The following is a 115,343-nucleotide window of genomic DNA, read 5'->3' as shown; positions in this document are numbered from 1 at the left end:
GTTAGCAACAGACAAAATAAAAGTGATGCCAGGACAATGAAAATTGGCTGGGTTGCCAATCCTACTCAGGCTGAAATAAATCCATACTTTTCTAATATCTATACTGGTATTCGTGATACTTTAACAGAAAATGATTATACATTAATAAGTATTACGAAGGATGAGATTGAAAATGAAGCACTTCTTCTCAAGACAATTCATGATCTCGGGATTGAAGGACTGCTGCTGATCGACAGTATTGATGAGAGCTTAATTGATTACATTCAGAAAACGATTCCTGTTGTGGGACTTGACTTCTACTATTCCGATAAAGATATTGCCATTATAGATTATAACCGTGTAGCCGCATTGGAAAAAGTTGTCCAGCATTTAGTGAATCTGGGTCATCGTGATATTGGGTTTATCGGCGGAGGAATAAATGAAGCCTTCCAGGACTTAAATGAAGAATTACGATTTAAAGGTTATCAATCTGCTATGAAAGAAGCAGACCTTTCTATTCGAGATGAATGGGTTATTAATACCAGATGGAAAATGGAAAACAGTTATGAGGGAATGAACCAGCTCCTTAAAAGCAGTTCTGGAGACTTGCCGACAGCTATGGTTTGTGCAAGTGATTTAATGGCTCTGGCTGCAATGAGAGCAGTTATAGAAAATCAGCTGAGAATCCCCGAAGATATTGCTTTCTTTGGAGTGGATAATATTGAAATGGGGAAATATTCATCACCGCCGCTTTCAACAGTAGAAATCCCCAAATATGAAATGGGAAAAATGGCCGCGAAAACTATTATGGAAATGGTAGAGGAAAAAGTAGTTCTGCCAATCAAAATTATTTTACCATTTGAGTTAGTTATTCGCGAATCATCTTCTAAAAAACGGACCTAAGCGGTTCTTTTTTTAAAAACGTTTGGAAAACGTTTGGATAAATTAAGGAAAATATCCGGATTTATTTGGCTCAATAGAGAGGAGAAATTAACATGAAGACAATGACAGCGCTCCTTATAGGAGCTGGAGACAGAGGGGCGAGAGCATATGCACCATATGCGCTGGATTATCCCCATGAATTAAAGATTGTTGCTGTTGCAGAACCGAATATGGAAAGGAGAGGGAGAATACAGAAAGAACATCAACTTCCAAATGAAAATTGCTATGAATCATGGGAAGAGATCTCACAGCTGGACAAACAGATTGCTGATATTGCCATTATCTGCACCCTGGATAGAAATCACTTCAAAGTGACGATGAGAGCTTTAGAGCAAGGGTATCATGTCCTCCTGGAAAAACCAATGTCACCAGACCCCTTAGAGTGTATATTAATGGAACAGCAAGCAAAAACATATAACCGGCAGCTGACCATATGCCATGTGCTCAGGTATACCGACTTTTGGAAAGCTATTAAAAGGGTAATTTCCAGAGGGGAGATCGGTGATGTTGTATCTCTTCAATTAAATGAAAATGTTGAAGTTATGCATATGTCACACAGCTTTGTAAGAGGTAATTGGAATAACAAAGAAAAATCAAGTCCAATGATCCTCCAGAAGTCCTGTCATGACATGGATATCATTTCATATGTACTGGGAAAACCATGTAAAAGACTAAGTTCGTATGGATCCCTGATGCATTTTAAAGCGGAAAATGCCCCGGAAGGAGCCCCGCTGCGATGCTTGGATGGATGTCCTGCCGAGCTTGAGTGTCCATTCCATGCAGGACGGTATTATCTCGGTGAAGGAAGAGGCTGGGCAAAAAAATTCACAGAAGACTATACAAACGAAGGCATAATTGAAGCCTTGAATAAAACCCCTTATGGAAAGTGTGTATATCGTTCAGATAATAATGTCGTCGACCATCAGGTTGTCAATATGGAATTTGAGGGAGGAGCAACTGCTGCCTTCAGCATGTGCGGTTTTACAAGAGAACAAACTCGAATCGTTCAAATAATGGGAACCAAAGGTGAAATCCGTGGAAACATGGAAGAAAATAAAATCTCAATTTTTGATTTCCTAACCAGCCAGGAAAAAGTGATTCATTTCGATCAGCCAGTAGGCGGGCATGGCGGTGGAGACCGCGGAATTATGAGACTTTTCCTGGAAGAAGTCCGGAACGGTAATAAAGAGGACAGTGTTTCTTCTGTTTCCGCATCTGTAAGAAGTCATCTAATGGCATTTGCGGCGGAAGAGTCACGGTTAAACCAGGGTCAATCTATCAATATAGATGAATATTATCATAGTTTAATTGGGAATATTCAAGTTTAAAAGTTTGCAAACACAGCTCTTTAAGCAGTGTTGCAATATATTTGACCAGTTAAGATTATATCTTAATGCAGAAACCTGAGTGTTTGGAAAACGTTATCCAAGGAGGTGGTAAACGCTATAAATAACTTATCGTCTATAACATTTTTATTCATCTAGAGATAAACCCCTTATGTTTTGAGTTAGGTAAACAAAAAACTTTAGGAAAGAAGGGAAATGAGATGAAGAAATGGATCATCATGCTATTAACCGTTGTATTAGGTGTGATTGGCCTATCAGGCTGCAGTGATAGTGATGCAGCATCCGGCGGAGATAAAGATGGCAAGGTTGAGATAACGTATGGATTCTGGGATAAAAAGCAGGTTCCTGCGATTGAAGAAATTATTAAGTTATTTAATGAAAAATATCCTGACATTCAAGTGAAAACAGAAATCACACCTTATGGCCAATACTTTCAAAAGCTCGAAACAGCGGCAACGGGCGGAGCTTTGCCAGATGTTTTATGGATGAATGGTGCACACGTTGTTCAGTATGCAGAAGGGAAGGTCATTCTTCCATTAAGTGAAATGGCGGAAAAGGACAACTATAGCTTAGATAATTATCCGGAATCATTGATTGATCTGTACACGGTAGATGGAGATATTTATGGAATTCCAAAAGATTACGATACAACTGGGCTATGGTATAACAAGAAAATCTTTGATGAAGCCGGAGTATCCTACCCGGATGAAACATGGGATTGGGAAAAATTGAAGGAAGCTTCGAAAGAGCTGACTGACAAAGAAAAAGGAATTTGGGGCTATGCGGCATTAATGGGCAATCAAGGCGGATATTATGATTTCATCTGGCAGAATGGCGGCTATATCATTTCTGAGGATGGCAAGTCCGCAGGGTTCGACAAACCTGAAGCAATCGAGGCGTTAGAATACAATGTCAGCTTTATAAAAGAAGGACTCTCTCCAACTCAAGCGCAGATGACCGAAACGGCTGCTTCTGAATTATTCTCATCTGGAAAGATAGCGATGATGTTCGATGGTCCTTGGATGGTTCCTGAATATAAGAAAAATCCCGATTTAGATGTAGCGGTGGTTCCACAAGGGAAAAAACGTGCCGTTTCTATTCACGGGCTTTCCAATGTAATATCTTCGAATACAAAACATCAAGAAGAAGCTTGGAAGTTTGTTCAATTCCTTGGTTCTAAAGAAGCAGCAGAAGTCTTTGCCAAAACGGGAACCGTCATTCCGGCATTTAATGGTACACAGGATGCATGGAAAGAATCAGTTCCTGATTTAAACCTTCAGGCATTTATTGATGGAGCCGAATATTCAGTTCCTCTTCCAAGTGTGGAAAACACCGGGGAAATCTGGCAGTACGAAACAGATGTACTTAAAAAAGCCTGGAGTGAGGAAATAAGTATTGAAGAAGCAGCAGAAGAACTGACAAAGAAAGCAAATGAGGCATTGTCCAAGTAATTAGTAATTGAAGAGAAGGATTTTGCTATTCTTCTCTTTCATTTATTTAAGGAGGGATGACTTTGAAGGAGGTACCTCTTCAGACAGAAGTAAAACCAGCCAGAAGGATAAAAGTTTCGAGTCTCGCCAAAACAAGGAAGCGTTCAGACTATTTTTGGGCGTATCTTATGATTGCACCTACAATGCTGGGACTGTTTATTTTTTATCTGTGGCCCATTGTTCAGAATTTTTACTTTAGCTTCACCGAATGGGGTGCATTTGGACAGTATGAGTGGACAGGATTAGACAATTATAAGAGATTGCTTGAGGATGCAGCTCTCCTGCAAGCATTTAAAAACACAAGCATCTATATCATTTTTACCGTGCCGATTGGAATTTTCCTGTCTATTATTGTGGCTGTTCTTTTAAATCAGAATATAAAAGGTAAATCTATTTACCGGACTTTGTATTTTTTACCAGTCATCACTATGCCTGCTGCCATTGCGATGGTCTGGAAATGGCTGTATAACGCAGACTACGGGATGTTTAATTATTTATTATCCTTGGTCGGAATCGAAGGGCCGCAGTGGGTAAGTGATCCCAAAATTGCTTTATATTCGATAATTGCGGTAGCGATTTGGAGCGGTATTGGCTACAATATGGTCATTTTCCTTTCAGGGCTGCAAGGCATTCCAAAGATGTATTATGAGGCAGCAGAAATAGATGGGGCAGGTCCTGTCACTGTGTTTTTTAAAATTACACTGCCGCTGCTTTCACCGGTTATTTTCTTTGTGTCCATTATGTCACTTATTGGTGCTTTTCAAGTATTCGATTTGATTTTCATGATGATTGGGAAAAGCAGCACTGCGCTTGAAAGTACACAGTCTATCGTCTATTTGTTCTATCAGCATGCATTTGTATTAAATGATAAAGGATATGCTGCGGCTATTTCCGTCCTTTTATTAGCGGTTATTTTAATAATTACAGCCATCCAGATGGTTCTTCAGAAAAAGTGGGTTCATTATGATTAAAGGGAGTGATGCCGATGGACAGAGCGCTTAAGCTTATTACAAGTAGAACATTCCTTTTCCATTTCATCCTGATTATTGGGGCTGCAGCAATGGTTCTGCCTTTCTTATGGATGATCCTTACTTCGTTAAAGACGTATGCTGAATCGATTCAAGTACCCCCGGTTTTGATTCCCGAAGATTTTCAGTGGGGAAATTATAAAGAGGTATTTGGACTCCTGCCCTTTTTCAAATTTATGTACAATACCGTAATTATTACAGTTCTTCGGACAGCCGGCCAATTGTTCCTATGTTCATTAGCTGCATATGCCTTTGCCAGAATTGAATTTCCGGGGAGAAACATTCTATTTTTGTTAGCGCTTACTGTATTAATGGTGCCTGGGCAAGTTTTCCTGTTGCCCCAATATATGATTATGGTGAAAATAGGCTGGCTCAATTCCCTGCAGGCAGTCATTGTACCAGGTTTGTTCAGTGCGTTTGGCACGTTTCTGTTGCGGCAGTTTTTCATGGGACTGCCCAAAGAATTGGAGGAGGCAGCAAGACTTGATGGATGCAACCATTTTCAAATTTATTGGAAGGTGATGCTCCCGCTTGCAAAGCCGGGTTTAATCGCTCTTGGGATCTTTACAACACTCTGGAGCTGGAATGAATTGATGTGGCCGATGATTGTCAATAGTTCACCTGAGTCTATGACTCTATCAGTGGGATTATCCTCACTTCAGGGACAGTTTTTGACCAATTACCCAATTCTCATGGCTGGATCTTTCTTAGCCATTCTGCCAATGCTGATCTTGTTTATCTTCCTTCAGAAGCAGTTTATTGAAGGGATTGCTGTTACGGGAGGAAAATAAAAAGAGAATTATTTTATATTTTTTCACATTCAAAACTCCTCTGTTGTTTGTCTATAAGTATTATTTGAATCAACTTAACCCAACAACCCATCATTAAAAAGTGATTATTAGAGGCGGGCAATAGATTATTAGCTAATTTCAGACTTTTGTCGAAAATGCCCATTAATTGATGCGATATAAAATGGGTTGTTGGGTTGACACGGTAACTTTAAATGGTATAATTTAATTAAATTTTCAAATTATTAATGTTGCTAAAGCACAAACTGGAGGAAATGGATTCAATGAAACAATTGCAGCACGATAGTATTATCCCGCTTTACCATCAGCTTAAAGAGATATTAAAGGATTCGGTTGACAATGGTAATTGGAATACTGGAGACAAAGTTCCTTCTGAAAATCAATTAATGGAAGAGTATGGAGTAAGCAGGAATACAGTAAAAAAAGCGATCGAAGAGCTTGTTCAGGATGGGGTTTTGTATAGAATCCAAGGCAAAGGCACTTTCGTTTCAAAGCCGAAGTTTCAGCAGCCATTAATGGGTTTTTATAGTTTTAGCAAAGTCCTTAAAGAGCATGGAATGAATCCTAAAGACATTATTATAGATATTCGGGAAGTCAAGCCTGGTGCCAAAATTAAAGAAGGGCTGCAAATGAAAAATGACAGCAATGTTATTGAATTAAAACGTTTGAGATGTGCGAATGACGAACCCTTTATTCTGGAATCATCGTTTTTTACAAAAGAGACGGTACCTGATATGACCAAGTTAAATGAAATTGGTTCGATATCACTATATGATTTGCTCGATCAGCAATTTAATGTTGTCGTTACGCGAGCAAAAGAAGCTTTTGAGCCAGTTCTTATCCGGGCTGATGAGAGCAAGTTTCTTCAGACCAAGGAAGGTCTTCCTGCATTACTTTTAGAAAGGACAGCATTTGATAAAGAAGGAAAGCCTGTAGAGTTTTGCCGATCTATTGTCCGCGGTGACCGCTGCCGTTTCTATACTGAACTGACATAATAGGTATTAATGACTCATAGTGTCAAGGCTATGAGTTATAATTTCCTCTAACTTGTACCAACAACCCATCTTCCTGTAGACGGGTTGTAATTATTGAAAACATTCAGAAGGGAGTAGAAATATGACAGCATTAATAGCTGACATCGGCGGTACAAAGATCGCAGCTGCCTTTGTTTCTGATAAGGAAAAGACATTAAAACAGCGAGTACAGGCTGATAGTGTATCAGTTGATGCAAATGCGTTATTTGATTGTATACTTGCCTTGTTTTTTCAAATAATGGAAGCAGAAAAACTAAAACCTGAAGAAATCAGCTTCATTGGATTGGGGATTCCAGGAAAAGTGGATTCAGTTAATGGGCTTGCTGTTTATCAAAATAATCTGCCATGGAGGAATTTTCCCCTTAGAGAAAAGCTCAAGATATTTTTTCCTAATGCAGAAATAGTAATGGATAACGATGTGTATATGGCGGCTTATGGTGAATGGACTGAATGGAAAATGGCAAAGGAGACTTTTGCCTATGTAACGATTAGTACGGGTATTTCCTCATGTCTGCTATCTGAAGGTAAATTTTTGCGCGGAGCAGGAATTGCTGGCGAGATCGGACTCACTCTATTGGAGAATGGGGATGAACTCACAAGCTTAGAGAATCTTGCTTCAGGAACGGCCATTGGAGTAAAAGCGGAGAAAATGTTTAACCCGGGATTAACCGTTGCTGACGTTATGGACCTATATTATCGTGATGACATTCAGGCGTCTGAGATGATTCATAGAGCTGCAAGGTGTATTGCAAGAGGATTACATCAGCTATTTACCATAGTCGATCCACATTTGGTCGTAGTTGGTGGAGGGGTTATTATTAACCAGCCTGAATTCTTTGATCTTATAAAACAGGAACTTAAAAATATAGTGCAAAACCCGCTTCAGGAGGGGATTGAAAAAAGGGTGCATTTAAGCAAGTTAAAAGCGGATGCCGGATTATTTGGATGTCTGTATCGAACTTCGGTAAAAAGGATGGAAAACAGCCCTCTATAAGAAAGTTAATAGATAACATGAATGGAGTGAATTCCTATGGGTTCAGTAAAAAATTTACACGAAGAAGAACTAAAAGGCGCACAGCACACTGTAAAAGAGATTCTTCAACAGCCGGAACTCTGGCTTCAGACAGTTAGTATTATCGAAAAACAAAAAGCGGTCATAAAGGATTTTATCAGTCAAAAGCTAATTGCCAAACAGGCACGGATTATTTTTACTGGAGCAGGTACATCGGCATATGTTGGGGATACGTTAACACCTCATTTAAGAAAAGAACTCCCTTATCAAATTGACACAATTTCGACTACGGATATTGTTGCAAACCCGCTGAATTATTTGAAGCCAGAGGTTCCCACCGTTTTAGTCTCATTTGCCAGAAGTGGAAATAGCCCTGAATCTGTTGCTACCTACAGCTTGGCTAAAAAGCTGATCAACAATGTTAGCCAAATAATCATCACATGCAATCCAGATGGGCAGCTTGCAAAGGAAGCTGGTAAAGACGACAATTCTTTGCTCCTTTTAATGCCGGAAAAAGCAAATGACAAGGGGTTTGCGATGACAAGCTCTTTCAGCTGTATGTACCTTTCTGCTCTCCTTACTTTCCAGCTAGATCGATTCGAGGTGTTAAAGAAAAAAGCAGAAGCTGTTTCCAAAAACGCTGAGAGCATTTTAACCACGAAGTTTGAAACGTTAAAAAGTATTGTCAGCCTCAATAAGAAAAGAGTTGTGTATCTTGGTTCGTCAACTTTAAAAGGCTTGTCGCAGGAGGCGAGCTTAAAGCATCTGGAGCTTACTTCCGGGAAGATACCAACTTTTCACGAATCGGTTCTTGGGTTTAGACATGGCCCGAAGTCACTAGTTGATGACGAAACCCTGATTTTCGTTTTTATTTCCAATGATCCTTATACAAGAAAATACGAGATTGATTTATTGCAAGAGTTAAAGAATGATGGAGGCACTAAAACAGTGGTAGCAATTGCAAATACCATTGATGAAGAAATTGATGAATTATGTGACTACGCTTTTATTATTCCGGAGCAGGAGAATATTCACCTGGAAGACCACCTGATTGCGTTGAATTACTTAATTATCGGACAGTTATTTGCGTTGTTTAACTCCATCCACCTGGGTGTAACACCTGATAATCCCAGTCCAACCGGGATGGTTAATAGGGTTGTTAAAGGAGTTAACATATATAACTTTTAAAAAAAAGAGGGGGAATACAAAGTGCCAAACATTTTATTGACTCGAATTGATAACCGGCTTGTCCATGGTCAGGTAGGTGTTACCTGGGTTAATCACCTTGGGGCTAACCTTATTGTTGTAGCAAATGATGAGGTAGCTGAAGATGAAGTACAGCAAGACTTAATGGAAATGGTAGTCCCTGAAGCAATCGGTGTCCGTTTTTTCTCGATTGAGACAACTGCAGACATTATTCATGATGCATCTGAAGATCAATATATCTTCTTAGTTTCTAAAACTCCTCAGGATGTTCTGAGGCTTGTTGAAGGAGGTGTTCCGATCGACAAAGTGAATATTGGAAATATGCACTATTCTGAAGGGAAGACACAAATTTACTCGACCGTTTCTGTTGATGATGATGACAAAGAAGCATTCCGCAAACTAAAAGAACATGGTGTGAAACTCGAAGTGCGCCGTGTTCCCGATGAAAGGCCAGATGACATTTATAAATTCCTTTAAGGGAAAGGATGGTGTGAAGGATGGATCAGGAAATATTGCTTCAGGCATTGTTGATTGCCATATGGGCTGGCATTGCCGGCATTGACTTGTTTAACGGTTTGTTTCACATTCACCGCCCCATTGTAACTGGAGTCATCGTTGGGTTAATTCTAGGCGATTTGCCTACTGGTGTGATGACCGGGGCTGCAATTGAATTAGTATGGGCAGGAATGGTACCGCTTGCAGGAGCTCAGCCTCCAAACGTTGTAATCGGCGGAATAATTGGTACAGCATTTGCGATTTTAACTGGGCAGGAGCCTCAGGTTGCGATAGGAGTTGCTGTTCCATTTGCCGTTGCAGTCCAGGCTTGTATCACATTAATGTTTACGGCCTTTTCACCTGTCATGCATAAAGCTGACAAATATGCCGAAGAAGCAAATACAAAAGGCATCGACAGGATTAATTACCTGGGAATAGCAACTTTATTCGTTTTCTATTTTGTGGTTGCATTCCTTCCAATCTACTTTGGAGCTGATGCAGCCAAGAGTGTAGTTGAATCACTTCCTGCCTGGATCATTGCAGGTCTCGGTACCGCTGGCGGTATGATGGCAGCCATTGGTTTTGCCATGCTGCTGAAAATTATGCTGAAGAAACAGTATATTGCCTATTTTATAGTTGGATTCATCCTTGTTACTTATTTACAAATGCCGATTATTGCTGTTGCGCTGATCGGTCTGGCAATTGCTATGTATGATTTTTATAAAACATCTGGCGGCCAGGGAGCTGCTATGAGGGGGGCGAGAGGCCGTGGCATCTGAAAATGCAGCGATTGAACCGGAAATTTCTGTTCAGGCAAACAATCCTGAGTTTTATGAAGATTCTTCAGCCGAACAGGTGATTACAAAAAAAGACCTTAACAAAATGGTCTGGCGCTCACTATTGCTTCAGGCATCTTTCAACTATGAAAGAATGCAGGCAGCAGGTTGGCTATACTCTATTCTTCCAGGGCTAAAGAAGATTCACAAAAATAAGCATGACCTTAGTGAATCAATGAAAAGCCATATGGAATTCTTTAATACCCATCCTTTTCTAGTAAACATCATTATGGGAATTGTCCTCGCAATGGAGGAAAGGAAACAAAATCGGAATACCATTCGTGCTATCCGCGTTGCCATGATGGGTCCCCTGGGCGGTATCGGAGATGCTTTGTTTTGGTTAACACTTCTGCCTATTTGTGTTGGTATAGGTGCTTCGCTCGGGGCAGATGGCAATCCAATGGGTGCACTTGTGTTTCTTATTATATTCAATGTCGTTCATTTTGGACTGCGCTTCGGTCTTATGCGATATGGCTATAATGCTGGAACCAATGCCATCAGCTCATTAAAAGAAAACACGAAGAAAGTGTCTCATGCTGCCTCTATCGTTGGCTTGACAGTGGTAGGCGGGCTTATTGCCTCATTTGTGCAGTTAAAGGCAAATCTGGTCATTCATGCAGGCAAAGCTGAAATTGCCCTGCAGGAAGATTTGCTGGATAAGATCATGCCAAACATGCTGCCGTTAGGCTATACCTTATTAATGTATTACTTGCTGAAAAGAGGCTTGTCCCCTGTTATTTTAATCCTGATTACAGTTGTTATTGGCATTATTGGCAAGATACCATTCCCATTCGGCACTATTCTTTAAACGGGAGTTAGGAGGAAAATATTGAACGGTTTAATTGTTTCAGGGCATGGTTCCTTTGCTGCAGGCCTTCACTCTTCAGTGAAGTTGATTGCAGGGGAACAGCCACGTATAGAGTATGTTGATTTCTTAGAATCAGATTCTACATCAGATCTTGAAGTAAAGATAAAAGCAGCATTGGCAAACTTAAAGAGCTGCAATGGGGTACTCGTTCTGTGCGACCTTGTGGGAGGTTCGCCCTTTAAAACGGCTGTTTCTCTAACAAACGACAAACAGGATACTGCTGTTATTGGCGGGACAAATCTGGCAATGGTTATGGAAACCGCCATCATGAAAGACAATGTCTCCTTAGACGAACTAAAAGAAATGGCTATCACTTCAGGAAAAGAAGCGATAAAATGTTTCCAGAAATCAGGGCGTCAAAAGAGAGACGGGGCAGGTATTTAATGGAGGCTATTTTTGCAGACACAATTTATACCCCTAACCGCCGAATACATTCGGGATATGTTGTTTATGAGAATGGATTAATTAAGGATCTAACGGATCAGAAACCAGAATGTCAAATACATGATTTCTCGGGATATGCGGTTATCCCTGGGCTCATTGATATTCATATACATGGGATTTCAGGGAAAGACACAATGGATGCAACGCCGGAAGCTATGCAGGAGATTTCCTTATCTCTTGCAAGGCATGGTGTGACTTCTTTTTTGCCCACAACCCTAACGGACGATTTTGAGAAAGTAAAAGCTGCCGTTAGAGAGATTGGCAGACAAATTGGAAATACAGCTGGAGCAGAAATCATTGGTTCCTATGTTGAAGGACCCTATATAACACCTGAACATAGAGGGGCGCATCCTGTGAAATACATGCGGGAAATAACCATTGAAGAACTCGATGAGTTGATAAAAGCTTCGCAAAATACGATAAAAATTCTAACGCTGGCACCGGAGAAGACTATGGCTATAGGGGTTATTCCATATTTGAAGGATAAAGGAATCCTTGTCTCGATGGGACATACAAATGCAGACTATGAAACTGCCAATCTGGCTATTGAATACGGAGCAAATATTTCAGTTCATACGTTCAATGGAATGCGCGGATTCAGCCACCGTGATCCGGGAAGTCTTGGAGCATTCCTGACAAATGACAATAATTTTTGTGAGTTAATAGCTGATTTGGAACATGTCCATCCTGCAGGAATTAATCTGCTTTACAAAACCAAAGGAGCAGACAAAATTCTTTTGATTAGTGACTCCATGGCTGCTGCGGATTTACCGGATGGGGAGTATAAACTCGGAAGCCAAACTGTCAGAGTAAGAGAAGGTATTGCCAGAACAATGGAGACTGGATCCCTGGCAGGCAGTACGACAAATTTAATGAGGTGCATAAAAAACACCAAGGAAGTTCTTGGACTGCCTCTTGAGTGTATTTTGCCAATGGCTACAATAAATCAAGCTAAATTGCTCGGTATTGGGGAAGAAACCGGCACAATTGAAATTGGCAAGAAATTGAATATTGCTGTAATAGATGAAGCATTCAATGTAAAAGCCACCTTTGTTAATGGAAAAGTTGTTTTTATGGAGGAGAAAAGAAAATGGGCAATAATAGAATTGTAAATACAGTTGAGATGTTCCAAAAAGCCTTGGAAGAAAAATACGCGATACCAGCATTCAATGTTCACAATCTTGAAACATTCCAGGTTGTTGTTGATACTGCTGCAGAGTTGAACTCTCCTGTAATCCTTGCAAGCACACCAGGAACAATTTCTTACTCCGGCGGTGACTATTTGGTGTCAATGGGAAGTGCTGCAGCAGAAAGATATGAGATCCCGATCGCACTCCATCTGGACCATTTTGAAAGTATTGAAGAAATCAAGAAATATATAGATTTCGGTTTTAAGTCTGTGATGATAGATGCTTCCCATCATCCTTTCGATGAAAATGTCAAGATCGTAAAGCAAGTGGTCGAGTATGCCCATGAACATGGGGTCTCTGTGGAGGCTGAATTAGGTCGTCTCGGCGGAGTGGAAGACGACCTCGTCGTTGATGAAAAGGACGCGAAATTTACCAATCCGGAACAGGCTAGAGAATTTGTGGATTTAACTGGGATTGACTCTTTAGCGGTTGCTATTGGGACTGCTCATGGCTTATACAAGGGAGAGCCCAAAATCGACTTTGAGAGACTGGAAGATATCCACTCAGTGGTTAATATTCCTCTCGTACTTCACGGGGCTTCCGATATACCGGATGAGATGGTAAAACGAACAATAGAACTTGGTATTTGCAAGGTAAACATTGCAACAGACCTAAAAATTCCGTTCTCCAATGCGGTAAAACAATACTTTAATGAAAATCCTGACGCAAATGACCCGCGAAAATACATGACACCAGGCAAAGAAGCCATGAAGAAGGTAGTCGAGGAAAAAATTCTTATGTGTGGCAGCAATGGAAAAGCCTAGCATCTTAACCGTTACCCTTAACCCCGCTATAGATATTGTCTACCGCCTGGAATACCTTAAGATTGGAAGAAGCACACGTACGAAAAGTCCCAATAAAACTGCAGGAGGAAAAGGACTGAACGTTACAAGGGTGTTGAGTATTCTTGGAGAACGTGTGACGGCAACCGGTTTTTTAGGCGGAAGTAACGGAAACTTTATCCGGAATGAGCTGGTAAATCTTGGTGCGCGTGATGAATTTGTGCAGATCGCAGGGGAAACAAGGCAGTGTCTTGCCTTTCTTGACAACAGAGATAATCAGACAGAAATTCTTGAGGAAGGGCCTTTTATTTCCGGTTTGGAGCAGGAAGAATTAAGGAAGCGCCTGCGCATCTTAATACCTGAAGCTCAAATCCTTATAGTAAGTGGTTCACTGCCCCTTGGAGTATCGTACAGCCTCTATAAATGGATGATAAAAGAAGCTAAAAATCATGGAGTTAAAGTTCTTCTGGATACCAGCGGGGAGGCACTAGCCGAATCTCTGCCCTATGGACCTTATTTAATCAAACCTAATCGTGAGGAACTTGAAGGGCTTCTTGGCCGTCCCTGCCGGGAAGAAGCAGAAATCTGGAAATCGATGGAGAAGCTAGCTGAGAACGGAATAGAGGTTGTGATTGTTTCAGACGGTGAAAGGGGATCATTCGTTCATTATAAAGGCGAACGGATGAAAGCGGCAACTGCAGAAATTCGGGCAGTCAGCGCTGTGGGGTCTGGAGATTCTTTCATCGCAGGCTTTGCCGCTGGACTTTCAAAAGGATATTCAATGAAGGATACTCTGATCCTGGCTTCTGCTTGCGGCTCAGCAAACGCACTGGAAGAGAGGACTGGATATATAAATCTCCAAAACTTGAATATGTTGATTGAACAAATTTCAATAAACACAACTCGGTCAGGCAGTTTATAAAATTTTTCAATAGATCGCGGAGGTGCCGGATATTGTTTAGAAAGCGAAATAAACTGAAAAGATTTGCTTCTATATTTCTTTCATTCCTATTGGTCATATCGCTTATTCCAGTCAGTGCAGCTGATGCTGAAGAAACTTCAAATGCTTCTTCTATCGGCAAAGTTAGCGGGATACAAAAAGAAGGCAGTGATATTTATCTTGATTTCTCTTCTGGACAAGGAATTAAATTAAGCTTTCTGAAAGACAATGTTTTCAGGCTTCACCTGGATCCGAGCAGTGAATTTCCTGAATACCCAACCCCAAACAAGCCTGACCATGTGACTAAAATCGTGGATAAAGATAAAAACGACTACCAAAAAGAATATGGAACCGTAAACGTTAAGGTAAAAGAAGATTCCGATTTTTATAGAATATATACAAAAGTATTGGAACTAAAAATCTCCAAAACGGACTCCAAAATGAGCCTGATCAATAACCAAAATAGCAAGGTTATCTGGAGTGAGAAGGAGCCGCTTTCTCTTGAAGCGAATAGAGCAGTTCAGACACTTAATACAAAAGATGATGAATACTTTTTCGGTGGAGGACAGCAAAACGGCTACTACTCTCACAAAAATAATAAAATTAATATCTCCATCGGAGGCGGATGGGATGCAGGTGCAGCATCAAGCCCTGTTCCGTTCTACCTGAGCACTGAAGGATATGGAGTGATGAGAAATACGTTTAAGCCGGGTGTCTATGACTTTTCCAAAACGGCAGCTTTTTCCCATGAGGAAAATAGATTTGACGCTTATTATTTTGTTGAAGACTCCATTCCGAAAATTATTAACGAATATACCGAGCTGACTGGAGAAGCAGCATTAATGCCGGAATATGCGTTTTATTTAGGGCACGCAGATTGCTTTAATGGCACTCACAACGGCCATAAAGACCAGAGAACCCTCCTTGGCAAAGGCTTGGATACATTAAATCAATATGTGGCGAAGGATATGCCGCTCGGCTGGTTTTTGCCGAATGACGGTTATGGCTGCGGCTATGGTGGATTAGAGAATTTAGAGAAATTTTCGGATGAAGCAAATGAGAAAGATATTGAAGTAGGCCTCTGGACACAAAGTAATTTATACCCAGACCCGAGCCTGCCTGAGGATAGCCCATTGCGCAGGGATCTTGATGGTGAAGTGAAGGCGGGAGTAAGAGCTATTAAAACGGATGTTGCATGGGTAGGACAGGGCTATTCCATGGCTCTTAACGCAACACGCCAGGCTGCTGAAGGAATCGAAAAGCAGGAAAACTCAGGCGGAGCGCGTCCGTTTGTGATTAGTCTCGATGGATGGGCAGGCACCCAGCGTTATGCTACCCTTTGGTCTGGTGACCAGTATGGAGGGGAGTGGGAATACATCCGCATGCATATCCCAACATACATTGGAGCGGGATTATCCGGCAATCCGAATGTTGGTTCGGATATGGATGGTATTTTCGGAGGAGATCCAGTCATCCAGACAAGAGATTTTCAATGGAAGGCTTTCTCGCCAATTCAAATTGATATGGATGGATGGGCGTCATCCGGGAACGATTACAGCAAATCCAAAAACCCTTGGAATTATGGCGAACCGTATACTTCCATAAACCGCATGTATCTGAAGCTAAAAGCGCAAATGATGCCCTACATCTATACGATTGCAGAAGAATCCACTTCCACTTCTATGCCTTCTGTCCGGGGAATGATGCTGGAGTATCCAAAAGATCCATTTACGTATGGCACTGATACACAGTATCAATATATGTGGGGGCCTAATTTGCTGATAGCGCCTGTCTACAATGAAAAGGATCATGCAGCTGGCGTAAGAAACGGAATCTACTTACCGGATTCTGACCAGGTTTGGATTGATTATTTTACAGGTGAGCAGTATCAGGGCGGAGCAGTGTTAAATAATTTTGACGCCCCATTGTGGAAGACACCAGTCTTCGTGAAAAATGGAGCAATCATCCCGATGGCTCCTGAAAACAACTCGATTAATGAGCTGGATGGATCTGAGAATCGAATTTTTGATATTTATCCAGCAGGGAAATCTGAATTTACTCTCTATGAGGATGACGGTAAAACAACTGACTACAAATCTGGGAAGAATACCAAAACCAAGATTTCTTCGGTCGTCGCAAATGATAAAGTGAAAATTACCGTTCACAAAGCTAAAGGAAAAGGCTACAAAGGAATGGTCAAGGAAAGAGGAACTGAAGTCCTCGTTAATACACGAAAGCAGCCTGAATCTGTAACTGTAAAGGTTGGCGGCAAAAATATCAAATTGCGAAAAGCATTAACAGAGGAAGAATACAGCCGCTCGGAAAATGTTTATTTCTACAATGAAAGTCCGGATCTTAATAAATATTCAACGGAAGACTCTGAGTTCTCCAAAACAAAGGTGACCACTGCTCCGAAGTTATTTGTAAAGATTGGGAAAACGGATATAACCAAGAATCAAGTGATGCTTACGGTAAATGGATTTAACAACACGCAAGAGAAAGAAGTAAAGGATACAGAAGTACCTGATGTGCCTTCTGGACTCGGAGCCGCAGATGAAAATATTACAGATAAAAGCATAAAACTTAACTGGAATAAAGTTGAAGGTGAAAATCTTTCCTATGACCTTAAAATTAATGGAATGATATACAAAAATGTTTATTTGGAAAAAGAAAATGAGAAGCCGTTTTTCGAGCACGATGGTCTAAACTTTGACACAGAATACAGATATAGTATCCGGGCAGTTAATACAAAGGGTGCATCAGACTGGAGTGATGAAATAACCGTAAAAACCAAGCTTGATCGATTCAGAAACGTTCCGAAGAATATGACAGCTAGTGCCTCAAGCAATCAGCCTGGGAGCGAAGCATCGAGAGCTGTAGACGGAGATGAAAAAACACAATGGCATACAGCTTGGGGGTCAGGAAATGTTCTTCCTCATACGTTTGAGATTGATATGAAGCTTGCCTATCAATTAGATAAGCTGGAGTATGTGCCTAGACCGGATGCAGGGAATGGAACAATTCTTAAGTATGACCTGGATGTCAGCCTTGATGGTAAGACATACAAAAATGTTATTACCGATGGGACTTTTATTAGGAACAATGAGACAAAAATGATTCAGTTCAACGAAGAGGTAACTGCACGGTATATCAAATTAACGATTAAGGATGCTGTGGGGAAATTCGGATCTGCACAGGAATTCAGGCCTTACAAAAAGGATAAAACTGAAGGAATTGTAGTCGGTGAAAACATACCTAATGGTGCCATCGACGAAGAGGACCTGCTTTTCTTTGCCAGTTATATGGGTGTGGACACCACAGATACATCCTGGGATCAGGTGTCCAAAGTTGATATTAACTATAATGGCGTGATTGATTCTTATGATTTAATGTATGTAGCAGGACAGCTTGGTGAGACACAGCTCCAGCCGACTAATCGTCCTGCAGCAGGACTGCTGAGCATTCGGCCTGATAAGCAGCAATTAAAAGCAGGTGAAGAGTTTACAGTCGAAGTTATCGGTGCAGGACTGAAGGATATTAATGCCTTCAATCTTGAACTTGAAATTGATCCAAATAAGTATGAAATTGTAAAAGAGTGTTTAGAAGGATCTGATTGTGGCGAGAGAATTGCCGACGATACTGCTTCTACTGAAAATATGCTGAATTATTCAATTCTTGCAGGAATAGGCAATGAAAAGCAAAGAATTATGGCTGCTTTTTCAAACAAAGGTTCTCTTGAAACGTTAGAAGGCACATCAACTCTGGCAGCCATTAAGTTAAAAGCGAAGAAAGATTTAGAGTTTGATATACCGATTACGAGATCCTTGCTTGTGAATACAAGCTTTGATACCATCGATGAAATCGGTCAGGTTTTAAAGCCAGGAGAAGAGCCTGGAGAAGTCGAGCAGCCGGAAGAGCCGAAGGAACTGCTCATGACGGCAAGGGATATCGCCGTATCTGGTGAAGCAGATAAAATGCAGGATGGGGCTGAAGCCTTCCTGCGGTTAATTGACGGTGAAATAAGTGAATCTTCCCTAGCTGAGCTTAAGTGGAGCATCACGGAAGCCGATGGTATTTCTCTTCCATTGGAGGTTGATTTTAGCTTTAATAGTCCAACAGAACTTACCAGATTTGAGGTATTCAACAGACCGCTTTATACCAATGGAAAAATCAAAGTTCTCCGTGCAAAAGCTTTTGATGAAGAAGGGAATGAGTATGATTTAGGTAGAAAGGAAGTACTATCTGCAGATAAATCTGCAGCCTACAATTTATCTGAAAATACTCAAATTCCAGCTGGTGCAAAAGTTGTCAAAGTTAAAATTACTTTTGAAGAATCTCATAGCGGGCCGCTTATGCTATCGGTTGCAGAGGTGCAATTCTGGGAGAAAAACAGCGCCAATTGAGAAGGATTATAAAAGGATGGAAGAAAGCCGAGGATTGATAATTCCAAGGCTTTCTTCTTCGTTTAGGATATTTTTATTCCAGAGTATTATGGGGATGAAAACCCTGCTATCCCTCTGCCAAAACAACCTCTGTCCCGCTCCCTCTAAATTCCTCCACATATTTCTTATCCAAGTGCTGGTCTGTGACGATGACATCAATATGCTCAAGAGGTGAAACGGAAACAGTGACATCTTTGCCAAATTTCGAATGGTCTGCTGCTACATAGACCTCCTTTGATAACTCAATCATTTTCTTTCTCGTAATGGCTTCTTCCAGATTGTAATCGGAAATGCCTTTTTGAGCGGTAATGCCGCTTGCGCATATAAAGGCTTTGGAGATATTCAATTCATTGAAATTAAAAAGGTATTCATACGTTACTACGGATTTTTCGGTCTTCCTCACTTTGCCTCCAATCATAATGACATCCACATCGCTATTCATGAGCTCTATTACGACTGGAATGGAGTTCGTCACTACTGTCAGCCTTTTTTTGCTTTTTATAAATTTTGCGATCTGGTAAGTGGTTGAGCCGCTATCTAAAAATATGCAGTCGCCATCCTGGATATAATGACTGCATGACCGGGCGATTGATTCCTTTTCTCTTAAGGAGCTAACCATTCGCTCGTCTATCGCAGATTCACCAAATGCCGATTCGACAAGCTTAACTCCGCCATACACCTTCTCAATCTTCCTTTGCTTTGTAAGAAGATTGAGGTCTCTTCTAAGGGTGTCAATCGATACATGCAGCTCTTCTGCAAGGTCAGTGATTTTAGCCGTTTTCTTTATCATTAGCAAATCAATTATTCTTTTCTGTCTTTCTGCAGGAAACATCTATACTCACCTGACTTCTTTCAAATTTAATAAGAGGTAATCCTATTTTACTAATCAGTGCGTAAGTGTTCAATAAATTTACGCAAATAATATCTAAGTGTTACAATTTTAAGCATATATTATCATAAAATATATGCAACATTTAGTTATAATATATGCATAATTTACGTATAATTTACAAAGTTCTCGATTTGCGTTTACATTCCCTCCTTATACTGAAGCTGTAACCAAGGAGGTGGGCAGTTTGCTGCGATTAGAAAATGTTAGCAAACAATTTGGCGATAAAGTTGTATTAGATAATATTAGCCTTGAAATCGATTCGGGAGAAATCGTTTCCTTATTGGGTTCAAGTGGAAGCGGCAAAACAACTCTTTTAAATATCATTTTGGGGTTGACCAAAATGAATAAAGGCAAAATCTACTATAACAACCTGGATCTGAGCAGCGTACCTATGAAGAAAAGGGGGTTTAATATTGTTTTTCAGGATTATGCGCTATTTCCGCATTTAAATGCCTATGAAAATATTGTGTATGGTCTGAAAAACAGAAAAGATCGCATGCCGGAAAAGGAAATCCAGGAATATATAGATTTTCTTGAGCTAAAGCCGCATCTTTCAAAGAAAATCGGAGAACTTTCCGGGGGACAAAAACAAAGGGTAGCACTAGCGAGAACGCTTGTGATGAAGCCAAGCGTATTATTGCTTGATGAACCATTAAGCGCTTTGGATGGGGTCATTAAGGAGTCGATCAAGCAGAGAATAAAATTGATTGCGAAGGAATTCAAACTTACAACCATCATTGTGACACATGATCCTGAGGAAGCTTTAACCCTGTCAGATAAGATACTCATTATCAATCAGGGAAATATTGCACAATACGGGACTCCTTATGAAATTATTAATCAGCCAAGCAATGCATTTGTGAGAGAGTTTATTCTCAGGCAGCTGAAGATTAAAAGGCAAAACATATATAACCTTTTTGGTGAAAAATATGCCTAGATCCAGACCCGAAATGAGATTTCTTTATATCACCATTCTTTCTCTATTTGCACTCTTTTTATTGGTGCCCTTAATTATCTTATTTGTCCGCTCTTTTGGGATTGGAGAGAGGGTTACTGCAGATCATTACCTATCTGTTCTGGCGAATAAGGAGATGGCTGCAAGTTTTATCAATAGTATAAAAATCTCTGCTCTTACTGGCATCATAACTACTGCCCTGGCTTTTATCCTGGCTTATAGCATCCATTGCACCAGGCTTTTTCAGCCATTAAAGTCGATGATCAAAGCAGGCGTGCTTATTCCCATGCTGCTTCCTACGATAACGTATGGGTTTGCTATTATGTATTCTTTCGGAAATCAGGGCCTGATCACCAGCATTTTCGGCGATAGCCTGTTTAATATTTATGGTTTTAATGGTTTATTGATTGGATATGTCATATACACGATTCCTGCGGCATTTCTATTAATCTCTAACTCGTTTATTTACATAGATAAGAAGTTTATTGTCGTTTCTCATCTTATGGGTGATGGAAATGTCCGAAGTTTTTGGAATACCATAATCCGGCCGCTGCTTGGCACCTTAGGCGGAGCATACGTATTATCTTTTATTCTAAGTTTTACTGATTTTGGGATCCCCGCATCTATAGGAGGAACGTACTCTGTTGCTGCAACTCAGCTTTACCAGGTCATGCTGGGATCAATACCCGATTTTAATAATGGAGCCGTCATTGCCGTTCTTATGCTCATGCCGGCAATCCTCGGAGTCATGCTATTGAATTATCTTGAAAAGTTTAATTTTCATTATGAAAACTTTTCACAAATAGAATTGGTCCCGAATACATATCGGGATGTATCTCTGGGTTTGATTTCATCGCTGATATTGGCGGGTATTTTATCCATCTTCGCTGTAATGTTAATAGCGCCATTTTTAAATAGTTTTCCCTATGATATGACCTTTACTTTTAAGCATTTTGAAACCATCTTACAATCGGGTGATTTATTGGCTGTCTATCGAAACTCCCTTTTAATTGCTGTATTAACAGCAATCGGAGGAACTTTGCTTGCGTATTGCTCTGCTCTATTGAATGTCCGCACTCCCTTAAAGGGGAGAAAGGCAATGGATGCTGTTTCAATGATGACGAACACAGTTCCAGGGATGGTTCTGGGAATCTCTTATTTGCTCCTTTTTAACGGCAGCAGCTTACAAGGGACCTTCATGATCATCATTCTATGCAATATGGTTCATTACTTTACAACTCCATATTTAATGGCTAAAAACTCATTAATGAAAATGAACCCGACCTGGGAAACCACAGGGGAACTGCTGGGAGACAGCTGGGTTAAGACCGTATACCGTGTGATTGTTCCAAATTCAGTCAAAACCCTGCTTGAAATGTTCAGCTATTATTTCATCAATTCCATGGTGACAATCAGCGGCATCATCTTTTTAGTAACCGTTCAAACCTCAGTAGTCGCCAGCAAGATCAAGGAGCTCCAGCACTTTGCCAAGTTTAACGAAATCTTTGTTTTATCATTGCTGATTTTCGCTACAAATCTGGTGGTCAAAGTCTTTTGTGATTATCTGCAGAAGGAGAGATCAATGAATCTATCTTTAAAAACAATTAATAGAAGTGAGGAGAAGGTGTCATGAAAAATGTAAAAACTCTTTTGCTGGCAATGCTCGCTATATGGATTCCGGTTCTGCTGGGCGCCTGCAGCAGCAACACTGCTTCAGGGGAAGAACAAGTTGTCATCCAGACAAATGGTGACGAAGAGGCCGTAATGGCTATGAAGAATGCCATGAAAGAGGCTGGATATGAAGGGAAATATGTTTTGCAGAGCCTGGGAACATCGGAATTAGGCGGGAAGCTGATCGCTGAAGGGGATCAAATTGAGGCAGATATTGTCACAATGAGCTCTTACTTTCTTGAAAGTGCACAAACAAAGCATACCATGTTTAAACCTTTGACATTTTCTTCAGATCCTTTGGAAAAAACAGCGGACTTTTATTCTCCCATTTTAGCGATTACCGGCTCGATTTTTGTAAATACAGAAGTACTTAAGCAACAAGGTTTAGACATGCCGGCATCTATTAAAGATTTAACTGCAAAAGAATATGAAGGATTAATAGCCATTCCAAATATCATGGATTCTTCTACAGGATGGCTGCTTGTTCAGGCAATCCTATCGGAGTACGGTGAAGAAGAGGGAAAAGCCATACTTAAGGACTTGATCAATAATAGCGGCCCACACCTTGAGAGTTCAGGATCTGGACCAATTAAGAAAGTGCAGGCTGGAGAGGCAGCAGCTGGATTTGGCCTCAGACATCAAGCGGTAGAAGCCAAAGAATCTGGTGTCCCTATTGAATTTGTCGACCCTGCAGAAGGCAACTTTTCACTAACGGAATCCCTTGCGGTAGTCAAAAAAGATAGTGACAAAACAAAGCTTGCGATGGAAATGGCTGAAGTGATTTTAAAGGATGCCAGAGAAGAGCTGATAAAGTATTATCCGGTTGCTCTTTATGAGGGAGAAAAGGTTTCTGAAAAAAATGAACCAGCCCATCCAAAAAAATTCGAAGCTCCGCTAACCGTTGAATTATTGCAGAAACATCAGGACATTTTTAACTCATCCAAATAAAACAGAAGAGGTGGAAGAAATGACAGGCTATAAGCTTTTAACACCAGGTCCATTAACTACTACATCCACGGTTAAAGAGGAAATGCTGTTTGACCGCTGCACCTGGGATCGAGATTATAAACAAATTACACAGAAAATAAGAGCACAACTCCTTCAGCTTGCAGATGCGGACAGCTCAGCATACACGGCTGTACTTATGCAGGGAAGCGGCACATTCACTGTTGAATCTGTAATGACAACTGCTATTGGAAAGAATGATAAGGCACTGATTATCACAAACGGTGCTTATGGGGAACGTATTGTTAAAATGGCTCAATATATAAGTATTGACTATATAGAGCATCGAGTGGAATATGATCAGGTTCCGTTGGAATCAGATATAAGAAGCATACTTGATGAGGACATTCAAATTACTCATTTGATAATGGTTCATTGTGAAACGACAACTGGTATTCTGAACCCAATTGATATGATTTCAAAGCTTGCGAAGGAATACAATAAAATACTGATTATTGATGCCATGAGCAGTTTTGGCGGAATAGATATCAAGGTACAGGATTTAGGAATTGATTATCTGATCAGCAGCGCCAATAAGTGTATTCAAGGGGTGCCGGGGTTTGGGTTTGTCATTGCAAAGCTTGACCAACTCACAAAATGCAAAGGAAATGCCCGGAGTTTATCCCTGGATTTGTTTGATCAGTGGAAAGAAATGGATAATGATGGAAAATGGCGTTATACGTCACCGACCCATGTTGTCGCAGCTTTTTCCAAAGCTTTGGATGAATTGATGGAAGAAGGAGGAATTTTTGCTAGAAACAACCGGTATCAACATAATAATCGTATATTAAGAGAAAGACTTGAAAGAGCAGGGTTTAAGGCGTTTATATCAGAAGAGCAACAATCGCCCATCATTTCTTCTTTTCTATATCCGAAAGACAACTTTTCATTTGATGAGTTTTATAGGTTTGTGAAAGAGAGAGGCTATGTAATTTACCCTGGTAAATTAACGGATGCAGATACTTTCCGGATTGGCAATATAGGTGAAATTTATGAAGAAGATATTAACGGTTTATGTGCTATTATCGAAAATTATATGGGAGTGATGGCAAAATGAATAAAGTTGAAGGCGTAATATTGGATTGGGCTGGCACAGCAATTGACTTCGGATGTTTTGCTCCTGTAAACGTTTTTGTTAATATTTTCAGGGATGCAGGGATCGACGTGACAATGGAGGAAGCAAGAGCACCTATGGGGCTGCTGAAAATCGACCATATCCGTGCAATGCTGTCTGCACCAAGAATAGCTGCATTATGGGAAGAGAAATATGGAATAAGCTATAACGAGAACGATGTCACTTCATTATATGAAAAATTTGAACCGGCACTTATGGCATCATTAATGGAATATACTGACCCCATCCCAGGCGTCATAGAGACTGTATCAACTTTAAGGAATCAAGGCTTAAAGATTGGTTCAACAACTGGCTATACAAGATCCATGATGGATATTGTCGTTCCAAATGCCAAAGAAAAAGGCTACAGTCCTGACTTTTTTGTTACACCGGATGAGACAGGTTCCTATGGCAGGCCATATCCTTATATGATTTACCGCAATATGGAAGAGTTGAAATTGACGGCAGGATGGAAGATTGTGAAAGCAGGGGATACTGTCTCTGATATCAAGGAGGCCATTAATGCCGGAGTCTGGTCGGTAGGTGTCATTGTTGGAAGCTCTGAAATGGGTCTTTCCCAAGAAGAATACAGCTCCTTATCTCAAACTGAAAAAGAAGAAGTCATTCAAAAGACAGAAGAAGTATTTTTGAAAAATGGAGCAGATTTCACCATTAAAACTTTGTCTGAGCTTCCTCAAGTAATAGATAAAATTAATGTTCTTATTAGTGAAGGAAAGGAAATTCATAAATTTCGCTAATATTTAAAGATCGCTAAATTATTGAAAACCCCCTCTTCTGAATGGATAGAGGGGTTTTTCACGGTTTTCTTGACTGGTTATGACCAATATGTTACCATAAGGTCACTTATACAACATGTTACCTTTTGGTCACGTGAATGACTTTCCAAAAGAAAGGGTCGATGTAATGTAATGAGCGACGAGCTATCCACCGTTTTTAAGGCATTGGGACATCCAATCCGCAGGGAAATTCTCGATATTCTTAAGATATCGCCAAGAACGACCGGAGAACTAGACGACCATTTTCCTGAAGTCACAAGGTATGCCATTATGAAGCATCTAAATATTTTAGAGGAAGGGAATTTGGTCTTGGTAAGGCGTGAAGGAAAATATAAAAGGCATTTTCTTAATGCGGTACCTCTTCAGGAAGTGCATGAGCGCTGGGTTGATAAATACATGCAATCTACCGCCAGCTCGCTTCTTAATTTAAGGAGTACAGTAAGAGAAAAAGGAGGAGACAAAACGATGGAATCGACTAAGGATTTTCGCATTGAACAGGAGATCATTCTTGATGCACCACGTGAAGAAGTATTCAGAGCATTAACCGAAAAGGTGGAAGATTGGTGGGAGTTCCGCATAGCTCCAAAAGGAGTAGCTTCAAACTTTACTTTTGAGCCAGTTATAGGCGGACAATTTATCGAAAAATGGGGTGAAAAACAAGGTGCAGTGTGGGGGAATGTTTATTATGTGAATGCTCCTGAAGAAATACGGCTGCATGGCCATCTTGGCATGCAGGGAGCGGTAAACAGCGCCTATACTTATCGACTTCTTGAAAAAGAAGGCGGTACACTGCTTCAGCTTTCCCATACTGCTTCTGGTGTTATTCAAGACCAATGGGAAGAGGAGCATTCCAAGGGATGGGAATACTTGCTTGGCACCCTATTAAAAAACTACGTAGAAGACAATTAATTTAGGAGGCCGAGAATGGTAGATGTTTTTACAGAAATAACAATTAATTGCCCTATTTCACAAGTTGCTGAATATGCCGCTAACCCTGATCATGCTCCTGATTGGTATGTGAATATACAATCAGTTGAATGGAAGACACCAAAACCGCTCCAACTAGGATCACAGATTGCTTTTCGAGCGAAGTTTCTTGGCCGGGAACTTGCTTATGTTTACGAAATTACTAATTATATTCCAAATGAAATAATGGTAATGAAAACTGCAAATGGCCCATTTCCAATGGAGACTATCTATACATGGCAAGCGATCGAAGAAAACCATACCCGCATGACATTAAGAAATAAAGGGAACCCAAAAGGCTTTAATAAGGTCCTGTCTCCATTGATGGAACCTATGATGAGAAGAGCAAATATGAAGGATTTGAAAAAAATCAAAGCCATACTTGAACAATAATTTTTTATCATCCACCCCGGCAGGAAGGCTATTTCTGTGAATTTACATAAGGTGTCTGCTCTATGCAGCTTTAAAAAGGCTGTCTAAAGGGTAAGGCACCTTATTTATAAGCTGCAGTATTTACCTTAAAGCATACATATAGCGACACTAATGCCTCATTATTCAATTAGTAATTTTTTTTACGTCCAATCCCTTTAAAATCAAAATAAGCCGGCCTATTTATCATAGGGCGGCTTATTTTAGTTTGATGTTCCCCTGTTTTATAAAAATAGGAGATGCTACTTTTAGCAGATAAGGGCAGCGCCATTCTCATCATTTTTTAATGATATTTTAAAAGAATTCTAGTTTTTGGAAGGTACATTACAATTACTAACTTATTAAGGAGGAAAACAAAATGAAGATTGTGATTGTACCGTCAGGTTTTAAAGAGTGCCTGGATGCAGAGGATGTGGCGCTGGCGATGGAAAGGGGAGCGCAGCGTTATAACGGAGCAGCCGATATTGAAATAATTCCTATGATTGATGGCGGAGAGGGGTTTGCTAAAACCATTACGAGATTAAAAGGCGGTCATTTGATTTACGTAGATGCGACGGGTCCTGTCGGCAAAAAGGTAAATGCCCATTTCGGCATTTTTGAAGAGAATGGTGAAATGACTGCTGTTATCGAGATGGCTGCAGTGGCAGGTCTGAAGCATGTTCCCCTGCAGGAGCGAAATCCTTTACTGACGACTACTTATGGGGTAGGGGAACTGATACTTGCTGCTTTGGATTTTGGAGCTGATCGTATTTTGATCGGCTGCGGCGACTCCGGCACTTCAGATGGGGGGGCAGGGATGGCTCAGGCACTTGGTGTCCGATTTTTGGATGGTGATGGAAATGTGGCTGAAATAATGGGAGGTTCTGATTTATTAAAGGTAAAGCAAATAGATGACTCAGGCATGGACAAGCGTGTCAGACAAATTGAGATTGATGTTGCCTGCAATTGGAAAAATGTTTTATGCGGGGACAATGGAGTAGCGAGGATATTTGGCCCGCAAAAGGGTGCAACCAAAGAGCAGGTAATAATATTATCTGAAGCCATGGAGCACTATGCTAATCTTATAGAAAAAAGTTATAGGATCGATGTCAGATACCTCGAGGGAAGCGGTGCCTCAGGAGGGCTCGGGGCAGGTTTGGCTGCTTTTGCCGGTGCAGTGCTTCATCCTCGTTTCAGCCTTATAAGAAAATACATAAAGATAGAAGAAAAAATTGCTTCCGCTGACATCGTGCTGACAGCGGAAGGGAGCATCGATTTCCAGACTCCAAATGGAAAAATACCGACTGAGGTCGCCCGCATTGCCAAAAAATACGATATACCCGTCATAGCCATCACAGGTACGGTTGGTAAAGGGGCATCCTTGAATTATGATGCCGGCATTGATGCTTTTTTAAGCATTATACCAAAGCCGACATCTCTGGAAAAAGCAATTCTGTATGCTCCTCAGTGGATTGAGGACAGTACAGAATCAGTCATGCGGCAAGTGGACATTGGCTATAAAATAGCCAGCAGAAGCCGGATCAATGAAGGGGCTGTCTAATATGCAGACTAGAATGGAAAAGCATGGGCAATACGCCCATCCATTATTTATGCAATTAGACCGTATTTCCCGAAGAAGCCTGGCCATAATAAGCGCCCATGTCATCTTCCTTCTGTTGATTGCGTTCGCTGATGGGGTTGATTATAAAGCAAAGGTATCGATTTTCGTTTTTCTCTCAGCTGTGACGCTATGGACTTCAACAAAACTCCCTGCTGGATTCATTGCATTTGCCAGCGTCGTATTCATCATTTTAATGAAAGGAGCGAGCCCGGAGCTATTATATCTGTCCCTTTCGGAGGAGGTGGTATGGCTGATGGTCGGGGCATTTTTCATTGGGGAGGCTGTTGAACAATCAGGTTTAACTGAACGGTTCATTCAGTTTACCTTAGGAAAAAGCCGGACGCCAGCAAAGCTGAAAAGGGGGATGATATCCTTTCTTTTCGCCTCTGTTTTTTTTATTCCTTCAACATCCGCCAGAGCTGCCATGGCAAGGCCGGTCATCATTCATCTGGCAAGCAGGCTGACCGTAAAAGAGAAAAAAATTCTTACAATCACTATGCCTATCGTCATTTTAATGAGTACATCGGCAGCACTTATTGGTGCTGGTTCCCATGTCATTGGCGTTGGGCTTTTGGAAACTGCGGCTGGCCAATCCATCTCCTATTTGCAGTGGCTAATGTGGGGACTGCCTTTTGCATTTATTATGACAATCGTGAGCTCAATTGCCGTTAAGTGGATGATGAGGGGTGAAAAGGAATTGGAAAAATCACCTGTTATACCTAATCTACCGGATTTGCCAGCTCAAATGCCGCTTACAGGAGCGGAAATTAAAACTCTAATAATTGTTGCTCTTCTGATCATAGGATGGATGACTGAAAGTTTCCATGGATATGATCTTGCATTGGTTTCCATGATCGGGGCAATTGCGCTGACGATGCCGAATATGGGGGTAATTACCTGGAAACAGGGGGTTAAAGCAGTTTCTTGGAATTTGATTCTTTTTGTTGCAGCAGCCGCCTCACTAGGAAAAATTCTTGTTGTAAATGGTGTGGCCGATTGGATGGAAGGAAAGATTACAGGCTTCCTCCAAATCTTTACTGATGCTCCGGATTGGATTATGGCAGTCGTGATCCTTATCATCGCCGCCACCAGCCATTTATACATTACATCCCATACGACAAGGGCAATTGTTTTGGTTCCAGGGATCATTCTGTTTAGCCAGTCAATGGGAATGAATCCGTACGCAGCCGTCTTTATCAGTTTAATAGGCATGAACTATTGCATCACGTTTCCAGTAAGTTCTAAGGCACTGCTCCTTTTTTATGAGGATGATGAATTAAGTTATGATGCAGGTATTTTAGCCAAGTTAAGTGCTATCCTAATGCCGCTGTACATTGCCATTGCAGTTATTTTCTATTGTACTTATTGGCAGTGGACGGGGATGAGTCTATATTGACTGAAATTCCTTACCGCATTTTTATTAATGCGGTTTTTCATTTGCATTGGAAATATATTTAATTAGGATGAACCGAATGAACTGGTTAGGAAAAATTAAATAGTTGTGCTTGATTGTTACTTGAATTTAGGGTAAGGTTAATTACAGATATTAAAGATCTTTAATGTATTGATAAAGGAGATAGTAAATGAAATATTCAAAAGCCACCAACTATGCATTGCACACAATGGTGTATTTAACTTTAACACCCAAGGGAAAATCTGTTGGCGTTGAACAGCTGGCTAAAATCCAAGATCTTTCGCCGACCTACCTGTCGAAAATTCTCACGAAACTCGTAAAGGCAGGACTTATTGAATCAACTCCTGGTGTTAAGGGCGGATACAGCATTGTAAGGCATTCTCGTAAAACTTCCTTTCTGGATGTCATTCATGCCATCGAAGGGCACACCACCTTGTTTAATTGTTCTTTGGAGCATGATGATTTATCAAATGAAGATTGCTTAATTGAAAAAGTGATGTTTAAAGCTGAGAAAAAGATGAAAGATGAGCTGAATACAAAATATATTGCTGATATTGCAAAAGAGATTGAATCCGCAAAAAATCACAAAAAGAATTGTAATCAGTTTGAGTAATTTTTTTTGTGTTAATCATAGATATTAAGAGTCTATAATATATTTAATTGAGGAGGAAATAAATATGCTGTTAGATTGTGTTATTATCGGCGGAGGGCCATCCGGATTAAATGCTTCACTTGTTCTTGGAAGGGCAAGGAAAAAGGTTATCCTTTTTGATGAAAATAAACCCAGAAATGCGGTAACACACGAATCTCATGGTTTTATTACAAGGGATGGCATCAAACCTTCTGAGTTTAAAAGAATTGCCAGGGAAGATTTAATGAACTATCCTGGCATCACTATGGAGAATCAGCGGGTTATTGATATAAAGAAAGAAAATGATGCTTTCATGATTCGTGCAGAAGACGGCAGATGCTTACGCTCCAAAAAGGTCCTATTGGCTACAGGTCTAAGAGATGAATTTCCAGCAATTGAAGGAATTCACCAGTTTTATGGCAAAACCTTGTTTAGTTGCCCATTTTGCGATGGCTGGGAATTAAGAGACCGCCCATTAGTTCTAATCTCAGAGGATAACCGTGCTTTCCATATGGCAAAAATGATTTCAAATTGGAGTAAAGATCTTGTTGTTTGTACGAATGGCAATTTGATATTTTCAGAAGAGCAAAAAGAAATATTAATAATGAAACAAATAAAGGTGTTTGACGATGAGATAGATGCTTTTGAAGGGGAAAGCGGCCGCTTGGCTAAAATAAAATTTAGAAATGGCAATGAAATTTTTAGGGCTGGAGGCTTTGTCACAACAGGTTTAACCCAAGCTTCGCCATTTGCAGAAGTATTAGGATGCAAGATGAATAATATGGGTGGAATTGAAACAGACACACTTGGCCGAACTAATATTAAAGGTGTTTATGCCAGCGGTGATAATTCTATCCTGGCACCTTCCCAATTGATTATTGCCGCCAGTGCGGGAAGTAAAGCGGCTATGGGAATCGTTCATGATTTAGTAAATGAAGAATTTTAAAAGGTGTTGGAAGTAAAACCTTCTTTGCTTTAATTAAAGAGTGCATGTGTCTTTAATATCTATTAATATAATTTGATGAGTTACACATTTTCCAAAGGGAGAGGGATCAATATGGAAGAGAAAATGGAACGTTTGGCAAGAAAAATAGAATTTCTGGAAAATCCAAAAAAAAGAGGTGATATTCCGCCAAAAGAACTGCTGGGAATGATCCCTATTAAAAAAACGGACACGATTTTGGATTTAGGTGCAGGCACTGGTTATATAACAGTCCCGGCTGCAAGAGCCACAGCTGGAATGGTTTATGCATTAGATATTGATGCAGATATGCTGGATGTGATCAAATCCAAAGCGGAAAAGGAAAAAATTGAAAATATTATAATACTAAAAGACAGTATTGATCATATTCCATTACCTGACAATAGCATGGATCTTACACTGGCATCATTAGTTCTCCATGAGATGCCATCCTTACCACGTGCACTGGGGCAAATTAAACGAGTGCTTAAGCCTGGCGGCTATTTTGTATGTATCGAATTTGAGAAGAAAGACTTTCCTAAAGAAAGACATCCAAGAATTTCTTCATCCGAAATGGAAGAAGAAATTAAACTTGCAGGGCTGAATGTATCCAGAAAGCTCTTTTTAACAGATGCCATCTATATGATTATGGCTAAAAAATGATAATTGAAAAATGGGGGAAGAGGATGCTGTGAGTTTTCGTCTTCTCCATTTTTATGACGGGCAGTATAGACCTAAGGAGGAACAGCGGGTGAGACATAGTTATTTGTTTCAAGCGGCTGCTTGTTTATTTGAATCTGTTTGTCCTTCAAAAAGGAACCGCCTATTTTCATTTGCACCTAACCTAAATCTCGGCAGAACCCGTATCTATCTGGTAAACGAACCTTTTTGTTAATTTTCAGAAAAAAGGCAGTTTAGCAAGAGCAATAAGAGGAATGCCAGTTCTATATTAAGCAGGCGCTTTGTACTTTTTTCCACAAGCATTATAATAGATTTGTAAGCGATTACGTAATTTAAAGGAGGATACTATGGGCAGATTAGTTCATTTTGAAGTTCATGTGGATGACATGGAGCGGGCCAAGAAGTTTTATGGCGAGGTATTCGGCTGGTCATTTCAGGATTGGAGTGAGTATGCCGGAATGCCTTATTATGGAGCAGTGACTGGAAATGAAGAAGAGCTGGGCATTAACGGTGCTCTGATGCAAAGGCAGGGACCGCCTCCAGAAGCTAATCAAACGTTAAACGGATTTGCCTGTACGATGGGTGTGGAGGACTATGATGCAGCTGAAGCCAGAATTCTTAAGAATGGCGGCACTGTCGCATTGCCGAAGTATGCTCTTCCTGGAATGGCTTGGCAGGGGTACTATAAGGATACAGAAGGAAATATTTTCGGAATTCACCAGCCGGATGCAAATGCAAAGTAAATGATCTTATAGCATCATATGGAAAAATACATAAATGAAAAAAGCCTTCTCCATCGAGAGGGCTTTTTTCATTGAGGAGCCAGGCAAAGGGCTGGCTCCTCTATTTTGTTATATCAGGCACTGATTTTCACTATCTTGCCTTCCTTGCGTTTCTTTGCATATTCAGCAGTTGCTGTAAATAGAACATCTGAAGACGAGTTAAGGGCCGTTTCACATGAATCCTGAAGAACTCCAATGATGAATCCTACACCTACAACCTGCATCGCAATGTCATTTGGCATTCCGAATAAGCTGGCTGCTAAAGGAATGAGAAGAAGTGATCCGCCTGCAACACCTGAAGCACCTGCGGCAGATACTGCTGCTAATACGCTAAGGATAAGGGCAGTTGCAAAGTCCACTTGAATGCCAAGTGTATGGACAGCTGCAAGAGTCAGAATAGAAATCGTAACAGCTGCACCTGCCATGTTAACCGTGGCGCCTAATGGGATGGATACGGAATAAGTATCTTCATCCAGCCCAAGCTTTTCGCATAAGCTCATATTTACAGGGATGTTTGCTGCTGAGCTGCGCGTAAAGAATGCTGTAATTCCGCTTTCTCTTAGGCATTTAAATACTAGAGGATATGGGTTCCTGCGAATATTTAAGAATACGATAAGCGGATTCACAACAAGAGCAATAAAAAACATGGAACCCAGCAGGATTGCAAGCAGTTTTCCATAATCAAGCAATGCTGAAAGACCATTGGCGACAATCGCATCAAACACGAGACCCATAATCCCGATTGGGGCGAAGCTGATCACCCATTTTACTAGAGTCGAGATGGCATCTGAGAAGTTTGCGAGCATGTTCTTTGTTGTATCAGCAGCTTTTCTTAAAGCCAGGCCGAGGAGAATCGCCCAAGTCAGAATACCGATATAGTTGCCGTTGATCAGTGCATTGACCGGGTTGTCCACTACGTTTGTCAGCAGGGTTTTAAGAACTTCTGCTATCCCTCCAGGAGGTGTTACATCCTCAGCTCCGGGAGCAAGTGACAGGGTAACCGGAAAAATAAAGCTGGCAAAAACTGCGACAGCTCCTGCAAGAAACGTACTTAATCCATAAAGGGCGATAATAGATTTCATATTCGTCTTATGGCCGCTTCTATGCTTGGAAATGGCGTGCATCACCAGGAAAAATACCAGGATCGGTGCTACAGCTTTTAATGCACCTACAAAAAGAGTGCCGAAGATGGTGATCCATCCCGCTGCTTTAGGAATGGTCAAAGCCAGGGCGACACCTGCGATGATGCCCAGCAGAATTCTTTTGACCAGGCTTATTTGGTTCCACTTGCTGATTGCATTTTTCATAGAATTCCCTCCGAAGTCCTTATTATATAAAAGAGAATAATTGCATTTCACTGTTATTTGACAGTGATATTTGTTAGTTTAACACAAATATTATAAATTGTGCGATAAATTATTATATTGAAATATCTGTCAAAACAGCTTTTATAAAGAAAGATTGCTGGTGCTGTTGGTTTCACTGGTTTATTTTTGTGGTATGAAAATAAATAAATCAATACTTTTTTTGCTTGTGGAATAAGAGCATTTCTATAGCCGCAATCTAAAAATGTACATAAAATCGAAAGATGGGGTACACACCATGACAGGAATTCTATTAGCCCTCATTGCAGCGGTTTCCTGGGGCAGCATTGTATTTGTCAGCAACAAGCTTGGCGGAGATGAGGACAGCCAGACACTGGGTACGACAATAGGAGCCCTGTTATTTGCTATCGCTGTTTATCTTTTCAAGAGGCCGGATTTGTCCAATATTGTTTGGGCAGTTGGCTTCATTTCCGGCTTATTCTGGTCGATCGGGCAGAAAAATCAGTTTGGGGCAGTCCGCTATTTGGGGGTTGCCAAGACAGCTCCGATGTCCACTGGCCTGCAGCTTATAGGAACAACTTTTTTTGGGGTATTCATTTTTAAAGAATGGGAAACAGCGATGAGCATTATCATCGGGGTCACCTCTCTGGTCTGCATCATTGTCGGTGCCGTTCTGACTTCTCTGAAACAGGGAGATGACAAGGAACAGGGAAAAAGTCTCAAGAAAGGCCTGCTTGTACTGCTTTTATCGACGGCAGGATTTGTGGGGTATGTCGTATTAATCCGCTGGTTTGAAATTGACGGCTGGTCTGCAATTCTGCCGCAGGCGATTGGGATGGTAACAGGAGCATTCCTCATTACTCTGCGCCGCAAGCCATATAACAAATTTGCTGTACGAAATATCATTACGGGGCTGATTTGGAGTACGGGGAATCTGGGATTGCTGCTTTCACTGCCAAAGATCGGCGTGGCCACCAGCTTTTCACTCTCTCAGACCGGAATTGTAATATCGACCATTGGCGGGCTTTTCTTTTTAAATGAACGCAAAAGCAAAAAGCAGGTGTTTATGGTTCTCCTTGGCTGTTTGTTTATTATAGCTGGAGGAGTTTTGCTGGGCTTTACAAAAAAATAAAAATAAGGGAGCGGATCTTATGTATCCAAGTCTTGAAGGAAAAGTTGTCGTCATTACCGGCGGAGCGACCGGGCTCGGGAAGGCGATGGCTGAGCGATTCGGTGCTGAAAAAGCGAAGGTAGTCATCAATTATTTCAATGAGAAACAGGAACTGCAGGGGATTATTGAAACAATTGAAAAAGCAGGCGGAAGTGCCTCTGCCATCCAGGGGGATGTTACAAAGGAAGAGGATATTAAAAGAATGATCGCCCATGCAATTAAAACATTCGGTTCTCTCGACGTCATGATCAATAACGCGGGAATCGAAAATGAAGTCCCATCTGAAGAACTCACCCTGGAGGATTGGAACAAAGTTATTTCAACGAATTTGACAGGACAATTTCTAGGCTGCCGGGAAGCCATAGATTATATGCTGGAAAACAAAATAAAAGGCTCGATCATTAATATGTCATCTGTTCATCAGGAAATTCCCTGGCCCCATTTTGTTCACTATGCCGCAAGCAAAGGCGGGGTCAAATTGATGACCGAGACTCTCGCTCTTGAATTTGCTCCGCACGGGATCCGGGTGAACTGCATTGCCCCTGGTGCTATTGATACACCGATTAATGCTGAAAAATTTTCAGATCCTGAATTGAAAAAAGGTGTCCTTGAGCTCATTCCTATGGGCTACATCGGCAGGCCCGAAGAAATCGCAGCTTGTGCAGTGTGGCTGGCTTCTAAAGAAGCCAGCTATGTCACCGGACTGACATTATATGCTGACGGGGGCATGACACAATATCCCGGATTCCAGGCGGGAAAAGGATGATGGAAAAAAGCCCTTCTCAATAATGAGAGGGGCTTTGAAGTTTTATTTCAAATCAAAAAACACTGTATTTCCGACCCAGGAATCATACTCCATTTTGGCATCCTCGCCAGTTTTTACTAAGCCTGCTATATACCCTTCCTTCTCATTTCCTTTATACATTTCAAAGGAAAAATCCGGTTCTGTTGTTGCGACAGTATCGCCGCTGTATACATCGCCGCTCTCGCTGACAAATTTAAAGTTCATGATTCCATCGATGGTGAATGGATGGTCCTCTGTTTCAGAGTCGGCAACTTTTAGTTTGCTTTTTACAAGAACCCATTCATACCCTTCAGGTGCATCCTCGTTAAACTCATTCATTTCCTTCAGTTTTTGCTGCGCATCCTGTCCGCGTATGACCTCTTCCACTGACAGCTCGATCTTTGTTTTATATTCATTTGATGAATCATCGTAGGTGACCGTTTCAATCGCAGCCATTTCATTTATTTTTATCGGATTGGAGCGGGAGCCGACCTTGGCTTCTTCTTTTTTCTCTTCAGGCTTTGCACTTTGTTCCTGGCCATTTTCCTCTGCTTTGCTTTTGGTTGATACATCTTCGCTTTCACCGCACGCCGTTAGAAACAAGGCAGACAACAAACCTGCCGCAGCCAATTTTCCCAATTTCCTATGTTTCATACTGATCCCTCCAGTTAGTTATCTTGATCTCTACAAGAAAAATAGTAGCATGGAGGGTGATCAAATTTTTGAGAAGGTGAAAGAAATAAATAAAAAAATCCGGCCACTTAATATGGGCCGGACCTGAAGGGGTAAAGAAAAAGGGCTGTATGATGTTTCGGTACAATTTCATTGTAATGCGTAAATGTTAACAAACTATGAACGGGATGCGGACAAATTATTAAATATGTCCTGCCGCAGTTCGGTTAGTTCTCTCCGGCGGGGCAGTTTGCCCAAAGCAATACCAGAGATTACTTATAGAGATTAAAAGATATATATAGCTAAGAATTCCGCCTATTCGCTGCCTTCACTTGAAAAGGCAGGCGCGATATTTCCTGCCTCTCAGTTATTTATTTTCTTTTTTGAGCTTTCATTTTGTTCGCTTCCAGTTCTGCAGCATACTCTTCGTATGTTTTACCCTGCTTCTGGCTTTCGGATTGAATTTTCTTGAACTTGTTATCATTTAGATTCGGCACGTCTACACCTCCCTTTGGACATAAGTATTTTTTTACAAAGGGAAGAACTTTATTCGAACAAATCAACGAGGGGCTTTTTCCGAAAAATGGTTACATTTTCATTTCACAGGGTATCATAGCACCGGCAGTATTTGTGTTTTGGAAGAATATCCAGTACATAACATTACAGGTAAATTCGAGTATAGATATCTAAAGCAGAGGTAAAATATGGTCATAAAATTTAAGGAGGTTCGATCTTGGAAGAAAACAAAGATTTGAATTCTGCAAATGAGCAAGATGTGAAGCGTGAGACGCTGACGACACGGCAGGGGCATCCTGTTACTGATAACCAAAACATCCGCACGTTAGGCAATCGGGGACCAGCGACCTTGGAGAATTACCATTTCATTGAGAAGATCTCCCATTTTGACAGGGAAGAGGTTCCGGAGCGTGTGGTTCACGCAAGAGGGGCAGGGGCATTCGGTTACTTTGAGACATACGGAAAAGTGGGGGATGAGCCGGTCGAAAAGTATACCCGCGCAAAGGTTTTTTCCGGTGCAGGAACGAAGACACCATTGATGGTTCGCTTCTCCACCGTTGCAGGGGCAAAAGATTCACCGGAAACAGTACGGGATCCGCGCGGCTTTGCAGTAAAAATGTACACAGAGGATGGAAACTGGGATTTAGTCGGCAATAACCTGAAAATCTTCTTTATCCGGGATGCGATGAAATTCCCTGACATGATTCACGCCTTCAAGCCTGATCCCGTTTCAAACGTGTCAAATCCCGAGCGGATGTTTGATTTTGTCTCCCGTACACCTGAGGCCACACACATGATTACATTCCTGTTTTCACCATGGGGAATACCCGCTACTTACCGTCACATGCAGGGATCCGGCGTCAATACGTATAAATGGGTGAATGAAATAGGTGAAGCGGTACTGGTGAAATATCACTGGGAGCCGAAGCAGGGAATCCGCAACCTGACACAGGAAGAGGCAAGCAATATTCAGGCGAAAAATGTCGGTCATGCCACACAGGATTTATTTGAGTCGATTAAACGGGGAGATTATCCTGAATGGGAACTATTTGTCCAGATCATGGAGGATGATTACCATCCTGAACTGGATTTTGATCCCCTTGATGATACGAAGCTTTGGCCGGAAGATAAGTTCCCTTGGCTGCCTCTTGGCCGTATGGTTCTTGATCGTAATCCAGAAGATTACCATGCAGAGATTGAGCAGGCTGCCTTCGGTACAGGGGTACTTGTTGACGGAATGGATTTTTCCGATGATAAAATGCTGCAGGGCCGGACTTTCTCTTATTCCGATACACAGCGCTATCGCGTAGGGGCGAACTATCTGAAATTACCGGTGAATGCACCGAAAGCACCTGTGCGCACAAACCAGCAGCGCGGCCAAATGGATACTCGTGACCCGAAAGAGTCTGGAGAAAATCCGCATATTAACTACGAGCCATCGATGAAGGGCGGCTTCAAACAAGCACCTGAAGAAGGGCGCACCCCGCATCGGCCAACCTATAATGCGGCAGCCATGAGCGCACCTATCGATCGTCCAAACAATTATGGTCAAGCCGGCCATACCTACCGGAGCTTTGAAGATTGGGAGCGCGATGAACTGATCAAAAACCTATCTGAAGCACTGTCGGTTTGTGACAAACGTATTCAAGATGCTATGTTTGAGCATTTTACACAGGCAGATGAAGATTATGGCCGCCGCGTGAAGGAAGGAACTGAGAAAGTCATGAAAGAATTGCTGGAAATGAACGGTGAAGAGCAAGTTCCTGGCCGTGACGCCGGAAGGTCTAAATATGGCCAGGGTTCGATCGCTGAGAACCAGGCAGCAAAAGAAGCTGTTGAGAAAAGCCGCGAAACGGATCCATATTAATTATGAAGCTAGGGCTGTCCAGAAGATGGGCAGCTTTTTTTGTCTTCGCTTTTTACAATTTTTCAAATGCCGGCAGGTAGGACTTCTTCCCGGTTTTATAGAATAATCTCCTAAACTATATAGCCAGAGGTGCCGAATGAAACCAATTATAGGGGTTACATCAAATTTAGATGACAAGCAGCTTTCCGTTTCAATGGAAAATATCCATTCATTATTAAACGCTGGGGCCGTTCCGGTTGTTTTGCCTAATCTGCTGGAAGATGACAAAATTGAAAAATTAGCTGAAGAGCTGGATGGGCTGCTTCTTACCGGTGGAGGGGACATCGATCCGACTCTATTTGGTGAAGAACCCCATCAAAATCTGGGAAGCATCTGTCCGGAAAGAGACACGTTTGAAATCAGCATTATTCAAAAAATGCTGGCTATTGATAAACCAATTTTAGCCATATGCAGGGGCTGCCAAATCCTCATTATTGCTGCTGGGGGCGATATGTATCAGGACATCTATTCCCAAATGGGCGTCCCACTTTTACAGCATGTCCAAAAAGCACCCCGATGGCATGCGTCCCACTTTGTGAATGTAAATAGAGATTCTCTTCTGCACAGAGTCACTGGCGCGGAAAACTTTAAAGTAAACAGCTATCATCATCAGGCTGTCCGCAAAATGCCTGAAAACTTTGAGGTATGTGCAGAAGCAAATGATGGAGTCATTGAGGCATTTGAGAGTAACAAGCATAACTTTGTATTAGGGGTACAGTGGCACCCTGAATGCATGACACAAAAGAATGATGACCCATCCATAGCTATTTTTGAGGCATTTATAAAGGCTTGCAAACAATAAAACTAGAAGGTAAAAAGCCGTCGCATTTTTCCATTTTTGCGGCGGCCATTTCATAGTCCTTCCTCCAAATAAGTCTCCGCACCGGCGATAAACTCCCGAACCGCAAAGGATAAGTACTTATCCTTTTTCCAGATCATTCCGAGCTCCAAATCTACAGCAGATTCAGAGATTGGCAGAACCACGAGGTCTTGGCAGTTTATATTCTGACAGATTTTACTTGGCAGCATAGTGATCCCCAGTTTTCCTTCAACCATACCAAGCAGGAAGTCCTTTTGTGAGCTTTCACAGACGATATTGGGCTGAAATCCGCTTTTCGAGCATTCCTCAATGATCAGGTCGTAAAGGGTGAAATCTTTCCGGTAGAGGATAAAGGGCTCATTTGCCAATTGTGAAAAGTGTACCTCCCTTTTTGAAGCCAGCGGATGTTCACGGTGGACAATCAGCATTAAGGGGTCCTTTAAAACATTAATAATTTCAAAGCTGCTGCCCTGCGCAGGCACCGTGCAAATAAGGCCAATATCCAATGTGCCATCGTCTACTCCCTTTTTTATTTTCTTCGTGCCGACCTCTGTTAATTTAATTTCGATCAATGGGAATTTTTCTTTATATCGGCTGATGAGCTTCGAAAAAAAAGCAGCTCCTACAATTGGAGGGATGCCAATCTTGATTTCACCGCTCTTCAGCTCCGTCACATCTGTTAACTCCAAAGTCAGATTTTTAAATGCGTCCAGCACTTTCTTTGCATTGATCAACACCGCTTTTCCGGCATCTGTTAGTTCCAGCTGTTTTGATGACCGGTAAAAAAGCGGCACTCCCAGTTCGCCTTCGAGATTTTTTATGGCTTTGCTGATGGAGGGCTGGGTAACATGCAGGGTCTGGGACGCTTTTGTGAAGCTTAAGTGCTGAGCTACTTCAGCAAAATATTCTAAATGCCGTATATCCAAAGTTCTCACTCCTGTCATATAGCCAAAAGGCATAATGATTATAGATTATATGTATTTCATTTATGGATACCACTCATTATATAATAATCAACAACAATGTAATACTGAAAATTAACAATATTCAATAAGGGGAGATGGTTAGGATGGATTTGCAGAAAGAATCTTTATTGCTTCATGAGAAGTTTCAAGGGAAGTTAACAGTCGATGTGAAAATGCCGCTGAACAGCATGAAGGATTTAAGCTTAGCCTATTCCCCCGGAGTGGCAGAGCCGTGCCGGAAAATTCATGACCATCCTGAGAAAGTCTATGATTATACGATAAAAGGCAATTTAATCGCCGTTGTCTCTGACGGAACCTCGGTGCTGGGACTTGGCGATATTGGCCCTGAAGCCTCCATGCCCGTCATGGAGGGGAAGGCTGCCCTGTTTAAAGCTTTTGCAGGGATTGATTCCGTTCCGATTTGCCTTGATACGAAGGATCCCGAAGAAATTATTAAAACAGTCAGGCTGCTGCAGCCATCGTTTGGCGGCATTAACCTGGAAGATATCGCAGCGCCCAATTGCTTCTACATTGAAGAACGCCTGAAGCAGGAAATGAACATCCCCGTCTTTCATGATGACCAGCATGGAACAGCAATCGTAACGGCTGCCGGATTAATAAACGCTCTAAAGCTTGTGGATAAAAAAATGAATGAAATAAAAGTTGTAATCAATGGCGCCGGTGCCGCAGGAATCGCGATTATCAAGCTGCTCCTTAATATGGGTGTAAAAGATATCATCATGTGCGATACAAAGGGAGCGATTTATGAAGGAAGGCAGGAGCGGATGAACCCTGTCAAAGAGTCTGTGGCAAAAACCACCAATCCAGCCAAACGCCAGGGTCCGCTTGAAGATGTTATCATCGGCGCTGATGTGTTTATCGGGGTATCATCTGCAGGAGCATTAACAAAGGAAATGGTCCAGACAATGAGCCAGGATTCCATTATTTTCGCCATGGCCAATCCGGTTCCTGAAATCATGCCGGAAGACGCGAAATCCGCAGGCGCCAAGGTGGTTGGAACAGGCCGTTCAGATTTGCCGAACCAGGTAAACAATGTCCTCGCATTCCCGGGGATTTTCAGAGGAGCTTTGGACGTAAGGGCTACTGAAATTAATGAAGAAATGAAGATGGCCGCTGTCAAAGCCATCGCTGGATTAATCGATGCTACAGACTTATCACCGGATTATGTAATCCCAGGACCGCTCGACAGCCGAGTTGTCCCGGCTGTAAGAGATGCAGTAGTAAAAGCCGCCCAGGAAACAGGTGCTGCCCGGATCGAAATCATAAAGAGCCAAACAGTAAGCCAATAGACTGAACTTTGCATTTGGAGGCATGTTCAAGAGAAGTTAATCATAGTATCCAAAATATAAAGCTGCTGGTTTTGCCATTGGGATTGAATTTATCACTTTCGTCACTCTGAATTCATTTAAAAAGGAGATTGATACAGATGAAAGTATACGAAGTAATTGACACGCAGGAAATGTTCCGTGGTGAAATCATTGAAGATTATTACATTATTTATGAGCAAACAGAAAACAAAGTCTTTGAAAGTCGTAACAATAACCTGTTTCAGCAGGAAAGATTTTTAGAAGAGACAGTTAATGTCTTTAAAGGCAACCCGCATTCCACCCTAAAAAAAGTAAAATCCTATCCCATTCGCCAACTTGCATTTGGAGATATCCGTGAAACAATCAGAAAAGACTTTCCGGGCCTCTTTAAGAACCTGAACAGATCTCTCGCATAATAACAGGCAGCCTCTATTTGCTGGAGGCTGCCTTTTTTTATAGAACCCCATAATGGAAAAATAACCTATCTATCTGTATGATGGTATAACGGTAAAAAGAAAACTTCTGCACGGCTGTTTTTCAGTAGAATATTTAGGGAATAATCCAGGTGTGAACTTTTTAGAGGGGTGGAGTAATGATTCAATTTGACAATGTGTCAAAACAGTATGGGGATGGAACCCAGGCTGTTGATTCAATTAATTTACATATAAAAGAAGGCGAGTTCTTCGTAATTATCGGTCCGAGCGGTTCCGGAAAAACAACTGTTCTGAAGATGATTAATAGACTGATTCCTTTGACGTCAGGAACAATATCCATTAAAGGAAAAAGGATAAGTGACTATGACATTCATGAGCTCCGCTGGGATATTGGCTATGTCCTTCAGCAGGTTGCCCTTTTTCCTCACATGACAATTGGGGAAAACATCGCGATCGTACCGGAGCTAAAGAACTGGGAACAAGGAAAAATCAAGGAACGGATTGATGAGTTATTGGAAATGGTCGGATTGGAGCCTGACATATACCGCAGCCGAAAGCCCCATGAACTCTCAGGGGGACAGCAACAAAGAGTGGGCGTAACAAGAGCGCTGGCCGCCAATCCGCCCATCATCCTGATGGATGAGCCTTTTAGTGCGCTGGATCCCATAAGCAGGGAAAAGCTTCAGGACGACCTAATCCATCTTCAGAAAAAAATAAAGAAAACAATCGTCTTTGTCACACATGATATGAAGGAAGCTTTAAAGCTCGGTGACCGGATTTGCGTCATGAAGGACGGGGAAATCGTCCAAATTGGCACGCCGGAAGAGCTGCTTGCTAATCCGGAAAACGAATTTGTCCGGCAGTTTGTCGGGGAAGAGCAGGTACCGTACATAGAGGGATTCAGCCTTCATGAAATCCTCCTGCCGATTTCAGAAGCAGAACAGAACGGGTCAGTCATTTCTGTCGCGGCTTCATTGGAAGAAACGCTTAGCTTATTGGCCGCTCATGAAGAACTTGCTGTTGAAGAGGGCGGTACCATCATTGGAATGATCAACAGGCAGGCCGTCATTCGTAAGCTGGCTCGCAGCAAACAGAAAGAGGTGAGGTCATGAACACCTTCAGCTCTGTTTTTAATGAAAGGAAAGGGCAATTATTAAGTGTACTTATTGAACATATACAGATTTCGCTTATTGCTTTGTTTTTTGCAGTCCTGATTGCAATACCGCTTGGAATTTATCTGACTAACAAACAAAAATTTGCAGAAGGGATCATTGGCGTGACGGCCGTATTGCAGACTGTTCCCTCACTAGCTTTGCTTGGCCTTTTGATTCCTTTGTTCGGAATAGGCAAAGTGCCTGCTATTATCGCGTTAGTCGTGTATGCCCTTTTGCCCATTCTAAGGAATACATATACAGGCATTAAGGAAGTAGATGATTCCATTATCGAAGCGGCTAGGGCAATGGGAATGAACAGGCGGAAAAGGCTCATGAAGGTAGAGCTTCCTCTCGCCATGCCTGTTATTATGGCCGGTATCCGGACGGCTATGGTGTTAATCGTTGGAACGGCTACTCTTGCTGCATTAATTGGAGCAGGAGGCTTGGGAGAACTGATTCTCCTTGGAATCGACCGGAACAACACGGCCCTGATCGTTCTTGGGGCCATACCTGCAGCCATATTGGCAATCCTTTTTGATATTCTGCTGCGCCGCTTCGAGGATATGTCATTTAAAAGATCACTCACTGCGCTGGGGGTATTCATTGGTGCGATGATATTGGTTATGGCGATTCCTTTCCTGTCAAATAAATCGGAAGAAAATCTTGTCATTGGCGGAAAGCTTGGTTCAGAACCGGAGATCCTTATCAATATGTACAAATTGCTGATTGAAAATGAAACGGATCTTAAAGTGGAATTACAGCCTGGATTAGGAAAAACGTCGTTTGTCTTCAATGCGCTTAAGTCAGGAAGCATCGATGTGTATCCTGAGTTTACCGGTACAGCCATTGCTGAATTTTTAAAAGAGACAGCTGTAAGCACCGACCGTGGAGAGGTTTATGAGCAGGCGAGAGAAGGGATGAAGGATCAATTCAACATGGAGCTGTTAGAACCGATGGCTTACAATAATACGTATGCTTTGGCAGTGCCAGAGCAATTGGCTGAGGAATATAGCCTGCAATCCATTTCAGATCTAAAAGCAGTCGAGCAAAACATAAAAGCAGGCTTCACTCTTGAATTCTCGGATCGGGAAGATGGCTATCGGGGCATTCAAAAGCTTTATGGTGTAGATTTTCCGACTGTTTTAACCATGGAGCCTAAGCTGCGCTATGGAGCCATCGAAAAAGGCGAAATCAACCTAGTGGACGCTTATTCTACAGATAGTGAAATCGCAAGGTATAATCTCACCGTCCTGGAGGATGACAAGAATCTGTTCCCTCCGTACCAGGGTGCCCCATTGCTAAGAGCTGAAACAGCCGAAGAACATCCCGAATTGGTCAGAGCCTTAAACAAATTGAGCGGTAAAATCAGTGACGATGAAATGCGTCAAATGAATTATAAAGTCAATGTTGAAGGGGCAAGTGCTGAAGAAACAGCCCTGGAGTATTTGGAGAAGGAGGGGCTTCTGAAATAGTCCTCGAAAACCGTCTGGAGGGAATCCGGGCGGTTTTTGCATGATGATCTGTTTTAAATCATGCCCAAATATCATACACATTTCTTAATCGCACTTGTGTTTAAGGAGATGATGGTATGCAATATGAGATGGAAAAAGCTAACCTGCTCGCTGAAAATATTAAGGATTTTATTGCGTTCATTAATAAAAATCTCGAAAGAAATATCTTTTATATGGACACAGACAAATTACAGCAAATCAAATTGATTTCTGAAGACTTTAAGTTTCATATCCTCGCAGATGAGCTGTTTAGAATCAATCGCTTTGTCTGGGATCCAAAGTACTCTATTTATTTGGTGAGTCGGTTTGTAAAAGGACTCACCATTATTGATGAATATGTACAAAGAAACTATAACAGCCTGTTTATGGTATCTGGAAGATTATATACTTTGAAGAATCTCAGTTCTTTATTCAGCAATGATTAAATAGTCAGAGCTGCTCCTATTTTTATAATTTCCAAAGAGTTTTAGTATGTAAGGAAATATTGCCTCTCTTAATTTTTCACTATTTGGATTATAATAGTTAGAGTTTATTCTTTTACTTTAAACAATTAGGGGTATGAAAAATGGAGAAGCACAAGATCTTAAGAATTCTGGAAAAAGAACTGGTGGTTGCCCTTGGATGTACGGAACCTGTTGCGATTGCACTCGCTGCAGCAACGGCAAAGAGCCATGCTAAAGGGGAAATAAAAGAGCTTTGCTTAAAAGCGAGCGGAAACATCATCAAAAATGCAAAATCAGTCGGAATTCCCGGCATGAGTTCCTATGGTCTTGATTTCGCAGCGGCAATCGGCGCTGTGGCAGGGGACCCTGCAAGAAAGCTGGAAGTATTAGAGGGAGTGGGGCCTGAAGATGAGCTGTTGGCTCTCAAACTTATTGAAGAAGGAAAAGTAACTTCCCTCCAGGCGGAGACACCGAAAAGGCTATATATCGAAGCGGTATTAAAAACAGATATGCAGACTTCGAGAGTGGTAATCTCTGATAACCACAGCAATATTACTTTAATTGAGGTTGATGGCGAGGTTATCTACCAGGGCGGATGTGAAAATATAGGAATCCAATCAGAAGAAGATGAATTAATTGCACTCACCATTGAGGAGATATATGAATGGGTGCTAAGTGCGGAAATCAATTCCTTATCACTTGTAAAAAAGAGTATTGAGCTCAATCGGGCCATTGGAATGGAAGGCCTATCAGGTGAATATGGCTTAAAGGTAGGAAAAACGATAAAGAGGAATGTGGAAATGGGCATCTTGTCGGATGATATTGCTACTGCGGCTATGTCTTTGGCTGCAGCTGGATCAGATGCGAGAATGGCAGGATCCACACTTCCAGTTATGGCAAACACCGGAAGCGGCAACCAGGGAATCGCAGTCACACTTCCAGTTGTTGCTGCTGCAGAAAGACTTAAGGTTACAGAGGAAAAAATGATTCGGGCAGTGGCACTCAGTCATCTGGTTACCATTCATATAAAATCCAAATTTGGCCGGCTTTCGGCTTTATGCGGTGTAACTGCTGCAGGTATGGGGGCAAGTGCAGCCATCGTATATTTGCTGGATGGACAGCTTCAGCAAATCAAAGCAGCCATTCAAAACACAATCGGGAATGTATCCGGAATGATCTGTGACGGAGCAAAAGCCGGCTGTGCCATGAAAGTGTCTACCTGTTCCAATGTAGCTGTGCAGTCTGCCCTTCTTGCACTTAACGATCAGGAAATCAAATCAACCGATGGATTTATTCACGATGATGTTGAAAAAAGTATCGAGAGTTTCTGTAAATTAGGAAATGAAGGAACCCGTCATACGGATGAGCTGATTTTGAAATTGATGATGGAGAAATAAACAGCCAAAAGAGGCCCTCTCTCTTTAAGAAAAGGGCCTTTTTGGTGCGGTAAATGAACATGTGCGAATTACGAAATCATCCCTCGTCGAAACATCTCCGCAATTGCCTGTGTCCGGTTTTGAGCTCCCAGTTTCCTGATAGCTGTTTTTATATACTGGTTGATGGTAACTTCACTGATAAACATGGAATCAGCCATTTCCTTTATGCTTTCACCCCAGGAAATCCTCTTCATGACCTCCATTTCTCTTTTGCTTAATAGCCGGGCATCTTCTTTTCCTTCCGTTTTTTCAAGGGTTTTTCCTATGTGCTGACCAAATTGGGTATAAGAAGAGAGCTGCTGATCAGAAATTTTTCCATGATCATCAAATTCGTTTGTGCAAATATAGCCGATAGGGACAGCGCCAAAGCAGATGGGGATAGCCAGGAAGGAGTTGACATTGGAAGTTGTAATGTATTTGATGTTTATTTGCTTTAGGTATTCGATCCCCGAACAATATTTTGCTTTTCTTTCGTAGAGGGCGGAGTAAATAAGCGGCAAAGAACGAATATCATCCCTGATATCTCTGATATGTATTAATCCGTGGCACGTAATAGCGATGATTCCTTCACCAATAAAACCTAAAGGAGAATACCGGAATAAATAGGCGTTTTTAACAGGAAAAATGTTCATATAAACCTCTAGAATTTTATACAGTTTTTCCTCATGACTCTCGACATCTTCTAAATTCTGGATATTGCCCAATATGGTAGATTCTATTGCCATATTAACACCTTCCTTATAGGGGTATTATATATAGAAAATTGTGAATATTCAATACAAACGAATGATAGTAAGCTTAAGATAGAGTAAAAATATAAGTCCTGGAGAGGAGGCACTTATTAAAAAGAAAAATGTAATCGCTTTCAATTAAATTAATATCATGAGGAGGAAGAAAGTATGTCATCATTTCAAAAATCGAACTCTCTCACGGATTTTGATGCTGTCGTCGTAGGGGCTGGTTTTTCTGGATTATATATGCTGCATCGTTTGCGGGAGGCCGGTTTTTCCACCCGGGTATTTGAAGCAGGCGATAATGTCGGTGGGACATGGTATTGGAATCGGTATCCCGGTGCAAGATGCGATGTTGAAAGCATCTACTATAATTACACTTTTTCTGAGGAACTATTGAAAGAATGGAGCTGGTCGGCAAAATATGCCGAACAGCCTGAAATACTAAGCTACATAAATTATGTAGCAGATAAGTTTGATCTGCGGCGTGATGTGCAGTTCAATACAAGGGTGCAATCCGCGCATTTTGACGAAAAGAAAAATAGGTGGGACATCCAATTAAATAATGGTGAAAAAGTTTCTGCCCAATATTTTATTACAGCTGTAGGGTGCTTGTCAGCATCCAATGTACCTAAATTTAAAGGGCTGGAAAACTTTAAGGGCGAATGGCATCATACCGGGCACTGGCCGCATGAAGGAGTGGATTTCCAGGGCAGGCGGGTTGGCATCATTGGCACGGGGTCCAGCGGTATCCAGGCAATCCCTGTCATTGCAAAAGAAGCCAAGCACCTGACCGTATTCCAGCGGACCCCGCAGTACAGCAGCCCAGCCAGGAATACGCCGAATGATCCTGAACACCTGAAAAATATACGGAAAAATTACAGGGAAATCAGAGCAAAAATGCGCCATTCCATTACCGGCATACCGGAGGAGCCAAGAAACATTTCCGTGTTTGATGAATCTCCTGAAGAACGGCAAAAAGTTTTTGAAGAAGCCTGGCAAAAAGGAGGTCTGCTAAATCTTACTTACACATATAATGACTTGTCCATTACTCCTGAAGCCAATGCCATCGTGGCGGAGTTCATCCGCTCTAAAATCCGAGAAACAGTCATAAAGCCAGAAGTGGCTGAAAAACTCCTTCCAAGGTTCTATTACGGCACCAAACGCACCATCATTGATACAGATTATTTCGAGACCTATAACCGGGATAACGTATCGCTGGTGGATGTGAAAGAAGCGCCGATTCAGGAGATTACCGCAACAGGGGTAAAGACTGCGGATGCTGAATATGATCTTGACATGATTGTGTTTGCAACAGGATTTGATGCCATGACTGGACCGCTGTTTAAAATCGATATCCGCGGGAAAGACGGCGTCTCCCTTAAGGAAAAATGGGCTGGCGGCTCACATACTCGAACCTATCTAGGCCTAGGCACAGCAGGTTTCCCGAACATGTTCATGCTGACCGGACCTGAGAGTCCGTCCGTATTGAGCAATATGATGGTTTCGATTGAGCAGCATGTGGAATGGGTATTTGATTGCATCAGCTATATGCGCGAACAAAACCAGGCTGTCATTGAAGTAAAAGAAGAGGCGGAAAATACATGGAGCAAGCACTGCCGTGAAATCGCCGATCAGACTCTATTTACCAAAACAGACTCCTGGTACATGGGTGCCAATATTGAAGGAAAAGCCCGCGGCTTCCAAATCTATCTTGGCGGTGTTGGAACCTACCGAAAGATTTGTGATGAAGTCGCTGAAAAAGGCTATGAAGGTTTTATCCTGAAAGCCTCTGAAAAAAGTGCTGTGAATTAAGCGGGTATAGATAGGGCAGGCATTACTCCTGCCCTGCCAATAAATATATTAATAGGGGGAAAATAATTATGGCATTAGATCCGCAGGCAAAATTTTTATTGGAACAGATGGAGGCAGCAGGAGCTCCGCCGATGAGCCAGCTATCACCCGAGGAAGCCCGCCTTACCACAGATTTCAGTGCTTTGGCTGGAGAACCGGAGGAAGTAGGGAAGATTGAAAATAGAAAAATTGCGGGACTGGGAGGAGAGATACCTGTCCGAATTTATACTCCTAAAGGAGAAGGTCCATTTCCTGCGCTCGTATACTATCACGGCGGCGGCTGGGTAATCGGTGACCTGGAGACAGTAGAGGTTCCTTGCCGGCTATTAACGAATCTGGCAAATTGCGTGGTCATTTCTGTAGATTACAGACTGGCTCCAGAGCATAAATTCCCTGCCGCTGCGGATGATTCATATGCTGCAGTTAAGTGGGTGGCTGAAAATGCAGCATCCATTGGAGTGGATCCAAGCCGCATTGCCGTTGGCGGCGATAGTGCAGGCGGAAACCTTGCAGCCGTTGTTGCCCTTTTGGCTAGAGACAAAGGCGAAATCTCACTCGCCTATCAGATGCTGATCTACCCGGTAACCAACCATTCCTATGCAACAGTATCCTATACTGAAAACGCAGACGGCTACCTGTTAACGAAAGACAGCATGGAATGGTTCTGGAATCATTATTTGCGGAATGAAGAGGATGGAAAAAATCCATATGCCTCCCCACTGCAGGCAAAAGACCTAAGCGGACTGCCGCCGGCATTGGTTTTAACGGGAGAATTTGACCCGCTGCGCGATGAGGGTGAAGCCTATGCTGAGCGTTTAAAAGAAGCCGGCGTCCCGGTTGAAGCCAAACGATATGACGGCATGATTCATGGATTCTTTTGGATGCCAGGTGTACTGGAGCAGGGAAGAAAATCAATTGAGCAGGCGGCAGAGGCTTTAAAGCGTGTGTTCCAGGGCAGTGTCGCTTCGAAATAATAGATATTTAGATTGGACACTTCTGACTGGAAGTGTCCTTTTTAGTGTTAGTTTTGTAAATTAATTACTTGCTAGATTTTCTGAAGAGTTCATAACGACTAAAGGGAAAGAAAACGGTCGCCATAGAGCGTTCATGATGACAAAATGCAAGCGAGAGAAAGAAAACGGTCGCCATGAAGTGTTTATGACGACGAAAATGCAAGCGAGGGAAAGAAAACGGTCGCCATAGAGCATTCATGAAGACGAAAACGGAAGGGAGGAAAAGAAAACGGTCGCCATGGAACGCTTATGATGACGAAAACGGAAGGGAGGAAAGGAAAACGGTCGCCATAGAGAGTTCATGACGACGAAAACGGAAGCGGGAAAAAGAAAACGGTCGCCATGGAGAGCTCATGAAGACGAAAACGGAAGGGAGAAAAGAAAAACGGTCGCCATGAAGTGTTCATGACGACGAAAATGCAAGCGAGAGAAAGAAAACGGTCGCCATAGAGCATTCAGGAAGACGAAAACGGAAGGGAGGAAAGGAAAACGGTCGCCAAAGAGAGTTCATTAAGACGAAAATGCAAGCGAGAGAAAGAAAACGGTCGCCAAGGAGTGTTCATGACGACGAAAACAGAAGCGAGGAAAAGAAAATGGTGGCCATGAATCGCAAATGACGACAAATAAAGAAGTAAGGAAAAGAAACATTCGTCTTAAATCCAATTAACCAAAGTTATCCCCAAACTGGCCCCCATCGCCCATTTGGGGTAATCAAAAATCCCATTCTTCCAAATTTATATTTTTCTCCTGCCTATCAAGATGCTCTTTATCCTATTTTCGAGATAAATACAAGCTGAAAATATTAAATTTAGTAGTAATGTACCTCTTTTATTACCCCAATTTACTGGTCACATCTCTCCCCTTAAGATGAATATAGTAAGTATTCTTACTTTTCTATCAATTAAAGAGCAGGAGGAAAAATATGAAGTCACGCAATAATCTATTAAAAGGGGCTCTAGCTGCAAGTTTATTATTTACTGCTTCCATTCCATTAAATGTGCTTGCACAGAAGCCGGAGATCACGGTGGACGAAGCGGAAAAAATCTTAAGTGGCCTCTCTAAAGAACAAAGAGATGCTTTAGAACAGCTTGAGATAGGGCCGGGATTTATTATTTCCCCTGAAGTAAATACAACCACTCCTGAGCTGGTCGAAATCATTGTTGAATTTAACCAGGCACCTGCAAAGGTGGAGGTAAAGAAAGAAGCTTTAAAGGGCAAAAAACTTTCTCTTTCTTCAGCTAAAGAAAAAGTAGAAAAATCCCACAGTGAATTCAAAGCCCATGTTGGCAAACTGAAGGCTAAGAAAAGCAGTTCATTGTATGACGCCAGCAAAATTGAAGTGAAACGCGAATACAAGAATGCATTCAATGGGGTTTCCATGACGCTGCCGGGTATAGCGGTGGAAGAACTCCTGCAATCAGACGCAGTAAAAAGAATTTGGAGCAATGCACAGGTCCAGCTGGATCTTCCTTCAGCAGAGCAATCTAAAATGAAGCCGAAGATGGCAGACAGCATTCCGCAAATCGGTGTGGATAAGCTTCACAATGAAGGGGTTACCGGAAAAGGAATCAAGGTTGGAGTACTGGACACAGGAATTGATTATTCGCACCCTGACTTAACAGATTCTTATCAAGGGTACCGTGCAGAAAACGGACAAGATCCGAAAGCAGTCGATCCTGCATCTGTGAAAGGCTGGGATTTTATCAATAATGATGCAGACCCAATGGAAGCGACCTATGATGAATGGAAAGCGGCGAATAGGCCTGAGTATCTAAATGGTTCTGCTTATTATACTTCCCATGGTACGCATGTCTCCGGCACAATTGCTGCGCAAAAAGATAATGCAGTTGATTATGCTGTTAAAGGAGTGGCGCCTGATGTAGATTTATTTGCATACAGAGTTCTCGGTCCGTATGGTTCAGGTACGACAGATGGAGTGCTGGCAGGCATTGATAAAGCTGTTGAGGATGGCATGGACGTAATTAATTTATCCCTTGGTGCTGGTGTAAATGATCCTTTATACCCTACTTCAGTGGCGATTAATAACGCGATGCTTTCAGGTGTTGTTTCCGTTGTGGCAGCCGGAAATGCTGGCCCGAGTGAAAAGACGCTTGGATCTCCAGGTACGAGTGCGTTTGGGATTACAGTAGGTGCGAGTGATGCAGCCATTTCCATTCCGGCTTTTAAAGCTAGTGCAGGTGACAAGGTTTTTGAATCTATGAAATTACTTGCCAAGAATTTTTCTGATGACTTAAAAATTCTGGAAGGCAAATCGTATCCTGTTGTGTTTACTGGATTGGGTAAACCAGGAGATTTTACAGGGAAAGAGTTAGCTGGCAGAATTGCATTAATTGAACGCGGAGAGCTGACATTTGAGGAAAAAGTGAAAAATGCCAAAAATGCAGGCGCGGCAGCTGTCATCATTTTTAATAACACTGAAGGTGAAATCCCTGCCTACATAGGCGAAAACACCAGATATATCCCAACGTTCCAGCTTACGAAAGCAGATGGAGACTATTTAAAAGGGAATCCTGAAGCATCTCTCACATTTGATCATCTTGCTGAGGTTAAAACAGAAGGAGATTCTCTTGCAGACTTCAGCTCAAGAGGGCCTGTCAACAGCAATTATGATATAAAACCGGATCTTGTGGCACCAGGTGTCTCCATATTCTCCACTTATCCGGAATTCATGAACCACCCGGAAGAGGGACATGATTATAGCTCTGCCTACGCAAGACTGAATGGAACCTCTATGGCGACTCCTCATATCGCGGGTGTGGCGGCACTTATGCTTCAGCAAAATCCAGACATGGACCCATTTGCTGTTAAAACAGCTCTAATGAACACATCTGATGATTTAAAGAGCGATTACTCAGTATATGAAGTGGGGGCTGGCCGGGTAGATGCCTATCAGGCTGTTCATTCGGACATATCTTTCAAAGTAATGGATCAAACCGATCATATAGAAAACGGAGAATACATCCAAGTAGATGAGATTACAGGTTCCATCAGCTACGGCAGCCATTATCTGGACAATGCGGATATCGTGGACAGCCGAAGCATACAAGTGGCGAATAATAGCAAACAGGATCAATCATTCAGAGTAGAAGTGGAATATCATGCAGCCCGGGAAGGCGTCCAGGACGGGATTAAAAATGAAATTAAAGTCAATATCCCTGAATCGCTGACAATCGGAGCAGGGAAAACAGAACAAATTAAGGCTGGAATTGTCATTCCAAAATCGGCTGAAATCGGCCGCTATGAAGGCTATATTCATGTGGTTAATCAGGCAAATCCAGATGACCGCTATCAAATTCCTTTTGCCATAAGAGTGACAGACAAAGGGATTTCCTATGCCGAGCCGCTCTCACCTTCTGTTACAACAGATACGCCATTTCATCAATACTATGCACCAGGTTCTCACTTTGTCTTTAAGTTTAAAAGTCCAATGGAAACGTTCGACCTGATTGTCAAAGATGCCAAAACAGGCAAGGCTGTAGGGCTCGTAGGAAGCTATGACGGCAGCCAGGCAGTACCTGATAAGGAATACCTGATCTTTTTTGGACACAGGGGACTTGTTTATCCATTCACTGGGAATAAGAAGCAGCCAATAGCCGATTACATTCAAAAACTGCCGGAGGGCGATTATGTACTTGATCTGATCAGCCGGGATGCCGAAGGGAAAAGTTATCACTACGAGAGTGTCGGTATCGTAGATAATACCCCGCCGGAAGTGGATCTGGATATTGAACCGGGAGTCATCGAAATAAATGATGGCATGTTAACTGATGAAGACGGCCATCACGCATTCTGGGTACATGGAAATATTACAGATAAAACAGTTGACCTGCTGCAGTCAAAAGGAATGGATTTTACTCAAAAAACCAATACAGCTGCTTACTATGAAAATGGCAGCCCATTTATTAGCGGATTCCTGAAGCTTGAAGATGATGGCGCTTCAAAATTTGGTGTGCTGCCGGAAGAATATGAAGCCAGACCTTATCAGTTAAAGCTATTCCCTTGGGATATGGGGACAGCGGCGAACACATTTTCAAGTCCTCAATATGTGTTCATGAAGGAAGGCACCGAACATGCGACCAGCCGATTTGATAAGAACAGTGTATCGCTCAATGATGAGATTACCATGACCCTTGATTTAAATAATGTGAAGAAATTTGTTTCAGGTTCATTTGAGGTACAGCCTTTCCTCAATTTCTTTGAATTCCAGGAAGTTAAGGTGAATCCAAAGCTTCAAAAATTTGCTGATGAAGAAGGAATTTCTATTAAATTGGATGAACCTGTTGTTTCCCAATCAGGAGTAAAGGTCGGAGCAGCGCTTTCAAAAGCTGGTTTCGAAGGCATCAATGGGGATATGCCATTCCTTGATGTTACTTTTAAGGTCGCAGATGATACAAATTACTCGAGATACTCTTCCATTGGTTTAAAGGAGTTATTTTATAAAAAACAGGGAGAAAGTGGAGAAAAGAAAATTCCGGCATATAGCTTAAACCATTTTGAATTCAATTCCTCACATTCAAGAATAACCGGTAATATAGCACCGGAAGCTTTCTTAACCTCCGGTGGCTGGATTGATAACAAATACGATTTTACCAAGCTTAAGGCAAAGGTCTTTGCCAAAGCTGCAAATGGAAAGATATATGAGGGAACAATGGACAGCAAGGGCCTCTTTGAAGTGATTGTACCAGCAGATAAAGAAGCTTATACCATCTACGTCGAGGTGCCTGGCCATATGGCTGAATATAAGAATGTAATGGCAAGCATCGAAAAAGAGGGAGAGCAGCAAGGTCTGTATGTGAGAATTAACTCTGAAGATAACCTTGCAGGGGATGTTACCCAGGATCAGATTGTTGATATACGGGATCTGAAAGAAGCTGTTGATCATTATGGCAAGGAAGCCCCTGAAAATCCGCATCTCGATATTAATCAGGATGGGGTGGTCGATGAAACAGATGTTAGATGGATTGAAAGGAATTTCTTAACGAAAGGCTCATTAGCAGGAAAAGGAAATCAGCCAAAAGAAACAATCGGGAAAAAAGGCCTTTCAGATTTCCTGAAAATGATTGGATTGGAGCCAAAAGGAAAATAAGAATTGCAAAGAAGGCGGGAGACACTTTCTCCTGCCTGTTTCTATTAACCTATAGAAAATCACTGGTGATTTCACTATAATAATAGAAACTTTAATACCGAGGTGCAGCATGATCATTGGGAAAATAATTAAGTTTTACAGGGAAAGAGATGGTCTAACTCAGGGTCAGCTGGGGGAAGGGATTTGTTCGGTAACCCATTTGAGTAAAATTGAACGGGGAATTACCGAATACTCCGGAGAAATAACACATCTTCTGGCCAGGAGGCTCGGCATTAATCCCGAAGAGGAAATACTTCGATATCATCAGCTTGCAAAGAGGCTGAATGAATGGCATGAGAGCATGATCATGCAGCGAATACAGGAATCTGAACAGATAAAAAAGGAACTGCAGATTGAAAAACTGATTCATATGCCTGATTTTCAGACTCTATATGGCCTGCTGTCAGCCAGGTACTATTTATCTGTGAGTGATTTGGAGTCAGCATCAAAATTGATTTCGGATCTTAATAAAACTTCCGCTGCCTTTTCACCTCATGATGCGAATCTGTTAAAGCATATCCAGGGCATCTATTATTTTCTTACAGGTCAATACCGTGACTGTATCAGCTGTTTAGCTTCCATTGACAGAGATCAGTATAACTATGAAGAATACTATTATCATTTAGCGATTGCTTACCATTCCATTCATTCAAATATCACAGCCTATTATTATGGCAAAAAGGCTCTTCAGTATTTTCAAAGAACCTTAAACATCCTCCGCATTATCGACACAGAAATGCTGCTGATTGTTCAGCTAAATGCCAAGGAACTTCATGATTTTAATGAAACAAAGGAAAAATATGAACAGTTAATTAAGCTATGTGATGCGTGTAATTCAGGTGACCGAAAATCCAAGCTCTATCATAATCTGGCATTTGAATATTTTCGCCGAAAGAAATACAGGGAATCAGCAGGCCTTTATGAAGAAGCACTGAAGCTTACGGCCGAAAATGCTCCTCACTATTTAACTGCTTTAGATGGATACATTCATACCTGTTATAAAGGAAAACTTCAGGCCGGCAGTGCGTTAATAAAATTAGCTGAAGAAGGCATGGAGAGGGCAAAGGCAGCTGATTCTTATACCTGGATTTATTTTCAGCTTCATCTCCATTTATTGAGAAATGAAGAACAGCAATACTATCAATTTATTGAGGAAACAGCCTTGCCGTACTTTAAAAAAATTGGATATGGCATTTTAATCGACCATTATGAGAAAAAGCTTTTCCACTTTTACTCAGAAAGAGGCGAGGCTCAAAAAGCGATAGAGCTCGCACGTTCTTTTATACATAAACAGAAAAGCTATTATGATCACGAGTAGACTTTTTTCGAGCTGAAAAAAATGAGACTGCATTGTTATGCCGTCTCATTTTTCATTGACTGTTTATGCAGCCTTCTCTGAAATATTTTCGCATTTGTTCCTATATAAACACCAGTCAGAACGAATGCTGCCCCAATTCCATGAGCCATGGTGAACGTTTCACCCAAAAAGGCTGTAGCCATGATAACGGCAGATACAGGCATCACATTAATAAAAATGGAGGCCTTGGCCGCACCGACCTCTTTAATTCCGTTGTAATACAACACAAATGAAACCACGGTAACAAAAATGCTCATATGGGCAATCGCAGCCCATGTCGTAATGCTGGCTTGCTGGATATCCATCCACGATGTTTCAGCCGAAGCGAATGGCAATAGAAATAAGGTTCCATAGGCAACTGCATAAGTAGTGGATTCCACTGAGCTGAATTTTTTCAAAACTACTTTCCCTACAACACTATAGATGGCCCAGCTGACCACAGCTCCAAGCAATACGAAGTCAATGGGTTCAAAGCCATATTGGAAAAGAGTGAGCAAATGGCCATCTGTAATAATAAACACTACACCTGTCAAAGCAACGGCCATTCCAATGATATGATTTTTTGTGATTTTTTCTTTTAGGAATAATCCTGATAAAAGGACGATCAGCACCGGGTTTGAAGCAATAAATAATGAGCTTTTAATCACTGGCGCATGCTTTGTGGCCAGGAAAAAACAAATATTATACAGGGCAATTCCGGTCAGGCCCAAAAGAGCAAACAATCCATGATCCCTTAAATTCGGTCGTTTCCGGTCTTTCTCCATGATCCACATGAGCGGAAAAAGCAGGATGGCAGCTCCCAAAAACCGCAAAAAAGCAACTGTTGCAGGTTCAAAGCTTTGAACAGCAAACTTGCCGGCAATAAAAGCGCTGCCCCATGTAGCAGTAGCCAAAGTCAGCATTCCATATATAAGCCATAATCTCTTTTTCAAACAACTCGCCTTCATTTCTGTAAAATTTTATAAATAGTATTATAACACCTTTTTCGAAAGGCGAAATAGTTATTTTATTATTAAAGATTTATCAATTTTAACTTTAGGAAAAAAGGACGAGGGGAATATGTTGTTTTTTGTCATACTTTATCGATTTAAAGTGTAAAACAGTTATTTTTTCTCAATGACTTTACTAATATTGAAAAAATAACCTCTGAAATTAGCGGAAAATTCATTCTTTTTTCTCTATCGTGGGACAAGCCCATCCCTTATCATTTCTTTAGAGTCCCGAAGAAAGGGGATCTAAAGAAAGGGTGAAATACATATGAAGAAAATGGCAGGGAAAATCGCATTTCTGACAGCATTTATTGTTATGCTGTTCTCTACACTTTCCTTAGCGGCAACCGTACCAGGAGGGCCATCTGGAAATGGAAACACCAGTATTAACAGCATGCTGTCCTACGAAGATGTCGTGAAAACACTCAACGGCATTGAACAGACAAGCAAGGGGAAGGTGGAAGTTTTTACACTCGACCGCTTCGGAAAATCAGAGCAGGGAAGAAGCATTTATGTAGCCAAGGTTGGAACCGGGGAAAAGAAAATCTGGATTCAAGCTCAAATCCATGGAAATGAAAAGCTGGTTACAGAGGCAGCGCTTCAGCTGTTAAAAACTTATGCGAGCAACAATTCCAAAGAGGTACAGACTGTTCTGGAAGAGTCCACACTATACTTCATTCCAATGTACAATCCGGATGGAGCAGAAATGAATACCCGTGGTACAAAGGTTATGGAGACAGGACAATTACTGGATTTGAATCGTGATTGGGCAGCTGAAGGCGGTTTTAAAGCAAAAGAGTCTAAAGTCGTTTATTCTTATTGGGCAGAATTGAAACCTGATTTTGCGATCGATTTGCATCATCAAGGATTAAAACAGGTTTATGGAACAAATGAAGCAACGTCATTTTCACTCGGTATTTCCCTGGCGCCGAACGGACCAACACTGCCTGCATACAAAAACTACAATGATGTGACAAGGCAGATGCTGGCATATGTCTACGATGAAATGAGCGGATACGGCTATACCCATATCGACCGCTACCAGATTGTTGATAGTGAAAAACAAGTAGGCTATGATATCGACATTAAAGGCGGAGTCGTTTCTGCTATGATGATGGGATTGAATTATAATGGTTTGAACCCGGAAAATCACAGCCATCCAGCAGTATTTTTTGAAACAAAAGGGAATTCAAGCGATGGCAGCCTGGGGCAGAAATCGAACGGATATTTAACAAAACAAAACTATTTAGCTTTAAAATCATTGGTATATGGCTATGTTACAGGAGAAGTAAATGAAGTGGATCCTGAGCGCTGGAATGACATCCCGTCTTATCCTTTAGCAGGCTATTGGACAGATTATAATGGGATTGTTCCTGCGGGATCATCAGGATTTTAAGTTAATAAAGAAGGAGCTGGTCATGGAGCCAGCTTCTTTTTATCTGTTCTTCTTCTTCACCGCATTTTCTTCAATCATCCCTCTTACATTCTCTGCCATTTTATCAAAAGCCTGATTCACCCGATCCATCAAAACATCCTGGGAAGCGCTGTTTCGATTATCAGTTCCTTCATTAATATCCTTTTTCATTCTGATCACCTCCGTAAAAAATATTTTTTGTATTAGGAAATAAAAGTATTCTCCAAAAGAACCTAAAAAGGAGATGAACTAAAGCTTGGACTTCTAGTATGATTGTAGAAAGATATTAAAATATCGGGGATATATCGCCGAAGGTCAGGCTAGGACATAGTATATTGGTTAAAAAAATTTACAACTGCTGCATTCTTTGTATACACTAAGAATGATTATCAATTAAATAAAGACAATTGGAATATAAATAACGATTACCGGAAAGGAGGGACCAATATGTGGCCATTTTCATCCAGCAAACAGAACAAAAATGCCGTCGAAGCAGCCAGTTATTTTTCTATTAAAGAAACAACGGAAGAAGCGGAAATTGAAAAGATGGTATCTAAGCTGGAACAGATTTTTTACAGCACATCCAGGGAAATTGTTATTTTGTGCATTGGTTCTGACCGCTCAACAGGAGACTCTCTTGGGCCATTGGCAGGAAAGATTCTCAAGGAAAAAAACATTCCCTATCCAGTATATGGGACTTTGCAGGAGCCTGTTCACGCATTGAATATCAAAAAGGTACTTAAAGAAATCAAAGAAACCCATGATGATCCGTTTATATTTGGCATAGATGCATGCCTCGGAGACGAGCGGCAAATCGGCTATATTTTAATAAGGGAAGGGTCGTTTATCCCGGGAAATGCAGTGAATCGGGCTCTTCCGAGTGTGGGTGATTATCATTTGAAGGCGATTGTTAACACACTGGATCCATTATCACCTGTTCATTCCTTAAATAGCACAAGATTATACATGGTTTTAAAACTGGCTGAAATCATTGCGGAAATCATTTCACGTGTAGCGGCAAATGACCATACTTCCAGAGGAGTTATTGAAAAAATGAATGTTCCGTAAACATGAATTGGGTAAATCAGCCAAAAAATTGCTGTACCCCGATAGGTAAGTTATAATGAGCGTAAAGATACCAAAGAGAAAGAGGGAAAGGGATGGGGAATAACTGGACGGAAGATAATCTGATCTCGATACGCGAGAGGGTTTATCTGCATATTAAGGATCTTATTTTGGACGGAGAATTTAAAGCGGGAGACCGGCTGGTGGAACGAGAACTTGCTGAGAGATTAAACATCAGCAGGACACCCATTCGGGAAGCGCTGTTCCGCCTGGAATCCCAGGGATTTGTTAAGACAGTCCCAAGAAAAGGCGTAATTGTTGCCGATATTTCCGAAAAGGAAATTATCGAAGTGTTTACCATTTTATCATCACTTGAGGTTCTGGCAGCAAAATTGGCTGTTCAAAAGCTGGATAAAGAAATGGAAAGCAAATTCACTGACAGCATAAGAAAGGTCGAGGAATACCTGAACAATCCTGAAGAGGATGCTTCTGAATTACATAGGGAGCTCAATCATCTCCTATATAGCTCTGCCAAAAATGTGAAGCTTTATGAGATGCTGAGCGGATTATCCGATTACATTCGCGCATTTGCTAAAATTGGGCATAAAAATCCTGGCAGGGCAAAGCAGTCAATGGAGGAGCATTTAAAAATCATGGAAGCCATCGTTAATAAAGAAATGGAAATGGCTGAATATCTGACCAAAATACATATTGAAAACTCCAAAAAAGCATATATTGAAGCGGTGCAGCAAAGTGAAAAGAAAAATTAAGAAAGAGCAGAAGCCCTTTCTTAATTTTTTTATACTCCAATCACGATAGGGGAGGTTAAATTCTTTAAAACCTTGGCTACACTCATGGCGACAATTGGACTGGATTTTGGATTTTCCTCATAAGGAACATTCGAGACGGATATCTCCACCTCGCCAAAATAACCTTTTGCCTTGATTGTATGTGTGTTCGATTGGATCGTTGGATCAGCATAAACTTTTACTTTTGTATCTTCAAAGCCGATTCCTGCAAGGCTGAGGGCCGCTGAAACATTCACGCTCTGCGGAAACAGCTTGGATGACTCCCGTGCATTCCCTTCGTATATACAAAATGGTTCAGTCAGCGTATGTAAATCCACTTTTTCTTCCGCTATAGTACCTTTCCAGCTTCGCGGATGCTTTCTTGTAATTAAGGTAATATCTTCAATTTCTCCCAATGCACCTGCTGCAATCCGGTCCAGGCCGGCGATAGCTGCAGACGGGATAAAGATCTGCCGGTTCTCCTGATTGGCCACAGTCTGCAGCTGTTCATAAAAACCGGTGTCTCCCAATGCTCCAACGGAAAGCACTACAAGATGGCTTCCATTTGCCAGCACTTTCTCCCCGAACATATGTAAAGCCTGATGACCCGCTGCCTCTATGATAATATCTAAATCCCCATTAAAAAATTCTGCTTCATCTGACGTAAGAGTAAATGTTTGTTTGTCAGCATGATCTGCACTCTTTATTCTTCTAACCAGCACAGACTTTAACTCCACGTCGCCGGCATGGCCGGCTTCAATTAATTCTGCAATCGTTTTCCCCAGCGTTCCATAACCGATGATTCCAGCTTTAAGCATATTTATCACTCCTTCATGGGATCACCCCTAAAAATAGGAGTCTTTAATTTGGTATACGATATACTTTGTTCAATTTTATTCTAGATTCTAACTTAAATCCATTAATAGAGCAATATATTTTATAGAAAATATTAAAACATCTAAATTTTCAAAATTATTTGCACAATACTCTTTTTTAGTGTTATTATAGTATACAAGTTAAAAATAGTGAAAAAGGGAGGTGGTCAAAATTCTCATGTACCAGAGGAAGAGAGGCTGATCTTTCGGTAAGATCTTCTGAAGGAGCATAAGGAAATAGTATAGTATGATTCGGATGGCGTACACGCAGATAACAAACACATCGGAGATTATCGCTTTTTTGTTTTTTGTTTAATTTGGTATACAATCCACCAAATGCAGTATGCTTTTTGGAAAAAGTTTCAAAACCTCCTGAATAAGCCAAGTGTTGAGGTATTACATAGTCAGCCGTAGAAAAACAGATCATGCCTCCTGCAATCTGTCTTTTGCAATCTATTTATAAAGAGATTTTTTTTATAACGAAAACGGAGGGGAATATATGGAGTTAACATTTGCTCATTGGGTATATGCAATTGTTACTGTGTCTGTAATCGCAACGATGCTTTTCAGAAGAGGCGTTGTCTTGCCTGTTATCATCGGAACTTTCTTTGTGGCAGTCATCTATAAAGGAAGTCTGATCGCTGGCTTCCAGGCGGTATTTAACGCTAATCTCCTCGCAGCAAAAGAACTATTCAGTATATTCCTGATCATCTCCCTCATGATCGCGCTTCTTAATTCATTGAAAGACCTGGGAGCTGATAAAAGGCTTATCGGTCCAATTGAGAAGGTAATGATCAATGGGCATGTTTCCTATTTAGTATTAATGGTTACTACTTATGTTATTTCACTCTTTTTCTGGCCGACTCCTGCTGTCCCGCTTATCTGTGCATTGCTGGTCCCGGCAGCGGTCAGGGCTGGCCTGCCTGTAATGACGGCTGCCATGGTTATTGTCATTGCTGGCCAGGGAATGGCGCTTTCTTCAGATTATATCATGCAGGTAGCACCGATGCTAAGTGCCAAAGCAGCTGGAATTGATAAAGCACTGGTTGCTGATAAGACATTAGTTCTTTCCATCATTACAGGAGTAAGCGCATTGGCCTATATCTATTTGGCGCATAGAAAATTTATTGTGAAAAATGGTCATCATGACTCCTCATTAAACCCGAAGGATTCTGCATTCTTTGGTGTAGCCAATGAACTGGCGGCTACAGCTGAAGAAAGTGCTGAAACTATCCAGAGAAAAAATACTTGGGGCAAGGTCTTTGCTGTATTAGTGCCTTTATCCATGCTGGCTGTTATGCTGTATATGTTCTCAACAAAGTTAACCGGTGGATCCGGATTTGAAGGAACAGATGGTGCTGCCTTTATCGGCGGGGTAGCTACACTTTTATTGGTGCTTGCCACCGTGGCATTTAATCGCATCCATGCCTTGGATAAAATAAGCGACCATTTAACGGAAGGGTTTGTATTCGCCTTTAGAGCGATGGCCCCGGTTATTCCAATAGCAGGATTCTTCTTTATGGGAAGCTCAGACTTCACAGGCACGATACTATCTCTCGATGAAAGCGCTGCCAAACCTGCGTTTTTATTCGATATGATACAGGCAGGCCAGGCATATATTCCGGAAAATGCCTTTATTGCCGGTTTTGGTCTTTTAATAGTCGGTCTGATCACTGGCTTGGATGGGTCAGGCTTTTCAGGGCTGCCGTTAACAGGTGCCTTATCGGGTGCTTTGGCAAATGGAAGCAATATCGATCCTTCCACATTGGCAGCGATCGGGCAGATGGGTGCCATCTGGGGCGGAGGCACAATTGTTGCCTGGTCTTCCCTTGTGGCAGTAGCAGGATTCCTCCAGCTTTCACCTCTGGAACTGGCCAGGAAAAACTTTATTCCTGTTGTCGCCAGCCTTTTTATCGCCACATTAATTGCTATATTAGTCTGGTAAAACAGTACTTGAAAAATAAAAGGCTATCCTGCAAAGTTAGAATATACTAACTTAGGGGATAGTCTTTTTTTCAGACAGAATAGGAGGCGAATGATGAAAATAGGTTTAGCAGGGATTGGAAAATTGGGGACTGCCATGATGACTCACTGGCATAAATCAAACCTTCCAATCGGCATTTATCATCCTGACAGGTCAAAGGCAGAACAATTTGCTGAGAAGTTCCCTAACGGACGCCCTTTAACTGATGACGAGCTGAAACAAGTGGATATGATTCTGCTCGCTTTGCCGGCCGGAAAGGTGATTTCTTTTATGGAAAGTATGTTTCCTGAGGAGACTTCTATTGCTTTCATCAACATGGCGACTGCGCTTCCAACGAAAAGTATTAGAGAAAGATTCCCTTCCTGCAAGGTATACGGATTAAAGTATATGGGTCATTCGAGAGATTTAATGGAGAATGGAAAGGGATTGTTTATTTCAGAGGACCAGCTGCCAGATCCGATAATGGACCTTATCAAGCCATTGGGGGAAATCGTAAAGGACAGTGAAGAAAGATTAGTAGAAGTAAACAAACTGGCTACATTCTTTGCTGTAAAGACAGCCGTCGAAATCGAGAATGAGTTTATCCGCAAAAGTTATCCGCCAGCTTATATCAATAGAGCTCTCGCCTCCCTGGCACCTGAAGTTATCCGCTCTTACAGTGAAGGCACCTTGGGGCATTTTGCACAGGAGATTGTCAAAGAAATACAGGAATCCACTAAAAAAGCTGCTGATTAATCTAGTTGATCAGCAGCTTTTTCAATTAGAGCAATCTTTCCAGTAGAAACAAATAGAACATCACACAAGCAACATAAACTGCCGCGAATGGCATATTCCAGTTGGAGACTTTATAGGAATCGACTTTGATAATGTTGGACATAAGGCCAAGAGTGGCATTATATGGACCCACTAAGAAGGCGGAAACAGCTCCTGACAGCATCGCAACTGTCAGAATGTGCGGGGAAATTCCGATGGCTGCCGGGTTTACGCCTTCAATCATCAAAGCAAGTGAAACGGCAGGATGAAGGCCCAGAAAGGCCAGCCCTAAAGGAATCAAAGGCAAGATAATCAGGAAAACTTCGACCCCGGCAACATTTATAAAAGCTGTAATCCAACCATAAAGGACTTCATTTGCCTTCGAAAAGTTAATGGCTGAGATAAAGAAGCCTGTTGATAAAAAGATGAAAAATTGATCCTTCATGCTCATGGCGAAGGAATTGAAATGGTCAGCAAGCTCATCGCCAAATTCTCTCCCTTTTCTTAAAATAAGGGACCAGCTGAATGCAAATGGAATAACGATCAAAGAAACAAGAATTAAGAAAGGCAAAGTAAACTGCGTCTCAGCAAGGGATACAAGAACATTAAAAATTGCAATGGCTACAAGGATTTGAAAGACTCTTCCCGGCCGGCCGGCATAACCTGCTTCAAGGGCTGCCGCCGTTTCGTGCACAGATTCTTCGCCAGTGTGCGGGAGTTTCATAGACTGGGACTGACGGGTACCAATAAACCAATCCATTGCTAATCCCAATATGCTCAGCGGGATGACATAGGGGAGGATGGATACCCAGCTGACTCCCGTCATCGTAATCACTATCCCCACAATAGGCGTTACAGGCGCCCAGATTAAAGGCATTGCAAACCCTCTGGAAATCGCTCTGCTCATGAATCGTTCCTTGTTCCGCACCGGAAAGCTCCCGAGTGCCGGCCGGATTGAATAATACGTCATGGGAAGAGTGGCAAGATTCATGAAAATGCTAAAAAAGTAAGAAATCCCCGAAGTCATCATATATAAATGACCAGATGTTTTTACCCGTTTTTGAATGATGGCCCGGATGCCTTCCCCGTATCTCCCAAGTTTAATCGGTATGCCCAGGATCGGTATTAACGTAAACATGGTAAGCAAATCAAGCATTGGCCCAAAGGCAAGAATATATTGCTGCCATTCTGAGCCGCTTGTCCAAAGCAGCACAGCACCAAAAGCCAGGAACACGCCCCCGAGAATCTGAACAAATTTCTTCGCAAGCCTGAAGGTCAAAACGACTATTATAAAACACAAGACAGAGAGGAGGGGATCGATATTCCATTGCGGAAGCAAAGTGGACAGCAAATATAAACCAATCACGGTCAAAAATAAAACTCTCAGCATATCAGACACCCTCGCGATCTTTCATAAAGTAAATGGGGAAAATAAATTGTATACCATAATCACGACTTTTCTTTATTTGTTCAAAAAACAACAACATTTCTATCGTAATTTTGGTATTTGGTATACAATCTTGTTGTAAATCTCAAAAATTCATAATATAATAATGATAACAGGTTAGAGAAAAAAGGAGGCTTCCCCAATGTTCCATTTTCTATTTGGATCCAAATATGCAATCGAGAAAACAGAAAGAAAATTAGCCCGTTTAAGAAGAACATTAAAATTCTAGTCTGGCCGCCATTCTTTGGCGGTTTTTTTATAGAATAAGAAAGTTAGAAATTTTGAACGTAGAAAACTGTCTAGCGCAAGCAGCCTACCCCCTCGAGGTCACAAGCTTGTTTAGTCGCGGCTCCTAGATACTCGGGGTCAAAGCCGTTTCCTTCCAGGAGGAAAAACGGCTTCTTTCAGGAAGCGTCTTATGCCTGTCGTCCCTGGGCAGTCGCCTTCACATTTCAAGCAAGCCTCCCAAAAAGACAAAGAACGACTTTCCGGGAGGCTCGTCTTGTGCTTGAAGCACACAGGACAAGGAAGGCTTCGTCAGCATAAACAACGCACGACCGAAAGCGACAGCTTTTTGGAGGATGGGGGTCATGCAGACGTTGCCACGTTTTTTAATTCTGCGTTCCTCAGTGGGCAATGCGCTTCCGCTTTTCTTATTAACAGCAAACCCGGAAGAAGAGCGGCTTCTTCCGGGTTTAGTAAAAACATTTATACTGCTACTTCATCGGATTTTACCAGTTTGGAATGAATGGAGTCTTCACTATTGCCGGATGCTTTTACTATTTCATCCAGTTCTTCTCTGGCTGCTTCCAGCGTTTCAAACCGTTCAAAAAATTTAACACCAATATGATTCACATACTCTTTTCCTTCATAATCTTCATAAAGCTGTATTTTCATATTCTCATCCAAAACTTCCGCAATGGTGTACTTAGCCTTCAGCTTATCGAAGAAATAAAAATGATACGTCTCAATCGGTTTTAGACCCTCGTTTTCCAGAATGGTCTGGAAAGTATCTTTATTTGTTAATACAATATATTTACCCAATTAAAACACTCCCTTAGTTTTGTTTGAAATTAGTTTTTCAAATGCAGAATTGCTCATATGTAGCTCGAGAGCTTACCTCCTTCTCTTTGGAATATTGTATACCAACGCTCTTGAGCTTATTTTATACTAAGATTTCAAAATATTCAATAATATATTCTAAATTTTTTAATAATTCGGTGAAAATTATATATATTGGTCATTAAGAAAAAAGGAAGTGATGCTGGTGAGTTAGGGTGGCAGCCAATTTGGCAGATTAACGACGAAAATAATCGAACTCAAAGAAAATGGTAGTTAATGCGGCCGGATAACGACGAAAATAATTGAACTCAAAGAAAATGGTCGTTAATCTAGCTGATTAACGACGAATTTAATCGCACAAATGGAAAAACGGTAGTTAATCCAGTAAAAGGGACCTGCCTATATCCGCCAAACACAGAAAAATAAAAAACGAGTTTGCTAATCTTCCCGAAAGGTTGTATACTTTGAAAAAAGTATCTAAATTTTTAGAATAAACTGAAAGGGGTAATGTTATGCCGAAGGTTACGCTTCATGTGGATGGGGAGATTGTGGAAAAGCAGGTAAAGGATAATGCCAATTTGGTGGTCCTGGCAGGGATCCGCCAGTTTCCGGAATTAAAATATGGATGCGGCATGGGAAGATGCACAAAATGTACGTGCATTGTTTTAAATGGGGGAGATGATCTCGCACCGCCAAATTGGAAGGAAGAAAAAATGCTTGGCGACAAAGTGAAAGAAGGGTACCGGTTAACCTGTCAAATGACCATCCAAAACGACATTGAAATATCCCAGGACAACATCTCTGTAAAACCTCCCAAGAAGACAACTGCAGCTATTACGAAATAGTTTTTTATTTTTATTTATTAATGGTATACAAAATACCTAAGGCGAGCGGGGTATCAAGAAAATGAATTGTTATGATCTTACCAAGATGACATGGAAGGAAGTCGAGAAATCACTAGAAACAGTAGAGTTTGCCATAATTCCTGTCGGAGCACATGAGCAGCATGGTCCACATATGGCGGAAAGCTGTGATGCGGTGCTTGCGGAGAGAATGGCTATTAAACTGGGGCAGAGAATGTTTCCATATGCTATTGTGACGCCGTGTGTTAACATGGGGGTTTCCGAGCATCATATCCATTTCCCCGGAACAATTACACTCCAGCCTTCTACTTTGATTGCTGTTCTTACAGACATGGTTTCCTCACTGAAACAGCATGACATCAAGAAGTTTTTATTTTTGAATTCACATGGCGGAAACCAATCTGCACTGAATCTGGCAGCCATGACCATCACAAAGGAATTGGAAGTAGAAGTCTACTATGCTAAGACAACTGCATCTGCCAAGGAATCTATCGGGAAATATGTAAAATCTCCTTTATTTGGCCACAGCTGTGAACGTGAAGTGTCTGAAGCTCTTTATCTTGCTCCTGAACTGGTAAGAGAGGACCTCTTGGAAAAAGGAGAAATCAAGCAAGGCGGCAGATGGGAAAGACTCCGGCCGGGTAAAGCTGTCCAGGGATTTTATTTCTATGAAGAAATGACTGGAAACGGCTGTATCGGTGATGGACGGAAAGGGAGCAGGGAAATCGGAGAGCAGATCGTTGAAGAAGCCTTGGATCATCTTGCTGAAGAACTTTCCGAGCTGCTTGATCTGAAAGAGGAGCTGCTTTATTAAATTCTCACAATCTATCAACCGAGAAAAAATAATCTTTAAAAAATTCTAAAAATTATGTTTACAATCTAAAAAGAATAGGTTATGATTTCATTAAGGTATACCAAAGACCAAAAATACAAGATTAAATGTGGTTGTAAAATAGCAACCTATTATTTTTTTATAAGTTTTGGTATACAAAATATCAAGTGCCAATAGGCTACATAAATTTCGAGGAGGAGTTTACACATGCCAGAATTATTATCGAAAGATGAATTTCGCAAAGAATTAGAGGAAGCCATTAAAGGAAACCATAGCCAGAAAGCTCCATTCACTGTAGCTTGGGCTGAAGGAAAACTGGAAAGAAAGCATTTTGCCAGATGGGCTGAAAACCATTACCACTATGTAGGACCTTTCGCTGACTACTTAGCGTACATCTATCACAACACTCCAACCGATCCGAAATTTGAAGCAGCAAAAGATTTCACACTTCAAAATATGTATGAGGAAGAAATTGCGGCCGACCGCCATACAGACTTGCTGATTCGCTTTGCTGAAGCATGTGGAACAACCCGCGAACGAGTGATTGATCCAGAAAACATGGCAGCTACAACATTAGGCCTGCAAAGCTGGTGCTATGCAGTAGCAGCCCGTGAAAACTTCGTTGTAGCAACGGCTGCTCTAGTTGTCGGCCTCGAGTCCCAGGTTCCGGATATTTATCGAAAGCAAACTCCAGCTCTCCGTGCACAATACGGATTCACAGATGAAGAAATCGAATTCTTCGATCTGCACATAGTATCTGACGAAATCCATGGAGAACGCGGCTACAAGATTGTTTTGGACCATGCTGATACTCCTGAATTACAGCAGCGCTGCCTTGAAGTAGTCCGCACAGGTGCGAAAATGCGCCGCATGTACATGGATGGCCTATGGAGAGAATATCTTGAACAGGATCTTGGATCTTTAGTAGAAGCAAAATAATAAGTATTATCCAGGCCGTCACACTAAATCTTGTCCATCGAGGTCTATGTGGCGGCCCTTTCTATAATTGGAGAAGTTGACGCAGGAAAGGGAGAAATTAACAGAGAGTAAGGTGATAGGTTTGATTACAACAAAGGTAGAAACATTCAATAACTATATTAATGGTGAGTGGCAGGAATCCGCGAGCCAAAAGAAGTTTTATAGTGTGAACCCTGCAAATACGGAAGATGTAGTCGGTGTTTTTCAGGCATCCAATGAAACTGATGTGAAAGAAGCAATTGAAGCCGCCAGTAAAGCATTCCCTGGCTGGGCAAAGACAGCACCATCCAAGCGTGCTGCCATTTTGAACAAGGCCGCGGCACTACTCGAAGAAAATGCGGCCACATATGCAGAAGAACTGACAAGGGAAGAAGGAAAGCATATCAATGATGCGAAAAATGAAGTGCTGCGCTCTGCACAGACACTTCGCTATTATGCGGTCGAGGGACAAAGCTTCACAGGTGAAACATTCCCTAATGATGATCCAAATATGAGAGTTTCGACGGAAAGAGAACCGCTTGGAGTTGTAAGTGTAATCACGCCATGGAACTTTCCAATCTCCATTGCTGCGAGAAAAATTGCTCCGGCATTAATTACTGGAAACACAGTTGTGTTCAAGCCTTCTTCAGATACACCTCTGATTGCCGTTCGGCTTGTTAAAGCGCTGCACGAGGCCGGTATACCAAAAGGTGTTTTAAACTTTGTAACTGGGAAGGCATCTGATGTAGGTGATTTATTAGTCACTCATCCTGCTGTCAAGGCTGTTACCTTCACTGGCTCAACAGCTGCAGGAGAGGACATCCACAGCAAATGCTCATTCACTACGAGAACTCAAATGGAACTAGGCGGAAAAAACCCGCTTTTAGTTATAGAAGATGCTGACCTTGATCTTGCTGCCACATTAACAGTGAATGGCGGGTTTTCTTTGACTGGGCAGGCATGCACAGGAACAAGCAGAGTGATTGTAATGAAGGAAGTAAAAGAAGCATTTGTGGAGAAATTGATTGAAAAAACAAGCGCCCTTAAAATTGGGAGCGGTTTTGAAGAAGGAGTTAAGATCGGCCCGCTTGCAAATGAAAGACAGCTGAAAAATGTCTTGAAGTATATTGAGTTTGGCAAGGAAGACGGTGCGGATTTAGTATATGGCGGTGAGCACCTCACATCAGGTGAATATGAAAAAGGATATTTTGTGCAGCCGGCCATTTTTACTAATGTTAAACCAAATCACCGCATTGCCAAGGAAGAAATATTTGGCCCTGTCATTGCCGTGATCGAGGCAGATACATATGAAGAAGCCATTGCGATTGCCAATGACGTTGACTATGGATTGTCTGCTTCCATTGTGACAAATAACTTAAAAACAGCCAGCCAGTTTACTAAAGACATTCAGGCAGGCACCGTAAAAGTGAACCGGACAACAACCGGCAACTTAATCAATGCACCGTTTGGCGGATTAAAGCAATCCAGCACGGCTACGTTCCGGGAGTCAGGAAGAGTCGGCCTCGAATTTTTCACTCAAGTAAAAACCGTTTATATTGGCTATTAAATCAGAAGGAGAATGATGATGAAAACTGCTCTAAAACTTGAATTGGAAGAAGCAAAATTGATGATTGAAGCAGCAAAGGAAAAATCGGCGGAAATCAATGTGTTTGAAACCATTGCAATTGTCGATGACGGCGGAAGTGTGATTGCACTCGAGCGCATGAATGGAGCAAGAATCACCGGGCCTGAAATTGCGATTGCCAAAGCTTACACAGCTGCCGGCCATAAACGCTCCACCCATCTATTCAATAAAGAACCGAATGGGCCTGCCCTTCCAGGCAATGAGGCATTTGGCATCCAGCATATGCTTAATGGCAAATTTGCTGTGTTTGTCGGAGGGTTCCCGATTGTGGTTAACGGTGAAGTCGTTGGCGGAATCGGCATCAGCGGAGGAAATGGCGAGCAGGATACGGCTGTTGGGACCGCTGCATTAAAGGCCCTTCAATCTTATTTGGAAAAAGACGGCTATGAAGTCGTAACCGAAGCAGATATTAAAAAATAATAGAAAGGGACCTCATTCGTTGTTAATAGAGAGCGGAATGAGGTCCTTCTTCAGTCAAAAGCACCTATATAAGGGGAGGATCGCATGAAGCCTTATCTTGAATTGGCGATTGGATTTGCACGCACCGGTGTGACAGGGTATGGAGGAGGTCCTTCGACAATACCGCTGATTGAATTTGAAGCAGTTAAGAAATATAAATGGATGACGGAGGAGGAATTCGGGGAGATTTTGGCATTAGCCAATACGCTGCCAGGACCGATTGCAACGAAAATGGCTGCCTATATCGGCTACAAAGTTAAAGGCAGCATGGGTGCCGCTGTAGCCATCCTTACGCATATCCTGCCTTCCATTATTGCCATGCTGGCTTTGCTTGGCGTTTTATACTCTTTCCGCCAGTCCCCGATTGTTAGCGGAATGGTGCAGGGAGTGACACCTGTCATCGGCTTTATGCTGGCAGAGATGGCCTATCGTTTTTACCAGAAAGGAAGCCAGGGCTTAGGGCTGCCGAAAAACCTTATGCTTGCTGCCGTATCACTGGTATTTGTTCAGTTTTTGGAATGGCATCCCGGTATTTTAATTGCGATCGTCTTAAGCACAGCATTTTATATTGCCCATCGGAAGGAACAGGCGAATAAAAAGGCAACTGGAGAGTACATGCCAGTAAGGGAGAAAAGTTCATGATATATTGGGAGATCTTTTGGGCATTTTTTGTAGCGAATCTATTAGGCTACGGAGGGGGACCCGCAACGATTCCCCTCATTCAAATTGAAGTAGTGAACAATAATGGCTGGATGACACTATCAGAATTTGGGGATGTTCTCGCCATTGCCAATGCCCTGCCGGGTCCCATAGCAACGAAAATGGCCGGATTCATCGGCTATGAATTAGGCGGGGTTTTAGGGGCGGCAGTAGCTTTGGCAGCTACCATCCTTCCATCAGCGCTGGCAGTCATCGTCCTGTTTAAGTTTGTGAATTTATTCAAAGATTCCCCTAAAGTGAAGCTAATGACCAAATCCGTGCAGCCGATCATTGCTGTCCTCCTAGCTGTCATGGCCTACCAGTTCTTTTTGACAGCCTTTGAAAACAGCGGAATGCTGCATCTTACACTTCTTGCAGCTGTTAGCTATTTAACATTAATCAAATTCAAGGTCCATCCTTCGCTTGTTATATTTGGAGCTTTATTTTATGGAGGAATCTTTTTATCTTAACCTTTAAAAATAGGAAGTGAAAAAATGGATAGTACATGGGAGGAAAACAACTTAATATCCATACGCGAACATGCGTATTTGTACCTAAAAAAACTCATTTTAGAAGGAGAATACCAGGCAGGAGACAGACTGGTAGAAAGAGAACTTGCAGCCAAGCTCAACATTAGCCGCACACCGATTCGGGAGGCTCTGTTCAGGCTGGAATCTCAAGGTTTCGTAAAAACAGTTCCCAGAAAAGGGGTCGTCATCTCCAATATTTCAGAGGATGAAGTATTGGAGGTATTTACGATTCTCTCTTCCCTGGAAGTGCTGGCTGTAAAACTGGCAGCACAAAGAATGGATTCAGGTACACAAAAAGAACTGGATCTCAAAATTAAGGAACTGATGGAGCTAAGTGAACAGGATGAAGAAAACTTCAATTCCGAACATATTCAAATGAACAGGCTGATTAATAAGGCATCCAAAAGTCCAAAACTATATGAAATCCTATCAGGCTTGATCGATTTTATTCATATGGCCGCCAATATGGGGTACGAAACACCAGGAAGAAGGAAGGACTCCTTAAAAGAACATATTGATATTATGAAGGCACTGCGCGATAAAGATGCCGAAATAGCTGAATACCTGATGAGGATTCATATAGAGAATTCGAAAAAGGCGTACATGGCCTATGTGAACCGTATTAAAAAGAGAGGGACTGTTTAAAACTAATAAATATTTAAAAGTTTTGTATTGTCTGAATATTATTAATATGGTATATTGTATACCAAGAGCTAAGAAACGAAATCACAGGGAGGAATTCAATCATGCCAAACATCCATTTTGTCAATAGCAACAAAACTCTGGAAGTGCCTGAGGATTCTAATATATTAAGAATGTCGCTCCGCTATGATGGAGATCTGCCAAATCGCTGCGGCGGCGGAATTTGCGGCACTTGTGTTTTTAAAACAGAAGAAGGAGCAGAATACCTGGACAACGTAAAAATCCAGGAAAGAAGGAAGCTGGGAGAAGAGTGGCTGGAGAAAGGCTATCGTTTAGGCTGCCAGACATTCGTTACAGACGGGGATATCACCATTTCATGGGACGATGAAGTGACCAATCAGGTGAAAAAGAGAAAGCCGGATAAATTAAAACAAACCGTTACAACAGGAAAATGAGCTTACGAATACTGCATTCTGTAATGGATGAAACCAACGGCATTGACCCATTACAGAATGTAATAGTATATAGAATCCCAATAAAATAGAAGAAGGTGACATTATGTGGGTTTGCAGCACACATTTAAAAGAAGCCATGCAAATATTAAAAACTCCTCATATTCGAAAAGCTCCATATGAAATCAAATGCTCACTTTGTGAAAATCATGCTTTCGCCAAAGTCTATTATACTCACCGCTCATTTAAATTCACTAAACAACTATATTCCTCATTAAAACAACGTGTTTCCCAGGAGGCTTAGCGATGGAAGGGGTAAAAAAGGGAATTGAAGAAAGACTGGAAGAGCTGAATATCCAGCTCCCTGTATTGGCTGACATCCGAATGCCTTTTGAACCGGGCGTTATCTCAGGCAACACAGTCTTTTTATCCGGACAAACACCCAGGGTAAATGGCGCACAAAAATATGCAGGTATTGTAGGGGAAGATATCTCGATCGAGGAAGCAAAGGATGCAGCAAGAATTTGTACGCTGAATTTGCTGGCAGCCCTTAAAGGGATCATTGGAGATTTAAATAAAGTAAAAAGAATCATCAAAATGGATGGCTACGTTGCCTCAACAAGCAACTTTAAAAATCATCCTGCAGTCATTAATGCTGCATCAGATTTGCTTCATGACATTTTCGGCAAGGAAAATGGACATGCCCGCAAAGCAGTTGGGCTAGCCTCCCTTCCAGGCGGAGCCCCCGTAGAAATTGAAATGATCGTTGAAATAGAATAACTTCCGAACAAGGGCTGCTCAAGTATTGAGCAGTTTTTTTTGTTAAAGATGATTGGCATTAATAAAAAAAGATTTCCGTAACAGTAACAATAAGTAATTTATATAGAGTCTGTTCAATAGCAGTATTGAGCAGGCTATTTCTGTATACTGGAATTATAAAAAGGATTCTCTTCACTTTTTACCGAATTCATGTACAAAAGAATCATAGGGAGGATTTTATGCAAACATTAGAAAAACTTAATCGCAGGTTTTGGTATCAAACTCCTGTGTCAGAAACAGACCGTCCCATTTTAGGGGCTGTGGTCGGGGATCGAATCACTCTGATGATTGATGCAGGCAATTCTAAGGCACATGCCCAATTATTTTTAAGCGAGCTGGAGAAGCAGCGAATACCTTCACCAAGTATGGTTGCCCTGACACATTGGCACTGGGATCATATTTTCGGCCTGCATGCACTGGATATCCCATCTCTTGCTTCCAGACTCACCAAATCTGAAATGGAAAAACTAATTCCTTATCGATGGACAGATGATGCATTAGATGAACGTGTTAAAAGCGGAGTCGAAATAGAATTTTGCGCAAGCGCCATAAAGAAAGAGTATGGTAAAGATCGAAGCATTAAGATTAAACTTCCAGATATCACGTTCGAAAATAAGCTTGAAATAGATCTCGGTGGTGTGACTTGCCAACTGCAGCAAGTAGGAGGGGACCATTCTCCAGATTCAGTGGTGGTGTATATAAAGGAAGAAAAAATATTATTTCTGGGAGATGCGATTTACGCGAATCTTTACGCAAGTAAATGGAATTACACGGCAGATAGCGTCCTTCAGCTAATGGATGCACTGGATCAATTTGATGCAGATACATATATTTTGTCTCATGGAACGGCTATATCAAAGTCAGAGTACCAGGAGGAAGCGGCCTTGCTGCGGAAGGCTGCACAGCTTACAAAAGAATTCGAAGGGCAGATTGAAGAAATGAAGAATGCCTACCAATCCTGTGTCAATCGTGAACTGAACGACAATGAGCATGAAACGATACAGTACTTTGCAAATGGCTATGAATTAAAAGGGCTTTCAACAGGATCGGATATTTAAAATGAGAGGGAGCGGGAGACCGCACAGGCTAAGCCGAGAAGCTCTGTTCCTCCCCGCGGAAAGCAAGTGTCCGCAGCGGAAATCAACGGGCTAAATTCAAAACCAAAAACAACAATCTATGAGAAAAGACTATTTATATTAACAACAATCCTATTCCAGGAGGCTGTCATGAATAAATACTCTGTTAATCTTTCAACTGTTTTTACAGAAGTTCCTTTTTTGGAGAGGTTCAAAAAAGCCCGTGAAGCTGGGTTTTCTAATATCGAGTGCCAATTTCCATATACATATACAATAGAAGAAATCAAAAAAGAGCTTGAGCAAAATCAGTTATCGATGGACTTAATAAACCTGCCGCCAGGTCAATGGGAAAATGGGGACCGTGGCCTGGCGGCAGACCCGGAGAGAATAGAAGAATTTAGAAAATCAGTTGAAAGTGGGATCCGTTATGCAAATGGCCTGGGAGTTAAAAAGATACATTGCATGGCGGGGACACACCAAGATAATAATCGGGAAGTTTTTGTCGAAAATCTCTTATATGCTGGCACTGCAATGTCTGAGCACCAGAATACCTTATTAATTGAACCTATCAATCCATTTGATATGCCTGGTTATTTCTTAAGTGATCTCCAGCAGGCAGCCGATATAATCCATCGTGTCGGTTTGCCGAATGTGAAGCTTCAATTCGACTTTTACCATATCGAAAGAATTCATGGCCATTCTCTTTCCATGTATCAAAAATACGCTGAGCTGGTTAGGCATGTGCAAATTGCTGACCATCCGGGCAGACAGCAGCCAGGGACAGGCGAAATAAATTATACCGATATCCTTCAATATTTGAGTAAACACTACCGAGGCTTGATTGGTCTTGAATATAATCCACAAGGCAGAAGTGAAGAGAGTTTTGCTTGGATGAAAGGGGTGACAACATGAAGATTGGATTTATTGGTACAGGAGTAATGGGTTCGCGGATGGTAAAGCGTCTCCTGGACAATGGCTTTCATGTCATGGTTCATAATCGGACAATTGAAAAAGCACAGCCCCTTATTGAGCTGGGAGCCATATATTCGGAAACGATCAGCTGCCTGGCCAGCCAATGTCAAGTCGTGTGTACATGTCTTTCTATGCCAGATGATGTGCTGAACGTCTATACAGGTAAAGAGGGGATCATTCATAATTCCCAGCCCGGAACGATATGCATTGACTTTACATCAGTAGGGGCCGACACGAGTAAAACAATCTTTGAGATGACGGATGCAATAAAGATCAGTTATCTGGATTGTCCGGTTAGCGGCGGTCCAGAAGGAGCAGAAAGCGGGACATTAACGATCATGGCAGGCGGCGAGAAAGAGGCTTTTCAAAAAGTTAAGCCGGTCCTGGAGGTGCTCGGTGACACCATAGAATATCTGGGACCTTCGGGTTCAGGCAGCATTGCCAAGCTGATTAATCAGTATCTTGTTGCTGTACACTCTCTGGCTGCATCAGAGGCAATGGTAACCGGATCTGCTTATGGACTGGACTCCGAACAGCTCTTGAAAGTGCTGAAGGCAAGCTATGGCGACAGCAGAATCCTGCGCAGGAATATGGAACAATACGTATTCGACCGCCATTTTACACCAGGAGGGGCAGTGAAATATGTTAACAAGGATGTCCGGCTCGCCAACCAGCTTTTACAGGATGCCGGCCTAAGCCAATTTACAGGTCAGATGGCTGAAAAAGCATTCCAGAAAGCAGTTGAGCAAGGCCTTAGCGATCAGGATATGTCGGCAGTCATAAAGCCGCTGGAGGAAGAGGCAGGAATTAATGTGAAGAGGAAGAAGTAATCAGCGGAGACAGGAAGGCTGGATTATTAGCATTCATTTGATATGTATAGCAGAAAACCAGTGTGAAGCAAACTGAATGCTGCGATATACCAAAATTCAGGCCGAAATAATTTATATCTTAACGATAAAAACCAAAGCGTTATGGGATAAACCTTCTTCCGGCCTCCTTTAAAGGAGCTATTCCTATTAAAATATCAGTATTTTCTGCTATAATGAAAATCTGAAACAATAATAGAGAAACCGGGAGAGCAGCAATGAAACGCAAAAAAAGCAAAAAGCGTACAAAACGCAGATCAAATATAGCATTCTTGTTATTTTTTTTGGTTTTGATTTTTGTCCTATTTGATCAATTCAAGCAGATTAATATTAAGGAAACAGCAGTTTCCTTACTGCCTAATACTGTGTCAAAGGATGTTCAGAATTATACGCCGATCCTTCAGAAGGAATTGAAGGAAGTAAACCTTGAAGAATATACTCTCGTATTGGCTGCGATTATGCAGCAGGAAAGCAAAGGGAAGGGCGGGGACCCGATGCAGGCTTCAGAATCAGCAGGATTGCCCCCGAATTCCATTCAGGATCCGGAACAAAGCATTAAGCAGGGTGTTAAACATTTTCAGAAAGCATTGAATTATGGCAGTGAAAAAAATGTAGACTTCCCTGCCGTTATCCAGGCTTACAATATGGGAATCGGTTATATTGATTTTGTTGCTGATCAGGGCGGAAAACACAGTGAAGAAATCGCGAAAGAATTCTCACTTAAACAGGCCGAAAAAAATCCGGAAGTTTATAATTGCGGAGGCGACAAAAATAATTTCCGCTATCCATACTGTTATGGGGATTTCACTTATACAACAAAGGTAACGAAAAATATTGATATTCTTACGGCAAGTATCACAGGAAAATCCGGAGAATTTAAATCAGTATGGTAAAACGAAACATAATAATATTATGGTAAACTAAAACCGCGCTTATTAAAAGTGCGGTTTGTTTTTTGTTTCCATACATACCGCAGGGAGGTTCCAATCGCTAAGCCAACATGAATTATGGCAATCACGGTTATGAATAAAGAGGTTTAAAAATACTTAAAAAGAGGAATGGTTCTAGGTCATAACCGGTCTAAGAGCTGCATAAGTTAATTTTTACCTTTGTATTCATTTAAATGAATCGGCTTTTATGTATAATTTGTTTAAACGAATCATATATATAGGCTGTTGTCTGTTTTTTCTCCTTCCTTGAAAAATTAAAGATATATAAGTTTTTACATAAAAAGTGAAACCAAATTGCTTTTCATTCGTCTATATAGACGTGCAGCATTTATTAATGTGCAACAGCCAGCTTAGGCTGTGAACAGGGCACTCCCCCTGTTTAATAGTCATTAAAGAGCATTTTATCTGGACATGCTTGACATTTTATCAAATGCGAGTATAGTTATATTCTTGTGCAGTGCTTTTTTTGCATGTTCATAGATTATTAATATTTATCAGGTAAACTAATAATTGGGCTGATTGCCAACATAAGATTTTTAAATTACTAGCGAAGTATGTTAGAATAAAGTGCTAGAAGGCAGGTGTATGATTTTGAATACTTTACTTCATAAAAGTCAGGATATATTTAATAAATATATAGGCTTTTTCTTTTTAGCAGTATTTCTGCTCTGGATGAAAACGTATATTACTCAAATGACACAATTTAACTTAGGCATTGAAAGTGCCTTGCAGCAGTTCCTTTTATTCATTAACCCGCTTGGGTCTTCATTGCTGTTTTTAGGAATTGCATTCTTTTTTAAAGGCAGACGAAAATATATCGCCTTGATGGTTATATATTTCTTCCTATCGTTCCTGCTGTTTGCGAATGTAGTGTACTACCGTTTCTTTAATGACTTTATTACACTGCCGACCTTGACGCAGACACAGAATTTTGGTGATGTCAGCGGAAGCATCAGCTCATTATTAAAGCTGAATGATATCTTTTTCTTCCTTGATTTCATCTTGCTTGCCGGCTTGCTTGTATTTAAAGCCGTTAAAATCGAAACAAAGGATATGACGCGCCGCAGATCAGCAGCTATAATTTATGCTTCACTGGCCATTTCCTTTGCTAACCTGGGATTGGCTGAAACAGATCGCCCGGAACTTTTGACAAGAGGTTTTGACCGTAACTATATTGTTAAGTATTTAGGCATGTACAATTATACGATTTATGATGCAGTTCAAAGCACGAAGGCATCCGCGCAAAGAGTTATGGCAGATAGCAGTGATACTACCGAAGTCATCAACTTTACAAAATCGAATTATGCTGAACCAAATCCAAAGTACTTCGGTAAAGGGGAAGGCATGAATGTAATCTACCTTCACCTGGAATCCATTCAGACATTCTTAATGAATTATGAACTGCACGGTGAAGAAGTAACACCATTCTTAAATTCACTGATTGAAGAAGAAAATACAACGTATTTTGATAACTTCTTCCATCAGACTGCACAAGGGAAAACGGCAGATGCAGAGTTTATCCTTGAAAACTCCCTATATGGATTGCCGCAGGGCTCTGCTTTTACAAATAAGGGCTTGAATACGTACAATGCTGCTCCTGCAATTCTGAAAGATAAAGGATATACATCTGCAGTCTTCCACGGTAACTCAGGAAGTTTCTGGAACCGTAATGAAATTTATAAATCATTTGGATATGACAACTTTTTTGATGCAGATTACTATGATTTAAAACCAGAAAACATGGCTGACTACGGTCTGATGGATAAACCGTTCTTTGAACAATCCATGCCGTACCTGAAGTCGCTAAAACAGCCGTTCTATTCAAAGTTTATTACAGTATCTCATCACTATCCGTATCATATGGATCAGGAGCAGGCAACAATTGAGCCTCATACAACTGGGGATAAATCAGTGGATAATTATTTCCAGACAGCCCGTTATGCTGATGAAGCACTTAAACAGTTCTTTGAACAGCTTAAAGCTTCCGGCCTGTATGAGAACTCAGTGATTGTCATGTATGGTGACCATTATGGTATTTCCAAGAATCATAATAAAGCAATGGAACAAGTGCTTGGCAAGGAAATTTCAGCGTTCGATAGTGCCGGTCTGCAGCGTGTGCCTCTGTTCATCCGGGTACCTGGCATGGAGGGCGGAGTAAATCATGAATTTGGCGGACAGATTGACCTTATGCCGACATTGATGCACTTGCTTGGCATTGATACTAAACAGTATCTGCAATTCGGTACTGACTTATTATCAGAAAATCATGATGACCTTGTGCCGTTCCGTAACGGAGATTTCATGAGTCCAACCATTTCATCTGTTGACGGCAAATTCTATGACTCAACAACTGGTGAACTGCTTGATGAAAGCCGTTTTGAAGAAGCGAAAAAACTTCAGGAAAGTGCCGAGCAGAAATTGGCGCTATCTGATAAAGTGGTAAATGGAGATCTTCTCCGCTTCTACACACCGGAAAACTTCGAACCGGTTGACCGTTCGAAATACGATTACAAAGCCGAAAGCAATGGAGTAAACAAGAAAAACGAATTAACTGAAGAAACGGCTGAAGAAGAACCGGCTGATAAATAATTCAAAAACTGCCTGCAGGAGGTCCTGCAGGCAATTTTTTTTTTGCAGGAATAAGCGAAAATATTCCTCTATACGAAAAAAATAAGTCACTTATCAACTGAATATTTTTATAGCGCAGGTATAATCAAATAAACAATTATGTGATAAATAACCATTCAACCTTTATAATTAAAAATAAAAAGATACATAACTAGGGGGAGTAAGATGAAAAAGCTTGCGGGCAAAAGGATTGCACTTTTAGGTTCCCGGAAAATAGAAGAAATCGGCAAATTAGTGGAGAATCAGGGAGGGATTGCCCTCAGCAGGCCAGCCCAGGGAACAACACTGCTAAAAGACGATAAACTTCAGAATCATGTAAGACTGCTAATAATGGAAAGCTTTGAATGGATTATTTTTACTACCGGAATCGGTGTCGAAACCATATATCAAACTGCTCTTGATATGAATGAGGGTGACGCCCTTATCAACAGCCTGCAAAAAGCAAATATTGCAGCAAGGGGATATAAAACCGTTAATACTCTGAAAAAATTTGATATCACACCTTCAGTGCGGGATGACGACGGGAGTACGGCAGGCTTAATTCGAGAGCTCTCTGCTCATTCCCTAGCAGGCCGGAAAGTAGCACTGCAGCTTCACGGGGACCCAGCACCACGCCTTAAACAGTGGCTGGAAGATAACCATGCGGACTTTGAAGAAATTCTGCCATATACCCATATTCCTCCTGAGGAAAAAGTAATGAATCAGCTGCTATCCGAGCTCCTTGAAGGAAAGCTTGATTCAGTATTTTTCACCAGCACACCTCAAGTAAGGAATTTATTCAGCTTCGCCGGGAAAAAGAAAGCAGATGCGCAATTGAAAAGTTGTTTCTCAGAAAAGGTTGTGGCTTTATCGGTTGGAAAAGTTACTGCACAAGCTTTACATGAAGAAGGAATTGCAAGAGTCATTTTTCCGGAAGTCGAGAGGATCGGGAGTGCGGTTTTTGAATTAGCCCGTTTTTATAATAATGAAGAAGGCGTTTAAGGACTAAGTGGCAAAAACAAATATGCTGCTAAAAGCGCAAAAAATTGACTTAATAGGGGCCTCTTTAGGCTCCTTTTTAATAAATTCATGTATATACAAATTTCAAAAATATCATAAAAAACATATTGAAAAGGCTTACATAAGATGATATTATTACAACGTAAACGTTTTCGTAACAAAAATAATACAGCAATTTAAAGCAGGTGGGATATGTCTTATACCATCAAAGATGTTGCCAAAAAAGCAAATGTCTCCATTGCAACAGTTTCCAGGATTTTGAATGACCAGGGAGGCTATTCGGAAAAAACAAAATTTAAGGTTATTAAAGTGATTGAAGAACTGGGATACCAGCCAAACGCAGTGGCAAGAGGATTAATTAACAAAAGAACACATACGATTGGGGTGCTTTTCCCGAAGCTTTCCAGTTCTCTGGTAACCGATCTGCTCGATGGCATTGAAAAGGCTGCAAATGACAACGGTTCCAGTGTGATCGTCTGCCATACAGAATCAAATGGCGAAAAAACGATGAAATATCTCCAGCTGCTTATCGAAAAAAGGGTAGACGGGATAATTTTCGCAAGTGAAATATTAAAAGATGAGTATTATCAATTTGTAACCAAAACCAAGATGCCGATGATTTTGCTTTCGACAGAGTCCTATGCGTACCCGGTGCCTTTTGTAAAGGTCAATGATTTTCATGCAGCATATGCTGCAGCTAAGCATTTAATCGACAAGGGGCATACCAAAATTGGAATGATAAGCGGAAACAAGGATGATATCATTGCGGGGATTCCCAGGATTGAAGGCTTTAAAAAAGCTCTATTAGATCATGGCATACCGCTGAGTTCCGAAAATATTGTGTTCAGCAGGGGATTTACATTTCCTGATGGGGTTGAGGGCATGAAAAAGATTGTCGAGCAGTTCCCGGATGTTACGGCGATATTTGCAGCAAGTGATGAAATGGCTATCGGTGCCTTATCAGCAGCATATCAATTGGGAATCAAAGTCCCTGAAGAGATATCTATTATGGGGTATGATAACTTGAACCTGGCTGAGATGTCCATCCCGCCGCTGACTACAGTAGGACAGCCTCTCGCAAAAATGGGTGAGGCTGCTGCGGAAATGCTTTTTACCATTATGGAAACTGGCGAAATTCCGGAAAGCCGGATTATGCCGCATAAAATCATTGAAAGAATGAGTGTGAAAGAGAGGCAATAATAACTCTCTTTTTCTCAGCTAAATTACGTAAACGTTTACGTAATTTAACTATAAAACAAAATGCATATAGGGGGATATACCATGTTTAAAAAAATGACTGCAGGTGTGATGGCATTAACTTTAGGAGCTTCTTTATTGGCTGGATGTTCATCTGATGGTGCTGATGACGGAAAAGTAACGCTTGAGCTATTCTCCAATAAATCAGAAAGCATCGAGACATACAAAGGATTGATTAAAGAATTTGAAGCGGAAAATCCCGATATTAAGATCAAATTGGATGCACCGCCAGAAGCGGAAACAGTCCTGAAAACACGGCTGACTAAAAATGATCTTCCTGATATCATGTCCATTGCTGGTAATGCAACATTTGGCGAGCTAGGCCGTGCAGGTGTTCTTGAAGATTTTTCTGGGACTGACTTAGCTAAAACAGTCCAGCCATCTTATATCGACATGATCAATCGTCTTGTTGGACCTGAGGCTGAAGGTACTTTCGGCCTTCCGTATGCTACAAATGCGAATGCGGTAATTTACAATAAAGCGAAGTTTGAAGAACATGGGCTTGAAGTCCCAGCTACCTGGGATGAATTCATCGCCAGTCTTGAAAAAGTGAAGGCTGCTGGTGACACACCGATCTACTTCACGTTAAAAGATGCCTGGACTGGCATGATTGCGTGGAACTCTCTTGGTGCGAATGTTGCAGGAGAAGATTTTGCTGAAAAGAAAAATGCTGGTGAAACATCATTCATGGAAAAATATGATGAAGTTGCAGACAAGATGGCTACATTAGTCCAGTATGGCCACAAAGACAATATGGGTGTCGCTTATGGAGATGGAAACAATGCATTTGCGGGCGGCAAGTCTGTTTTCTATCTGCAAGGCAACTGGGCAATCCCTGAAATTCTAAAAGCAAATCCGGACATGGAACTTGGTGTATTCCCAATGCCTGTAACAAACGCTCCTGAACAAAACAAACTTGTTTCTGGTGTAGATGTTCTTTTAGCTGTCAGCGAAAGCACTGAGCACAAAGAAGAAGCGATGAAATTTGCTGAATTCATGATGAATAAAGACACAGCTCAAAAGTATATTGACGAGCAGAAAGCTTTCTCAGCCATTGAAGGAGTGTATCAGGAAGACCCGGTGTTTGAAGGAATCAAAGCAAACTTTGAAAATGGCACCATCACAAGCTTCCCTGATCACTATTACCCTGCAGGAATGGGAGCTGAAAACCTTGTTCAGGAATTCCTGATTAAGAAGGATAAAGAAAAATTCCTGAAGAAAATGGACAGCGAGTGGGAAAAAGTTCAAAACCGCTAATGGTATAGGCCAGGGGATCTCTTTAGATTCCCTGGCCTTCTAAAAAGGAGTTGTCAATATGAAAAAGAAAAACAGTGTGTTTCTCATCATCACGATTCCCGCTTTCCTTCTTTTTTTCATTTTCCACAGCTTTCCCGCTTTGCAGGGGATTTTTTACAGCTTTACGGATTGGAAAGGGTATGGAGATTGGAATTTTGTAGGATTAAAAAACTACCTAAACGTTTTTAAAGATGAACGAGCAGGGGATGCTTACTTATTTACTTTTAAGTTTGCCATTGTTGCGACCATTTTGGTCAATATCATAAGCCTTCTTGTGGCCATCGGGCTTAATTCCAAGATTAAGTTTCACAAAACGCTTCGGGCAATCTACTTCTTGCCTTACATTCTGAGTATCTTGATTGTTGGCTTTATCTTTAATTTTATTTTTGCTCATTTCCTGCCGCAGATTGGCGATGCGTTCGGATGGGAATTTTTGACCCGCAATATTCTTGGAAACCCGGACCTTGCCTGGATCGGCATTGTCATCGTGGCCGTTTGGCAGGCTGTGTCTTTTAATACCATTTTGTATCTGGCAGGGCTTGTGACAATTTCAGAGGATTTATATGAAGCAGCCAGCATTGATGGTGCCGGTGTCTGGACAAAGTTCTGGAAAATTACATTTCCGCTGATCGCGCCATTTTTCACCATTAATATGGTTCTGTCATTGAAAAACTTCCTTATGGTCTTTGATCAGATTGTAGCCTTGACTGGAGGAGGCCCGGGAAAGTCGACCGAATCCATTTCCCTGCTTATTTACAGAGGAGGATTTGAAGGCGGCGAGTTTGCGTATCAATCAGCCAATGCAGTCATATACTTCATCGTCATCATCGTCTTTTCTGTTATTCAGCTTAAATTCTTAAATAAAAGAGAGGTGGAAAACTAATGAATCGCAAAAAAACGAGCTGGCTGGTGACCTCTCTATTAATCTTAGGTTCATTGCTCATTCTTTTTCCACTGTATTTAACCATAACCATTGCGTTTAAAACGCCGCCTGAAATGGGAGGAAATTTACTGGCTCTCCCTATATCCTGGTCATTTGACAACTTTGCACAGGCTATCGAAATGACTAATTTCTTTAATGCGTTTAAAAATAGTGCATTTGTTACAATTTTCGTTGTGATTTTTACAGTGTTAACGAACTCGCTTGTATCTTATGCCATTGCCAGAAATCTTCATAAGAAGTTTTATAAGTTTCTATACTTCTATTTTTTAAGTGCTATGTTCATTCCTTTTCCCATCATTATGCTGCCGCTTGTCAAACAGACCAGTGCCTGGGGTATGGATAACCTGGTTGGATTAATCATTTTGTATATCGTTTTCAACCTTTCCTTTAATGTGTTTATCTATATTGGCTACATTCGTGCTATTCCTGTGGAATTGGAAGAAGCGGCCATTATGGACGGTGCAACTACATGGGGTGTTTTCTGGAAAGTCATTTTTCCGCTGCTTGCGCCAATGAATGCAACTGTCGCCATCATCACAAGTCTTGGTGCATGGAATGACTTCATGCTGCCGCTCGTTCTGCTCAGCGACCGGGAAATGGCCACATTGCCGCTTGTCCAATACATTTTCCAGGGCCAATTCAGCACAGATTATAATCTCGCATTTGCTTCCTACTTAATGGCACTTGCGCCAATGATTATTGTGTACATTTTTGCCCAGAAATGGATTATTAGCGGTGTAATGAAAGGTTCAATAAAATAAAATTATTCATTGATCGGAGTTGTAAAAATTGAACAAAACATGGTGGAAAGAAAGTGTCATTTATCAAATCTACCCAAGAAGCTTTAACGATTCCAATGGGGACGGAATTGGCGATATCAATGGAATCACTGAAAAAATTCCCTATTTAAGCGAACTGGGGATCGATGTCATCTGGCTATCCCCCGTTTACCAATCGCCTAATGATGATAATGGCTATGACATCTCAGATTATCGCAATATCATGGACGAGTTCGGAACGATGGAAGACTTTGACGGTATGCTGGCTAAAGCCCATGAACACGGCATCAAAATCATGATGGACCTTGTTGTCAACCACTCTAGCGATGAACATCAGTGGTTCCAGGAATCACGAAAATCCAAAGATAATCCCTGCAGAGATTATTATATTTGGAAGAAAACAGACAACGGCGAACCTCCAACGAATTGGGGTGCTGCGTTTGGAGGAAGTGTATGGGAATATGATGAACAAACAGGCGAGTATTATCTGCATCTTTTCAGCAAAAAGCAGCCTGACTTGAACTGGGAAAATCCTGTACTGAGAAATGAAGTGTATGAAATGATGCGTTTCTGGCTGGACAAAGGCATTGATGGATTCCGTATGGATGTCGTCAATTTCATTTCCAAAGATACCAGCTATCCTCAGGGGGAGATCCGGGAAGGACACAAATATGGGGACGGCAGCAAGTATTATATGAATGGGCCAAGAATTCATGAATTCCTGCAGGAAATGAACAAAGAAGCCCTTAGCCCGTATGATACCATTACGGTTGGCGAGATGCCTGGTGTAACAGTGGAGGAAGGAAAACTTTATACTGGCAAGCATAGAAATGAATTGAATATGGTCTTCCATTTCGAACATGTAGGGCTTGGCGACGGGCAGTACGGAAAATGGGATCCGCGTCCTTGGAAACTGACTGAGCTGAAAGAGATTTTCAGCAAGTGGCAAAAAGGTCTTGAGGAAGATGGCTGGAACAGCTTGTACTGGAGCAACCACGACCAGCCTCGTGCCATCTCCAGATGGGGAAATGACTCGGAGGAATACCGCGTTAATTCTGGTAAGATGATTGCGGCATGCCTGCATATGATGCAGGGGACGCCTTATATTTACCAGGGCGAAGAAATCGGCATGACAAACGTCAAGTTCGATGATATCAATGAGTACCGTGATATCGAAACGTTAAATGCATACCGTGATCTTTCACCGGATTCCTTAACACATGATGAAATCTTTAAGGGCATTCATGAGAGAGGCCGGGATAATGCGAGAACGCCTGTTCAGTGGGATGCCAGCCCGAATGCAGGCTTTACAAACGGAACCCCTTGGATCAATGTGAATCCAAATTATGAGGGAATTAACGCAGAAGCAGTTTTAAAAAATGAAGATTCCATCTTCCATTTTTATAAGAAGCTCATTCAGCTTAGAAAGCAAAATGAAGTGATTGTTTATGGCACATTTGATTTAATCATGGAAGAAGATGAGCAGATATTCGCCTATACAAGAACTCTTGGTGATGACCAGCTGCTTGTGATCTGCAACTTCAGTAAAGAAACTCCTGTCTTTAAGCTGCCAGACCATGTCCGGTACTCTTCTAAGGAACTGCTGATTTCCAACCTGGATGCTGATGAAAATGAAGAAATTGAAAACCTGCCACTCAAGCCATATGAAGCTAGAGTGTATCGTTTGAACAAATAAAGATAGGGCCTGTTTAGGGCCCTTTTTTTACGAAGAATTGATGAAATGAGGTGTCCTGTATGAATAAAAAATGGTGGAAAGAAGCAGCAGTTTATCAGATATACTGGCGAAGTTTTAATGATTCCAATGGTGACGGCTATGGTGATTTAAGAGGGGTAATGGAGAAGCTTGATTATATAAAGAATCTTGGCATAGATGTGATTTGGCTAAATCCATTCTATCACTCACCAGAAAGTGATAATGGCTATGACATCTCAGATTATTATGGGATTATGGAGAAAGCCGGTGACATGGCGGCTTTTGAAGAGCTGATTGATGAAATACATCATCGCGGAATGAAGGTGATTATGGATCTGGTAGTGAACCATACTTCAGATCAGCATCCCTGGTTTGTGGAATCACGTTCTTCCAAAAATAATCCGAAAAGGGATTGGTATATATGGAAAGATCCAAAGGATGGCAGGGAGCCGAATAACTGGCGCTCCTATTTTGCGCCATCATGCTGGGAATGGGACAAAACTGCAGGACAATATTATTATCATTCCTTTGCTGTCGAGCAGCCGGATCTTAACTGGAAAAATCCTGAACTTCGCCAGGAAATTTACAAAATGATGAGATTTTGGCTGGATAAAGGCATCGACGGGTTTCGGATGGATGTGATTAATTTATTGGCAAAAAAAGAAGATTTATCAGATGCAGAGAATCCATATGATATAGGCTATCTGGCCAATAACCCGGGTATCCATGACTATCTTCAGGAAATGCATCATAAAGTCCTTCAGCATTATGATGTGATGACAGTCGGCGAGATTCCGTTTGTTTCACCAGAAGATGGCCTGCTCTATGTGGATGAAAGCCGGAATGAACTGAACACATTATTCCATTTTCAGGTGGCAGATGAAATGCCGGTATGGGATATGCTCAGATTCAAAGAAATCCAAACAAACTGGTATGCAGGCCTAAAGCAGAAAGGGTGGAATTCACAATTCCTTAACAACCATGATCACACAAGGCAGGTTACCCGCTATGGAAATGATGGACAGAATCGTATCCAGTCTGCAAAGCTGTTGGCAGCAATGATTCATACATTGCCTGGAACTCCATATATCTATCAGGGCGAAGAAATTGGAATGACAGGTGTAAGATTTGATTCCATTGAAGACTACAATGACATTGCCATGAAAAACAAATATCATGAAGAAGTTTCAAAAGGGCGTGACCCCCAGGAGGCCTTTGAAAGCCTATTGCTCCTGAGCCGTGATAACTCCAGAACGCCGATGCAGTGGAATGACAGCAGCCAGGCCGGTTTTACAGCTGGCGAACCATGGATCAAAGTGAATCCGAATTATAAGAAAATCAACGTCGAAGCAGCTCTGAAGGATCAAGGCTCCGTATATTATTTCTACAAAAAGCTTATTGAATTAAGAAAACAAAACGAGGTAATGGTTTACGGGGATTATAGGGATCTATTGCCTGATGATGAACACATATATGTATATACACGCTCCTATAATGGTGTAACCTGGCTGATCGTATTAAACCATGGTGATGAGAAGCAGACATTTAATTTTGATGGCTTTACAAGCCGGGAGCTGATTCTCTCTAATTACAAGAGTGACAGGGGAAAAAATGAAGAAGTATTGCTTCCGCATGAAGCGAGAATTTATGAGATAATGAATTAGGGGACCATTGCGGTTCTCTTTTTTTGTTGACAAACTTTTCTAAATGAATATTGTTATGTTAAAACATGGAAGGGGCTGTCTCAATGACTATATTAGAATATTCCTGGATTGGCAGTGAAGAGCCGTACCTGGACGAAATAGACATTCAGCATGTCGGAAGAATGGTATTAGGGCGTTTCGGAGGAAACAGGACTGCTGGACAATATAAAAATGAAGACGGCTGCCTGTTATGGACAAGTATTAACCAAGATTGGGAGTTTACTGTTTTACTGGATGCCCATACTACAGCTGAAAGTGCTGAGTTAGTTATTCAAACGGTCAAAACACTGAAATCGGAAATCGCTGCTTTATTAATGATGCCGCCTGGGGAAGCGTTTGAACAGGTTGGCGGATTACTGCTAAATAAATTTAAAAGTCAGGATTTCAAGGCGAAATGCAAAAAGGTTAAAGGTGAAACAGCTTTCCTATGTGTGATCAGACAAAGCTCTTTTCTTTGGTGGCTATCAATCGGGGATTGTATTTTGCATTTATTTCACCCTGAACTGGCTGCATTAAAGGAATATCAGCAAAACCACCGAAGTTTTTATGAGTGGGTGGGAAAAGCCAATACGTTTGATTTGCCGGTACCCTGCTATAGCTCGGGTGCAAAGGAGCTCAGAAAAGGAAGAAATCATATTTTTTTAACTACAGATGGGCTGATAGAATGCCCTAACACCAACTTTGCTGACCCAAAAGAAATTTTTAATCTCTTTAGCATGTTCGGGAATGAGGAGGGGGTCCGTGAGCTATTAACGTTAATAAAAGATAAGAATGTCCGGGACAGTACGACCATCATATCCTGGATAATTGATATAGAACATGAAGGAAGTCAGCCCAGCATCTGAATTAACAGATTATTGGCAGAATATCGGCGAAGTAAAAGGAGATAGACCGGAAACAAAAGAGAATCTTGATGAATAACGACGAAAAAGAAGGTGTTGTGTTTAGAATGGTAGTTAATCTGGATGAATAACGACGAAAGTGAAGATGTTGTGCTAAGTTTGGTAGTTAATCTGGATGAATAACGACGAAAATGAAGATGTTGTGCTTAGAATGGTAGTTAATCTGAATGAATAACGACGAAAATGAAGATGTTGTGTTAAGTTTGGTAGTTAATCTGGATGAATAACGACGAATGTGAAGTTGTTGTGCTAAGTTTGGTAGTTAATCTGGATGAATAACGACGAAAGTGAAGATGTTGTGCTTAGAATGGTAGTTAATCTGGATGAATAACGACGAAAGTGAAGATGTTGTGCTTAGAATGGTAGTTAATCTGGATGAATAACGACTGAAAAGAAGATGGTGCACTAAGAATGGTAGTTAATCAGAGGGATAACACCGAAAATGAAGATTGTGTACTAAGAATGGTAGTTAATCGGAGGGAATAACACCGAAAAAGAAGGTAGTGCACTAAGAATGGTAGTTAATCTGAAGGAATAACCACAACAAAGAAGCTATGCCTCCCAGTATGCGAGTCAATCACAATTAAAAATTAACCCGCTCCTTCTCAAAAAGCATGTTAACCAAAAAAATCCGGGAAACCACAGAACATCATTTCTTTCTCCCTAACCCTCCATATGCTATCATTAACAAATAGTCTATTCTGGGAGGATTCATCTTTGAAAAAGGACTTACTTGAAGAAGCAGCAGAATTTATAAAAATGTTTTATAGTGAACAGAATAAAAGTCCTGCTGAACTAAACAACAGACTAAGGGAAATCGAACATTCAATTGCAGAGCATGGGTTTTATGAACAAACTTTTGAAGAAGTGGAATTTGGTGCAAAAGCTGCCTGGCGAAATAGCAATCGCTGCATAGGAAGACTTTTTTGGGATCAGCTGAAGGTTTTGGACAAACGGAATGCGAAACAAGAGGATGAAGTATTTTCTGCTCTGTTTGATCATATACAATTTGCCACGAACAATGGCAGGCTCCGTCCGGCCATCACCATCTTCTCTCAAGACACTTCTGAACAGAAAATCAGAATTTGGAATCATCAGCTAATCCGGTATGCTGGCTATGAGACTGCGGATGGCATTATTGGCGATCCCCACTCCATCCCTTTTACTGAACAATGCATGAAATTTGGATGGGAGCCCAAGTACGGCAAATTTGATGTGCTGCCACTAGTTGTACAAATGAACAATCAGCAGCCCCAATTAAGGGAAATACCTAAAGAGCTGATTCTTGAAGTAGGGATTGAGCATCCAGAATATAATTGGTTCAGTGACCTCGGATTGAAATGGTACGCAGTCCCGATGATATCGGATATGAAACTGGAAATTGGGGGCATTTCCTACAAAGCAGCCCCTTTCAATGGCTGGTATATGGGTACTGAAATCGGTGCGCGGAACCTGGCAGACGATTTTCGTTATGATATGCTCCCGCAGATTGCCTCATTAATGGGGCTGGATACCAGGTCGCATTCTTCGCTTTGGAAGGATCGGGCACTGGTGGAATTGAATGCAGCCGTATTGCATTCCTTTAAAAAAGAAGGGGTCAGCATAGTAGACCATCATACTGCTGCACAGCAATTCAAAAAATTTGAAGAAAACGAAAAGAGCCAGGGAAGAGACCTGACCGGTGACTGGAACTGGCTGATCCCTCCCGTATCCCCTGCAGCTACACATGTTTTTCATAAACAGTATAATAATGAAGTAAAAACGCCTAATTACTTCTATCAAGATACTCCTTATCAAAAATAAAAGCCGGCATCCGATCATGCTGGCTTTCTTCATTGGTTAAATCATTTCTTCATCACTGGTTCTCCGGTCTGTCTTTTCAGGAGGAATCTTGGAAAGCTGATCCATAGGCTCCATCATAGATTCAAGAAGACTTCCTTTAATTTGATTCTGTTCTTCCGTGCTATCTGGCTGAGTACCTTCGCGTTTGTCCATTATTTCACCTCATTTAATATTTTTTCATAGAATTTACTTCCCCCTTCATGATTATTCCAAAAACCGAGAAGTCATAGGTTAAATTCTCTGCCAATGGAAATAATGGAAGCTAAAAGATCTTATGGAGAAAACGTATGACAAATATATTATTGATTGCAGCTCTGGCTATGATTTCTATATTATTTATCTTTTTAATTTTCATGCTGATCGGCTGGCGCTGGATCATGAAGCGGCTCGTTAAGCAGGCTGGGAAAATAATTATGACAGACAGCTACCAGGAAAATCTCATTGAGCTGATTCCCGGCTTCAAGCATATGGGCATTCAAAATGCACTTGAAAACAACCTGCGTGCCGAAACGGGTGATGTCCTGCACCGCCCATTTGGCTCATCGAAAAAATGGCCGCATTTCGATGAGATTACCTTTATCCCTGCACAGACATCTCCCTTTGCTACAGACGGAGATGAAGACGTTGATGTGAAAGTGACAATCGGGCCAAAAGCGAAAAAACCGATGAAAATTAAAATCCCCATGATGATTAGCGGAATGGCCTATGGAATTGCATTGAGTGAGCAAGTGAAAATTGCGCTGGCATCAGCTGCTAAGAATACAGGAACGGCCGTCAATTCCGGCGAAGGAGGAATCCTCCCTGAAGAGCTTGAAAGTGCAGGGAAGTATATCCTACAGTTCTCCAAAACTGAGTGGGGAAAGGAAGAAAAAACCATCCAACGTGCAGACATGATTGAAATTAAGCTGGGGCAGGGAGCTGTAATGGGGATGGGAGGAAACATATCTCCTGAAAATTTAACTGGCCGTGCAAGGGAAGTAATGGGGTTAAAGGAAAATGAAACTGCCCATATAATGGAGCACTTTTTTGATAAACAGACATTGAAGGATTTAAAGGAACTGGTAGATGAACTCCGCAAAATGACTGGAGGTGTTCCAATTGGTGCAAAAATAGGGGCAGGAGGAAAAATAGAAGAAGACATTGACCATTTAATCGAAATGGGCGTTGATTTTATAGCGGTTGATGGGGGACAGGGAGCATCTGTCGGTGCACCGCCCTTACTGGCAGATGATTTTGGAATACCAACCATGCATGCCCTCATCCGAGCCTCCAATCACCTTGAAAAACGAAAAAAGAAGGGGGAAATCAGCTTAATTGTATCAGGCGGCCTTTTTACACCAGGCCACTTCTTAAAAGTTCTTGCTCTTGGAGCGGATGCAGTCTATCTTGGATCCGTCATGCTGTTTACCGTTTCCCATAAGCATACCTTGAATGCTCTTCCTTTTGAACCGCCCACACAAACTGTCTGGAACGAAGGAAAATTCAAGGATACTTTTAGTATCGAAGATGGGACCAAATCTGCAGAAAAGTTCCTAACCGCGAGCACGGAGGAAATCAAAATGGCGCTGCGTGCAATGGGAAAAAAATCAATAAAAGAATTATCCAGGAAAGACCTTGTGTCCTATGATGAGCTGACGGCGAAAATGATCGGGATTCCATTTTCATTTGAACCATGGGAGGACAAATCAAAGAAAACAGAATAACCGCCTGGCGTTTGGAGCCAGGCGGTTATTCATCAATGTCTCTCTTAACTTTTGATTTCTTCGGGGGCTGAAACCGATGCGGATTTTGCGTTCTTAAATACACCGGCCTCAAAGGCTGAAAGGGGAATCTGAGAAAAGAATCTTTCAAGTCCCTGTATCTGGGCGGATAAAATGGCTCCAAAAATGGTCTTCCTAAAGATGTCAGCCTGATCATATGAGTCAGCAAAATGCAGGAGCAAAATAACACGCCTACAAAACCCCATAAGTTAGCGAAAAATAAAAACGGAAATCTTAGGAAGCGAATGGTGTTGTTCATCTTATATACAGGTGTTGTAAATGAGGCAAGAGCAGCCAGGGCGATTATGATTAAAAGGATATTACTTGTCAGGCCAGCCTGCACAGACGCAGTCCCGATAACGATACCGCCCACGATACCAATTGTCTGGCCGATTTTTGTAGGCAATCTGGCTCCAGCTTCTCTTAAAAGCTCAATTACCAGTTCAAGCATTAACGCTTCATAGAAAGGCGGCAGAGGAATATGCTCTCTTGAAGTCACCAGTGTTCCTAACAAATCAGTGGGGATGAGCTCCATATGATAAGTAAGCGTTGCAACATAAATGGACGTGATCTGTATGGAAAAGATAACCGAAAAAGCCCGCAATATTCTTGCAAAAGAAGCGATAGTCCAATTTAAAAAATAATCTTCAAAGGAACTGAAGAATTCAGAAAACGTTGTAGGGGTAATCAGCACTTGCGGCGACCCCTCTATAGCGATCACGATTTTTCCTTCAGCGAGGACAGCGGCTGCCCTGTCCGGCCTTTCTGTATCCAGCAGCTGAGGGAAAGGAGAGTTCTTATTATCTGAAATGAGCTGTCCAATATAAGAACTGTCAGTGATTTCATCAAAATCGATATTTTCGATTCTTTCTTTAACCATGCATACATAATCAACATTTGTGATTCCCTCAATATAGAGAACGGCCACCACTGTTCTGGATATGCTTCCGATTATATATTCCTCAATGATCAGTTCAGAGATGGGCAGCCGTTTGCGGATTAAATTCAAATTATTGCCTAAGGACTCAACAAAGGCTTCCTTCGGTCCAATAACCGTTTGCTCAACTTCCGGATGCGTCAGCTCCCTTACATATGAACATTTAGCAGCCATAAAAGCCGCTTTTTGCTTTTCAGCTTCTGCTGTAACCATCACATAGCCATTCAAAAGCAAATGCTCTGCTTTTGAAAGATCCTCACAAATTTGTATGCTTGCGGATGGCAAAAGCTTTTTCAAATCATCGATTTCGCTGAACTCACCCTGAAGAAGCTGAGGGAGCAGACTCTTGGTGATCATTTTTTGGTCAGTCAGCGTTTTAAAATAAATAAAAGAAAAACAGAGGCCAGTTTTTCTATTGCTATAATTTACTTTTTGAAAATCATGAGATCGTGAAAATGACTTTTCCAGCTCGTCAAGTTCAATCCCGGAAATACTGTTCTTCTTTTTTAAGTCTTTTTTCATACACAAATCACCAGTTTGTTTTGGCATTATGTGTTAGTGTTACCGTTTTTGGAAGGATTATGAATAAATAAACGGGGAATAGCTAAAAAAAACCTTCCTGAAAAATGAGGAAGGCATTGTTAATTATACGGATTCTTCTTCCGGCTGTTTAAAACAGGCAGAAACAAGAATTTCAAGATTCTCAAATTCTTTAGCATCAAAAAAAGTAATGCAGCTGCGCAAAGTATTCAGTGCGCTATCAATAAGAAATTTTCTTGGCTTTTTCGAATGAACCATTTCTTCCTGAATAAAGTCCAGAAGATCCATGCAATCGTTCTGATCTGCCTGCTGTATAGACTTTTTTAAAGTCAAAAGGGATTTGCAAAGAATATGCACATTTCTATGATCTTTCTCCTTAAATCTATTTTCAATCAGTTCAGGCTTCAGCAGGTATTCATCGGCAGAACTAACCTCTTCAACGACCTTCCTAATTCTTTCTACACTATAACGGACCACAGGATTAATGCTAGAAGAGAACTCAAAGAATTTTGTATAGTATTTTACGTTATGATGGAGGATTCCAAGGAACATCACAGCGCAGTCCAGCAAATAGGGTTTCTTGTCTTCACCAAAAATTTCAATAAACCGGTTGAAAATCCAATCCACCATTCTAAGCTGGCCTTCCTTAATGAACTGTTTGAGTTCAGGGTCATTTGAAACAAGTACTTCTTCAAAAAGGGCAACCAATTTATTCGTCCGATTCATATTCATTTGCAGTTCTATCTGCTGTGTGAATACTTCTATGCTGCTTGGATCCTGGCCAATAAGGAGCTTATTGCGTTCAGCTTCCATTTTTTTATGCAATGTTTTAAAAATGGACATAAGCAGCTCGTTTTTTGAAGAAAAATAATTATAGAAAGTTCCTTTAGAAATCCCGCTGTATTCTAAAATATCCTGAATGGAGGTAGCCTGAAAACCTTTATCCAGGAATAATTGATGTGCTTTTTTTATTACATGCAGTTTCCTGTCATTCATTTATTATCACCTGTCATTTTATTTGGACTATGTGTATAATCTAATAGTACATCATTCTAATATTTTTCACAAACCCTCTATTTAACAAGGATTTTTTTGTTGCAAATATTGTACTCATGGTATATTATATGGTTTGTGTGTAACGCAAGTATAAAAGAATGAACTGATAGTACAGGAGGAAAATGCAATGGAACAAGCAATAAATAATAAAACAGATCGACCGCCCTATGGGATCCTGGCTGTTTTAATGATTGGGGCCTTTATTGCCTTTTTGAATAATACATTACTAAATATTGCCTTGCCATCTATTATGGCAGATTTAGAAATTGAACCGGCAACAGTGCAGTGGCTGACTACAGGCTTTATGCTGGTCAATGGTATTTTGATCCCGGCTACTGCCTTTTTAATTGAAAAATATACAGTCCGCAGGTTATTTATTGTGGCAATGGGACTATTTACAATCGGTACACTTGTAGCGGGTGTTGCTCATGTATTCCCGGTATTGCTTGCAGGCAGAATGCTGCAGGCATCAGGATCGGCAATCATGATGCCCTTATTAATGAATGTTATGCTGATCAGCTTCCCTGTGGAAAAACGCGGGGCAGCAATGGGTGTATTTGGATTGATCTTAATGTTCGCACCAGCAATTGGGCCTACTCTTTCCGGATGGATTATTGAACATTATGATTGGAGAATGTTATTCCATTTCCTTTCACCGATTGCCGGTGTCATTCTAGTGCTTGGCGCCGTCATGCTGAAAGACAAGAAGGAAAAAGTGAATATTCGACTGGACCTGTTTTCACTTATCCTCTCTAGTGTAGGATTTGGCGGAATACTTTATGGATTCAGTTCTGCAGGGAATAAAGGCTGGGACAGCCCTCATGTGTATTTGACAATTGCTGTAGGAGTCATCAGTTTAGTATGGTTTATTCTAAAACAAACGAAATCTGATCGTCCAATGCTTAACTTTGACGTATATAAGTACCCGATGTTTGCCTTGTCATCAGCTATCAGCATGACAGTAAATATGGCGCTGTTTTCAGGGATGATTCTGATTCCAATTTACGTACAGACATTAAGGGGAATCTCGCCGCTGGATGCAGGATTGATGATGCTCCCTGGTGCAATCGTTATGGCTGTGATGTCGCCTTTAACAGGAAAGCTGTTCGATAAAATCGGCGGCCGGATCTTGGCGATCATTGGGTTAGCCATTACAGTGGGAACTACTTATGTATTCAGCAGGCTGACTCTGGAAACAACGTATACACAGCTGATTATTCTGAACTCAATCAGGATGTTCGGGATGTCCATGGTCATGATGCCTGTTTCTACGAATGGCTTGAACCAGCTGCCAAGAAGACTATATCCTCATGGAACAGCAATGAACAACACGCTGAACCAGGTGGCAGGTGCCATTGGTACAGCTTTATTGGTAACAGTTATGTCAACAAGAACGGAAACACATGCTGCGGAAATCGCGAAAGAAGCGATGAAAGGCGGGGCTATGGCTAATGGCGGCCAGATGACTGAAGCCGCTGTGGCGGAAATGCAGCAGCAAGTATTAATGAAAGCCATGCTTGAGGGTATCAACGACGCTTTCTTCGTAGCAACCTTTATCGCTGCAGCTGCACTGGTTCTGGCCTTCTTCATTAAACGCGCAACACCAATGGAAGACGCGGTCGAAGAGCCAAAGCAGGAGAATATGGTGCCTAAATTGGCAAAAAGTTAATTACTGGAGGGGGAATCTTAGGATTCCCTCTTTTTTATATAGTTATAAATGAAAAAGCCTGCAATGCTTTCTGAGCATTGCAGGCTTTCTTATTATCTATTTTTTCCAACTAATTTGATTGATTGATGTCCGCTGTGAGGGTGAGGTGAAAAAAGAATATGATCCAGATACAGAGCTTCCAGCTTTCGATCACTTAAATTAAACAAGCTATGATTATGCTGGAATTTTGATAGAGATAATAATTTGCTGATTAACGTTTCTCTGTTTAATGGCATGTAATGAACCCTCCCTTTTGTTAGTTTTATTTTAATTCATATTTATCCGATTAGTCAAGTAGGAATTAAATAATTAAAAACTATGTTTAAATTTAAAAAATTCAGAAAAGTATAGACGTTTTATGTTGGATCCAGTATCCTAATATTAGATAAGCTAAATTTATCTTAAGAGAGGAGGTTTAGGATTATAACGTGACAACTGCCAGTGATATTTTAAAAAAACTTGAGAATTTCTCAAGCGAAGAATTAGATCAGGTCTTTCATGTTATAAGGGCACTTAAAGGGTCAAAAAAGGAACTGCATTATACAGGGAGGCTTTTAGGGATCGGTTTTGAAGAAAATGGAGAAATGAGCATGGAATTGGGCATGCAGAATGCCAATACATATGATGTCGCCCAAGGAGGAGCTCTCTATACATTGGCAGATGTAGCTATTGGATTCCACATAATGACCCAGATACCACAAGATTCCGAAGTCTACACCTTGGAATTGAAAATGAATTATATCAGGCCTGGCAAAGGAAAAAAGTTGTATGCCAAACCTGCAATTGTTCATCTTGGCCGAAGTACTGTTGTTTCAGAGTGCAAAATTCTGGATGAAAAAGGGCAGGCAGTGGCAATCGCATTGGGAACATTTTTTTTAAAACATAAGGAGGGGGATTTAAAATGAGTGTAAAATTTGATGACGGATTACAAGTAAGGCGTGAAGTTTTAGGGGCTGAATACGTTGATAGCTCCATTAAAAACGCTACCAGTTTTACCAAGCCTCTTCAGGAATTAGTTACGGAATATTGCTGGGGAGAAATTTGGACTAGAGAAGGACTTCCTAAAAAGACGAGAAGCATGATTAATTTAGCTATGCTGACTGCACTAAACCGACCGCATGAATTAAAACTTCATCTGCGCGGTGCAATAAATAATGGAGTTACAAAGGAAGAAATTCAGGAGATCTTTTTACAGACTGCCATTTATTGCGGAGTACCGGCATCCTTGGATAGCTTTAAGACTGCCCAAGAAATTTTTAAGGAAATGGGAATAGAAGAATAATAGTCTGACTTATCATTACTTCCAGTTATGTAACACCATTCTAATAAGTCTTAAGGAATGGTGTTGCATTATTAAATTATTTAATTTTTAGATAATTAACACTATTATAAAATTTATTGTGTCGACAGCCGACAGGAAAGTGAAAGGAGGGAAATTGTGAGCCAGAAACCTCTTGAGAAGGCACTTCCGTTTTATCTGCAAATTCAGCAAGAAATTAAAGAGCGAATTTGGCACGGAGAATATAGACCAGGAGACCGATTATTTGAAGCACAGCTTGCCAAGCAATTCTCTATCAGCCGCAGCCCTGTTAGAGAAGCGATCCGGACTTTAATTAATGAGGGCCTTCTGTGTATGGATGAAAAATCTCAGATCACGGTATATAAGCCAACATTGAAAGATGTTAGAGATATCTATGGCTGCAGGATTGCACTGGAATCGGCTGCTGTGGCTCTGGCAGCAGAGCGGGCAACAGTGGCGCAAATAGCAGAACTGGAAAGTATCATAGCTGGAACAGAAGCGGCAATCAAAAAAAATGATAAGGAAGAAATCGTAAAGTGGAACACAAAGTTTCATGAGAAAATCATTTTAATAAGTGAAAATGAAAGGTTAAAAAAACTAGTGGATGATCTTCATTCATTAATTTATTATTACAGGCTTTTAAATATTGAGGGTGATGAGCGAGGACCAATCATTTTAAAAGGCCACAAGGAAATCTTTAAAGCGATCAGTGAAAGAAATCCAGAAAAAGCAGCACAATGTTTAATGGAACATACCCAGGAGGATTTAAAAAAACTGATATATCTTATTGAGGGAAAAGAGGAGATTAAATGAGGATTGTAGATGCTGAGGTTTTAACTGAAAGCGTTGCCAAGCTTTGCTGGGAAGCATGCTACTATTTACCCGAGGATGTTTTGGCAGGGTTTAAACGAGCTGAAAAAACAGAGGCTTCACCTATCGGGAAGTCCATTCTTCAGCAGCTGATGGAGAATGCAGAGGAAGCTAAAACCAATCATATGCCTTATTGTCATGATACGGGAATGGCTGTTGTTTTTGTTGAGATCGGGCAAGATGTGCATATTATAGGCGGAAATTACTTAGATTGCATTCAAGAAGGAGTTCGGACTGGATACAGGGAAGGGTATTTGCGCAAATCTGTTGTAGGAGATCCTTTGCTTCGTGTAAACACAGGAGATAATACCCCAGCAGTCGTACATACCGAAATTGTGCCTGGGGATCAAATTAAGATTACTGTCCTGCCAAAGGGCGGCGGCAGTGAGAATATGAGTGCCATGAAATTTCTGCTTCCAGGAGAAGGTGTAGAAGGTGTTAAGAATTTTGTCCTTCAGACAATCAAAGATGCTGGAGGGAAGGCATGCCCGCCCGTTGTGGTAGGAGTGGGGATTGGCGGCAGTTTTGATAAAGTAACATCTCTTGCGAAACATGCTGTATTAAGAGAAATTGGTGTTCACCATCCTGACCCTCATATTGCAGAGCTTGAAAAGGAATTACTGGAAGCCATTAATGATACAGGGATTGGACCTCAGGGACTTGGCGGGACGAGCACAGCATTATGGGTTCCTATCGAAACATTCGCATGCCATATTACAGCCTTGCCTGTGGCAGTTAATATTCAGTGCCATGCTGCAAGAAAGAAAACAATCGTTATTTAAATGAAATCTAGGAGGGATTCGATTGCCGGAATACAGGCTGCAAACACCTATAACCAAGGAAGATATAAAAAAATTAAAAATCGGCGATACTGTACTGCTGACAGGAACGATTTTCATGGCCAGAGACGCTGCGCATAAAAGAATGGTAGAGCTGCTTGAAAATAATAAGCCTTTGCCAGTGGAACTAAAAGGGGAAGTCATCTTTTATGCAGGTCCATGTCCTCCAAAGCCTGGTCAGGTAATAGGACCTGTGGCACCTACCACTGCATTTAGGATGGATCCATACGCACCCGCAATGTACGAATATGGCGTTGTCGGAACGATTGGCAAAGGACCAAGGAGAGATATGGTGAAGGATTCCTGCAAGAAACATGGCGCAGTTTCTTTTGCAGCGATTGGTGGATTGTCAACCATTCTAAGCAGGAGAGTAAAAGCTGTCCAGGTGGTTGCATATGAAGACTTAGGGCCTGAAGCAATTAGAAGATTAGAAGTTCAGGATTTTCCTTTGCTGGTTGCTTACGATTCAAACGGAGACGATTTATATCAGCAGGAGATTGCAAAATATGAAAATTATCATCAAAAAACAAATAAAGGAGCTGTTTAAAAATGAAAAAATATGAAATTGCTGTAATACCTGGAGATGGAATCGGAAAGGAAGTAGTTCCTGTATCTTTAAAAGTGTTAGAAACTGTAGCGGAAGTGCATGGCGGAATTAAATTTGATTTTAAATCCTTTCCATGGAGCAGTGATTATTATGTGGAACATGGTAAGATGATGCCTGATGATGGATTAAAAACATTAGAAAACTTCGATTCTATTTTTCTTGGTGCCATCGGAAACCCAGCTTTATTGCCAGATCACATTGCCTTGTGGGGCCTGTTAATTAAAATCAGAAGGGAATTTGAACAATCCATTAATATTCGCCCTGCAAAATATTTTAAAGGCCTTAAATCCCCTCTGGTTAATCCAAATGATTTTGATCTAATAGTGGTAAGGGAAAATAGTGAAGGGGAGTATAGTGAAGTAGGAGGAAGAATTCACAAAGGTGAGGATCAACTCGCCATCCAGAATGCTGTTTTTACCAGAAAAGGGACAGAAAGAGCAATGCAGTATGCGTTTGAACTGGCAAAGAAAAGAAGGGGGCATGTGACATCAGCTACCAAGTCGAATGGCATTTTCCATTCTATGCCGTTCTGGGATGAAGTCTTTAATGATGTCAAGAAAGAATATCAGGATGTGCAGACGGCTTCCTACCATATTGATGCACTTGCCGCATTTTTTGTATCACGTCCCCAAATTTTTGATGTCATTGTAGCAAGCAATCTATTTGGCGATATTTTAACCGACATTGGTGGCGCAATTATGGGAAGCATTGGGATTGCTCCTGCAGCAAATATCAATATTAATGGAAAGTATCCATCCATGTTTGAGCCGGTTCATGGATCTGCTCCTGATATTGTAGGAAAAGGAATAGCTAATCCAATTGGCCAAATCTGGACTGCTAAAATGATGCTGGATCACTTCGGTGAAGAGGAATTGGGCAGTAAGCTGCTTGATATTATAGAGGACGTCACAAATGATGGTATTAAGACTCCTGATATTGGAGGAACTTCTTCAACAGAAGAGGTTGGAGACGAGATATGCAGACGGCTTAAAAAGGCGGTTTCAGTTTAAATCTTAAATATCGTAATAAAAGAATCCCAGTTTTTGAATCTGGGATTCTATTTATTGTAGGGTTTGTATATTTACTGTTGAATTATGCTCATGGCTTCAAGCTTAAGAGAGGGTCCGGCGTTCCCCGTCGCTTTGCGCTTGATAGTTACCTATTAATCCGCACTCAGGACATTGAATAAGCTTCACAAATGAGCACCTCACGAGCGAAAGCATTTTCAGGGATCGATTGCTTCCCGCTCCAAACAACAGGGTGAAAAAACAATTATAATCAGTAACCCAGCTTTTTTTTATTTATAAAGTTCTTGCCGGAAAGGATTTCTCCATGCTCTTTCTTTTTGAGTGAGAAAGGGAGTCTATATTTAAAGTACATAATTGATAGACATGTCTTTGAATATTTTAAAAAAACAACCGCTCCATAATTGGTGCGGTTGCCCTTTGAATCTTACTATTAAAAAAGCAGTTCTATTTGCTTTCTGCGTCCTCAATGATATCTTTGCCGATTTTTTCAGCCCACTCATTGTAAATTGGTTCAAGAGTCTTCTTGAACTCTTCGATTTCAGCATCAGAAAGCTCATTGATTTCAACTTGCCCATTTTCTTTTAATTTTGCCAATGCATCGTCATTAAGCTTTTTAGCAGATTCTCTTGCCAGCTTTGTTCCTTCGTCAACACCTTTTTGTACGATTGCTTTTGTTTCCTCATTTAAGCCATCCCAGAATTTTGTATTAGTCAGCAAAGCATAGTCAACACGGGTATGCCCCATAATCGTCATATACTTTTGAACTTCATCAAACTTTTTCGATTCAATATTGCTGAAAGTGTTTTCCTGTCCATCAACAGTTCCCTGCTGAAGGGCAGTATATAATTCACCGAAAGGAATAGAAGCAGACCCAGCTCCTAATTCACCATAAATTTCTTCAAGCAATTGTCCGCCTTGAGTACGGATTTTCATCCCATCTAAATCCTCAGGCTTCTTGATTGCCTTTTTATCATTAGTCATGTGCTTTGCGCCATTTGGCCACATAGCCTTCCCAAGTACTCCGTCTTTTTCCAGACGCTTAAAGATTTCCTGCCCTTTTTCCCCATCCCAGAACGCATTAGCAGCTTCATCGCTTTCAAATAGGAAAGGCATTGCAGGGATATTGAATCCAGAGTCGTTACCAACAAGCTTGGACATATCAGGCAAAATGAATTGAACATTGTTTGCAACAAGGTTCTGATATTCATCCTTATCGCCAAATAAAGAGCTGTTAGGATACACTTGTACTTTAATCTTGCCGTCTGACTCTTTTTCAATGACTTCTTTCATTTTTAGTGCACCTTGATGTTTAGGGGTATTTTCAGCTACTACGTGAGCAATTTTTATTGTTATCTCTTGGACTCCATCACTTTCAGCACCGCCGCCAGAACCTTCAGTTTTCTCAGAATTGCCGCACGCCGCCAGGGCGAACATCATTACCAGAGCCAGAGCTGCCAGGAACAACTTCTTCATTTTTATCATTTATAATCCCCCTTTTTAATAAATAATTTGATACAAACTTATTAATTTCTGTATGGTCAGCTTCTTTGTCTAAGGCATTGCTTGCTTCACTAAATTTTTGATAGACGATCTCTGGCAGTGAAGTAGCAGCATCTGCATCTTTAAAAAGCTGATTTGCCATGCCAATGTCTTTTTTGATCAATTCAAGAGAAAATCCGGAATTATAAGTTTCTGTCAAAATGAAACTCGGGAACTTGTATTCTGTAGAGCCGCTCCTGCCGGTGCTTTGATTAATCACATGGATTGCCTTATCAGGCTCCACACCAAAGTTCTCCAGCAATTGAACAGCTTCACAAGATGCTAAAAGATGGGTGGCTGATAAGTAATTATTAATTGCTTTTATTAAGTGGCCGCTTCCGGATGGCCCAACTAAAGAAATGCTGCTGCCCAAGGCGCATAGCAAACGCTTACATTTATCAAAATGATCAGCTGATCCGCCAGCCATAATCGTCAATGTTCCATCAACTGCTTTTTTAACTCCGCCGCTTACAGGCGCATCAACAAAGCCTATATTATAGGGTACAAGTTTTCTGCTATTTTCTTTCGTATCAGCCGGATAAGAACTGCTCATATCAATAATCATGAGAGAATCCTTATCTTGGAAAATACCGGAAGCTTTTGCGGCTATGATTTCTTCTACTACTTTGTTAACGATTACAGAAGAAGGGAGCATTAGCACAATGTACTGCACGTTATGAATCCATTCTTTCATGCTGCCGGTATTGCCGCCCAATGCCTGGAGTTCGATTAATGCGTTTTCATTCACATCTGACCCAAAAACATGGTATCCGTTCTTTAGGAGATTCTTTGCCATTGGCAGACCCATTTTTCCCAGTCCGATAAAGCCAATAGTTTCTTTCATAAAAGAGCATCTCCCTTATGCCCCATATGTAAAGAGGGAACCTTTTTTCTTCTTTGGTCAAGAGCATTATTTTCCAGATTCTCATTGACTAAAGAGGTTTTTTTCTTTAGTGCCAAAGTACTTTCTTTTAAAAACACCATTCGACCTCCTTTTTGGATTTTGGATACAAAACAAATTTGACGAGGTGTTGATACAGGATGATAAAAATAGTATAACAAACCAATAGAATATTGTGAATACACAAAAAATAATAAAAAAATAAAATTTTCTGTTTATTTTTATTTCTATTTCTTGTATATTGAAAAAGTAACCAAGCATGGATTGGATACAATCCCAGAAAAGGAGTTGATTGTATGAAGCTCTTTAAATGGCTAGATCGCATCGAAGAAGGCACAGCAGGATTGCTATTTATAGGAGGAGTAGTTGTCAGTTTATATGGTGTATTTACCAGATATGTGTTGAATGCACCGCAGGCATGGGTCACTGAGATTTTTGAATTTCTGCTCGTTTGGTCTATTTTTCTCGGGTTTGGAATGGCTTTGAAGGACAATCGTCACATTCAGGTAGAGTTATTGTTTGATATGCTGCCAAAAGGACTAAAGCAAATCGTTGCAGGTATCAGCAATATTATTGGAGCATGCTTCTCCTTTTATCTTGCTTTTTCATCCCTTGAATTGATAACGCTTTCAAAGGAGCAGGGGATGACCACCATCGATGTCGGAATTCCTATTTGGATTACGTATCTTGTTCTGCCTGTGGGAATGAGTTTGCTGGGTCTCTATTTTATTGTGAAGGCTTATCGGGCTTTTACTGGGGATAAACGTGAAATTACAGGAGAACTTGAACACCTTTATGAAGAAATGCAGGAACTGAATAATGAAACTGATCAGAAGGGAGTAGGAGCATGAGTCCGGTTCTAGTATTGTTTTTGGTCTTTGCCATTCTTTGCCTTATTAGAGTGCCTATTGCGGTCAGCTTAGGGCTTTCTAGTGTTGTGGCTCTGTCCATGATCGACTTTACCCTATATACTGTCATCCAAAAAATGTTTAACTCCTTAAATTCAGCAACACTAATGGCCATTCCAGGGTTTGTATTTGCTGGAATTATTATGTCAAAAGGCGGTATATCCTTTCATTTGATTGAAGCTCTAAAATCGTGGGTAGGCCATATTCGCGGAGGACTCGCGGTTGTTACCATCCTTGCATGTATGATTTTTGCTGCTATCTCTGGTTCGAGTCCGGCAACAGCAGCAGCTATTGGAAGCATTATGATTCCAGGTATGGTTAAAGCAGGCTACAGCAAGCGCTATGCAATGGGTTTAGTTGCAGCAGCAGGGACACTTGGAATTTTGATTCCTCCTTCCATTCCATTAATTATCTACGCGTCTGTTGCAGAAGAATCTGTAGGTAAGCTATTTGCTGCAGGGATTATCCCGGGGTTAATGCTTGGCGGTATTTTACTTGTTTCTGCCATTGTTAATGCTAGGATTCATAACTATGGAAAATTGCCGAAGGAGCCAATGGATGTACGCTGGAAGAAAACCTATAAGGCTATATGGGGTTTCCTTCTTCCTGTTATTATCCTCGGAGGAATTTACTCTGGCATTGTAACCCCAACTGAAGCAGCATTTGTTTCCTGTTTCTATGGAATCATTGTCTCAGTATTCATTTATAAAGAAATGTCGTTTCCTAAATTCAGGGAAGTACTTAAGGAATCCATCAATATTACATCGATGATCTTCCTGGTTATTGCGTCAGCTATGATCTTCGGAATGTTCCTGACGACAGAGCAAGTGCCGCAAAGTTTCGCCGCGTGGATTGAAGAAAGCACAACCAACAAATGGATCTTTATGATTGGTGTTAATTTAATGTTCTTCGTGCTGGGAATGTTCCTGGAAGCTGTTGCAATTATCTTAATCACCTTGCCAATTTTGCTTCCGGTTCTAGTGATGTTTGACATTAATATAATTCACTTTGCGATCATTATGACGATTAATATGGAATTGGCAATGATTACGCCACCAGTCGGATTGAACCTTTTTGTTGTAAGCGGAATCACAAGGGAAAAAGTAGGGGAAGTAGTACGGGGGGTTCTGCCTTTCTTCGCTCTTATGGTATTGGCCCTTATTATAGTTGTTATTTTCCCGCAAATTTCATTGTTTTTAGCAAAATAATTCTTGGCAGTTTTTATAATGTTTAAGGAGTTTTTAAATGAATCAGGTCAAGGAGTTTCATACATTACAAGAAAAGGTTACAGATATGATTAGGGAATCTATTTTTAACCAGGTTTATAAACCGGGGGAGAGATTGATTCAAGATGAATTAGCTTCAAGATTTGGCGTGAGCAGGATGCCAGTAAGAGAGGCTCTCCGCTGTTTAGAGAGGGAAGGATTAGTAGCATTTCTTCCCCATAAAGGAGCCCAGGTAATTGGATTCAGAAGGGAAGACATAGAAGAATTGTATTATCTGAGAGCACTCCTTGAGGGCATCACTGTTCAAAAATCAATGAATTTTCTTACAGAAGAGGATAAGTCAGAACTGCATCTATTTGTAGAAAAAATGGACCAGGATATTGAAAACAATGATATGGATTCCTTTATTAGCCATAATCATCAGTTTCACATGCTGCTGCAAAAGGGATGTGACTGGAAAAAGATTAAATTGCTGACCAAGGAATTTATTGAGGGATACCCAGCTCATGTTCCAAGTCTCATTCCAAAAACAATGTTTGTTTCGAATGAAGAGCATAAACAAATGTTAAGAGCACTTGAATTAAAGGATCCTATCATGCTGAGACAGCTGGTCGAAAGCCATATCATGAGAGCAGGGAATGCGCTTACTCAAGTAATTGAGTAAGCTATTTCTTCATAAATTCGGATCCAATATCCTAAAGGAGGAGATAATAATGGCACCAAAACGATCCTACTTATTTGTACCGGCCGTTTCTGAAAAAATAATGGGAAAAGCATTATCCAGTGCAGCAGACTGTGTCATTTTTGATTTGGAAGATGCTGTTGCCATTAATGAAAAAGAGATTGCTAGAGAAAGGGCAAAAAACTACTTGCTAAATTATCCAGCTGAAAAAGATGTGTATATCAGAATCAATGACTTTACTACAGTGTATTGGAAAAAAGATATCGAGAGTGCAGTTGAATCAGGTGCGAAGGGAATCATTGTTCCGAAAGCTGAAAGCGGAAGCAATATGAAAGTTATCTGCCAAACAGTGCTTGAGCTGCTTGAAAGGGCGGGCAGAAAGGGAGATTTTTTTGAGGTGCTGCCCCTTATCGAAACAGCTTTAGGTGTTCACTTTGCCTATGAAATTGCAAATTCTCATTATTTGGTTCCGAGGCTGGTGTTTGGTTCAATTGACTATTCACTTGATATAGATTGCGAGCTTACTGATGGAGGAGAAGAGCTTTATTTTGCAAGGTCACAAATTGTTAATGCATCAAGGGCGGCAGGGATCGGCAGCCCAGTGGATGCGGTATATCCAGATCTATCCAATGAAGAAGGGTTATACAGAGAGGCTGTCCGGGCTAGAATCTCAGGATTTAAATCCAAGCTGTCTATTCATCCAAAACAGTTAAATGCCATTCATCAGGTTTTTACACCGGACGAAAAAGTTTTGGAAGAAGCCAGAGAAATAGTAGAAGCGTTTGAAGAGGCTGAACTAAAGGGGAGTGCGTCCATTTCAGTAAGAAATAAATTAGTGGATTATCCTGTATATAAAAAAGCAAAAGGGCTTTTACACTATTCAGGTTTATAGGAGGAGAGATGAAAATGGTAACCACCCAAATTGCAAGAAATATCCACCATACAAATTTCGGTCAAATCAGCGGAAATGCTGTATATGAAGCAAAGAGAAGTCTATTAAACTGGCTCGGTGTTGCTATAGGAGCAGCCTATCATGAGTCAATGGACAAAGTATTAAATGTTTCAAAATTGATGGAAAGCACCCCGCAGGCATCTATTCTTGGAAGAAATGAAAAGACGGATATGCTTTTCGCAGCTTTGCTGAACGGCATGTCTTCCCATATTTATGACTTTGATGACACGCTGCTCGAAACAGTTCTTCATCCTTCTTCCCCTGTGTTTCCTGCTGTATTAGCGTATAGCCAATATAAGAAAAAAACAGGGAAAGAGGTTTTAGAGGCTTTCATTATAGGCTGTGAGGTTCAGGCTAGACTTGCTCTGGCTGTATACCCTTCCCACTACTGGCGGGGCTGGCACATTACCGGAAGTGTTGGAGGAATTGGCGCTGCTGCAGCAATGAGTAAGCTCTTAAGGCTTGACGAGGAGAAAACTTCCTTTGCTATTGGGATAGCCGCCACAGATCCTACCGGGTTAAGGGAAATGTTTGGAACAATGACAAAGCCTTATCATCCCGGAAAAGCAGCGATGAATGGGATGCTTGCTGCATTCATTGCAGGCGAGGGGTTTACAAGTTCTAAACAAGCATTGGAAGCAGAGCGCGGATTTATCAATGTTTTATCAGAAGAAACTAAAATGGAACTGCTGACAGATAACTGGGGAGATAAATGGGAAATTGAGAAAAACAGCTATAAGCCATTTGCCAGCGGCATTGTAACTCATCCGGCCATTGATGGAATTATTGCCATTCAGAGAGCAAATAACTTAAAAGCAGAAGAAGTAGAAGAAATTCATATTACAGGACATCCTCTAGTTAAAGAACTAACCGGCAAAACTGATTTTAAGACAGGTCTTGAAGGGAAATTTAGTGTATACCATTGCGTTGCTGCAGGGTTCCTTCATTTAAAAGCAGGCGTGAATGAGTTCACAGACGATTTCGTTAATAAACCGGAAGTAAAGGCTTTAAGGACAAAAATACAGCTGACGATAGATGAGAATATTAAAGAAGACCAGGTCAGATTAACAGTAAAAATGAAAGATGGCAGAGAACTCAGCCATTTTGTTGAACATGCTATTGGAAGTATGGATTTGCCGATGACTGATCAGCAATTGATTGAAAAATTCAAGGATGTAACGGGAAATATCATTAGTGAAGAAGCCAAAGAATTACTTATTGATCAAGTATACCGTCTAGAAGAAATAAAGGATTTGGAAGAATTTTTTCGGCTGTGTACACCAGTTGAATCAGCCAGCCGTATTTAGACAAAAGAAAGAAGGAGAGTAAATTGGGTTCTCCGAATACCAAGGCAAAAGTGAATTTTATGCCAAAGTCATCCTGGGTAACTTCCATTGGGTCATCAAAAACATTTACCCTGATGCTGGGTGCTGCTCTGTCTGCATCTGTCTATGCTGTTCTGCCTGGAAGCAGTGATTCTGCCAAAATAATGCTCGCCCTTTTAGTCTTAAGTGTCTTTTACTGGACATTTGAGCCTTTACCGCTTGGCGTTACTGCTGTACTGCTGCTAGTGTTAATGCTCTTATTCAAAATTGTGACCATGGACATTATCTTCAGCGGTTTTTCCTCACCAGCCATTTTTTTGATAATAGGGGGAATGATGCTGGCAAGAGGAGTAAATGATACCCCACTTGCTAAAAGACTTGCATATTTGATTTTGGCAAAGTGGGCCGGCACAGCAAAAGGTTTATTGGCAAGCATTTTGCTCATCCCTCAAATGCAGGCTTTTTTTATCCCTGCAGTAGCTGTAAGAGCTACCCTGATATTACCTGTTGCTTTAATGGCGCTCGATCATATAGGTGTTAAGAAGGATGGAAATCTGCGGAAAATGATACTGCTTGGTGTTGCATTTGGCGGAACAATAAGCGGAACGATTGTCATGACGGCAGCAATCGGAAATATCTTGACGGTAGAATTATTAAAGCAGTTTTTGGGGATTCAAATAACTTATTTACAATGGTTTATGTATACGGTTCCAATATGGCTGTTTTTAATTCCCTTATCCTGGCTGATATTAATCAAGTCATTTCCCTTGCCAAAAGAAAATGAAGAATTTCATCATTTGAAGGAGGAAATGGACAAAAAGCTGAAAGAGTTAGGTACTATCAATACAGATGAAAAAAAATGCATTGGAATTTTACTTCTGATTGTATGTTTATGGTTTACCGAACCGCTGCATGGACTCCATCCAAGCATACCAACCCTGATAGGTGTCATATTAATGGCATTTCCAGGTGTGGGCTGTTCAAAATGGGATAACATGGTAAAGATCAATTTTGATACTATTCTCATTATGGGTGTAACTTTATCGCTTGGCTATGCTTTTAATCAATCGGGGGCAGCCGAACTTGTAGGGGATACTTTAAGTGCGGGCTGGATTATTGATCTGCTTCGCTCACCGCTTACTGGAGTTGCATCCATTTTAATTATCACACAAATTCTGCATTTGGCTGTTGCCAATGTCTCAACAGCAGTTGTAACGCTTATTCCTATTTTTATCGGGCTGTCAGCCAAGTCAGGCGCAGATCCGGTATTAATATGTCTAACGGCCTCACTCGCATGCCTGCATGGATATATTCTTGTAGTTGAAGCAACTCCCAATATAATTGTTCATAGCACAGGCCAGATTCAGCAGAAAGAGTTTATTATCCCGGGAATCTATATGACTATTATTATGATGATTGTAACAATATTAACGGCTGTAACGTGGTGGAACTGGATCGGTTTTTTGTAAAATCAATTCAAATGTCAGAAAAGTGTAGACAATAATATTTGGATCCTGTATCCTAAAACTAAAATAGGATTAGGAAAGGTATTTGAAATATGTCTATGAATCAGGACTTACGAATTGAGAATAGGGATACACTCCACTTAAAAGTGTGCAATGTAATAAGAGAAGCGATTATCAGAGGGGATTTCAAGCCGGGCGAAAGGTTAAAGCAATCAGATTTGGCAGAAAAAATGGGCGTTAGCAGGATGCCTGTCCGAGAAGCATTTAGAAAGCTGGAATCAGAGGGACTTATTAAGCTGGAGCCACATAAAGGTGCTGTAGTGAAATCAATCAGCATTAAGGACATTGAAGAAATTTATGCCTTAAGATCTGAATTGGAGAAAATGGCTGTTTACCAAAGTGTTGATTTATTAACAGACGAAGATATCACCCAGCTTTCTTCGCTTGTAGCCGAAATGGAGAGGGCAGATGATGCAGACACTTTTGTACAGTATAACATTGACTTTCACCGATTGCTTGTAAAAAGGTGTAATTGGGAACGTCTTAATTCATTTATTGGCACATTGTGGAATGGCCTTCCGCAGCAAACACCACACCTTCTAACCGGACAAATTGAAACCTCAAATACAGAACATAGAAAAATCCTGGAAGCTGTTGTAAAAAAAGATAAAGAAACAGCTGCTGATCTTGTATCGGAGCATATCTACCGAACAGGAGAATCATTAATAGAAAGCCTGAAGAAAGAAGGGAAGTAAATTCCCTTTTTTTATAAATTGGATCCAATATCCAAAAAAGGAGAAATGAAATATGGGCAGAATGCTGGAGGATGTTAGTAAAACAATTCTTAAAGAACATGGTGTTCCTGTGCCAGGCCATGCAGTTATTTCGGTAAGTGAAGAAATTACTGAACATCATTTATCAAAACCATGTGTATTAAAAGCTCTGGTTCCGGTAGGAAAAAGAGGAAAAGCTGGGGCAATCAAATTTGCAGACACTGTAGAAGAGGCAAGGAGCAAAGCAGATGAAATTTTCGGTATGACAGTTAGAAATTTTCCTGTAGATAAGGTTTTGATAGAGGAAAAGATTGATATTGATGAAGAATGGTATGTTTCTATTACAATTGACCCTCAAAAACAGGTTCCGGTAGTTATTGCTACGACAGAAGGTGGAGTTGAAGTAGAAGATCTTGTTAGAGATTCACCTGAGAAAGTAGTAGTTTATCATGTTGAACCTTTTACTGAGCTTCATCCATACCAGTCAAAGGAAATTTGGAGCAGACTTGGGGTTACGGGCAAGCCTTTAGGAAAAGCTGCTGCAATCCTTTGCAAATTATATAATATCTTTCTTAATTATGACTGTTACATTTTAGAAATTAACCCATTGGTACTTACCAGGGATGAAAAAGTGATGGCAGCGGCTTCGGTTATGGGTGTGGATGATTCGGCGCTATACCGCCACCCGGAACTTGAAGGCAAGGTAGAATCAGGCAGTGAACGGTCCTGGAGGCCTTTAACCCAGCTTGAGAAGGATATGGTAAAAGTTAATGACGCAGATTATCGTGGAACAGCACGCTATACGGAAATGGATGGCGGTGAAATTGGTTTTATGTGCGGAGGGGGAGGCGGAAGCCTATTAAGTTTTGACGCCCTTATTAATTTAGGAGCCTCTCCTGCAAATTACTCAGAAACGGGAGGTAATCCGCCAGAAGAAAAAGTAACGGGATTAACAAAAGGAATCCTCTCCAAGGAAGGAGTAAGGGGCCTGTTTGTGGCACACAACATAACCAATAATACACAAATCGATGTCTTTGCCCGGGGAATTGTAAAAGCCATTGAAGAATTAGGCGTAGACCCTGAAACGTTTCCCATTGTTGTGAGGGAAGCAGGAGTTAATGACGAAGAGGGAAAAAGAATTTTTCTTGAAGCCGGTATTACGTATTTCGGGGAAGATTTAACGATTGAAGAAGCAGCAGCAGAAATGGTTAAAAAGATGAGAGGGGTATCCTAAATGTCAATTCTAATCAATCAAAACACTCGATTAGCTGTACAAGGAATTACAGGCCGGGAAGCTTCTATGATTGTCAGCCATACTCTTGCCTATGGTACTAAAATTTTTGCTGGCATTACACCTGGTAAAGGAGGACAGCATGTTCAAGGAGTACCAGTTTACGACACGGTTGCAGAAGCTGTT

107 protein-coding genes (2 of these 107 cut by a window edge) are annotated in these 115,343 nt (G+C 41.3%); 89 read left to right on the top strand and 18 right to left on the bottom strand.

The window, feature by feature from the left end; translation table 11 throughout:
* The 16 genes from QUF73_06995 to QUF73_06920 all read left to right on the top strand — a co-directional run.
* A protein-coding gene (locus tag QUF73_06995; protein MDM5225959.1) for a LacI family DNA-binding transcriptional regulator crosses the window boundary here: on the top strand, positions 1-882 show its 3' portion. The gene continues 168 nt to the left of window position 1, outside the view; only the last 882 of its 1,050 coding nucleotides appear in the window; the start codon falls outside the window, past its left edge; it ends in the stop codon at positions 880-882.
* Positions 883-974: 92 nt separating this feature from the next.
* Entirely contained in the window at positions 975-2,249 is a 1,275-nt protein-coding gene (locus QUF73_06990; protein ID MDM5225958.1) for a Gfo/Idh/MocA family oxidoreductase, read from the top strand.
* A gap of 218 nt (positions 2,250-2,467) precedes the next feature.
* On the top strand, positions 2,468-3,718 hold the full coding sequence (locus QUF73_06985) for a sugar ABC transporter substrate-binding protein (protein MDM5225957.1): 1,251 nt from the start codon (positions 2,468-2,470) through the stop codon (positions 3,716-3,718).
* 107 nt (positions 3,719-3,825) lie between these two features.
* On the top strand, positions 3,826-4,728 hold the full coding sequence (locus tag QUF73_06980) for a sugar ABC transporter permease (protein MDM5225956.1): 903 nt from the start codon (positions 3,826-3,828) through the stop codon (positions 4,726-4,728).
* Between the two features lie 14 nt (positions 4,729-4,742).
* Positions 4,743-5,576: a carbohydrate ABC transporter permease gene (locus QUF73_06975; GenBank protein MDM5225955.1), complete on the top strand. Its 834-nt coding sequence runs from the start codon at positions 4,743-4,745 to the stop codon at positions 5,574-5,576.
* Positions 5,577-5,857: 281 nt separating this feature from the next.
* A complete protein-coding gene (locus QUF73_06970; protein ID MDM5225954.1) occupies positions 5,858-6,589 on the top strand; it encodes a GntR family transcriptional regulator in 732 nt (243 codons plus the stop codon).
* 121 nt (positions 6,590-6,710) lie between these two features.
* Positions 6,711-7,622, top strand: coding sequence for an ROK family protein (locus QUF73_06965; GenBank protein MDM5225953.1), 912 nt, complete (start codon positions 6,711-6,713; stop codon positions 7,620-7,622).
* A gap of 36 nt (positions 7,623-7,658) precedes the next feature.
* On the top strand, positions 7,659-8,828 hold the full coding sequence (locus QUF73_06960) for an SIS domain-containing protein (protein MDM5225952.1): 1,170 nt from the start codon (positions 7,659-7,661) through the stop codon (positions 8,826-8,828).
* A 21-nt stretch (positions 8,829-8,849) separates the two neighbouring features.
* Positions 8,850-9,323 carry a PTS N-acetylgalactosamine transporter subunit IIB gene (gene agaV, locus QUF73_06955; protein ID MDM5225951.1) on the top strand — a complete coding sequence of 158 codons (474 nt, stop codon included), beginning with the start codon at positions 8,850-8,852 and terminating at the stop codon, positions 9,321-9,323.
* Positions 9,324-9,343: 20 nt separating this feature from the next.
* Positions 9,344-10,120: a PTS N-acetylgalactosamine transporter subunit IIC gene (agaW, locus tag QUF73_06950; GenBank protein MDM5225950.1), complete on the top strand. Its 777-nt coding sequence runs from the start codon at positions 9,344-9,346 to the stop codon at positions 10,118-10,120.
* Positions 10,110-10,985, top strand: a complete 876-nt coding sequence (locus tag QUF73_06945; protein ID MDM5225949.1) for a PTS system mannose/fructose/sorbose family transporter subunit IID — start codon at positions 10,110-10,112, stop codon at positions 10,983-10,985. The genes agaW and QUF73_06945 overlap by 11 nt, the downstream gene beginning before the upstream one ends.
* 21 nt (positions 10,986-11,006) lie before the next feature.
* Positions 11,007-11,429 carry a PTS galactosamine/N-acetylgalactosamine transporter subunit IIA gene (gene agaF / locus QUF73_06940; GenBank protein ID MDM5225948.1) on the top strand — a complete coding sequence of 141 codons (423 nt, stop codon included), beginning with the start codon at positions 11,007-11,009 and terminating at the stop codon, positions 11,427-11,429.
* Complete coding sequence (nagA, locus tag QUF73_06935) at positions 11,429-12,601, top strand: N-acetylglucosamine-6-phosphate deacetylase (protein MDM5225947.1); 1,173 nt, start codon at positions 11,429-11,431, stop codon at positions 12,599-12,601. The genes agaF and nagA overlap by 1 nt, the downstream gene beginning before the upstream one ends.
* The gene (locus tag QUF73_06930) at positions 12,580-13,443 is read left to right on the top strand and encodes a tagatose bisphosphate family class II aldolase (GenBank protein ID MDM5225946.1); all 864 of its coding nucleotides are present in this window, start codon (positions 12,580-12,582) and stop codon (positions 13,441-13,443) included. Before nagA ends, QUF73_06930 begins: the two co-directional genes overlap by 22 nt.
* Positions 13,430-14,383: a 1-phosphofructokinase gene (gene pfkB, locus QUF73_06925; GenBank protein MDM5225945.1), complete on the top strand. Its 954-nt coding sequence runs from the start codon at positions 13,430-13,432 to the stop codon at positions 14,381-14,383. The genes QUF73_06930 and pfkB overlap by 14 nt, the downstream gene beginning before the upstream one ends.
* 32 nt (positions 14,384-14,415) lie before the next feature.
* Positions 14,416-18,804 carry a glycoside hydrolase family 31 protein gene (locus tag QUF73_06920; protein MDM5225944.1) on the top strand — a complete coding sequence of 1,463 codons (4,389 nt, stop codon included), beginning with the start codon at positions 14,416-14,418 and terminating at the stop codon, positions 18,802-18,804.
* Positions 18,805-18,910: 106 nt separating this feature from the next.
* Here the strand turns inward: QUF73_06920 and QUF73_06915 are convergent, their stop codons facing one another.
* Positions 18,911-19,675, bottom strand: coding sequence for a DeoR/GlpR family DNA-binding transcription regulator (locus QUF73_06915; protein MDM5225943.1), 765 nt, complete (start codon positions 19,673-19,675; stop codon positions 18,911-18,913).
* A gap of 244 nt (positions 19,676-19,919) precedes the next feature.
* On the opposite strand from QUF73_06915, the gene QUF73_06910 reads away from it, so the two are divergent.
* From QUF73_06910 to QUF73_06850, 13 genes are all read left to right on the top strand, one after another.
* Positions 19,920-20,672 (top strand): ABC transporter ATP-binding protein, encoded by a 753-nt coding sequence (locus tag QUF73_06910; protein ID MDM5225942.1) that lies wholly within the window; start codon positions 19,920-19,922, stop codon positions 20,670-20,672.
* Positions 20,665-22,323, top strand: a complete 1,659-nt coding sequence (locus QUF73_06905; GenBank protein ID MDM5225941.1) for an ABC transporter permease subunit — start codon at positions 20,665-20,667, stop codon at positions 22,321-22,323. The genes QUF73_06910 and QUF73_06905 overlap by 8 nt, the downstream gene beginning before the upstream one ends.
* On the top strand, positions 22,320-23,309 hold the full coding sequence (locus tag QUF73_06900; GenBank protein ID MDM5225940.1) for an extracellular solute-binding protein: 990 nt from the start codon (positions 22,320-22,322) through the stop codon (positions 23,307-23,309). Before QUF73_06905 ends, QUF73_06900 begins: the two co-directional genes overlap by 4 nt.
* 19 nt (positions 23,310-23,328) lie before the next feature.
* Positions 23,329-24,423 (top strand): 2-aminoethylphosphonate--pyruvate transaminase, encoded by a 1,095-nt coding sequence (gene phnW / locus QUF73_06895; GenBank protein MDM5225939.1) that lies wholly within the window; start codon positions 23,329-23,331, stop codon positions 24,421-24,423.
* Positions 24,420-25,238: a phosphonoacetaldehyde hydrolase gene (locus QUF73_06890; protein ID MDM5225938.1), complete on the top strand. Its 819-nt coding sequence runs from the start codon at positions 24,420-24,422 to the stop codon at positions 25,236-25,238. The genes phnW and QUF73_06890 overlap by 4 nt, the downstream gene beginning before the upstream one ends.
* Before the next feature lie 171 nt (positions 25,239-25,409).
* Positions 25,410-26,186, top strand: a complete 777-nt coding sequence (locus QUF73_06885) for a helix-turn-helix domain-containing protein (protein MDM5225937.1) — start codon at positions 25,410-25,412, stop codon at positions 26,184-26,186.
* A 15-nt stretch (positions 26,187-26,201) separates the two neighbouring features.
* On the top strand, positions 26,202-26,636 hold the full coding sequence (locus QUF73_06880; GenBank protein MDM5225936.1) for an SRPBCC family protein: 435 nt from the start codon (positions 26,202-26,204) through the stop codon (positions 26,634-26,636).
* A 394-nt stretch (positions 26,637-27,030) separates the two neighbouring features.
* Positions 27,031-28,212 carry a glycerate kinase gene (locus QUF73_06875; GenBank protein ID MDM5225935.1) on the top strand — a complete coding sequence of 394 codons (1,182 nt, stop codon included), beginning with the start codon at positions 27,031-27,033 and terminating at the stop codon, positions 28,210-28,212.
* Position 28,213: 1 nt separating this feature from the next.
* Positions 28,214-29,668 (top strand): anion permease, encoded by a 1,455-nt coding sequence (locus tag QUF73_06870; GenBank protein MDM5225934.1) that lies wholly within the window; start codon positions 28,214-28,216, stop codon positions 29,666-29,668.
* Positions 29,669-29,855: 187 nt separating this feature from the next.
* Positions 29,856-30,299, top strand: coding sequence for an Rrf2 family transcriptional regulator (locus QUF73_06865; protein MDM5225933.1), 444 nt, complete (start codon positions 29,856-29,858; stop codon positions 30,297-30,299).
* Positions 30,300-30,363: 64 nt separating this feature from the next.
* Positions 30,364-31,263 (top strand): NAD(P)/FAD-dependent oxidoreductase, encoded by a 900-nt coding sequence (locus QUF73_06860; protein ID MDM5225932.1) that lies wholly within the window; start codon positions 30,364-30,366, stop codon positions 31,261-31,263.
* 111 nt (positions 31,264-31,374) lie between these two features.
* Positions 31,375-31,941 carry a class I SAM-dependent methyltransferase gene (locus tag QUF73_06855; GenBank protein ID MDM5225931.1) on the top strand — a complete coding sequence of 189 codons (567 nt, stop codon included), beginning with the start codon at positions 31,375-31,377 and terminating at the stop codon, positions 31,939-31,941.
* 365 nt (positions 31,942-32,306) lie between these two features.
* Entirely contained in the window at positions 32,307-32,702 is a 396-nt protein-coding gene (locus tag QUF73_06850) for a VOC family protein (protein MDM5225930.1), read from the top strand.
* A gap of 113 nt (positions 32,703-32,815) precedes the next feature.
* Here the strand turns inward: QUF73_06850 and sstT are convergent, their stop codons facing one another.
* The gene (gene sstT, locus QUF73_06845) at positions 32,816-34,048 is read right to left on the bottom strand and encodes a serine/threonine transporter SstT (GenBank protein MDM5225929.1); all 1,233 of its coding nucleotides are present in this window, start codon (positions 34,046-34,048) and stop codon (positions 32,816-32,818) included.
* 295 nt (positions 34,049-34,343) lie between these two features.
* Between sstT and QUF73_06840 the strand changes: the two genes are divergently transcribed.
* Positions 34,344-35,198: a GRP family sugar transporter gene (locus tag QUF73_06840; protein MDM5225928.1), complete on the top strand. Its 855-nt coding sequence runs from the start codon at positions 34,344-34,346 to the stop codon at positions 35,196-35,198.
* A gap of 19 nt (positions 35,199-35,217) precedes the next feature.
* Positions 35,218-36,003, top strand: a complete 786-nt coding sequence (locus QUF73_06835) for a glucose-1-dehydrogenase (GenBank protein MDM5225927.1) — start codon at positions 35,218-35,220, stop codon at positions 36,001-36,003.
* A 42-nt stretch (positions 36,004-36,045) separates the two neighbouring features.
* Here QUF73_06835 and QUF73_06830 read toward each other — a convergent pair whose 3' ends face one another.
* Both QUF73_06830 and QUF73_06825 read right to left on the bottom strand, forming a co-directional pair.
* Positions 36,046-36,675, bottom strand: coding sequence for a hypothetical protein (locus QUF73_06830; protein ID MDM5225926.1), 630 nt, complete (start codon positions 36,673-36,675; stop codon positions 36,046-36,048).
* Positions 36,676-37,064: 389 nt separating this feature from the next.
* The gene (locus QUF73_06825) at positions 37,065-37,190 is read right to left on the bottom strand and encodes a hypothetical protein (GenBank protein MDM5225925.1); all 126 of its coding nucleotides are present in this window, start codon (positions 37,188-37,190) and stop codon (positions 37,065-37,067) included.
* A 236-nt stretch (positions 37,191-37,426) separates the two neighbouring features.
* Here QUF73_06825 and QUF73_06820 point away from each other — a divergent pair, with 236 nt between their 5' ends.
* Both QUF73_06820 and QUF73_06815 read left to right on the top strand, forming a co-directional pair.
* A complete protein-coding gene (locus QUF73_06820; protein ID MDM5225924.1) occupies positions 37,427-39,076 on the top strand; it encodes a catalase in 1,650 nt (549 codons plus the stop codon).
* Between the two features lie 136 nt (positions 39,077-39,212).
* On the top strand, positions 39,213-39,917 hold the full coding sequence (locus QUF73_06815; protein ID MDM5225923.1) for a gamma-glutamyl-gamma-aminobutyrate hydrolase family protein: 705 nt from the start codon (positions 39,213-39,215) through the stop codon (positions 39,915-39,917).
* Between the two features lie 50 nt (positions 39,918-39,967).
* Here the strand turns inward: QUF73_06815 and QUF73_06810 are convergent, their stop codons facing one another.
* Complete coding sequence (locus QUF73_06810; GenBank protein MDM5225922.1) at positions 39,968-40,861, bottom strand: LysR family transcriptional regulator; 894 nt, start codon at positions 40,859-40,861, stop codon at positions 39,968-39,970.
* Between the two features lie 143 nt (positions 40,862-41,004).
* Here QUF73_06810 and QUF73_06805 point away from each other — a divergent pair, with 143 nt between their 5' ends.
* The 6 genes from QUF73_06805 (at position 41,005) to QUF73_06780 (ending at position 47,167) form a co-directional block, all read left to right on the top strand.
* A complete protein-coding gene (locus tag QUF73_06805) occupies positions 41,005-42,210 on the top strand; it encodes a malic enzyme-like NAD(P)-binding protein (protein ID MDM5225921.1) in 1,206 nt (401 codons plus the stop codon).
* Between the two features lie 137 nt (positions 42,211-42,347).
* Positions 42,348-42,644 (top strand): hypothetical protein, encoded by a 297-nt coding sequence (locus QUF73_06800; GenBank protein ID MDM5225920.1) that lies wholly within the window; start codon positions 42,348-42,350, stop codon positions 42,642-42,644.
* Positions 42,645-42,820: 176 nt separating this feature from the next.
* Positions 42,821-43,774, top strand: coding sequence for an ABC transporter ATP-binding protein (locus QUF73_06795; protein ID MDM5225919.1), 954 nt, complete (start codon positions 42,821-42,823; stop codon positions 43,772-43,774).
* Positions 43,771-45,288 (top strand): osmoprotectant update ABC transporter permease/substrate-binding subunit OpuFB, encoded by a 1,518-nt coding sequence (gene opuFB, locus QUF73_06790; protein ID MDM5225918.1) that lies wholly within the window; start codon positions 43,771-43,773, stop codon positions 45,286-45,288. Before QUF73_06795 ends, opuFB begins: the two co-directional genes overlap by 4 nt.
* A 116-nt stretch (positions 45,289-45,404) precedes the next feature.
* Positions 45,405-45,752 (top strand): hypothetical protein, encoded by a 348-nt coding sequence (locus QUF73_06785; GenBank protein MDM5225917.1) that lies wholly within the window; start codon positions 45,405-45,407, stop codon positions 45,750-45,752.
* A gap of 140 nt (positions 45,753-45,892) precedes the next feature.
* Positions 45,893-47,167 (top strand): L-serine ammonia-lyase, iron-sulfur-dependent, subunit alpha, encoded by a 1,275-nt coding sequence (locus QUF73_06780; GenBank protein ID MDM5225916.1) that lies wholly within the window; start codon positions 45,893-45,895, stop codon positions 47,165-47,167.
* Between the two features lie 68 nt (positions 47,168-47,235).
* Here the strand turns inward: QUF73_06780 and QUF73_06775 are convergent, their stop codons facing one another.
* A complete protein-coding gene (locus QUF73_06775; protein ID MDM5225915.1) occupies positions 47,236-47,931 on the bottom strand; it encodes a LuxR C-terminal-related transcriptional regulator in 696 nt (231 codons plus the stop codon).
* A gap of 174 nt (positions 47,932-48,105) precedes the next feature.
* Here QUF73_06775 and QUF73_06770 point away from each other — a divergent pair, with 174 nt between their 5' ends.
* From QUF73_06770 to QUF73_06755, 4 genes are all read left to right on the top strand, one after another.
* Positions 48,106-49,752, top strand: a complete 1,647-nt coding sequence (locus tag QUF73_06770; protein MDM5225914.1) for an NAD(P)/FAD-dependent oxidoreductase — start codon at positions 48,106-48,108, stop codon at positions 49,750-49,752.
* A 68-nt stretch (positions 49,753-49,820) separates the two neighbouring features.
* Positions 49,821-50,765, top strand: a complete 945-nt coding sequence (locus QUF73_06765; GenBank protein MDM5225913.1) for an alpha/beta hydrolase — start codon at positions 49,821-49,823, stop codon at positions 50,763-50,765.
* A gap of 961 nt (positions 50,766-51,726) precedes the next feature.
* Positions 51,727-55,911, top strand: coding sequence for a S8 family serine peptidase (locus QUF73_06760; protein ID MDM5225912.1), 4,185 nt, complete (start codon positions 51,727-51,729; stop codon positions 55,909-55,911).
* 109 nt (positions 55,912-56,020) lie between these two features.
* A complete protein-coding gene (locus tag QUF73_06755) occupies positions 56,021-57,268 on the top strand; it encodes a helix-turn-helix domain-containing protein (protein MDM5225911.1) in 1,248 nt (415 codons plus the stop codon).
* 35 nt (positions 57,269-57,303) lie between these two features.
* Here QUF73_06755 and QUF73_06750 read toward each other — a convergent pair whose 3' ends face one another.
* On the bottom strand, positions 57,304-58,209 hold the full coding sequence (locus tag QUF73_06750; GenBank protein MDM5225910.1) for a DMT family transporter: 906 nt from the start codon (positions 58,207-58,209) through the stop codon (positions 57,304-57,306).
* A 355-nt stretch (positions 58,210-58,564) separates the two neighbouring features.
* Between QUF73_06750 and QUF73_06745 the strand changes: the two genes are divergently transcribed.
* Positions 58,565-59,692 (top strand): M14 family zinc carboxypeptidase, encoded by a 1,128-nt coding sequence (locus QUF73_06745; protein ID MDM5225909.1) that lies wholly within the window; start codon positions 58,565-58,567, stop codon positions 59,690-59,692.
* Positions 59,693-59,731: 39 nt separating this feature from the next.
* Here the strand turns inward: QUF73_06745 and QUF73_06740 are convergent, their stop codons facing one another.
* Positions 59,732-59,881 (bottom strand): hypothetical protein, encoded by a 150-nt coding sequence (locus tag QUF73_06740; GenBank protein MDM5225908.1) that lies wholly within the window; start codon positions 59,879-59,881, stop codon positions 59,732-59,734.
* Between the two features lie 276 nt (positions 59,882-60,157).
* Between QUF73_06740 and yyaC the strand changes: the two genes are divergently transcribed.
* Both yyaC and QUF73_06730 read left to right on the top strand, forming a co-directional pair.
* Positions 60,158-60,778, top strand: coding sequence for a spore protease YyaC (yyaC, locus tag QUF73_06735; protein ID MDM5225907.1), 621 nt, complete (start codon positions 60,158-60,160; stop codon positions 60,776-60,778).
* A 92-nt stretch (positions 60,779-60,870) separates the two neighbouring features.
* Entirely contained in the window at positions 60,871-61,545 is a 675-nt protein-coding gene (locus tag QUF73_06730; GenBank protein MDM5225906.1) for a GntR family transcriptional regulator, read from the top strand.
* Positions 61,546-61,574: 29 nt separating this feature from the next.
* On the opposite strand, the gene nadX is transcribed toward QUF73_06730, so the two are convergent.
* Positions 61,575-62,381: an aspartate dehydrogenase gene (gene nadX / locus QUF73_06725; protein MDM5225905.1), complete on the bottom strand. Its 807-nt coding sequence runs from the start codon at positions 62,379-62,381 to the stop codon at positions 61,575-61,577.
* A gap of 556 nt (positions 62,382-62,937) precedes the next feature.
* Between nadX and QUF73_06720 the strand changes: the two genes are divergently transcribed.
* Together QUF73_06720 and QUF73_06715 are read left to right on the top strand one after the other, a co-directional pair.
* On the top strand, positions 62,938-64,383 hold the full coding sequence (locus tag QUF73_06720) for a hypothetical protein (GenBank protein MDM5225904.1): 1,446 nt from the start codon (positions 62,938-62,940) through the stop codon (positions 64,381-64,383).
* 93 nt (positions 64,384-64,476) lie between these two features.
* On the top strand, positions 64,477-65,157 hold the full coding sequence (locus QUF73_06715; protein ID MDM5225903.1) for an NAD(P)-binding domain-containing protein: 681 nt from the start codon (positions 64,477-64,479) through the stop codon (positions 65,155-65,157).
* Between the two features lie 25 nt (positions 65,158-65,182).
* On the opposite strand, the gene QUF73_06710 is transcribed toward QUF73_06715, so the two are convergent.
* Together QUF73_06710 and QUF73_06705 are read right to left on the bottom strand one after the other, a co-directional pair.
* Positions 65,183-66,565 carry a hypothetical protein gene (locus QUF73_06710; protein ID MDM5225902.1) on the bottom strand — a complete coding sequence of 461 codons (1,383 nt, stop codon included), beginning with the start codon at positions 66,563-66,565 and terminating at the stop codon, positions 65,183-65,185.
* A gap of 765 nt (positions 66,566-67,330) precedes the next feature.
* Entirely contained in the window at positions 67,331-67,666 is a 336-nt protein-coding gene (locus tag QUF73_06705; GenBank protein ID MDM5225901.1) for a hypothetical protein, read from the bottom strand.
* Positions 67,667-68,196: 530 nt separating this feature from the next.
* Here QUF73_06705 and QUF73_06700 point away from each other — a divergent pair.
* From QUF73_06700 to QUF73_06585, 24 genes are all read left to right on the top strand, one after another.
* Positions 68,197-68,529: a 2Fe-2S iron-sulfur cluster-binding protein gene (locus tag QUF73_06700; GenBank protein ID MDM5225900.1), complete on the top strand. Its 333-nt coding sequence runs from the start codon at positions 68,197-68,199 to the stop codon at positions 68,527-68,529.
* A gap of 61 nt (positions 68,530-68,590) precedes the next feature.
* Positions 68,591-69,361: a creatininase family protein gene (locus QUF73_06695; protein MDM5225899.1), complete on the top strand. Its 771-nt coding sequence runs from the start codon at positions 68,591-68,593 to the stop codon at positions 69,359-69,361.
* Between the two features lie 225 nt (positions 69,362-69,586).
* Positions 69,587-70,318 (top strand): iron-containing redox enzyme family protein, encoded by a 732-nt coding sequence (locus QUF73_06690; protein MDM5225898.1) that lies wholly within the window; start codon positions 69,587-69,589, stop codon positions 70,316-70,318.
* Positions 70,319-70,439: 121 nt separating this feature from the next.
* Positions 70,440-71,903, top strand: a complete 1,464-nt coding sequence (locus QUF73_06685) for an aldehyde dehydrogenase family protein (protein MDM5225897.1) — start codon at positions 70,440-70,442, stop codon at positions 71,901-71,903.
* A gap of 18 nt (positions 71,904-71,921) precedes the next feature.
* The gene (locus QUF73_06680) at positions 71,922-72,401 is read left to right on the top strand and encodes a heme-binding protein (protein MDM5225896.1); all 480 of its coding nucleotides are present in this window, start codon (positions 71,922-71,924) and stop codon (positions 72,399-72,401) included.
* 84 nt (positions 72,402-72,485) lie between these two features.
* Complete coding sequence (locus QUF73_06675; GenBank protein MDM5225895.1) at positions 72,486-73,082, top strand: chromate transporter; 597 nt, start codon at positions 72,486-72,488, stop codon at positions 73,080-73,082.
* Complete coding sequence (locus tag QUF73_06670) at positions 73,079-73,609, top strand: chromate transporter (protein ID MDM5225894.1); 531 nt, start codon at positions 73,079-73,081, stop codon at positions 73,607-73,609. The genes QUF73_06675 and QUF73_06670 overlap by 4 nt, the downstream gene beginning before the upstream one ends.
* Before the next feature lie 24 nt (positions 73,610-73,633).
* Complete coding sequence (locus tag QUF73_06665; protein ID MDM5225893.1) at positions 73,634-74,314, top strand: GntR family transcriptional regulator; 681 nt, start codon at positions 73,634-73,636, stop codon at positions 74,312-74,314.
* A 101-nt stretch (positions 74,315-74,415) separates the two neighbouring features.
* Positions 74,416-74,766: a 2Fe-2S iron-sulfur cluster-binding protein gene (locus QUF73_06660; GenBank protein ID MDM5225892.1), complete on the top strand. Its 351-nt coding sequence runs from the start codon at positions 74,416-74,418 to the stop codon at positions 74,764-74,766.
* Positions 74,767-75,069: 303 nt separating this feature from the next.
* Positions 75,070-75,543 carry a RidA family protein gene (locus QUF73_06655; protein ID MDM5225891.1) on the top strand — a complete coding sequence of 158 codons (474 nt, stop codon included), beginning with the start codon at positions 75,070-75,072 and terminating at the stop codon, positions 75,541-75,543.
* A 218-nt stretch (positions 75,544-75,761) separates the two neighbouring features.
* The gene (locus QUF73_06650; protein MDM5225890.1) at positions 75,762-76,640 is read left to right on the top strand and encodes an MBL fold metallo-hydrolase; all 879 of its coding nucleotides are present in this window, start codon (positions 75,762-75,764) and stop codon (positions 76,638-76,640) included.
* Between the two features lie 168 nt (positions 76,641-76,808).
* Positions 76,809-77,570 (top strand): TIM barrel protein, encoded by a 762-nt coding sequence (locus QUF73_06645; GenBank protein MDM5225889.1) that lies wholly within the window; start codon positions 76,809-76,811, stop codon positions 77,568-77,570.
* Positions 77,567-78,460 (top strand): NAD(P)-dependent oxidoreductase, encoded by an 894-nt coding sequence (locus QUF73_06640; GenBank protein ID MDM5225888.1) that lies wholly within the window; start codon positions 77,567-77,569, stop codon positions 78,458-78,460. Before QUF73_06645 ends, QUF73_06640 begins: the two co-directional genes overlap by 4 nt.
* 254 nt (positions 78,461-78,714) lie before the next feature.
* The gene (locus QUF73_06635) at positions 78,715-79,389 is read left to right on the top strand and encodes a lysozyme family protein (protein MDM5225887.1); all 675 of its coding nucleotides are present in this window, start codon (positions 78,715-78,717) and stop codon (positions 79,387-79,389) included.
* 642 nt (positions 79,390-80,031) lie between these two features.
* Positions 80,032-82,035 (top strand): LTA synthase family protein, encoded by a 2,004-nt coding sequence (locus QUF73_06630; protein MDM5225886.1) that lies wholly within the window; start codon positions 80,032-80,034, stop codon positions 82,033-82,035.
* 204 nt (positions 82,036-82,239) lie between these two features.
* Complete coding sequence (locus QUF73_06625) at positions 82,240-83,055, top strand: uroporphyrinogen-III synthase (protein MDM5225885.1); 816 nt, start codon at positions 82,240-82,242, stop codon at positions 83,053-83,055.
* Positions 83,056-83,265: 210 nt separating this feature from the next.
* Positions 83,266-84,273 (top strand): substrate-binding domain-containing protein, encoded by a 1,008-nt coding sequence (locus QUF73_06620; protein MDM5225884.1) that lies wholly within the window; start codon positions 83,266-83,268, stop codon positions 84,271-84,273.
* Positions 84,274-84,354: 81 nt separating this feature from the next.
* Entirely contained in the window at positions 84,355-85,587 is a 1,233-nt protein-coding gene (locus tag QUF73_06615) for an extracellular solute-binding protein (protein ID MDM5225883.1), read from the top strand.
* A 58-nt stretch (positions 85,588-85,645) separates the two neighbouring features.
* The gene (locus QUF73_06610) at positions 85,646-86,509 is read left to right on the top strand and encodes a sugar ABC transporter permease (protein ID MDM5225882.1); all 864 of its coding nucleotides are present in this window, start codon (positions 85,646-85,648) and stop codon (positions 86,507-86,509) included.
* Entirely contained in the window at positions 86,509-87,330 is an 822-nt protein-coding gene (locus QUF73_06605; GenBank protein ID MDM5225881.1) for a carbohydrate ABC transporter permease, read from the top strand. Before QUF73_06610 ends, QUF73_06605 begins: the two co-directional genes overlap by 1 nt.
* A 28-nt stretch (positions 87,331-87,358) precedes the next feature.
* On the top strand, positions 87,359-89,044 hold the full coding sequence (locus QUF73_06600; protein MDM5225880.1) for an alpha-glucosidase: 1,686 nt from the start codon (positions 87,359-87,361) through the stop codon (positions 89,042-89,044).
* Positions 89,045-89,103: 59 nt separating this feature from the next.
* Positions 89,104-90,726, top strand: coding sequence for an alpha-glucosidase (locus tag QUF73_06595; protein MDM5225879.1), 1,623 nt, complete (start codon positions 89,104-89,106; stop codon positions 90,724-90,726).
* Between the two features lie 83 nt (positions 90,727-90,809).
* The gene (locus tag QUF73_06590) at positions 90,810-91,610 is read left to right on the top strand and encodes a protein phosphatase 2C domain-containing protein (protein MDM5225878.1); all 801 of its coding nucleotides are present in this window, start codon (positions 90,810-90,812) and stop codon (positions 91,608-91,610) included.
* 774 nt (positions 91,611-92,384) lie between these two features.
* Positions 92,385-93,470, top strand: a complete 1,086-nt coding sequence (locus QUF73_06585) for a nitric oxide synthase oxygenase (protein MDM5225877.1) — start codon at positions 92,385-92,387, stop codon at positions 93,468-93,470.
* Between the two features lie 36 nt (positions 93,471-93,506).
* Here the strand turns inward: QUF73_06585 and QUF73_06580 are convergent, their stop codons facing one another.
* Positions 93,507-93,662 carry a hypothetical protein gene (locus tag QUF73_06580; GenBank protein ID MDM5225876.1) on the bottom strand — a complete coding sequence of 52 codons (156 nt, stop codon included), beginning with the start codon at positions 93,660-93,662 and terminating at the stop codon, positions 93,507-93,509.
* Between the two features lie 134 nt (positions 93,663-93,796).
* Here QUF73_06580 and QUF73_06575 point away from each other — a divergent pair, with 134 nt between their 5' ends.
* Complete coding sequence (locus QUF73_06575) at positions 93,797-95,212, top strand: FMN-binding glutamate synthase family protein (protein MDM5225875.1); 1,416 nt, start codon at positions 93,797-93,799, stop codon at positions 95,210-95,212.
* A 25-nt stretch (positions 95,213-95,237) separates the two neighbouring features.
* Here the strand turns inward: QUF73_06575 and QUF73_06570 are convergent, their stop codons facing one another.
* The gene (locus QUF73_06570) at positions 95,238-96,728 is read right to left on the bottom strand and encodes a spore germination protein (GenBank protein ID MDM5225874.1); all 1,491 of its coding nucleotides are present in this window, start codon (positions 96,726-96,728) and stop codon (positions 95,238-95,240) included.
* A gap of 123 nt (positions 96,729-96,851) precedes the next feature.
* Positions 96,852-97,742 (bottom strand): TetR/AcrR family transcriptional regulator, encoded by an 891-nt coding sequence (locus QUF73_06565; protein ID MDM5225873.1) that lies wholly within the window; start codon positions 97,740-97,742, stop codon positions 96,852-96,854.
* A 187-nt stretch (positions 97,743-97,929) separates the two neighbouring features.
* Between QUF73_06565 and QUF73_06560 the strand changes: the two genes are divergently transcribed.
* Positions 97,930-99,471 (top strand): DHA2 family efflux MFS transporter permease subunit, encoded by a 1,542-nt coding sequence (locus QUF73_06560; protein MDM5225872.1) that lies wholly within the window; start codon positions 97,930-97,932, stop codon positions 99,469-99,471.
* A gap of 92 nt (positions 99,472-99,563) precedes the next feature.
* Here the strand turns inward: QUF73_06560 and QUF73_06555 are convergent, their stop codons facing one another.
* On the bottom strand, positions 99,564-99,746 hold the full coding sequence (locus tag QUF73_06555) for a hypothetical protein (GenBank protein MDM5225871.1): 183 nt from the start codon (positions 99,744-99,746) through the stop codon (positions 99,564-99,566).
* A 192-nt stretch (positions 99,747-99,938) separates the two neighbouring features.
* On the opposite strand from QUF73_06555, the gene QUF73_06550 reads away from it, so the two are divergent.
* From QUF73_06550 to QUF73_06525, 6 genes are all read left to right on the top strand, one after another.
* Positions 99,939-100,415 carry a PaaI family thioesterase gene (locus QUF73_06550; GenBank protein MDM5225870.1) on the top strand — a complete coding sequence of 159 codons (477 nt, stop codon included), beginning with the start codon at positions 99,939-99,941 and terminating at the stop codon, positions 100,413-100,415.
* Positions 100,412-100,792, top strand: coding sequence for a 4-carboxymuconolactone decarboxylase (pcaC, locus tag QUF73_06545; protein MDM5225869.1), 381 nt, complete (start codon positions 100,412-100,414; stop codon positions 100,790-100,792). The genes QUF73_06550 and pcaC overlap by 4 nt, the downstream gene beginning before the upstream one ends.
* Before the next feature lie 156 nt (positions 100,793-100,948).
* Positions 100,949-101,623: a GntR family transcriptional regulator gene (locus tag QUF73_06540; protein ID MDM5225868.1), complete on the top strand. Its 675-nt coding sequence runs from the start codon at positions 100,949-100,951 to the stop codon at positions 101,621-101,623.
* Positions 101,620-102,462: a fumarate hydratase gene (locus tag QUF73_06535; GenBank protein ID MDM5225867.1), complete on the top strand. Its 843-nt coding sequence runs from the start codon at positions 101,620-101,622 to the stop codon at positions 102,460-102,462. The genes QUF73_06540 and QUF73_06535 overlap by 4 nt, the downstream gene beginning before the upstream one ends.
* 22 nt (positions 102,463-102,484) lie before the next feature.
* Positions 102,485-103,066, top strand: a complete 582-nt coding sequence (locus tag QUF73_06530; protein ID MDM5225866.1) for a FumA C-terminus/TtdB family hydratase beta subunit — start codon at positions 102,485-102,487, stop codon at positions 103,064-103,066.
* Between the two features lie 2 nt (positions 103,067-103,068).
* Positions 103,069-104,136 carry a tartrate dehydrogenase gene (locus QUF73_06525; GenBank protein MDM5225865.1) on the top strand — a complete coding sequence of 356 codons (1,068 nt, stop codon included), beginning with the start codon at positions 103,069-103,071 and terminating at the stop codon, positions 104,134-104,136.
* Positions 104,137-104,598: 462 nt separating this feature from the next.
* Here QUF73_06525 and QUF73_06520 read toward each other — a convergent pair whose 3' ends face one another.
* The 3 genes from QUF73_06520 to QUF73_06510 are packed head-to-tail and all read right to left on the bottom strand — an operon-like array spanning position 104,599 to position 106,677.
* Positions 104,599-105,636: a DctP family TRAP transporter solute-binding subunit gene (locus QUF73_06520; protein ID MDM5225864.1), complete on the bottom strand. Its 1,038-nt coding sequence runs from the start codon at positions 105,634-105,636 to the stop codon at positions 104,599-104,601.
* Positions 105,557-106,537 carry an NAD(P)-dependent oxidoreductase gene (locus QUF73_06515; protein MDM5225863.1) on the bottom strand — a complete coding sequence of 327 codons (981 nt, stop codon included), beginning with the start codon at positions 106,535-106,537 and terminating at the stop codon, positions 105,557-105,559. Before QUF73_06515 ends, QUF73_06520 begins: the two co-directional genes overlap by 80 nt.
* Positions 106,534-106,677: a hypothetical protein gene (locus tag QUF73_06510; protein ID MDM5225862.1), complete on the bottom strand. Its 144-nt coding sequence runs from the start codon at positions 106,675-106,677 to the stop codon at positions 106,534-106,536. The genes QUF73_06515 and QUF73_06510 overlap by 4 nt, the downstream gene beginning before the upstream one ends.
* Positions 106,678-106,890: 213 nt before the next feature.
* Between QUF73_06510 and QUF73_06505 the strand changes: the two genes are divergently transcribed.
* The 9 genes from QUF73_06505 to QUF73_06465 form a co-directional block, all read left to right on the top strand.
* Positions 106,891-107,445 (top strand): TRAP transporter small permease, encoded by a 555-nt coding sequence (locus QUF73_06505; GenBank protein ID MDM5225861.1) that lies wholly within the window; start codon positions 106,891-106,893, stop codon positions 107,443-107,445.
* Positions 107,442-108,710, top strand: coding sequence for a TRAP transporter large permease (locus tag QUF73_06500; protein MDM5225860.1), 1,269 nt, complete (start codon positions 107,442-107,444; stop codon positions 108,708-108,710). Before QUF73_06505 ends, QUF73_06500 begins: the two co-directional genes overlap by 4 nt.
* A gap of 37 nt (positions 108,711-108,747) precedes the next feature.
* Positions 108,748-109,392 (top strand): GntR family transcriptional regulator, encoded by a 645-nt coding sequence (locus tag QUF73_06495; protein ID MDM5225859.1) that lies wholly within the window; start codon positions 108,748-108,750, stop codon positions 109,390-109,392.
* 49 nt (positions 109,393-109,441) lie between these two features.
* A complete protein-coding gene (locus tag QUF73_06490; GenBank protein ID MDM5225858.1) occupies positions 109,442-110,302 on the top strand; it encodes a CoA ester lyase in 861 nt (286 codons plus the stop codon).
* Between the two features lie 8 nt (positions 110,303-110,310).
* Complete coding sequence (locus QUF73_06485; protein MDM5225857.1) at positions 110,311-111,669, top strand: MmgE/PrpD family protein; 1,359 nt, start codon at positions 110,311-110,313, stop codon at positions 111,667-111,669.
* Between the two features lie 23 nt (positions 111,670-111,692).
* Positions 111,693-113,156, top strand: a complete 1,464-nt coding sequence (locus QUF73_06480) for a DASS family sodium-coupled anion symporter (protein MDM5225856.1) — start codon at positions 111,693-111,695, stop codon at positions 113,154-113,156.
* Positions 113,157-113,245: 89 nt separating this feature from the next.
* A complete protein-coding gene (locus QUF73_06475) occupies positions 113,246-113,908 on the top strand; it encodes a GntR family transcriptional regulator (GenBank protein MDM5225855.1) in 663 nt (220 codons plus the stop codon).
* A gap of 52 nt (positions 113,909-113,960) precedes the next feature.
* A complete protein-coding gene (locus QUF73_06470) occupies positions 113,961-115,160 on the top strand; it encodes an ATP citrate lyase citrate-binding domain-containing protein (protein MDM5225854.1) in 1,200 nt (399 codons plus the stop codon).
* Positions 115,161-115,343, top strand: the 5' end (the start) of a protein-coding gene (locus tag QUF73_06465; GenBank protein MDM5225853.1) for a CoA-binding protein. It continues 735 nt past the right edge of the window; 183 of the gene's 918 nt are visible here — the first part of the coding sequence; the start codon lies at positions 115,161-115,163; the stop codon falls past the right edge of the window. It abuts the gene before it with no gap.

Source organism: Cytobacillus sp. NJ13, assembly GCA_030348385.1.
Lineage (GTDB): Bacteria > Bacillota > Bacilli > Bacillales > Cytobacillaceae > Cytobacillus.
Note: the sequence above shows the minus strand (reverse complement) of the source record. Positions and strands in the feature narration are given on the sequence as shown.

Bases quoted from the DNA above. Each gene is read 5' to 3' on its own strand.
- QUF73_06655 (MDM5225891.1), top strand. From the start codon at position 75,070: ATGGAAGGGGTAAAAAAGGGAATTGAAGAAAGACTGGAAGAGCTGAAT.
- QUF73_06715 (MDM5225903.1), top strand. From the start codon at position 64,477: ATGAAAATAGGTTTAGCAGGGATTGGAAAATTGGGGACTGCCATGATG.
- QUF73_06535 (MDM5225867.1), top strand. From the start codon at position 101,620: ATGAGGATTGTAGATGCTGAGGTTTTAACTGAAAGCGTTGCCAAGCTT.
- QUF73_06520 (MDM5225864.1), bottom strand. From the start codon at position 105,636: ATGATAAAAATGAAGAAGTTGTTCCTGGCAGCTCTGGCTCTGGTAATG.
- QUF73_06485 (MDM5225857.1), top strand. From the start codon at position 110,311: ATGAAAATGGTAACCACCCAAATTGCAAGAAATATCCACCATACAAAT.
- QUF73_06660 (MDM5225892.1), top strand. From the start codon at position 74,416: ATGCCAAACATCCATTTTGTCAATAGCAACAAAACTCTGGAAGTGCCT.
- nadX (MDM5225905.1), bottom strand. From the start codon at position 62,381: ATGCTTAAAGCTGGAATCATCGGTTATGGAACGCTGGGGAAAACGATT.
- QUF73_06965 (MDM5225953.1), top strand. From the start codon at position 6,711: ATGACAGCATTAATAGCTGACATCGGCGGTACAAAGATCGCAGCTGCC.
- QUF73_06510 (MDM5225862.1), bottom strand. From the start codon at position 106,677: ATGGTGTTTTTAAAAGAAAGTACTTTGGCACTAAAGAAAAAAACCTCT.
- QUF73_06740 (MDM5225908.1), bottom strand. From the start codon at position 59,881: ATGAAAAAGGATATTAATGAAGGAACTGATAATCGAAACAGCGCTTCC.
- QUF73_06610 (MDM5225882.1), top strand. From the start codon at position 85,646: ATGAAAAAGAAAAACAGTGTGTTTCTCATCATCACGATTCCCGCTTTC.
- QUF73_06555 (MDM5225871.1), bottom strand. From the start codon at position 99,746: ATGCCATTAAACAGAGAAACGTTAATCAGCAAATTATTATCTCTATCA.
- QUF73_06490 (MDM5225858.1), top strand. From the start codon at position 109,442: ATGGCACCAAAACGATCCTACTTATTTGTACCGGCCGTTTCTGAAAAA.
- QUF73_06770 (MDM5225914.1), top strand. From the start codon at position 48,106: ATGTCATCATTTCAAAAATCGAACTCTCTCACGGATTTTGATGCTGTC.
- QUF73_06905 (MDM5225941.1), top strand. From the start codon at position 20,665: ATGCCTAGATCCAGACCCGAAATGAGATTTCTTTATATCACCATTCTT.
- QUF73_06840 (MDM5225928.1), top strand. From the start codon at position 34,344: ATGACAGGAATTCTATTAGCCCTCATTGCAGCGGTTTCCTGGGGCAGC.
- QUF73_06970 (MDM5225954.1), top strand. From the start codon at position 5,858: ATGAAACAATTGCAGCACGATAGTATTATCCCGCTTTACCATCAGCTT.
- QUF73_06885 (MDM5225937.1), top strand. From the start codon at position 25,410: ATGAGCGACGAGCTATCCACCGTTTTTAAGGCATTGGGACATCCAATC.
- QUF73_06880 (MDM5225936.1), top strand. From the start codon at position 26,202: ATGGTAGATGTTTTTACAGAAATAACAATTAATTGCCCTATTTCACAA.
- QUF73_06675 (MDM5225895.1), top strand. From the start codon at position 72,486: ATGAAGCCTTATCTTGAATTGGCGATTGGATTTGCACGCACCGGTGTG.
- QUF73_06900 (MDM5225940.1), top strand. From the start codon at position 22,320: ATGAAAAATGTAAAAACTCTTTTGCTGGCAATGCTCGCTATATGGATT.
- QUF73_06830 (MDM5225926.1), bottom strand. From the start codon at position 36,675: ATGAAACATAGGAAATTGGGAAAATTGGCTGCGGCAGGTTTGTTGTCT.
- QUF73_06865 (MDM5225933.1), top strand. From the start codon at position 29,856: ATGAAATATTCAAAAGCCACCAACTATGCATTGCACACAATGGTGTAT.
- agaW (MDM5225950.1), top strand. From the start codon at position 9,344: ATGGATCAGGAAATATTGCTTCAGGCATTGTTGATTGCCATATGGGCT.
- QUF73_06855 (MDM5225931.1), top strand. From the start codon at position 31,375: ATGGAAGAGAAAATGGAACGTTTGGCAAGAAAAATAGAATTTCTGGAA.
- QUF73_06590 (MDM5225878.1), top strand. From the start codon at position 90,810: ATGACTATATTAGAATATTCCTGGATTGGCAGTGAAGAGCCGTACCTG.
- QUF73_06875 (MDM5225935.1), top strand. From the start codon at position 27,031: ATGAAGATTGTGATTGTACCGTCAGGTTTTAAAGAGTGCCTGGATGCA.
- QUF73_06625 (MDM5225885.1), top strand. From the start codon at position 82,240: ATGAAAAAGCTTGCGGGCAAAAGGATTGCACTTTTAGGTTCCCGGAAA.
- QUF73_06645 (MDM5225889.1), top strand. From the start codon at position 76,809: ATGAATAAATACTCTGTTAATCTTTCAACTGTTTTTACAGAAGTTCCT.
- QUF73_06915 (MDM5225943.1), bottom strand. From the start codon at position 19,675: ATGTTTCCTGCAGAAAGACAGAAAAGAATAATTGATTTGCTAATGATA.
- sstT (MDM5225929.1), bottom strand. From the start codon at position 34,048: ATGAAAAATGCAATCAGCAAGTGGAACCAAATAAGCCTGGTCAAAAGA.
- QUF73_06780 (MDM5225916.1), top strand. From the start codon at position 45,893: ATGGAGAAGCACAAGATCTTAAGAATTCTGGAAAAAGAACTGGTGGTT.
- QUF73_06560 (MDM5225872.1), top strand. From the start codon at position 97,930: ATGGAACAAGCAATAAATAATAAAACAGATCGACCGCCCTATGGGATC.
- QUF73_06850 (MDM5225930.1), top strand. From the start codon at position 32,307: ATGGGCAGATTAGTTCATTTTGAAGTTCATGTGGATGACATGGAGCGG.
- pcaC (MDM5225869.1), top strand. From the start codon at position 100,412: ATGAGTGTAAAATTTGATGACGGATTACAAGTAAGGCGTGAAGTTTTA.
- QUF73_06985 (MDM5225957.1), top strand. From the start codon at position 2,468: ATGAAGAAATGGATCATCATGCTATTAACCGTTGTATTAGGTGTGATT.
- QUF73_06670 (MDM5225894.1), top strand. From the start codon at position 73,079: ATGATATATTGGGAGATCTTTTGGGCATTTTTTGTAGCGAATCTATTA.
- QUF73_06575 (MDM5225875.1), top strand. From the start codon at position 93,797: ATGACAAATATATTATTGATTGCAGCTCTGGCTATGATTTCTATATTA.
- QUF73_06835 (MDM5225927.1), top strand. From the start codon at position 35,218: ATGTATCCAAGTCTTGAAGGAAAAGTTGTCGTCATTACCGGCGGAGCG.
- QUF73_06730 (MDM5225906.1), top strand. From the start codon at position 60,871: ATGGGGAATAACTGGACGGAAGATAATCTGATCTCGATACGCGAGAGG.
- QUF73_06745 (MDM5225909.1), top strand. From the start codon at position 58,565: ATGAAGAAAATGGCAGGGAAAATCGCATTTCTGACAGCATTTATTGTT.
- QUF73_06710 (MDM5225902.1), bottom strand. From the start codon at position 66,565: ATGCTGAGAGTTTTATTTTTGACCGTGATTGGTTTATATTTGCTGTCC.
- opuFB (MDM5225918.1), top strand. From the start codon at position 43,771: ATGAACACCTTCAGCTCTGTTTTTAATGAAAGGAAAGGGCAATTATTA.
- QUF73_06815 (MDM5225923.1), top strand. From the start codon at position 39,213: ATGAAACCAATTATAGGGGTTACATCAAATTTAGATGACAAGCAGCTT.
- QUF73_06515 (MDM5225863.1), bottom strand. From the start codon at position 106,537: ATGAAAGAAACTATTGGCTTTATCGGACTGGGAAAAATGGGTCTGCCA.
- QUF73_06960 (MDM5225952.1), top strand. From the start codon at position 7,659: ATGGGTTCAGTAAAAAATTTACACGAAGAAGAACTAAAAGGCGCACAG.
- QUF73_06860 (MDM5225932.1), top strand. From the start codon at position 30,364: ATGCTGTTAGATTGTGTTATTATCGGCGGAGGGCCATCCGGATTAAAT.
- QUF73_06755 (MDM5225911.1), top strand. From the start codon at position 56,021: ATGATCATTGGGAAAATAATTAAGTTTTACAGGGAAAGAGATGGTCTA.
- QUF73_06525 (MDM5225865.1), top strand. From the start codon at position 103,069: ATGAAAAAATATGAAATTGCTGTAATACCTGGAGATGGAATCGGAAAG.
- QUF73_06500 (MDM5225860.1), top strand. From the start codon at position 107,442: ATGAGTCCGGTTCTAGTATTGTTTTTGGTCTTTGCCATTCTTTGCCTT.
- phnW (MDM5225939.1), top strand. From the start codon at position 23,329: ATGACAGGCTATAAGCTTTTAACACCAGGTCCATTAACTACTACATCC.
- QUF73_06650 (MDM5225890.1), top strand. From the start codon at position 75,762: ATGCAAACATTAGAAAAACTTAATCGCAGGTTTTGGTATCAAACTCCT.
- QUF73_06760 (MDM5225912.1), top strand. From the start codon at position 51,727: ATGAAGTCACGCAATAATCTATTAAAAGGGGCTCTAGCTGCAAGTTTA.
- QUF73_06595 (MDM5225879.1), top strand. From the start codon at position 89,104: ATGAATAAAAAATGGTGGAAAGAAGCAGCAGTTTATCAGATATACTGG.
- QUF73_06975 (MDM5225955.1), top strand. From the start codon at position 4,743: ATGGACAGAGCGCTTAAGCTTATTACAAGTAGAACATTCCTTTTCCAT.
- QUF73_06870 (MDM5225934.1), top strand. From the start codon at position 28,214: ATGCAGACTAGAATGGAAAAGCATGGGCAATACGCCCATCCATTATTT.
- nagA (MDM5225947.1), top strand. From the start codon at position 11,429: ATGGAGGCTATTTTTGCAGACACAATTTATACCCCTAACCGCCGAATA.
- QUF73_06930 (MDM5225946.1), top strand. From the start codon at position 12,580: ATGGGCAATAATAGAATTGTAAATACAGTTGAGATGTTCCAAAAAGCC.
- yyaC (MDM5225907.1), top strand. From the start codon at position 60,158: ATGTGGCCATTTTCATCCAGCAAACAGAACAAAAATGCCGTCGAAGCA.
- QUF73_06750 (MDM5225910.1), bottom strand. From the start codon at position 58,209: ATGCTGACTTTGGCTACTGCTACATGGGGCAGCGCTTTTATTGCCGGC.
- QUF73_06890 (MDM5225938.1), top strand. From the start codon at position 24,420: ATGAATAAAGTTGAAGGCGTAATATTGGATTGGGCTGGCACAGCAATT.
- QUF73_06800 (MDM5225920.1), top strand. From the start codon at position 42,348: ATGAAAGTATACGAAGTAATTGACACGCAGGAAATGTTCCGTGGTGAA.
- QUF73_06680 (MDM5225896.1), top strand. From the start codon at position 71,922: ATGAAAACTGCTCTAAAACTTGAATTGGAAGAAGCAAAATTGATGATT.
- QUF73_06570 (MDM5225874.1), bottom strand. From the start codon at position 96,728: ATGAAAAAAGACTTAAAAAAGAAGAACAGTATTTCCGGGATTGAACTT.
- QUF73_06775 (MDM5225915.1), bottom strand. From the start codon at position 47,931: ATGGCAATAGAATCTACCATATTGGGCAATATCCAGAATTTAGAAGAT.
- QUF73_06630 (MDM5225886.1), top strand. From the start codon at position 80,032: ATGATTTTGAATACTTTACTTCATAAAAGTCAGGATATATTTAATAAA.
- QUF73_06580 (MDM5225876.1), bottom strand. From the start codon at position 93,662: ATGGACAAACGCGAAGGTACTCAGCCAGATAGCACGGAAGAACAGAAT.
- QUF73_06475 (MDM5225855.1), top strand. From the start codon at position 113,246: ATGTCTATGAATCAGGACTTACGAATTGAGAATAGGGATACACTCCAC.
- QUF73_06635 (MDM5225887.1), top strand. From the start codon at position 78,715: ATGAAACGCAAAAAAAGCAAAAAGCGTACAAAACGCAGATCAAATATA.
- QUF73_06990 (MDM5225958.1), top strand. From the start codon at position 975: ATGAAGACAATGACAGCGCTCCTTATAGGAGCTGGAGACAGAGGGGCG.
- QUF73_06765 (MDM5225913.1), top strand. From the start codon at position 49,821: ATGGCATTAGATCCGCAGGCAAAATTTTTATTGGAACAGATGGAGGCA.
- QUF73_06795 (MDM5225919.1), top strand. From the start codon at position 42,821: ATGATTCAATTTGACAATGTGTCAAAACAGTATGGGGATGGAACCCAG.
- QUF73_06700 (MDM5225900.1), top strand. From the start codon at position 68,197: ATGCCGAAGGTTACGCTTCATGTGGATGGGGAGATTGTGGAAAAGCAG.
- pfkB (MDM5225945.1), top strand. From the start codon at position 13,430: ATGGAAAAGCCTAGCATCTTAACCGTTACCCTTAACCCCGCTATAGAT.
- QUF73_06720 (MDM5225904.1), top strand. From the start codon at position 62,938: ATGGAGTTAACATTTGCTCATTGGGTATATGCAATTGTTACTGTGTCT.
- QUF73_06805 (MDM5225921.1), top strand. From the start codon at position 41,005: ATGGATTTGCAGAAAGAATCTTTATTGCTTCATGAGAAGTTTCAAGGG.
- QUF73_06470 (MDM5225854.1), top strand. From the start codon at position 113,961: ATGGGCAGAATGCTGGAGGATGTTAGTAAAACAATTCTTAAAGAACAT.
- QUF73_06605 (MDM5225881.1), top strand. From the start codon at position 86,509: ATGAATCGCAAAAAAACGAGCTGGCTGGTGACCTCTCTATTAATCTTA.
- QUF73_06495 (MDM5225859.1), top strand. From the start codon at position 108,748: ATGAATCAGGTCAAGGAGTTTCATACATTACAAGAAAAGGTTACAGAT.
- QUF73_06690 (MDM5225898.1), top strand. From the start codon at position 69,587: ATGCCAGAATTATTATCGAAAGATGAATTTCGCAAAGAATTAGAGGAA.
- QUF73_06695 (MDM5225899.1), top strand. From the start codon at position 68,591: ATGAATTGTTATGATCTTACCAAGATGACATGGAAGGAAGTCGAGAAA.
- QUF73_06615 (MDM5225883.1), top strand. From the start codon at position 84,355: ATGTTTAAAAAAATGACTGCAGGTGTGATGGCATTAACTTTAGGAGCT.
- QUF73_06565 (MDM5225873.1), bottom strand. From the start codon at position 97,742: ATGAATGACAGGAAACTGCATGTAATAAAAAAAGCACATCAATTATTC.
- QUF73_06620 (MDM5225884.1), top strand. From the start codon at position 83,266: ATGTCTTATACCATCAAAGATGTTGCCAAAAAAGCAAATGTCTCCATT.
- QUF73_06665 (MDM5225893.1), top strand. From the start codon at position 73,634: ATGGATAGTACATGGGAGGAAAACAACTTAATATCCATACGCGAACAT.
- QUF73_06505 (MDM5225861.1), top strand. From the start codon at position 106,891: ATGAAGCTCTTTAAATGGCTAGATCGCATCGAAGAAGGCACAGCAGGA.
- QUF73_06640 (MDM5225888.1), top strand. From the start codon at position 77,567: ATGAAGATTGGATTTATTGGTACAGGAGTAATGGGTTCGCGGATGGTA.
- QUF73_06785 (MDM5225917.1), top strand. From the start codon at position 45,405: ATGCAATATGAGATGGAAAAAGCTAACCTGCTCGCTGAAAATATTAAG.